The organism is Rhizobium sp. SG741 (assembly GCF_012275435.1).
In the GTDB taxonomy this organism is placed as follows: Bacteria; Pseudomonadota; Alphaproteobacteria; order Rhizobiales; family Rhizobiaceae; genus Rhizobium; species Rhizobium lusitanum.
Genome location: NZ_JAAZQP010000018.1, coordinates 1 through 93,897 on the forward strand (window position 1 = coordinate 1; position 93,897 = coordinate 93,897).

Annotated in this window: 93 protein-coding genes, 1 tRNA gene, 1 other RNA gene and 2 pseudogenes; 38 read left to right on the forward strand and 59 right to left on the reverse strand. The window is 61.4% G+C overall.

Annotated features, from left to right (window positions below; translation table 11 throughout):
• Positions 1 to 357: 357 nt before the first annotated feature.
• The 4 genes from FHT29_RS30940 to FHT29_RS30950 all read right to left on the reverse strand — a co-directional run bounded on the left by FHT29_RS30940 (position 358) and on the right by FHT29_RS30950 (position 2,459).
• Positions 358 to 735 (reverse strand): response regulator, encoded by a 378-nt coding sequence (locus tag FHT29_RS30940; protein ID WP_037199340.1) that lies wholly within the window; start codon positions 733 to 735, stop codon positions 358 to 360.
• Positions 728 to 1,393: a sensor histidine kinase gene (locus tag FHT29_RS34790; protein WP_348644912.1), complete on the reverse strand. Its 666-nt coding sequence runs from the start codon at positions 1,391 to 1,393 to the stop codon at positions 728 to 730. The genes FHT29_RS30940 and FHT29_RS34790 overlap by 8 nt, the downstream gene beginning before the upstream one ends.
• Before the next feature lie 45 nt (positions 1,394 to 1,438).
• A complete protein-coding gene (locus FHT29_RS34795) occupies positions 1,439 to 1,780 on the reverse strand; it encodes a PAS domain-containing protein (protein WP_246703188.1) in 342 nt (113 codons plus the stop codon).
• 457 nt (positions 1,781 to 2,237) lie between these two features.
• On the reverse strand, positions 2,238 to 2,459 hold the full coding sequence (locus FHT29_RS30950) for a hypothetical protein (protein WP_051964039.1): 222 nt from the start codon (positions 2,457 to 2,459) through the stop codon (positions 2,238 to 2,240).
• A 474-nt stretch (positions 2,460 to 2,933) separates the two neighbouring features.
• Here FHT29_RS30950 and FHT29_RS30955 point away from each other — a divergent pair, with 474 nt between their 5' ends.
• Positions 2,934 to 3,092: a hypothetical protein gene (locus FHT29_RS30955; RefSeq protein WP_168600905.1), complete on the forward strand. Its 159-nt coding sequence runs from the start codon at positions 2,934 to 2,936 to the stop codon at positions 3,090 to 3,092.
• A 275-nt stretch (positions 3,093 to 3,367) separates the two neighbouring features.
• On the opposite strand, the gene ugpC (FHT29_RS30960) is transcribed toward FHT29_RS30955, so the two are convergent.
• The 6 genes from ugpC (FHT29_RS30960) to FHT29_RS30985 form a co-directional block, all read right to left on the reverse strand.
• The gene (gene ugpC / locus FHT29_RS30960; RefSeq protein ID WP_168600906.1) at positions 3,368 to 4,432 is read right to left on the reverse strand and encodes a sn-glycerol-3-phosphate ABC transporter ATP-binding protein UgpC; all 1,065 of its coding nucleotides are present in this window, start codon (positions 4,430 to 4,432) and stop codon (positions 3,368 to 3,370) included.
• Complete coding sequence (locus FHT29_RS30965; protein WP_168600907.1) at positions 4,429 to 5,358, reverse strand: PfkB family carbohydrate kinase; 930 nt, start codon at positions 5,356 to 5,358, stop codon at positions 4,429 to 4,431. Before FHT29_RS30965 ends, ugpC (FHT29_RS30960) begins: the two co-directional genes overlap by 4 nt.
• Entirely contained in the window at positions 5,359 to 6,381 is a 1,023-nt protein-coding gene (locus tag FHT29_RS30970) for an SIS domain-containing protein (protein ID WP_168600908.1), read from the reverse strand.
• Complete coding sequence (locus FHT29_RS30975) at positions 6,378 to 7,223, reverse strand: carbohydrate ABC transporter permease (protein WP_112442450.1); 846 nt, start codon at positions 7,221 to 7,223, stop codon at positions 6,378 to 6,380. The genes FHT29_RS30970 and FHT29_RS30975 overlap by 4 nt, the downstream gene beginning before the upstream one ends.
• Positions 7,223 to 8,107, reverse strand: a complete 885-nt coding sequence (locus tag FHT29_RS30980; RefSeq protein WP_037199329.1) for a sugar ABC transporter permease — start codon at positions 8,105 to 8,107, stop codon at positions 7,223 to 7,225. Before FHT29_RS30980 ends, FHT29_RS30975 begins: the two co-directional genes overlap by 1 nt.
• A 72-nt stretch (positions 8,108 to 8,179) precedes the next feature.
• Entirely contained in the window at positions 8,180 to 9,418 is a 1,239-nt protein-coding gene (locus tag FHT29_RS30985) for an extracellular solute-binding protein (RefSeq protein ID WP_037199328.1), read from the reverse strand.
• Between the two features lie 229 nt (positions 9,419 to 9,647).
• Between FHT29_RS30985 and FHT29_RS30990 the strand changes: the two genes are divergently transcribed.
• The gene (locus FHT29_RS30990; RefSeq protein ID WP_037199327.1) at positions 9,648 to 10,850 is read left to right on the forward strand and encodes an ROK family transcriptional regulator; all 1,203 of its coding nucleotides are present in this window, start codon (positions 9,648 to 9,650) and stop codon (positions 10,848 to 10,850) included.
• Between the two features lie 104 nt (positions 10,851 to 10,954).
• Here FHT29_RS30990 and FHT29_RS30995 read toward each other — a convergent pair whose 3' ends face one another.
• Positions 10,955 to 11,290 (reverse strand): DUF6665 family protein, encoded by a 336-nt coding sequence (locus FHT29_RS30995; RefSeq protein ID WP_047561180.1) that lies wholly within the window; start codon positions 11,288 to 11,290, stop codon positions 10,955 to 10,957.
• A 232-nt stretch (positions 11,291 to 11,522) separates the two neighbouring features.
• On the opposite strand from FHT29_RS30995, the gene FHT29_RS31000 reads away from it, so the two are divergent.
• Positions 11,523 to 12,056, forward strand: a complete 534-nt coding sequence (locus FHT29_RS31000; RefSeq protein WP_047561178.1) for a methylated-DNA--[protein]-cysteine S-methyltransferase — start codon at positions 11,523 to 11,525, stop codon at positions 12,054 to 12,056.
• A gap of 322 nt (positions 12,057 to 12,378) precedes the next feature.
• Here the strand turns inward: FHT29_RS31000 and FHT29_RS31005 are convergent, their stop codons facing one another.
• From FHT29_RS31005 to FHT29_RS31025, 5 genes are all read right to left on the reverse strand, one after another.
• Entirely contained in the window at positions 12,379 to 14,382 is a 2,004-nt protein-coding gene (locus FHT29_RS31005; RefSeq protein ID WP_047561176.1) for an aldo/keto reductase, read from the reverse strand.
• A 51-nt stretch (positions 14,383 to 14,433) separates the two neighbouring features.
• On the reverse strand, positions 14,434 to 15,522 hold the full coding sequence (gene ugpC, locus FHT29_RS31010) for a sn-glycerol-3-phosphate ABC transporter ATP-binding protein UgpC (RefSeq protein ID WP_037199322.1): 1,089 nt from the start codon (positions 15,520 to 15,522) through the stop codon (positions 14,434 to 14,436).
• A gap of 15 nt (positions 15,523 to 15,537) precedes the next feature.
• Positions 15,538 to 16,374 carry a carbohydrate ABC transporter permease gene (locus tag FHT29_RS31015; RefSeq protein ID WP_037199321.1) on the reverse strand — a complete coding sequence of 279 codons (837 nt, stop codon included), beginning with the start codon at positions 16,372 to 16,374 and terminating at the stop codon, positions 15,538 to 15,540.
• Complete coding sequence (locus FHT29_RS31020; protein WP_037199318.1) at positions 16,371 to 17,231, reverse strand: sugar ABC transporter permease; 861 nt, start codon at positions 17,229 to 17,231, stop codon at positions 16,371 to 16,373. Before FHT29_RS31020 ends, FHT29_RS31015 begins: the two co-directional genes overlap by 4 nt.
• Before the next feature lie 112 nt (positions 17,232 to 17,343).
• Complete coding sequence (locus tag FHT29_RS31025) at positions 17,344 to 18,618, reverse strand: sugar ABC transporter substrate-binding protein (RefSeq protein ID WP_037199316.1); 1,275 nt, start codon at positions 18,616 to 18,618, stop codon at positions 17,344 to 17,346.
• A gap of 86 nt (positions 18,619 to 18,704) precedes the next feature.
• Between FHT29_RS31025 and FHT29_RS31030 the strand changes: the two genes are divergently transcribed.
• Both FHT29_RS31030 and FHT29_RS31035 read left to right on the forward strand, forming a co-directional pair.
• A complete protein-coding gene (locus tag FHT29_RS31030; protein ID WP_051964037.1) occupies positions 18,705 to 19,655 on the forward strand; it encodes a helix-turn-helix domain-containing protein in 951 nt (316 codons plus the stop codon).
• Between the two features lie 64 nt (positions 19,656 to 19,719).
• The gene (locus tag FHT29_RS31035) at positions 19,720 to 20,490 is read left to right on the forward strand and encodes a TIM barrel protein (protein WP_047561174.1); all 771 of its coding nucleotides are present in this window, start codon (positions 19,720 to 19,722) and stop codon (positions 20,488 to 20,490) included.
• 60 nt (positions 20,491 to 20,550) lie between these two features.
• On the opposite strand, the gene copD is transcribed toward FHT29_RS31035, so the two are convergent.
• Positions 20,551 to 21,435, reverse strand: a complete 885-nt coding sequence (copD, locus tag FHT29_RS31040) for a copper homeostasis membrane protein CopD (protein ID WP_047561172.1) — start codon at positions 21,433 to 21,435, stop codon at positions 20,551 to 20,553.
• A gap of 414 nt (positions 21,436 to 21,849) precedes the next feature.
• On the opposite strand from copD, the gene FHT29_RS31045 reads away from it, so the two are divergent.
• Positions 21,850 to 22,596 carry a metallophosphoesterase gene (locus FHT29_RS31045; RefSeq protein WP_037199308.1) on the forward strand — a complete coding sequence of 249 codons (747 nt, stop codon included), beginning with the start codon at positions 21,850 to 21,852 and terminating at the stop codon, positions 22,594 to 22,596.
• A 9-nt stretch (positions 22,597 to 22,605) separates the two neighbouring features.
• Here FHT29_RS31045 and FHT29_RS31050 read toward each other — a convergent pair whose 3' ends face one another.
• Both FHT29_RS31050 and FHT29_RS31055 read right to left on the reverse strand, forming a co-directional pair.
• Positions 22,606 to 24,087: an NAD-dependent succinate-semialdehyde dehydrogenase gene (locus tag FHT29_RS31050; RefSeq protein WP_047561170.1), complete on the reverse strand. Its 1,482-nt coding sequence runs from the start codon at positions 24,085 to 24,087 to the stop codon at positions 22,606 to 22,608.
• 74 nt (positions 24,088 to 24,161) lie between these two features.
• Complete coding sequence (locus FHT29_RS31055; RefSeq protein ID WP_037199305.1) at positions 24,162 to 25,433, reverse strand: 4-aminobutyrate--2-oxoglutarate transaminase; 1,272 nt, start codon at positions 25,431 to 25,433, stop codon at positions 24,162 to 24,164.
• 193 nt (positions 25,434 to 25,626) lie between these two features.
• Between FHT29_RS31055 and FHT29_RS31060 the strand changes: the two genes are divergently transcribed.
• The 3 genes from FHT29_RS31060 to FHT29_RS31070 all read left to right on the forward strand — a co-directional run bounded on the left by FHT29_RS31060 (position 25,627) and on the right by FHT29_RS31070 (position 29,088).
• On the forward strand, positions 25,627 to 26,457 hold the full coding sequence (locus FHT29_RS31060; protein ID WP_047561196.1) for a MerR family transcriptional regulator: 831 nt from the start codon (positions 25,627 to 25,629) through the stop codon (positions 26,455 to 26,457).
• An 83-nt stretch (positions 26,458 to 26,540) separates the two neighbouring features.
• On the forward strand, positions 26,541 to 27,167 hold the full coding sequence (locus tag FHT29_RS31065) for a ribonuclease D (protein WP_047561168.1): 627 nt from the start codon (positions 26,541 to 26,543) through the stop codon (positions 27,165 to 27,167).
• Between the two features lie 247 nt (positions 27,168 to 27,414).
• A complete protein-coding gene (locus FHT29_RS31070; RefSeq protein ID WP_047561165.1) occupies positions 27,415 to 29,088 on the forward strand; it encodes a hypothetical protein in 1,674 nt (557 codons plus the stop codon).
• An 85-nt stretch (positions 29,089 to 29,173) separates the two neighbouring features.
• Here the strand turns inward: FHT29_RS31070 and rpsA are convergent, their stop codons facing one another.
• The 4 genes and pseudogenes from rpsA to FHT29_RS31090 all read right to left on the reverse strand — a co-directional run.
• A complete protein-coding gene (gene rpsA / locus FHT29_RS31075; RefSeq protein ID WP_037199299.1) occupies positions 29,174 to 30,877 on the reverse strand; it encodes a 30S ribosomal protein S1 in 1,704 nt (567 codons plus the stop codon).
• 187 nt (positions 30,878 to 31,064) lie between these two features.
• Positions 31,065 to 31,697, reverse strand: coding sequence for a (d)CMP kinase (gene cmk, locus FHT29_RS31080; RefSeq protein ID WP_037199297.1), 633 nt, complete (start codon positions 31,695 to 31,697; stop codon positions 31,065 to 31,067).
• Between the two features lie 31 nt (positions 31,698 to 31,728).
• Positions 31,729 to 32,364, reverse strand: a complete 636-nt coding sequence (locus FHT29_RS31085) for an FMN-binding negative transcriptional regulator (RefSeq protein WP_047561163.1) — start codon at positions 32,362 to 32,364, stop codon at positions 31,729 to 31,731.
• Between the two features lie 74 nt (positions 32,365 to 32,438).
• Positions 32,439 to 32,597, reverse strand: a pseudogene (locus tag FHT29_RS31090) (3-phosphoshikimate 1-carboxyvinyltransferase); the annotation flags it as partial.
• 310 nt (positions 32,598 to 32,907) lie between these two features.
• On the opposite strand from FHT29_RS31090, the gene FHT29_RS31095 reads away from it, so the two are divergent.
• The 4 genes and pseudogenes from FHT29_RS31095 to FHT29_RS31110 all read left to right on the forward strand — a co-directional run bounded on the left by FHT29_RS31095 (position 32,908) and on the right by FHT29_RS31110 (position 34,887).
• On the forward strand, positions 32,908 to 33,288 hold the full coding sequence (locus FHT29_RS31095) for a TIGR02300 family protein (RefSeq protein ID WP_034512763.1): 381 nt from the start codon (positions 32,908 to 32,910) through the stop codon (positions 33,286 to 33,288).
• Between the two features lie 151 nt (positions 33,289 to 33,439).
• A tRNA-Ala gene (locus FHT29_RS31100) sits at positions 33,440 to 33,515 on the forward strand.
• Positions 33,516 to 33,733: 218 nt separating this feature from the next.
• Positions 33,734 to 33,972: pseudogene (locus FHT29_RS34800) on the forward strand (GIY-YIG nuclease family protein).
• Between the two features lie 123 nt (positions 33,973 to 34,095).
• Positions 34,096 to 34,887 (forward strand): YdcF family protein, encoded by a 792-nt coding sequence (locus FHT29_RS31110; protein ID WP_168600909.1) that lies wholly within the window; start codon positions 34,096 to 34,098, stop codon positions 34,885 to 34,887.
• A 43-nt stretch (positions 34,888 to 34,930) separates the two neighbouring features.
• On the opposite strand, the gene FHT29_RS31115 is transcribed toward FHT29_RS31110, so the two are convergent.
• Positions 34,931 to 35,407, reverse strand: coding sequence for a hypothetical protein (locus FHT29_RS31115; protein WP_092576521.1), 477 nt, complete (start codon positions 35,405 to 35,407; stop codon positions 34,931 to 34,933).
• Between the two features lie 144 nt (positions 35,408 to 35,551).
• On the opposite strand from FHT29_RS31115, the gene FHT29_RS31120 reads away from it, so the two are divergent.
• Positions 35,552 to 36,187, forward strand: coding sequence for a trimeric intracellular cation channel family protein (locus FHT29_RS31120; RefSeq protein WP_037199358.1), 636 nt, complete (start codon positions 35,552 to 35,554; stop codon positions 36,185 to 36,187).
• Between the two features lie 95 nt (positions 36,188 to 36,282).
• On the opposite strand, the gene irrA is transcribed toward FHT29_RS31120, so the two are convergent.
• Positions 36,283 to 36,702: an iron response transcriptional regulator IrrA gene (gene irrA / locus FHT29_RS31125; RefSeq protein WP_037199290.1), complete on the reverse strand. Its 420-nt coding sequence runs from the start codon at positions 36,700 to 36,702 to the stop codon at positions 36,283 to 36,285.
• Positions 36,703 to 36,999: 297 nt separating this feature from the next.
• On the opposite strand from irrA, the gene fabA reads away from it, so the two are divergent.
• The 6 genes from fabA to FHT29_RS31155 all read left to right on the forward strand — a co-directional run bounded on the left by fabA (position 37,000) and on the right by FHT29_RS31155 (position 42,035).
• Positions 37,000 to 37,515 (forward strand): 3-hydroxyacyl-[acyl-carrier-protein] dehydratase FabA, encoded by a 516-nt coding sequence (gene fabA / locus FHT29_RS31130; protein ID WP_037199288.1) that lies wholly within the window; start codon positions 37,000 to 37,002, stop codon positions 37,513 to 37,515.
• Positions 37,516 to 37,569: 54 nt separating this feature from the next.
• Entirely contained in the window at positions 37,570 to 38,793 is a 1,224-nt protein-coding gene (gene fabB / locus FHT29_RS31135) for a beta-ketoacyl-ACP synthase I (protein WP_168600910.1), read from the forward strand.
• A gap of 4 nt (positions 38,794 to 38,797) precedes the next feature.
• Positions 38,798 to 39,604 carry an enoyl-ACP reductase FabI gene (fabI, locus tag FHT29_RS31140; RefSeq protein WP_037199285.1) on the forward strand — a complete coding sequence of 269 codons (807 nt, stop codon included), beginning with the start codon at positions 38,798 to 38,800 and terminating at the stop codon, positions 39,602 to 39,604.
• Positions 39,605 to 39,700: 96 nt separating this feature from the next.
• Positions 39,701 to 40,054: an HIT family protein gene (locus FHT29_RS31145; protein ID WP_168600911.1), complete on the forward strand. Its 354-nt coding sequence runs from the start codon at positions 39,701 to 39,703 to the stop codon at positions 40,052 to 40,054.
• Positions 40,055 to 40,090: 36 nt separating this feature from the next.
• Positions 40,091 to 40,666: a GNAT family N-acetyltransferase gene (locus tag FHT29_RS31150; protein WP_210255600.1), complete on the forward strand. Its 576-nt coding sequence runs from the start codon at positions 40,091 to 40,093 to the stop codon at positions 40,664 to 40,666.
• A gap of 157 nt (positions 40,667 to 40,823) precedes the next feature.
• On the forward strand, positions 40,824 to 42,035 hold the full coding sequence (locus tag FHT29_RS31155) for an acyltransferase (RefSeq protein ID WP_168600913.1): 1,212 nt from the start codon (positions 40,824 to 40,826) through the stop codon (positions 42,033 to 42,035).
• A gap of 53 nt (positions 42,036 to 42,088) precedes the next feature.
• Here FHT29_RS31155 and FHT29_RS31160 read toward each other — a convergent pair whose 3' ends face one another.
• From FHT29_RS31160 to recR, 11 genes are all read right to left on the reverse strand, one after another.
• A complete protein-coding gene (locus tag FHT29_RS31160) occupies positions 42,089 to 43,105 on the reverse strand; it encodes a class I SAM-dependent methyltransferase (protein WP_168600914.1) in 1,017 nt (338 codons plus the stop codon).
• A gap of 226 nt (positions 43,106 to 43,331) precedes the next feature.
• Complete coding sequence (gene pnp, locus FHT29_RS31165) at positions 43,332 to 45,470, reverse strand: polyribonucleotide nucleotidyltransferase (protein ID WP_037199355.1); 2,139 nt, start codon at positions 45,468 to 45,470, stop codon at positions 43,332 to 43,334.
• 325 nt (positions 45,471 to 45,795) lie between these two features.
• The gene (gene rpsO, locus FHT29_RS31170; protein WP_034512717.1) at positions 45,796 to 46,065 is read right to left on the reverse strand and encodes a 30S ribosomal protein S15; all 270 of its coding nucleotides are present in this window, start codon (positions 46,063 to 46,065) and stop codon (positions 45,796 to 45,798) included.
• Between the two features lie 172 nt (positions 46,066 to 46,237).
• Positions 46,238 to 47,170: a tRNA pseudouridine(55) synthase TruB gene (truB, locus tag FHT29_RS31175; protein ID WP_047561149.1), complete on the reverse strand. Its 933-nt coding sequence runs from the start codon at positions 47,168 to 47,170 to the stop codon at positions 46,238 to 46,240.
• A gap of 12 nt (positions 47,171 to 47,182) precedes the next feature.
• Positions 47,183 to 47,605, reverse strand: coding sequence for a 30S ribosome-binding factor RbfA (gene rbfA, locus FHT29_RS31180; RefSeq protein WP_037199280.1), 423 nt, complete (start codon positions 47,603 to 47,605; stop codon positions 47,183 to 47,185).
• Positions 47,606 to 47,967: 362 nt separating this feature from the next.
• A complete protein-coding gene (infB, locus tag FHT29_RS31185) occupies positions 47,968 to 50,694 on the reverse strand; it encodes a translation initiation factor IF-2 (RefSeq protein ID WP_047561145.1) in 2,727 nt (908 codons plus the stop codon).
• Between the two features lie 101 nt (positions 50,695 to 50,795).
• Positions 50,796 to 51,488, reverse strand: coding sequence for an RNA-binding protein (locus FHT29_RS31190; RefSeq protein ID WP_037199277.1), 693 nt, complete (start codon positions 51,486 to 51,488; stop codon positions 50,796 to 50,798).
• Positions 51,485 to 53,089: a transcription termination factor NusA gene (nusA, locus tag FHT29_RS31195; protein WP_037199275.1), complete on the reverse strand. Its 1,605-nt coding sequence runs from the start codon at positions 53,087 to 53,089 to the stop codon at positions 51,485 to 51,487. The genes FHT29_RS31190 and nusA overlap by 4 nt, the downstream gene beginning before the upstream one ends.
• Before the next feature lie 62 nt (positions 53,090 to 53,151).
• Positions 53,152 to 53,760, reverse strand: coding sequence for a ribosome maturation factor RimP (gene rimP / locus FHT29_RS31200; RefSeq protein WP_037199273.1), 609 nt, complete (start codon positions 53,758 to 53,760; stop codon positions 53,152 to 53,154).
• Between the two features lie 160 nt (positions 53,761 to 53,920).
• Positions 53,921 to 55,228 (reverse strand): lytic murein transglycosylase, encoded by a 1,308-nt coding sequence (locus FHT29_RS31205; RefSeq protein WP_052212599.1) that lies wholly within the window; start codon positions 55,226 to 55,228, stop codon positions 53,921 to 53,923.
• 148 nt (positions 55,229 to 55,376) lie between these two features.
• On the reverse strand, positions 55,377 to 55,982 hold the full coding sequence (recR, locus tag FHT29_RS31210; RefSeq protein ID WP_037199271.1) for a recombination mediator RecR: 606 nt from the start codon (positions 55,980 to 55,982) through the stop codon (positions 55,377 to 55,379).
• A 57-nt stretch (positions 55,983 to 56,039) separates the two neighbouring features.
• Between recR and FHT29_RS31215 the strand changes: the two genes are divergently transcribed.
• Positions 56,040 to 56,666, forward strand: a complete 627-nt coding sequence (locus tag FHT29_RS31215) for an MOSC domain-containing protein (protein ID WP_047561143.1) — start codon at positions 56,040 to 56,042, stop codon at positions 56,664 to 56,666.
• 2 nt (positions 56,667 to 56,668) lie between these two features.
• Here FHT29_RS31215 and FHT29_RS31220 read toward each other — a convergent pair whose 3' ends face one another.
• Positions 56,669 to 57,280: a LysE family translocator gene (locus FHT29_RS31220; protein ID WP_037199268.1), complete on the reverse strand. Its 612-nt coding sequence runs from the start codon at positions 57,278 to 57,280 to the stop codon at positions 56,669 to 56,671.
• 93 nt (positions 57,281 to 57,373) lie between these two features.
• Positions 57,374 to 57,910 (reverse strand): alpha/beta fold hydrolase, encoded by a 537-nt coding sequence (locus FHT29_RS31225; RefSeq protein WP_047561141.1) that lies wholly within the window; start codon positions 57,908 to 57,910, stop codon positions 57,374 to 57,376.
• Between the two features lie 110 nt (positions 57,911 to 58,020).
• On the opposite strand from FHT29_RS31225, the gene FHT29_RS31230 reads away from it, so the two are divergent.
• Positions 58,021 to 58,497: an Lrp/AsnC family transcriptional regulator gene (locus FHT29_RS31230; RefSeq protein ID WP_047561139.1), complete on the forward strand. Its 477-nt coding sequence runs from the start codon at positions 58,021 to 58,023 to the stop codon at positions 58,495 to 58,497.
• Between the two features lie 21 nt (positions 58,498 to 58,518).
• Here FHT29_RS31230 and FHT29_RS31235 read toward each other — a convergent pair whose 3' ends face one another.
• From FHT29_RS31235 to ffs, 3 genes are all read right to left on the reverse strand, one after another.
• Positions 58,519 to 58,842, reverse strand: a complete 324-nt coding sequence (locus FHT29_RS31235; RefSeq protein WP_037199350.1) for a YbaB/EbfC family nucleoid-associated protein — start codon at positions 58,840 to 58,842, stop codon at positions 58,519 to 58,521.
• 108 nt (positions 58,843 to 58,950) lie between these two features.
• On the reverse strand, positions 58,951 to 60,828 hold the full coding sequence (locus tag FHT29_RS31240) for a DNA polymerase III subunit gamma/tau (RefSeq protein ID WP_047561137.1): 1,878 nt from the start codon (positions 60,826 to 60,828) through the stop codon (positions 58,951 to 58,953).
• A gap of 46 nt (positions 60,829 to 60,874) precedes the next feature.
• Positions 60,875 to 60,971, reverse strand: an RNA gene (gene ffs, locus FHT29_RS31245) — signal recognition particle sRNA small type.
• A gap of 90 nt (positions 60,972 to 61,061) precedes the next feature.
• Here ffs and FHT29_RS31250 point away from each other — a divergent pair.
• From FHT29_RS31250 to FHT29_RS31275, 6 genes are all read left to right on the forward strand, one after another.
• Positions 61,062 to 61,472, forward strand: coding sequence for an HIT family protein (locus FHT29_RS31250; RefSeq protein WP_037199263.1), 411 nt, complete (start codon positions 61,062 to 61,064; stop codon positions 61,470 to 61,472).
• Positions 61,469 to 62,428, forward strand: coding sequence for an NAD(+) diphosphatase (gene nudC / locus FHT29_RS31255; protein ID WP_037199262.1), 960 nt, complete (start codon positions 61,469 to 61,471; stop codon positions 62,426 to 62,428). Before FHT29_RS31250 ends, nudC begins: the two co-directional genes overlap by 4 nt.
• 13 nt (positions 62,429 to 62,441) lie before the next feature.
• Positions 62,442 to 63,128, forward strand: a complete 687-nt coding sequence (locus tag FHT29_RS31260) for a YafY family protein (RefSeq protein ID WP_037199261.1) — start codon at positions 62,442 to 62,444, stop codon at positions 63,126 to 63,128.
• Between the two features lie 84 nt (positions 63,129 to 63,212).
• Positions 63,213 to 63,443 (forward strand): hypothetical protein, encoded by a 231-nt coding sequence (locus FHT29_RS31265; RefSeq protein ID WP_131512200.1) that lies wholly within the window; start codon positions 63,213 to 63,215, stop codon positions 63,441 to 63,443.
• Between the two features lie 125 nt (positions 63,444 to 63,568).
• Positions 63,569 to 63,937: a VOC family protein gene (locus FHT29_RS31270; RefSeq protein WP_047561133.1), complete on the forward strand. Its 369-nt coding sequence runs from the start codon at positions 63,569 to 63,571 to the stop codon at positions 63,935 to 63,937.
• Positions 63,938 to 64,183: 246 nt separating this feature from the next.
• Positions 64,184 to 64,582 carry a VOC family protein gene (locus FHT29_RS31275; protein ID WP_047561131.1) on the forward strand — a complete coding sequence of 133 codons (399 nt, stop codon included), beginning with the start codon at positions 64,184 to 64,186 and terminating at the stop codon, positions 64,580 to 64,582.
• Between the two features lie 216 nt (positions 64,583 to 64,798).
• Here the strand turns inward: FHT29_RS31275 and FHT29_RS31280 are convergent, their stop codons facing one another.
• Both FHT29_RS31280 and FHT29_RS31285 read right to left on the reverse strand, forming a co-directional pair.
• Positions 64,799 to 65,653 (reverse strand): prephenate dehydratase, encoded by an 855-nt coding sequence (locus FHT29_RS31280; protein ID WP_047561129.1) that lies wholly within the window; start codon positions 65,651 to 65,653, stop codon positions 64,799 to 64,801.
• Between the two features lie 24 nt (positions 65,654 to 65,677).
• A complete protein-coding gene (locus FHT29_RS31285; RefSeq protein WP_047561127.1) occupies positions 65,678 to 66,433 on the reverse strand; it encodes a 3-deoxy-manno-octulosonate cytidylyltransferase in 756 nt (251 codons plus the stop codon).
• A 151-nt stretch (positions 66,434 to 66,584) separates the two neighbouring features.
• Here FHT29_RS31285 and FHT29_RS31290 point away from each other — a divergent pair, with 151 nt between their 5' ends.
• Positions 66,585 to 67,166, forward strand: a complete 582-nt coding sequence (locus FHT29_RS31290) for a cytochrome c family protein (RefSeq protein WP_037199255.1) — start codon at positions 66,585 to 66,587, stop codon at positions 67,164 to 67,166.
• A gap of 64 nt (positions 67,167 to 67,230) precedes the next feature.
• Here FHT29_RS31290 and FHT29_RS31295 read toward each other — a convergent pair whose 3' ends face one another.
• Positions 67,231 to 68,388 carry a patatin-like phospholipase family protein gene (locus FHT29_RS31295; protein WP_047561125.1) on the reverse strand — a complete coding sequence of 386 codons (1,158 nt, stop codon included), beginning with the start codon at positions 68,386 to 68,388 and terminating at the stop codon, positions 67,231 to 67,233.
• Positions 68,389 to 68,510: 122 nt separating this feature from the next.
• The gene (locus FHT29_RS31300) at positions 68,511 to 69,455 is read right to left on the reverse strand and encodes an AEC family transporter (RefSeq protein WP_168600915.1); all 945 of its coding nucleotides are present in this window, start codon (positions 69,453 to 69,455) and stop codon (positions 68,511 to 68,513) included.
• A gap of 399 nt (positions 69,456 to 69,854) precedes the next feature.
• Between FHT29_RS31300 and FHT29_RS31305 the strand changes: the two genes are divergently transcribed.
• A complete protein-coding gene (locus FHT29_RS31305; protein WP_037199252.1) occupies positions 69,855 to 70,847 on the forward strand; it encodes an adenosine kinase in 993 nt (330 codons plus the stop codon).
• A gap of 99 nt (positions 70,848 to 70,946) precedes the next feature.
• Here FHT29_RS31305 and FHT29_RS31310 read toward each other — a convergent pair whose 3' ends face one another.
• Entirely contained in the window at positions 70,947 to 71,549 is a 603-nt protein-coding gene (locus FHT29_RS31310) for a cadmium resistance transporter (RefSeq protein ID WP_047561194.1), read from the reverse strand.
• A 98-nt stretch (positions 71,550 to 71,647) separates the two neighbouring features.
• Positions 71,648 to 72,187 (reverse strand): SH3 domain-containing protein, encoded by a 540-nt coding sequence (locus tag FHT29_RS31315; protein ID WP_037199250.1) that lies wholly within the window; start codon positions 72,185 to 72,187, stop codon positions 71,648 to 71,650.
• A 190-nt stretch (positions 72,188 to 72,377) separates the two neighbouring features.
• On the opposite strand from FHT29_RS31315, the gene FHT29_RS31320 reads away from it, so the two are divergent.
• Positions 72,378 to 73,379: a D-glycerate dehydrogenase gene (locus tag FHT29_RS31320; RefSeq protein ID WP_037199248.1), complete on the forward strand. Its 1,002-nt coding sequence runs from the start codon at positions 72,378 to 72,380 to the stop codon at positions 73,377 to 73,379.
• A gap of 168 nt (positions 73,380 to 73,547) precedes the next feature.
• Entirely contained in the window at positions 73,548 to 74,861 is a 1,314-nt protein-coding gene (murA, locus tag FHT29_RS31325) for a UDP-N-acetylglucosamine 1-carboxyvinyltransferase (RefSeq protein WP_047561119.1), read from the forward strand.
• A 19-nt stretch (positions 74,862 to 74,880) separates the two neighbouring features.
• Here murA and FHT29_RS31330 read toward each other — a convergent pair whose 3' ends face one another.
• The 6 genes from FHT29_RS31330 to FHT29_RS31355 form a co-directional block, all read right to left on the reverse strand.
• Complete coding sequence (locus tag FHT29_RS31330) at positions 74,881 to 75,351, reverse strand: GNAT family N-acetyltransferase (RefSeq protein ID WP_210166107.1); 471 nt, start codon at positions 75,349 to 75,351, stop codon at positions 74,881 to 74,883.
• A gap of 5 nt (positions 75,352 to 75,356) precedes the next feature.
• Positions 75,357 to 76,127, reverse strand: a complete 771-nt coding sequence (locus tag FHT29_RS31335) for a molybdopterin-synthase adenylyltransferase MoeB (protein ID WP_037199243.1) — start codon at positions 76,125 to 76,127, stop codon at positions 75,357 to 75,359.
• Between the two features lie 36 nt (positions 76,128 to 76,163).
• Complete coding sequence (gene recF, locus FHT29_RS31340) at positions 76,164 to 77,291, reverse strand: DNA replication/repair protein RecF (protein WP_047561113.1); 1,128 nt, start codon at positions 77,289 to 77,291, stop codon at positions 76,164 to 76,166.
• A gap of 200 nt (positions 77,292 to 77,491) precedes the next feature.
• Positions 77,492 to 78,637, reverse strand: a complete 1,146-nt coding sequence (gene dnaJ, locus FHT29_RS31345) for a molecular chaperone DnaJ (protein ID WP_037199240.1) — start codon at positions 78,635 to 78,637, stop codon at positions 77,492 to 77,494.
• 182 nt (positions 78,638 to 78,819) lie between these two features.
• Positions 78,820 to 80,736: a molecular chaperone DnaK gene (gene dnaK / locus FHT29_RS31350; RefSeq protein ID WP_037199239.1), complete on the reverse strand. Its 1,917-nt coding sequence runs from the start codon at positions 80,734 to 80,736 to the stop codon at positions 78,820 to 78,822.
• 291 nt (positions 80,737 to 81,027) lie between these two features.
• Positions 81,028 to 83,406: a transglycosylase domain-containing protein gene (locus tag FHT29_RS31355; protein ID WP_047561108.1), complete on the reverse strand. Its 2,379-nt coding sequence runs from the start codon at positions 83,404 to 83,406 to the stop codon at positions 81,028 to 81,030.
• Between the two features lie 344 nt (positions 83,407 to 83,750).
• On the opposite strand from FHT29_RS31355, the gene FHT29_RS31360 reads away from it, so the two are divergent.
• From FHT29_RS31360 to FHT29_RS31365, 3 genes are all read left to right on the forward strand, one after another.
• The gene (locus tag FHT29_RS31360) at positions 83,751 to 83,939 is read left to right on the forward strand and encodes a hypothetical protein (RefSeq protein ID WP_037199234.1); all 189 of its coding nucleotides are present in this window, start codon (positions 83,751 to 83,753) and stop codon (positions 83,937 to 83,939) included.
• Positions 83,940 to 84,017: 78 nt separating this feature from the next.
• A complete protein-coding gene (locus tag FHT29_RS35010; protein ID WP_280518115.1) occupies positions 84,018 to 84,140 on the forward strand; it encodes a hypothetical protein in 123 nt (40 codons plus the stop codon).
• Between the two features lie 241 nt (positions 84,141 to 84,381).
• Positions 84,382 to 84,624, forward strand: a complete 243-nt coding sequence (locus tag FHT29_RS31365) for a DUF982 domain-containing protein (protein WP_037199233.1) — start codon at positions 84,382 to 84,384, stop codon at positions 84,622 to 84,624.
• A gap of 231 nt (positions 84,625 to 84,855) precedes the next feature.
• Here FHT29_RS31365 and FHT29_RS31370 read toward each other — a convergent pair whose 3' ends face one another.
• Positions 84,856 to 85,710, reverse strand: a complete 855-nt coding sequence (locus tag FHT29_RS31370; protein WP_037199231.1) for an SH3 domain-containing protein — start codon at positions 85,708 to 85,710, stop codon at positions 84,856 to 84,858.
• A gap of 513 nt (positions 85,711 to 86,223) precedes the next feature.
• Here FHT29_RS31370 and FHT29_RS31375 point away from each other — a divergent pair.
• Positions 86,224 to 86,370 carry a hypothetical protein gene (locus tag FHT29_RS31375; RefSeq protein ID WP_168600916.1) on the forward strand — a complete coding sequence of 49 codons (147 nt, stop codon included), beginning with the start codon at positions 86,224 to 86,226 and terminating at the stop codon, positions 86,368 to 86,370.
• A 30-nt stretch (positions 86,371 to 86,400) separates the two neighbouring features.
• Here FHT29_RS31375 and FHT29_RS31380 read toward each other — a convergent pair whose 3' ends face one another.
• The 4 genes from FHT29_RS31380 to FHT29_RS31395 all read right to left on the reverse strand — a co-directional run bounded on the left by FHT29_RS31380 (position 86,401) and on the right by FHT29_RS31395 (position 90,731).
• Positions 86,401 to 87,852 (reverse strand): efflux transporter outer membrane subunit, encoded by a 1,452-nt coding sequence (locus tag FHT29_RS31380; RefSeq protein ID WP_037199229.1) that lies wholly within the window; start codon positions 87,850 to 87,852, stop codon positions 86,401 to 86,403.
• Positions 87,853 to 88,204: 352 nt separating this feature from the next.
• A complete protein-coding gene (locus FHT29_RS31385) occupies positions 88,205 to 89,149 on the reverse strand; it encodes a phosphoribosylaminoimidazolesuccinocarboxamide synthase (RefSeq protein WP_037199343.1) in 945 nt (314 codons plus the stop codon).
• A gap of 147 nt (positions 89,150 to 89,296) precedes the next feature.
• The gene (locus FHT29_RS31390) at positions 89,297 to 89,980 is read right to left on the reverse strand and encodes a phosphoribosyltransferase (protein WP_047561105.1); all 684 of its coding nucleotides are present in this window, start codon (positions 89,978 to 89,980) and stop codon (positions 89,297 to 89,299) included.
• Positions 89,967 to 90,731, reverse strand: coding sequence for a pseudouridine synthase (locus tag FHT29_RS31395; protein WP_245297607.1), 765 nt, complete (start codon positions 90,729 to 90,731; stop codon positions 89,967 to 89,969). Before FHT29_RS31395 ends, FHT29_RS31390 begins: the two co-directional genes overlap by 14 nt.
• Positions 90,732 to 91,155: 424 nt before the next feature.
• Here FHT29_RS31395 and FHT29_RS31400 point away from each other — a divergent pair, with 424 nt between their 5' ends.
• Together FHT29_RS31400 and FHT29_RS31405 are read left to right on the forward strand one after the other, a co-directional pair.
• Entirely contained in the window at positions 91,156 to 91,875 is a 720-nt protein-coding gene (locus tag FHT29_RS31400) for a response regulator (RefSeq protein WP_037199224.1), read from the forward strand.
• Positions 91,876 to 91,878: 3 nt separating this feature from the next.
• Positions 91,879 to 93,231, forward strand: coding sequence for an ATP-binding protein (locus FHT29_RS31405; protein WP_047561100.1), 1,353 nt, complete (start codon positions 91,879 to 91,881; stop codon positions 93,229 to 93,231).
• 64 nt (positions 93,232 to 93,295) lie between these two features.
• On the opposite strand, the gene FHT29_RS31410 is transcribed toward FHT29_RS31405, so the two are convergent.
• Complete coding sequence (locus tag FHT29_RS31410) at positions 93,296 to 93,502, reverse strand: hypothetical protein (protein ID WP_034512760.1); 207 nt, start codon at positions 93,500 to 93,502, stop codon at positions 93,296 to 93,298.
• Between the last annotated feature and the right edge of the window lie 395 nt (positions 93,503 to 93,897).

Genomic DNA, 93,897 nt, shown 5'->3' on the forward strand with positions numbered 1-93,897 from the left:
CAGCCCGGTAGCTCGTCAGGCTCATAACCTGAAGGCCGCAGGTTCAAATCCTGCCCCCGCAACCAAATCACCCAAATGCATATACTTCAAAGCCGTTTCGGCGTTCAGGGACTTGCCGGAGCGCCTACCCAGCAGGGCGGCCACCTCAAGCAGCGCCCTACCTCACCTCCCACATGGGCCACGGCGTCCTCAATAGCTGACATGCCATAGCTCGCAACCCGAGCAGCATGAAGAATGAGCCGCGCTCAAGCAAAGAGCCAGCCGACAATCAACTCGAACCTTCCCAGCAATAATCGTCGATAAGCTTGAACCCAAAACCAGTTCAACCATAAACCAATTAATTGACAGATATGAGTGTCACAAGAGCGCGGCGCGGCGCAGAAGGTGCGTAAAGACCTCGGCCAGTTCCTTGTCCATAAACGGCTTCTTCAGAACCGGCCGGTCGCGATAACCATCCCGAATGTCGTCACTGCTGTAGCCGGTTGAGAAGGCGAACGGCACACCATGCGTAGCGAGCGCATCGGCCACGAGGTAAGTCATTTCGCCGTTCAAGTTCATATCCAGCATGGCGACATCGAAATTTTGAGATTCAATCAGGGCGATGGCCTGATTGACCGTGGCGGCGCTGGTCACGGCCGCACATCCCAGGTCTGCCAGCATGTCTTCAATCATGATGAGGATCAGCATTTCATCCTCGACAACGAGCACGCGCCGACCGGAAAGCAATTTATCCATCACGAACACCGTTCGATGCAGGAAAGTTGATCGTGCAGACGATGCCCTCACTCCGGTAGTCGAGATCAACCGTGCCCTCCAGTTCATGAGCCAGGCCGCGCTCGATCACGCGCGAGCCGAACCCTTTCCGTGATGGGTATGTCACCGACGGCCCATCCTTCTCCTGCCAGCGTAAATGAAGCCAGTCGCCTTCCAGCGACGGCTCAATCGTCCACGAGATCAGTACCGATCCGGTCTTGTTGGAAAACGCGCCGTATTTCACGGCATTGGTCGCGAGCTCGTGGAACGCGATACCGAGCGCAAGGGTAACCTTCGGTGAGACGCGGATATTCCGGCCCGTGATGACAAAGTGCTCTGAGCGCCCGTTTCCAATCCCAAACGGCTCCAGAGCCGCGTTGACCAGATCGAGCAGCCCCGCACCCTCCCAACTTTTCCGGGTCAATAGGTCATGAGACCGCGACAGGGCAAAGAGCCGTGGCTCGATGGAATCCCGGATTACATTGACGTCGGACGCATTCCTCAGGGCTTGCCAGACAATCGACTGTACCGTCGCCAGCGTATTTTTGACGCGATGGTTCAATTCGTCGATGAGCATGCGAGACTGGGCCTGTTCCCGCTTATGATCGGTAAGGTCGACAAAAGAGGCGAAGTGCTGCACGATAACGCCGCTTTCGTCTCGAACCGGGCTGATAAGGACCGCCGACTAAAACACGCTGCCATCCTTGCGACGATAGGAAATTTCCGAACCGCCGGTCGTGCCCGCGAATGCGGCGTCGATGCGCGCGAGCGAATCGGGATCCGTGCCGCGCGCCATTAGAAAGTTGAAGCTCTGTCCGAGTACCTCTTCCCGAGTATAGCCGGTCAAGTCGAGAAAGGCGTTGTTGGCGAAAATGATGGGATTGTCGGATTCTTTCGCATCCGTAAAAACCATCGCCATTCGTGTCGTTTCAGCGGCGACGACGAAAGGACCGAGCTCCCTCCGGAAGTCGTCGACCTCGGCTTCGGCGATTTTCTGACCATCAGATTTGGCGATTATATCTGGCATCTGCCGGCCTTATCCCTGGTTTGGCGGGCCGCGGCCAGTCGATATTATTGTATACTCTAGGAAGCTTCGCGACCAGCGAACATTTATCCGCGCCGCAAGGGCTTCCTTAGTACCAACGACCCCGGCCGAACCAGCCGCCGCCGCCGATCAGCAGAACGACAATAACGATGATGAGAAGTGTGGTGGTATCCATGTAAGTCTCCTGGGGAGCGCCCGATCATCTCCATCGCGCTTGACTGCACGGTGCGTTGTTCGTGATGGCACTCCAACTAAACTTAACGTTCAGAACCGAATTTGGTTCAATTCGACGGCATATTTGTTGATATATCGGCGAAATCGGCCGGTCAGGTTCCGCCGCGATCGGTGATATTGCGGCAACATATGTCCGCCGATATGCCATCAAGTCGTGCGAAGCCAAAAATGGCGATGTTCGAAACTTGAGCCACTTTGCGAGCACCTATCGTCCCGGCGGCTTGTCGCTGCATCTGACTTTTTGAGCGTCCAGTTGTCCGTGTTCAAACGACTTGGCAGCGCGGCTGCCTTCGGGATAGGGGTTGCCTTCTGCCGGGTTCTTCTGTTTGCCGGCTTTTGAGCCACGCCCATAGGCGCTGGTATCGCGTTTGTCAGCCTGCTTCGCATCCGTTGCGCTCAACAGCGGCGATTCATCATGCTTTGCCATGGGTCTATCCTTCTCTCTTGCGGGTGGGCCTTCTCTATTGCTGAGCAGGCGCCGTCGCAGGCGGCATTGAGGCTCCCGATGGCTGTATCGTGGTCCTCTGGGCAGCCGGAATTCTAGACTCCTTCGCGCTCGTGTAAGACGAGTTTGCATAAGGCCAAAAGTTCCACGCCAGCGCTGCGACAGCAACAACCGCCAATATAGCGATCGGCGGCCCCCAAGAAGAGCGGCGTGCATATGGCGTGGTTCTGAGATCTAGATTTGGTTTATTCGAATTAGTGTTCATGTAAATTTCCTCCATACAGGAAAACTCTTTGCTGGAGCAAAGGTTCCGGTAGCAGAAATATTGGAGAATACTTATAGAAGGCTGGCGGAGATCCCAAATTCCACCCTCCATACCTGGCCATAATAGGACAGGCGAAAGACGAAAGACCTCAGATTTGAGACCGAACGTCTTGACTGTGCGAAGTGTGTCCAATGGTCGGAATTGGAGTGGGACGGCTCATCGCGGCGGATGACCGTCTGCGGCGCGAGGCTTCGATGATCGCGCGTCTGTCGATCTTGATGGTGATATTTCCCTTGCCGCCTCTGTGCTCGATCGCATTCTGGACGGGTATTGACGATGACGCGCTGTAGTGCGCCGGCATCACCCTAGATGGCCAGACGGTCGACACCTGTCTCAGCGACAATTCGTATCCCTGCGTACTGGCGAGAGGCATCGTGTCGGCGGCGACGTTCCGGCAGAATTCCACCAGATCGACGCACGAGACATTCCTGCCGATGACATCCAGGCGCCGTAGTTCGAGCAACTGTTCGGCAAGCGTGGCAATATGCGCCGCATCGGAGAGAAGCCGGCTGCCGATCGGCCTTGCGGTATCGTCTCGACGCGCGCCTGCGGGATGGCCGCGAAATCATTCGCAGCGGCGACCGGTGGGGCGGTCGAAGAGGTGCAGCGCGTTGGCGTCGAAACCGAGCTTCAGCGTCTGCCCTGCGGCAACCGCAGTGCGCGGGGGCAGGCAGGCCATGAGCCGCTGCGAACCGGCTTGCGCGGTCACGATCAGTTCGGGACCCGTCAGCTCCGCGACTTCGCAAATGGCCTCCAGCTTGCCCCGCTCGTCCAGACGCATCGTTTCCGGCCGTATGCCGACGACCAGTTCCTGTCCCTGTTTGACCCCGTCCTTCGTCGCAGGCATGGGCAGCGTGATCGAGGTGCCGTCGATGCGCAGGGAACCAGCCTCGGCGGTCGCGTTCAGCAGGTTCATCGGCGGCGCGCCGACGAAGGTCGCGACATAGAGCGTTGCCGGGTGATTGTAGATCTCGTCCGGCGTGCCAAGCTGCTCGATCCGACCATCCCGCATCACGGCGATGCGGGTTGCAAGCGTCATCGCCTCGATCTGGTCGTGGGTCACGTAGACGACAGTGGTCTTCAGTATCTGGTGAAGACGCTTCAGCTCGGTGCGCATCTCCATGCGCAGCTTGGCGTCGAGGTTCGACAGCGGCTCGTCGAACAGGAAGACCTCCGGCTTGCGCACCAGCGCCCGGCCGATCGCCACCCGCTGGCGCTGGCCGCCGGAAAGCTGGCTCGGCTTGCGCTCGAGCAGCGGTTCGATCTGCAGCAGCTTCGCCGCCTCGCGTACCGCCTTGTCGCGCTCGGCCGCCGGCACCTTGCGCATCTCCAGGCCGAAGCCGATGTTGCGGTGGACCGAGAGGTTCGGATAGAGCGCATAGGACTGAAACACCATGGCGATGTCGCGATCCTTCGGATGCACGCCGAGCACCGAGCGGTTGCCGATGCGGATATCGCCGCTGGTTGCTTCCGCCAGCCCGGCGATGATGTTGAGCAGCGTGGACTTGCCGCAGCCGGACGAGCCGAGCAGCACCAGGAACTCGCCGCTTTCAAGCGATATGTCGATGCCTTTCAGCGTCTCGACATCGCCATAGCTCTTGCGGATGTTCTGGATTTCAAGCGCGCTCATCGAACGGCCTCCTCGGATGCTTTGGCCGGGCCGTAGCTGCGCGGCAGAGTGGAAATGGCACGGGAAGCGACCGCAGTCCCGGCCGAAATGCTGGCTGCAAGCGGCTCGCCTCGGGCAAGGGCGGCCAGGAAACCCGCGTTGAAGACATCGCCGGCACCGATCGTATCGACGACGGTGACACGCGGCGCGGCGACCGAAACCAAGCTGCCATCGGCCCCGATGGCAATGGCGCCCTCGGGGCCGCGCTTGACAACGACGATGGCTCCATCAGGCATGTGCGAACGAAGCGCACTCGCGGCCTGAACCGGATCGTCCACGCCGGCAAGCGTCGTCGTTTCGACTTCGTTCATCAGCGCGACGCCGCAACGGGAGAGCCAATGCCGCGTCGAATTGCAATTCTTCTCGGTCCAGCCGTCAAGCGGCCAGCCCGTGTCGAGCGCAACCGTGATCCGGTGTCTATCCGCCCAGTCGAACAGCGCTTCGTAGTCGCGTGTCAGGTCGTCGGTAAGGAAGGCGCCACACAGCAGCGCATAGCCGCCGGAAAGTTTCGTCCCGTCGAGCACGGCATGCACGTCGGCAAATGTGAGCCGTGGCAGGTGGCCGCGTGTCGTGAAAAAAGTGCGCTCGCCGTCCGGATGGGTGATGCCCACGGATAGAGTCGTGCCTTCGGGACGCACCGGCCACTTGCTGCTGCGGGTGCCGAATGCTTCACTGAGCCAGCGTCCAAACTGGTCGCTGCCGACATTGGCAGCGATCTTGTAATCGATGCCGAGGCCCTCCCAGGCGAGTGCGGTATTGCCCGCCTGCCCGCCGACGCGCAGCTCGTCATGGTCGACGATGATCTCCGTGCCGGCCTTGGGCCAAGGCTCGGCCGGCCCGAGGATCAGGTCGATGTTGACGTTGCCGATGACTGCTAGTGGCTTCATTCATTCGCTCCGGGTGATCTTGGTGGAGCGCAGCGGCGTGCCGGCATTCTCGACCCGGGCATCGGCAAACGCGATCATCAGCGCCTGCGCCACAGGCAGCATCTGGAAGATGGCGGCAAGGCCGCTTTCCGGCTTGAAACGGAGCGTGATGCAACCGGGGACCGGTTCTTCCTGCGAACCGTCGAAGATGATCACAGGCGCCCCCGTCTCGACGGTGGAAACAGCCATGGCCGTCACCAGGCTGGCGGTCGCGTCGTTGCCACGGAAAAGCACGACGCCGATCGATGGGCCGAGCATTTCCATCGGCCCATGCCGCAACTGGCCGCCCTCGAGCGAAAAGCAGGGGCGGCGCGACAGTTCGGTGAGGCCAAGTGCAAGCGCCTCGGCAACGCCCTGCAGGCGGCGGCCTGAGGTAACGATGGTGGCGACATCGGCAAGGGCAGCAAGCGCCGGCGAGATATCGAGCGTCTGCGGTGCCTGTAGTACCGCCAGTGCGCTCGCGGGATCCTGCCCAAGCGCGGTGAAGATCGCCAGATGCAGCGCGAAGGTCACGGTGAGGCTGCGCGTTGCCGCAAAGGCAAGCTCGGTGCCGCCGGCGCCCACCAGCGAGGGAGCGGTCCTCGCGAGGAAGGAGCTGCCCTCCAGCGTCAGGCCGAATGTGTCGGCATTGCCGCCCGTCTCGTCGAACCAGCGCAGCACTTCGGCGCTTTCGCCGGACTGCGACGTCACGAAGATCGTCCGGTCCTCGAGCGACAGCGGCTGGCCGAGCTGTTCGGAGAGCGGTAGCGCGATCGCATCGATGCCGGCAGCACGGTAGAGCGTCTCGACGGCGCGGTTGACGGCGTGGGAGCCGCCCATGCCAAGCAGCAGCAGCTTGCCGGTGCGCTTCAGCGAGGCTGCCGCCTTGGCAGCCATCTCGGCAGCGGCCTCGAAGGAGGCAATCGCATCGGCATGTTGGCGGGCCATTTCGCGATCGATCGCGGCAAGCCCGGCGGGGCGTGTTTTCTCTGTGGTCATGTTCATCCCTTGACGCCGCCGCTGGTCAGCCCGGAGATCAGGGCACGTTGCATGACAAGACCGATCAGCACCGGTGGCAGGGCGGCCAGCACGCCGGCAGTCGCGATCAGTCCGTAATCCGAGACACGGCCGCCGGCCAGATCGGCGATGGCGACGGTGAGGGTCTTTGCGCGCTGGTCGGAGGTGAAGAGCAGCGCATAGAAGAATTCATCCCAGGCAAGCAGGAAGGCGAAGAGCGCCGAGGTCGCCATCACAGGCATGGCAAGCGGCAGCGTGATGATCTTCAGCGTCTGGAACAGACCGGCGCCATCGATCATCGCGGCGGCCTCGATCTCCTTCGGAATGGAATCGAAGCCGGATTTCATCAGCCAGGTCGTAAAAGGCGCGAGGATCGTCAGGTAGACAAGTGCCAGACCGAAGACGTTGTTGAGCAGGCCGAGATAGGCAAGACCCATATAGAGCGGCACGGCAAGTGCGACGGGCGGCAGCATGTAGGTGGCGATGACCATCGAGAGCGACCATCCCACGGACGGCGTGCGCGACACGGCCCAGCCAGCGGGGATCGCCAGCGCGATCGCTGCGATCGTCGCCATGCCGGCAACCTCGATGCTGTTGCGCAGCGACGAGGTAAAGGCGGCTCCCTCGCTGTTTTCCAGCGTCGAAAGCAGCACCCAGTAGCGCGAGAAGTCAGCCGTCTGCGGCCACCAGCGCAAGGGCTTGGCGGCAAGATCGGCAGCCGGCGAAATGCTCATGATGAAGAGCCAGGCAATCGGCGCCAGGATGACGACGGCGAGCAGGATGGCGCAGACATAAATGAAGCAGGTGAAGAGCGGGCTCTTGCGTTCCATCAGGTCGCACTCCCCGCGGTTTTGCGGACAAGGGCGGCATAGGCCGCGGCAAGCACCGTCACCAGCAGCGTGACGATGAGGGCAAGCGATGCGCCCGACCCCGCCCGCTGGAAGGAGAAGGCTTCCTGATAGACGAGGATCGATAGCGTACGCGTGCTGTTTGCCGGGCCGCCGCGTGTCATCACCCAGATGATATCGAAGACCTTGAAAGCCTCGATGGTGCGCAGCACCAGCGCCACCATCAATGGCCCGACAAGATAGGGAAGGATGACGAAGCGGAAGCGCTTGAAGGGGCCGGCGCCGTCGACCAGCGAGGCGGCGGTGATATCGCGCGGCACGGCCTGCAGGGCGGCAAGCGCGATGAGCGCCACCAGTGGAAAGTTCTTCCAGCAATCGGCGACGATCAGCGCCGTCAGCGCCGTGCCCGGTTCGCCGAGCCAGGAGCGGTAGGCGTCGATCAGGCCAAGCTGGGTAAGGGCTGCGTTCAGCGCGCCATATTCCGGATTGTAGATCAGCCGCCACAGCGTGGCGTTGACGACGGTCGGCAGTGCCCAGGGCAGGATCATCAGCGCGCGCAGCACGCCTCGGCCCTTGAATTCCTGGTTCAGGAGCAGCGCGGCAAGCACGCCGAGCACCATTTCGGCGGCAACGGATACGATCGCAAACCAGGCCGTGGTGATCAAGGTGCGCTGGAAATTGGAGTTCGCCAGCATCTTCGCATAATTGTCGATGCCGACGAAATTGCCGCCGGTGCCGACAAGCTTTGCATCCGTGAAAGAAAGGCCGACGGTATCGACGAGCGGCCAGCCGATGACGGCGACCATCACCACCAGCAGCGGCAACATCAAAAACCAGGCGCGAGTTGTCATTGAGGTGCCGGACATGACGGGCCCCTTCTTTCATTCTTCATGGAGGATCGAGAGGCGGGCGGCGATAGGCGCCGCCCGGTAAGACTATCAGAGACCGCTGTTCTGGGCAGCAGACTTCAGCGCATCTTCCGGCGAAGACTGGCCGAGCAGCGATTCCTGGATCGCCTGCTGCAGTGCTGTCGACAGTTCCTGATACTTCGGTGTCGTCGGACGCGGATACATGGCCGCAAGCCCGACCTTTGCGGCGGCGATCAGGTCTTCCTGGCCCTTGGTGACAGCCGGATCGCTGTAGGACGAGGCCCAGATCGGCAGGCTGAGCTTGGCATACTGGTTCTGCGTTGCCTGCGAGGTCATGAAGGTGATGAACTTCCAGGCTTCGTCCGGATGCTTGCTGGCGGTGGTGATGCCGAGGCCCATGGAGCCGTTGACCGCCGAAGCCTCGCTCTTGCCGGCGACGCCCGGTGCCGGCACGACGCCGACCTTGCCGGCAACCTTGCTGTCTTTCGGATCGTTCGCCATGTTGTACATGTAGGTCCAGTTCAGTGCGAAGGCTGCGTCGCCATTTTCGAAGACCTTGCGGACGTCCTCTTCGAGGAATTCCTTGGAATTCGGATTGGTGAGGCCGGATTTGTAGCTGGATACCATGTATTTCAGGGCATCGAGGCCGCCGCCGTTCTGGAAGTCCGGCTTGCCGTCCTTGAGGAAGTCGCCTTTATAGGCGCTGACAAGCGTGGTGTAGTCACAGATCGCGGCTTCGGCCTGCGACCAGCTCCAGGCGATTGGCGTGGCCAGAAGGCCCTTGTCCTTGATGATCTTGGCCTGTTCGGTCAGCTCGTCCCAGGTCTTCGGCGGCGTCTTAATGCCAGCCTTTTCCAGGATTTCCTTGTTGTAGAACAGGTACTTGGTGTCAAGAATCCAGGGCATGCCGTAATATTTGCTGTCGTATTGGACTGTGGTCCATGCGCCCGGCAGCACGCCCTTCTTCGTATCGTCAGGGATACGCGAGGAAACATCGACCAGAACCTTGTTGGTCGCGTATTCGGCGGGCCAGATGACGTCGAACAGCACGACGTCGTAGCCGCCGCCCGAGCCTTGCGCCAGCACGGTCTTGTCATGCAGGCCCTCATAAGGGACGAATTCGAGATTGACCTTGATGTCCGGATTGGCCTTGGTGAAGGCGTCCGTCATGGCGCGCACATCGGCTTCGCTATAGGCGGCCTGCGCCATGAAGAGGGCGTTCAGCGTCGTTTCGGCAAAGGCGTGCGACGCGAAGGATACGCCGATCAGCGCTGCGCCGAGCAGTGTCTTGTTCAATGATTTCAACATTCCAGCCTCCAGTTTTTTTTGACAGTCACGCGATTTTCCAACGGCGGCTGAAATGTCGCCGTCAGGTGTCGAACGGGCAGCCGGCCAGGCTGCCGAACCTCGATCGGAGCGTCTTCGGAGCCTTGAGGCTCCCCTGCGTTCCCTCATGAAACTCTGTGGTTTCTTTTAAGTCAATTGTCTTGACTTATTTGTTCTTCAATATTCTATTGGTGTCAAGAGGCAAATGCACATGAACGATGTTCGCCCGATCAGGGCCACGAGCGGAACGAACCACGAAGGCACCAGTGCCCATAACCGGCGGGTGATCATCGACGCCTTGCGGCTCAATGGTGCCCTCTCCCGCGCCGATCTGGCACGTGCCACCCGCCTGACGAAACAGACGGTCTCCAACATCATGGAGGAGCTGGAAATCGACGGGTTGGTGATCTCAAGGGAAACGGTGCGCCGCGGCAGGGGGCAACCCTCGACGCCCTATGGGCTCGTGCCGGAAGGCGCCTTTGCGATCGGCCTGCAGATCGATCGTCACATCACCCGCGCCATCGCTGTCGATCTGGTCGGCAATGTGCTGATCGGCAAGGAGGCGAACCTGCCGGTCGGCGGACCGGCCACGGGCACCCCCGTGGTGCTGCAGCTCGTGCAGGAGGTTCGCACCGAGCTCAAGCTGCGTGCCGCACAGGCGGAGAAGCGCCTCGTCGGGCTCGGCGTCGCGATGCCGGGTCCGTTCGGCATTGAGCAGGATGGGGACGACAATCCCTGGATGATGGGCGCCTGGCAGCGCTTTCCGCTATTGGAAACGCTTTCCGCCGGCACCGGCCTCAACGTCACCCTGCAGAACGACGCCGCCGCCTGCGCGACCGCCGAACGCATGGTCGGCGCCGCGCATGGGCTCGATCATGCCGTCTGCCTCTATGTCGGCTACGGTATTGGAGCCGGCCTGATCCTCGGTGGCGATCTTTATAGCGGCGCCCATGGCAATGCCGGCGAAATCGGTATGGCGCTGCTCACGGCCGGCGGCAGGCTGACCCAGCTTGAACATCGCGCATCGCTGGCCTCGCTCTACGAGCATCTGGGCGTCGATCCGATGGCGCCGGACATCTATTCGCTGATCGACAGGCGCGCTGCCGCCGACGATCCGGAGATTCTCGCCTGGATCGAAAAGGCGGCGATCGACCTGCGCTGGAGCGTGCATCTCATCGAGACTATCTTTGATCCGCAGACCGTGATTCTGTGCGGAGGCGCGCCTGCAGCCCTTGCGACGCGGCTGATCGACGCCATGCAGCCGCTGTTGCCCTCCAATGCCGATCGCGCCGACCGGCTGTTGCCGCGCCTGCAGCTCGGCATGACCGACCCCTGGGCCGTGGCGCGCGGCGCGGCCGCCGAGCCGATCGGCCATGCCTTCGATCCGCGCTTCTCGGCGATCCTGAAATCCTGAAGTTTAGAGCGATTGCAGGAAATGTGCAGCGGCTTTCCTTCCGCAACCGCGCAAAAACAAAGACATAGAGCAGTCAAGCGGTTTCGTGAAACCGCTTGACTGCTCTATGTGTGGCGCGGGCTCGCGCCGAGGCGCGCAAGCACCTTGTTCGGAATGCCATAGCGCTGGATGACGTCGCGGCTGTTGCGCAGGCCGCAGATCTCGCGATGAATGAACATGGCCCAGACGGCTTGCGCGGCCGCATCGATCAGCCGCTCGTGTTCGACGCCATCCTTGCCCTTGGCCTCGCCCTCCTGCAGCGCGGCGAGTGCTGCCTCCACCTTCATCCCATGGCGGCCGAGCGAGCTGGCGCGCTCCGACATCATCTCATATTCGAGAATCCCGAGGCCGGTCTCGTTCATATTGGATGGATTGAAATTGCGCGGCGGGCGAACCGTCATCTCTGACTCCGCATGCAGGTGACCAATCTTGCCTCGGTTTTACACAATTTCGATCCAATTTCCAAACCGCGACGTCGGTATTTCGATCGAAGGCGTGGAATGCGGAAGTATTGGATTTCGGCCCGCGAAGACGTTTTTCGGGTGGCTGGAACCTTATATTTTGGGTCTCATGTCATGACGACAAGGAGATCGACTGCCGCCTTGCGGCACGATTCGAAGGAAGGATATCGGCATGACCACATCCACGCGAAATGCCGGCAAGCATTATGTCTACAGGATCATGGCTTCGCCCGTCGGCGCGCTGAAGCTTGTTGCCAGCGATGACGGGCTTGCGGCCATTCTATGGGATAATGACCGGCCCAATCGCGTGCAGCTGCCGATCGTCGCCAAGGACGACAGCCATCCCGTCGTGCTGGAGGCCGAGCGACAACTCCGCGAGTATTTCGCCGGCGAACGGCAGGCTTTCGATCTCCCGCTCGATTTTTCGGGAACCGAGTTTCAGCGGAAGGTATGGCGGGCGCTGCTGGCCATTCCCTTCGGCGAGACGCGCACCTACACCCAGATTGCTGCCGAGATCGGGGCGCTGAAAGCGATCCGTGCAGTTGGTGCCGCCAATGGCCGCAACCCGATCTCGATCATCGCGCCATGCCATCGGGTTATCGGATCGGCGGGTGAGCTCAGAGGATTTGCCGGCGGCCTCGAGCGCAAGGCTTATCTGCTGCGGCTGGAGGGGGCCGGGACGAAAGCCTTCGATTTCGCCGGCTGACCGTTGGCGATCATCGTCGGCATAAGATGCAAAGAGCCTGTCTGGTTTCGGCAGGGCGATTGCATATGGGAAGAGATCGTTGCCGGGTAACCCCTTCTCCCCAAAGGGAGAAGGTGCCGACAGGCGGATGAGGGGGATGTCAGGAGCAAGAGTACTGATGGGGTACGGCGATGAGCCCCCTCATCCGACCCTTCGGGCCAGGGATTGCGTCACTGGCATGCTCCATATGCAATCGCCCACCCGGAAGTCCGGATGGGCTGTTTTCATTTTGCGCAATCGCACTCAACTGCCGGCCGTGATGTCACGAACCGGCCGTGTCGTTTCAGCCTTCAAGCCACTTCACCTGTTCCGGCGTCAGCTTGATGTCGAGCGCCGAGAGACTGTCTTCCAGCTCGGCGATCGTGCGCGGGCCGATCAGCGGGATGACCGGGAACGGCTGGGCAATGACATAGGCAAGCGCGATATGGATCGGGTTGCGGCCGAGCTTCTGCGCCAGTTCGATCGCCCTGTCGCGGCGGCCGAAGTTGCGGTCGGAATACCAGACGCGCACCAGTTCCTCATCGTTCCGTTTGTCGCGGCCGGCGCGGTCGGTGAAGAAGCCGCGGCCCTGGCTCGACCAGGCGAAGTTCGGGATCTGCTTGGCGTTCAGCCAAGCCTTCCATTCGTCGTCTGAGGCAGCGACGCATCCGGCCCAGATCGGGTCGAGCATTTCGGCCAGCGAGAAGTTGTTGGAAAGCGCCGCAGGTGCGGTCTTGCCGTTCTTCTCGGCATAGGCGATCGCCTCGTCGAAGCGGGCGCGCGTCCAGTTCGAACCGCCGAAAATGCCGCGAATGCGGCCGGCTTTGACCTCGGCATCCATGGCATCGACGAACTCGCTGACCGGGACGGCCGTGTTGTCGCGATGCATGAAGTAGATGTCGACATAGTCGGTCTTCAGGCGGTTGAGCGACTGGTCGAGTTGCTTGGAGATCATATCCGGGTAGCAAAGCGGCGAATGGGCGCCCTTGCCGATCAAAACAATCTCCTCGCGCGGCACCTTCCGGCTGGTGTGCCAATCGCCGAAGATGCTCTCCGTCTTGCCGCCGCCATAGACATAAGCAGTGTCGAAGGCGTTACCGCCGGCTTCATAGAAGGCGTCGAGCGTCAGCGAGGCGGCCGCGAAATTCGGGAAGAATTCGAAGCCGAGCATGACGGTCGATGCCGGCTTAGTAATGCCGGGGATGTCGCGCTTCGGGATGCTGTTGCCCTTGGTAACGGCTGTGCCGGCGATGTTCTTCGTCCTATGCGTTGCCTTCTCGACTTCGTATTCGAGGCCGATGGAGGCGCGCCACTGATCGAGAACTCGGAGGTTGCCGATCGAATCCGCCCAGCCGATGCCGGGATAGGCGAATTCCTTGTGTCCGGCGCGGATGGCATCGCCCGCCGCATCGACCTCGAAGGAATAGAGCCAGCGCTCCTCCTTGACTTCGATGGTCTGGGTCTCCCCGCCTTTGATGAGCTCGATCTTGCCGACGCCGCCCTTATGGCCGGAGGCGAACCAGAAGTCTGCAACTTCGATGCGTCCTTCGGAGCCGATGATCCGCAGCGTGTTGTCCTGGTTTGCCATGATCGAGCAGGAGACTTCGGCAATAATGCTGTTTGGGAATTTCAGCACGGCCGACGCCCATTCGTCGACGCCCGTCTGGCCGAGATGGGCAACGCCCGAGACCTTGTCGGGATCGAGAAACGGCTTGCCATCGGCGGCACCGGCAATCAGACGCGCCATCGACACGGGATAGCCGCCGACATCGAGGATGCCGCCGCCGGCCGTTTCATTGGCAAACAACCGATGTTCCGGCTTGACGGTGCCCATGTTGAAGCCGAAGGACGAGCGGATGATGCGCAGCTCGCCGATCGCGCCGCTCTTCACCAGTTCGATCAGTTTCGCCGTCTGCGGATGGACGCGGTACATGAAAGCTTCGCCGGCGAAGACCCCGGCCTTCTTGGCTTCGTAATAGATTGCTTCTGCATCATAGGCCGAAAGCGCGATCGGCTTTTCGACAAGCACATGCTTGCCGGCGCGGATCGCCTTGATCGCCCATTCGGCATGGCCGGTGTGCGGCGTGGCGATATAGACGGCGTCGATGTCCTTGTCGGCAAGCAGCGCCTCGTATCCGCTAACGATGCGGGCGCCGGGGAAATTGTCGCCGAGACCCGGCTTGTCCGGGTTGCGGCTGGCGATGGCCACCAGCTTGCCGCTGCGGGAATGGGCGATGCCGTCGGCAAAAGTCTGGGCGATCCTGCCGGGGCCGATAATGCCCCAGCGGATGGGTGTATCTGTACTCATGGAACGATCCTTTCCTAAATCTGCATGCTGTCTTGGGAGAAAAGACAGCGCCTACCGCAATCGGTTTCCGGCACCGTCGAAGAGGAATGTCTTGGCCGCGGAAAGCGCGACGGTAAGCGTGTCCCGGTTGCCGGTGTTGCGGGACTCTTCGCGTTCGATGACGATCTGCTCGCCGCCGGCGATGTTGGCGTAGATGTAGCTGGTGTTGCCGAGATGCTCGGCGACGTCGACGTCGACGGTCAGATCCGCATCGCCTCGCCCGGCGTCGAGGAAGTGCTCGGGGCGAACGCCCAGCGTCACATGCTCGCCGATTTCGACGCCCGCTGCCGTGATCGGCAGCGACAGGCGGACATTGCGCTGGTCGCGAAGGGCCACCCCGACGCGGCCAGGCTGATTGTCGACGACCTCGGCGCGCAGGAAATTCATCTTCGGCGAGCCGACGAATCCGGCGACGAACTGGTTGGCCGGATCGTCATAGAGGTCGAGCGGTGCTCCCACCTGTTCGATGTTGCCGCTGCGCAGCACGACGATCTTGTCGGCAAGGGTCATCGCCTCCGTCTGATCATGCGTCACATAGATCATCGTCGTGCCGAGCTTCTTGTGAAGGCGGGAGATTTCGACGCGCATCTGCACGCGCAGCTCGGCATCGAGGTTGGAGAGCGGTTCGTCGAACAGGAAAATCTGCGGTTCGCGCACGATGGCGCGGCCGATGGCGACGCGCTGGCGCTGGCCGCCGGAGAGCTGCTTCGGCCGGCGCTGCATCAGCTCGGTGATCTGCAGGATCTCGGAGGCCTGCTTGACGCGGCGGTCGGTATCCGCCTTCGGATTGCCGTTCATGCGCAGGCCGAAATTCAGGTTCTGCTCCACCGTCAGATGCGGGTAGAGGGCATAGGACTGGAAGACCATGGCGATGCCGCGATCGGCCGGCTCCATGTCGTTGACGACGCGGCCGCCGATCTTGAGCTCGCCGCCGGAAATATCCTCCAGCCCGGCGATCATGCGCAGCAGTGTGGATTTGCCGCATCCCGAAGGGCCGACGAAAACGACGAATTCGCCGTCCTTCACCTCGAGATTGGCGCCGTGAATGATTTCCAGTGAACCGTAGCGTTTGACGATGTTGTTAAGGGATAGTTCAGCCATACGGGTCTCCCGGAATTATTTGATTGCGCCGGCGGCGATGCCGGCGATGAAGTGGCGCTGCAGGAGAACGAAGATGACGAGGATCGGCGCCGTCAGCATCACCGCGCCGGCCATGATGCCGCCCCAGGATACTCTGGTGAGGCCGATGAGCGTCCCGAGCGCCACGGGCGCGGTCATCATTCCAGGCCGGGAATTGATGAGCAGCGGCCAGAGGTAGTTGTTCCAGGAGGCCAGGAACAGGATAATGGCGAGCGCCGCCATCGTCGGTCTTGCGAGTGGCAGGGCGATGCGCAGAAAGATCTGCCATTCCTTGACACCCTCAACCCTGGCCGCATCAAACAGCTCGCCGGGCATCATCGAGAAGGCCTGGCGCATGAACAGCACGCCGAGCGAATTGAAGAGTGGCGGCACGATCAGCGCGACCCAAGAATTGGCCAGCCCGAAATCGCGCGCCACCATGATGAACTGTGGGATGACGACGACGGAGTAGGGAAGGGTGATCGTGCCGAGGATGATGCCGATGACGCCCGGACGGCCGGCGAACTGGTAGCGCGCCAGAGCCCATCCCGCCATCGAGGTCAGCATGACCGACAGGACCGTATAGACGATGGCAACGACGATGGAGATCGTCATAGCGCCGATGAAGTTGGTGTCGGCCTGGAGGTTGCGGACGTTGTCCATGAAACCTGTCGACGGTGTCAGGATGATACCGGGGCTGAAAATGCCGTAATCGGGCATGGTCGAGAAGACGAACATCATCCAGAGCGGAAACAGCCAGATGATGGCGAGCGGCGCCAGCAGGCCGTGCAAGGCGAGCGAGCGGATCAGAGTGGATTTGGACTTCGATTTCATTTAGCTTCGCGCCCCACCCAGAGATTGAGAAGAGAGATGACCACGGCGAGCGCCGCCATCGTGTAGGCAATCGCCGAGGCATAGCCGAAGTTGGTCGACTGGAAGGCCTGGCGATATAGCAACAGGCCGAGCGTCTCCGTCCCACCGCCGGGGCCACCCCTGTTGGTGATCAGATATGGTTCGGTGAAGAGCTGCATGGTGCCGATGACGGACAGGACCACGCAGAAGAGAATGATCGGTTTCAAGAGCGGCAGGGTGATGTGGATGAACTGCTGGAAGCGGCTGACACGGTCGAGCGTTGCAGCTTCATAGACATCCTCGGGGATCGATTGCAGCCCAGACAGGATGATAATGGCGTTGTATCCGGCCCAGCGCCAGGTGACGGCGATGATGATGAGGACCATGGCGGCGTGGGAGTCTGCAAACCACGACACCGGCGAAATGCCGACACCGCCGAGCAGCTTGTTGATGATGCCGAAATCGACGTTGAACATTAAGCGGAAGACGGCTGCATAGGCGACCTCGCCGACCACGACGGGTGCGAAGAAAGCGAAGCGGAAAATGCCGCGCGCCTTGAGCAGTGGTGAATTCAACAGCACCGCCATGACAGTGGCGAGCGTGATCATGACGGGTACCTGGACGATCAGGATGATAAGCGTGTTTTGAAGTGCGTTGTAGAAGGCCGGGTCGCCGAATAGTCGCCCCCAATTGAGCGGCAGGTTGAAAGTCCAAGGATTGACGCGGGTATTCTGGAACGAAATCAGGAACGAATCGATGATCGGCCACACCCAGAAGGCCGTAAACACCAGAAGATAGGGCGCAAGAAACGCATAGGCGCTCCGGTTCTGCAGCCGCATGAAAGCCTCCTCCTTTATGCGCAGTGAAATGATCCGTGACGACACATCCCCGCCGCCTCCAGGGCGGCGGGGATGCCGGGCGCGGCTTGGGATGCGCGCCCGGCTATGTCACTCATTTCGCGAGCGGCAGACCCGTCGCCGAGGCGATCTGCTGGGCCGCGTCGTCGAGCGCCGCCTTGCCGTTCGGATAGCCGCCGGCAAGGTACTTCGTCTGGACGGCCTTTATGATTTCGTCGGCGTCGCTGAAATACTGGGTGCCGGGATTCGGGCGGATCTTCGGCAGGGTGGCGAGGATATCGGTCCAGACCTTTTGCCCACCCCAATAGGGCTGCGGCTGGTTGACGAAGGGATCCTGAACCGCCGTCAGCAACGACGGCACGAGCCCGAAGGACTTCAGCATCGTGACCTGGCCCTCATTGGTGCCAAGCGTGTAGCTCAGATATTTCCAGGCGGCTTCCTTGTTCTTCGAGCTGTTGGCAATCGCCAGCGAAGAACCGCCGAGGTTGGCCGCATGCGGGCCGTCGGCCGTCATGCTCGGCATCGGATAGACGCCCCATTTGCCGGCGAGATCTGGCGACGTGGAGCGGATGGTGCCTTCGTACCAGCCGCCATAGAGCTGCGATGCCACCTTGCCGGCAGTGTTCGACTGGATTTTCTCGTTCCAGTTTGCAGCGCTCAGCAGGCCCGCGTCCTTGATTTCCTTCACCTTGTCCAGCGCCTTGACGCAGGCGGGCTGGTTGACGGTGATGCTCTGGCTGTCATCCGAGAAGTAGCCGCAGCCCTGTTCATTGGCGAGCATGCGGAACCATTCGGTGTCGCCGTTGAGATCGGCCTGCGCCATGATCACGCCCGGGTTTGCGGCAGAGATCTTTTTGCCGGCAGCGATGAAATCGTCCCAGGTCTTGATCGTTGCCGGATCGACGCCGGCCTTTTCGTAGAGATCGCGGCGATAGAACATGGTGACCGGGCCGGAATCCCATGGCATCGCATAGGCCGCATCGCCGACTTCGAGTTCGGCGCGCTTGAAATCCGGGAACTGCTTCTTGAGGTCGTCATTATAGCCGAGCTTCGTCAGGTCGGTCAGGCAGTCGGGGAAGCGGTTCCAGAAAATGGAAGCTTTGTGGTTTTCGATCGACATGACGTCGGGCAGGCCGTCGCCGCCGGCGGCGCAAGCGGCCAGCATCTTGTCGAAGACCTGTGGGTTGCCGATGTCCTGCACATCGACCTTGATATCCGGATATTTCTTATTGAAGCCTTCGATCGTGGATTTCAGCGCCGACGCGGCGATGTTCCAGCTCCAGACCGTAATGGTGGTTTGTTCCGCAAAGGCAGAACCGGAAGCGAGCAAGGTGGCAAGCACCGCCGCTCCAGCAAGTTTTAAACGCATTGAAAATCCTCCCTTTTCAATTGCTGTCCGCAAGCGAACGCGCTTAAACTAGCTCCCGGTACGCTTCTGTCTCCTAAAAAGGGAACATGGACTTGGCGAAAAGTAAGGTGGGCGATCGAGCGGTCTATCAGCCGGGCGCGAGCAGTGTCGAAGGGCTGCCAACGATCCTGCAGATGTTTTATTCCCATCCGCTGCCGATGGCGAAGCCGCATTGGCACGCGCAGGTGGAAGTGAACTACATCGTGCGCGGTACCGTACATTACCATATAGGCGATCATGAGCTTCATCTGAAGGCCGGCGAGATCTGCCTCTTCTGGGGCGGTCAGCCGCATCAGCTGGATGAACTGTCCGACGATGCGATCTATGCGGGCGCGCATCTGCCGCTCGTGCATTTTTTCCGCATGCGGCTGCCGCTCGATATTTCCAGCCGGCTGATCCGCGGGCAGACGCTGATAAGCTCGGCAACCGATGCCGCCGATGACGAGAATTTCGCCAGATGGCACCGTTACGCCATGTCCGGCGATCGGACGAAGGCCGAACACGCCGTCGCCGAACTTCTCTTGCGTCTGGAGAGGATCGCCTTCGAGCCCTACCGCATGGTACCGGAGAAGCAGGAAAACCTGACGAACGAGCAGGTCCATCCGCAATCCTCGCGCAGCCTGGCGAGAATGTGCGATTTCATCGCCGCCAATTTCCTGCATGACATCGATACGGTCGATATTGCCAAGGCGGCGGATTTGCATCCGAAATATGCGATGAATCTCTTCAAGAAATCCACCGGCATGACCCTCGGTAAATATGTGAACCTGCTGCGTCTTTCTCGTGCCCAGGCGATGCTGATGCGCGACGGCGCCAATGTCCTGCAGGTTGCTATGGACAGCGGCTTCGGCTCGATAAGCGCCTTCAACAAATCCTTCCGCCACATTGCCGGCATGACGCCTTCCGATTTCCGCCGAGACATGCGCGTCCTCTCCGCGATGAATGTCGAAGCCATCAAGCCTTCGATGCGGCGGCCGGCCCCGCAATTCCATCGCTAGCGCCTCTTGCGATCGCGGGCGGTCTTGCGCATTGCTTGTGACCGGTTGAGGGAGGGAGAATCCCATGCGGCAGTTTTCTGCTTGTATCGAGTGGTTGTTCGCGCGCGAAGATGATGTCTTCGCCGACCGTATCCGGCTGGCGCATCGGGCCGGGCTGGATGCGGTCGAGTTCTGGCGCTGGACCAACAAGGATCTGGATGCGATCGCCGCCGCGGTCGCCGAGACCGGCATTGCGGTGTCCGGCCTGGTGGCCGAGCCGATGATCGCGCTGACGAATCCGGCAAACAAAGAGACGTGGCTTCAAGGCCTGCGGGAATCCGTCGTCGTGGCGCGACGTCTCGGCGCGCCGGTTCTCATTGCCCAGGCCGGCGACGATCTTCCCGAGTTTTCGCGCGCCGAGCAGCGGGCAGCCCTTGTGGCGGCCGTGAGTGCTGGCGCGGATATCCTTAAGGGTTCAGGCGTTCGGCTTGGTCTTGAGCCGCTCAACACGAAAATCGACCATCTCGGTTACTACCTGTCGTCGACTGCGGAAGGCCTCGACATCGTCGATGAGGTCGGCCGCGCCGAAATCGGCATCGTCTACGATCTCTATCATTCGGCCGTGATGGATGAGAAGACGGAGCATGTCGTCGGTGATCGCGTCGACCGGATCGTGCATGTCCATGTCGCAGATTATCGGGGCCGCAGCGATCCTGGCACGGGCCACATCGATCTGGTTGACCGGTTGGACTGGCTGTTTACACATGGTTATGGCGGCAGGGTGGGCCTGGAATACCGGCCGAAAACGAGCGACGCCGAGGCCGTTCGCGCTGTGGTGAAGTCGATCGGCGGCTAGGGCAATCCCAGGAAAAGTGAGCAGCGGCTTTCCGTCCGAAATTGCTTGAAAACAAACGGTCTAGACCGGCTCCAGCATGCCGAAGACCGCGACCAACCCGATGACAACAATGCCGATAACGATTTCGGCGATACTTCCAAGGCGAAGCGCCTGCAAGGCGCGGCTTGGGTTGCGGCCGATCCATGGCACGAAGACATAGCGATTGATGATCGCCAGCAGCGTCATGCCCGCGACCAGCGCGATCTTGATGGCAAGCAGCCTTTGATAGGGCGAGGACCAGTCGGTCGGCAGGCGTTTCAGGACCATGATGGCATTGAGGACGCCGGAGAGGATGACGAGCGCCACCGCCCAGTGTCCCGCATGCGAGAAGCGGCGCAGCGCCAGTTGCGCGTCCGCCCTGCATTCCGGACGGCTCAGAAGCCGGAGAATGGAGATCAGCGGCAAGAGCGCGCCCAGCCAGCCGCCGCCGGTCAGGACATGGAGGATGTCGTTGGCGCGGTGCGCATAGCGCAGCCAGCCTTCAAGCATCGATGCATGTCCGGTCAAGGCAAGCGCGGCAAGGCCGAGGCCCGACCCCAGCGCGACCCCACGGCGGCGCCAGCCCTCGGGCGACAGGAAGACCAAAAGCAGAATGGTCGCCGCAAGCACCTGCGCCTGCCACGCTCGGCCAACCGTGGTATCGAACAGGACGTCATGGACCGTGCCGGCATCGAGTGCGTCGCTCCAGCCGTTGCCGATGGCGGCGGTCGCAGCGGGCAGCCAAAGCAGCGCCGTCAGGGCCGCGATCGCCGCAAGGAGGACGAAAGGGATCGCAAGGATGCGCCAGACCCGATCGGCGAGCGCCTTCGGCACCAGAAGAGACAGATAAACACAGGCACCCCACAGCAGCATCAGCGATGCGTCGTGAAAAAAGCGGCAGAGTTCGAGCGCTGTCGTCGGATTCATCAGGGCTTCACGGTAAAGTTACAGGCACTATTGATGATAGGCCTTCGGTCGGGGCTGGCTTCGTTTTTCGTTATTGTATGGCAAACGCGCAGCTATCGTGCCAACAAAGCAGGGACGCCGGGCTCGCCACGCTCCAGCGAGCAAATAGTCTCCCGTTGAGTTGTCAAGCGCGATAGGATTCCGGATACGCCCTGTCAACTTTCTCCATGCATAAAGGCGGCATTCGGGACGCTTTGCCGCAAGGCAGGCTGGTGTCGACGGCAAATGCCGGTCGAAACATCCGGCGAGAGCGCTGATTCCTGCTTTTCGGCAAAGAATCGTCGCTTTTGAGTCCTTTCTGCAAAGGTTGTTAAGGCGTTCCGGGGTGTACGCTCGAAAGGGAGTTTCATGTCGGCAGCTAGGACACGTGAAAAAATGGCTCATGGCTTCGGCCGTCACCGGCATCGCGAGCGGCTCGAGAATCTCGACATGCCCACCTACGTCATCGGCGACGTACATGGCCGGTACGATCTCTTGAGCTTGCTGGAGCGCAAGATCGTCGCTGATGCTGCCGGGCTGCCAGGGCGCAAGCTCATCATTATGCTGGGGGACTATATCGATCGCGGTCCGGCCTCGGCGCAGGTCGTCGGCCGGCTCATGGCGCCGCCGCCGAATGGCTTCGACCGCATCTGCCTGACGGGCAACCATGAAATGGAAATGCTCGCCTATATCGATGGCGAGATATCGCTGGATGATTGGGTGGCGCTCGGTGGTGCCGCCACTCTCAACTCCTACGGGGTGGATATCCCGACATTGCGGGAGCAATATCCGAGCCAGAAAAAACTCGACACATTCATCCGAACCTGGCTTCCCGACGATCACATCAATTTCCTGCGCCGGTTGCCGATCCTGCTGGATACGCCGCAGGCTTTGTTCGTCCATGCGGGTATCGATCCGGACCGGCCGATTTCCGATCAGCAGGAAGCTGACCTCGTGTTCATCCGTTCGCGTTTTTACGACAGTGCGCAGCCGCTGCCGAAGCTGATCGTGCACGGTCACACGCCGGTCAAACGGGCCGAAGCCCGCGGGCTCCGGCTCAATCTCGACACCGGCGCTTTTCACACCGGGCGGTTGACGGCGGCCCGGCTATGGCAGGGCCGCATCCACATTACCTCCACTTGATTTGCCGGCTTACAGATTGCCGATGCAGAGGTACTTCATTTCGAGATAGTCGTCTGCGCCGTGGCGCGAGCCTTCGCGGCCGAGGCCGGATTGCTTGATGCCGCCGAAAGGCGCCGTCTCTGAAGACATCAGGCCGGTGTTGATGCCGACCATGCCGTATTCCAGCGCCTCGGCAACCCGCCAGACCTTCTTCAGATCGCCGGCGAAGAAATAGGCGGCAAGGCCGAATTCCGTGTCGTTTGCCTGCGCGATCACGTCTTCGACCGTCTCGAACCGGAAGAGCGGCGCGACAGGGCCGAATGTCTCCTCGCGGGCGACCTTCATCGTCCGGTCGATGCCGGTCAGAATGGTCGGCGCGAAGAAGGTGCCGGCCCCTTCGATGCGCTTGCCGCCGAGGAGGACCCGTGCGCCCTTCGATACTGCGTCCTGAACATGGTCTTCGGCCTTGGCGACGCCCTGTTCGTCGATCAGCGGCCCGATGGTCACGCCCGGCTTGAAGCCGTCTCCGACCGAAAGCTCTGACACCTTGGCGGCGAGCTTGGCCGCGAAGGCATCATAGACGCTGGATTGCACATAGATCCGGTTGGCGCAGACGCAGGTCTGGCCGGCATTGCGGTACTTCGAAGCCAGCGCCCCTTCGATGGCGGCGTCGAGATCGGCATCGTCGAAGACGATGAACGGCGCGTTGCCGCCGAGCTCGAGGCTGACCTTCTTGATCTGGTCTGAGCACTGGCGCATCAGGATGCGGCCGACCTCTGTCGAGCCGGTGAAGCTGATCTTGCGCACCTTGGCATTGCCGCAGAGCTCACGGCCGATCGCCGGCCCATCGATGCCGACGATGATGTTGAGAACGCCGGCCGGAATACCAGCCTCTTCGGCAAGCACGGCAAGCGCAATCGCCGTCATCGGCGTCTGTTCGGCAGGCTTGGAGACAACCGTGCAGCCGACTGCAAGCGCCGGCGCAATCTTGCGGGCGATCATCGCAGCCGGGAAATTCCAGGGCGTAATCGTGCCGACGACTCCCACCGGTTGCTTGATGACGACCATGCGCTTGTCGTTGGACGGCGCGGGTATGGTTTCGCCGTAGATGCGCTTGGCCTCTTCCGCATACCATTCGACATAGGACGCGGCGTAGAGGATTTCACCCTTTGCCTCCGGCAGCGGCTTGCCCATCTCGGCCGTCAGAATCGCCGCCAGTTCATCGGCATTGGCGATCATCAGATCGAACCACCTGCGCAGGAGGACGGCGCGTTCCTTGGCAGGGCGGGCAGCCCAGGCGACTTGGGCGATGTAGGCAGCGTCGATCGCCGCCGTCGTCTCGGCGGCACCCATGTCGGGGAGCGTCGCGAGCACTTCGCCGGTGGCGGGATTGATGACATCGAAGGTCTTGGTCGCGCCGCCTGCCGTCCAGACGCCGTTGATATAGCCGGTGTCGCGCAGGAGCCGCGAGGAGAAGGGGACATGCTTGGTCATTGCGGTCGTAAACGACATGATATGCACTCCGACAGGTTTTCGCCCGGCAGGCCGCGCGGGCGGATCATAGAGAAAACGCGGAAGGGCGGCGGTTAGCGCGCGGCACTCGCCTCGATCATGGAGGCTTCGAGAATGTCGAGCGCCTCGCTGAACACGCCGTCCTGGATGGTGATCGGCGACAGGAAGCGGATGACATTGCCGTAGACGCCGCAGGTCAGCAGGATCAGGCCCTTGTCGAGAGCGATCAACCGCACCTTGTTGGCGAAGTCGGCGCTGGGCAGCTTCGTTGTGACATCGTTGAATTCCACGGCATTCATGAAGCCGGGGCCGCGAATGTCGACGATCTCGGGCACCTTGTCGCGCAGCGATTCCAGCCGCTGCTTCAGCCGCGAGCCGAGCTGGTTGGCGCGATTGCAAAGATCCTCGTCGGCGATGACGTCGAGCACGGCATGGGCAGCGGCGATCCCAAGCGGATTGCCGCCATAGGTGCCGCCAAGGCCGCCTGGTTCCGGTGCATCCATCACTTCGGCGCGGCCGGTGACGGCGGCGAGCGGGAAGCCGCCGGCAAGGCTCTTTGCCATGGTGACGAGATCGGCGGCGACCTCATGATGATCCATCGCGAACATCTTGCCGGTGCGCGCAAAGCCGGTCTGCACCTCGTCGGCGATCAGGAGAATGCCGTGCTGGTCGCAAATTTCGCGCAGCGCCTTCATGAAGGCTGGCGGCGCCGGATAGAAGCCGCCTTCGCCCTGCACCGGCTCGAGGATGATGGCGGCCACGCGCCGCGGATCGACATCGGCTGCAAACAGCTTCTTCAGCGTCGCCAGCGATTGTTCGACGCTGACGCCATGCAGCGGCACGGGGAAGGGCGCATGGAAGACATCGCCCGGCATCGGGCCGAAGCCGATCTTGTAGGGCGCGACCTTGCCGGTCAGCGCCATGCCCATGAAGGTGCGGCCGTGGAAGCCGCCGCCAAAGGCGATGATGGCGGAGCGGCCAGTGGCGGCGCGGGCGATCTTCACGGCGTTTTCGACGGCTTCGGCGCCTGTCGTCACGAAGATCGTCTTCCTGGCGAAATCACCGGGAACGATCGCATTCAACCGTTCGGCCAGATGCACATAGCTTTCATAGGGCACGACCTGGTGGCAGGTGTGGGTGAAGCGGTCGAGCTGTTCCTTGACGGCGGCGATCACGCGGGGATGGCGATGGCCGGTATTCACCACGGCAATGCCGGAAGCGAAATCGATATAGCGATGTCCCTCCTTGTCCCAGATCTCGGAATTTTCGGCGCGGTCGGCATAGATTTGCGTCATCATGCCGACGCCGCGGGAAATGGCGGCATTCTTCCGCTCGGTCAGGGTCATCGCTGTGGCTCCAAGGAAGGCGGTTTCAAATTAGCTTGCAGAACTTCTGCAAGTTCTTTAGAAAATTCCTACATTTTTCCTGCAAGATTTCAAGTGGGATTTTGTGCGGATGACAAGAATGCGCGAAGGTTCACGTAAGCGCTTCTTCCATGCTAAGCAGATCAAAAGACTAGAGATCAGGGATGATTGGCAAATGAGCAGTATCGAGCCCGAGCGCTCCCCCGTGCGCTACAAGGTGGCGGAAGCGGCGCGTCTGGCGGGCGTGTCGGCTTCCACCCTGCGGCTATGGGAAAGCCAGGGCCTGGTCGTACCCTTTCGCTCGGTGACCGGGCACCGTCAGTACAGCGCCGAGGATGTGGCGCGGCTGAAGCGCATTTCCTGGTTCCGTGCCGAGCGCGGCCTCAACCCGGCGGCTATCCGCGAGGCGCTGGAAAACGAGGATGCTTCGGGACCTGCTGCCGACAATGGCGAACAGATGGCGCCTTCCGGCATCGGCCGCAAGCTGCGGGCGCTGCGCCATACGGCCGGCAGGACGCTGGAGCAGGTTGCCGCCGACATGGGAATAACGTCGTCGACGCTGTCGACGCTGGAGCGGACCTCGCAAGGCGTCAGCTTCAAGACCCTTCATGATCTCGCGGATTACTACGGCACGACGGTCTCGCGCCTGTCGGGCGAAGAACGCGAGGATGTTCCGGCCCTGATCAGGGCGGGCGAGTGGCGCACCTGGCCGGCGACGACGCCCGGCGTCACCGTCCAGCTTCTGGCCGAAGGAAAGACGATGATGGATTGCCATCGCTTCGTGCTGTCGCCGGGCGCGGCCAGCGAAGGCGCCTATCGTCACGAGGGGGAGGAGTTCATTCACGTCCTTGCCGGGCGTCTGGAGCTGGTGCTCGACAGCGATCAGTTCTTCGATCTTCTGCCTGGCGATTCGCTTTACTTCGAGAGCCGCCGCTATCACTCTTGGCGCAACCGCCATGATGGTGAGACCATATTGCTCTGGGTCAACACGCCGCCGACATTTTGAGCGGCGAGCGGTATCGTCATCCCCCTGTCTGTTCTATAGAACGGACGAAAAGCGAATTCAGAAGACAAAGCCGGGAGAATCTCATGGCTGCCACCATCCGTTACCACGAAGGTGATATTTCCGCTGACGATGCCGCCCGCTACACCGGCGCCATTGCCGTCGATACGGAGACCCTCGGCCTCATTCCGCGCCGCGACCGGCTTTGCGTCGTGCAGCTTTCGCCGGGCGATGGCACGGCCGATGTCATCCGCATCGCCGCCGGCCAGAAGCAGGCCCCCAATCTCGTCGCCATACTTGCCGATCCCGCCCGCCAGAAGATCTTTCACTATGGCCGCTTCGACATCGCCGTGTTGTTCCACACCTTCGGCGTCACCACCACGCCGGTGTTCTGCACCAAGATCGCCTCGCGCCTCTGCCGCACCTATACAGACCGTCATGGCCTGAAGGACAATCTCAAGGAAATGCTCGACGTCGATATTTCCAAGGCGCAGCAATCGTCCGACTGGGCTGCCGAAAGACTGTCGCCGGCGCAGCTCGAATATGCCGCCTCCGACGTGCTTTATCTCCACGCGCTGCGCGCCAAGCTGACGGAACGCCTGCTGCGCGACGGCCGCATGGACTATGCGGACGACTGCTTTGCCTTCCTTCCCACGCGCGCCAAGCTCGATCTCCTCGGCTGGGAAGAGGCGGATATTTTTGCGCATAGCTGATAGCTTTGCCTGAAGAGCGAAACTCTCAATGAAAGCCGGTGCTGCGAAAGTGGCACCAGCTTTTCTCTTTAGCGATCTGTTAAGGAACTGACTGCTATCATGTCGGTTGATTTGCTGCGTTCGACGGCGTTTTCCCGTTTCGCCCCCCGGTTACCTGGCGTTCGAACATCGACCGGCCGCATGAGCGGACCCTGATTGACCCTGCCCCCCGCTTCCATCGTCGCCTTGCCAGACAAAGGAGCATGTCATGTTGCTTCCCGTTGGTGCCGTGTCCGCCGTGGCTGCGCCTATTGAAAAGCCCGTCGTTGTGACGGCGGAGACTGCTGGCCTCCAGACAGCGGCAACACCGCTGGCCGTTCTATCGAGCGCGATCAATGCCAACGTCGAGGGCAAGCTGAACATGCTGCTGGTGGCGGCACGCGAGCGGATGTTCGATAGCCTGCTCTCCGCCATCGATGCTGCCGGCGCGGCGCTGAACGTTTCACGTGAACCGGGCGAGAGCGATGCCGCCTTCGCGCAGCGCATCGCCGCCACGATCCGCAGCCTGCCGCCGCAACAGCTCGCTGAAGCACAGCAGCGGCTGAACGCGCAGATAAGCACGCCGATCCCGTTGCCTCTGCTGGCCAAAGCGTTGGAGAACCCGGAAAGCCCGCAAGCGCTACAACTGGCTCTCAGCCTCGAGCCTGCGCCTTCCGCAGAACCCGACGCCGCGTTGAAGGCGGTCGTCAATTCCTACGGCCAGAATGCCGGAGAGCCGGAAAGCGTGGTAACGCAGATGCCGACGCCGGCCCTGACGCAGAAAGCAGCCGATATGGTAGCCCAGGCAGCATTGTTGACGGGCCCCGTGAAAGAAGCGGGGCCTTCTACGGCGCTGCCTGCGGCGGCTCAGCCTGTCGCACAGCCGGCCCAAGCGCTCCAAGAGGCACCGTCGCCGAGTGCTTCGGCTTCGCCCGTCCCCGCTGCCGCCGTTCAAGCGGCTCCGGCGCAAGCGATCGCACAAAGCGGATCGCCTCCGGCTCCGCAAGTAGCGCCTGGCGCCAACGTCGACGCCAATGCGACCTTGTTGTCTTCGCAACTTGCGTCCCTTGTCGATGATCTGACTGCGGGGCCATTGCTGGCGGCGATCGCTGCCGAGACCAAGCTGCCGACTGAAGTCGAGTTGATCAGATCGCCGCTTACGCCGCCGCCGGTGCCGCGCGACATCCAGCAGATTCAGGCCGATATCAAGCAGGGGCTGCAGGTTGTCATCAACCCGCCTGTGGCGGCAGCCAGTTCGGCCCTTCTGCAGATCATCGGCAATCCGGCGGCCTCGGTCGAACAGATCATAGCGCAGGCGCTGACCGCCAATGGGGCAGGGCAAATGTCGCCCCAGCCACAGCCGGCCGTCGATGAAAGTGGCAGAAGCCGCCTTGTTGCGGCGGGCTTTACGCCGACAGCGCTGGCAGCTGAACCGGAGGCGTCTGTTTCCGTTGCGTCACTTGCCGGAAAGCCCCAGCCTCAGACATCAGCTGCAGCAGCAACGGCAACGTTCGATGCGCCAGAGCAGATGGGAGTACTTGCCCCGATACCGCTGGGGGTTCCCTTCGTCGTTGCGAATTATCTGCCGGCGGCCACCCCCACCAAGGACGCCGAATCGAAACCGGTCGATCGCGTGGATCCTGTCGAAGACGAGGAAGACGAGGAAGGCGAAGAGGCCAGCGACGGCGATAAGGAGCAGCACGAGACCGAAGACGATTCACAGGCTCCGGAATCATCGCCGCAGGCGGCCGACGAGACCTCCGGCGATACGGAAGCGCAGCTCGTCTCTTCTCAGAATGCGGTTGTCGCGCCGGACCTGCCTGCCTTGCCGCAGCCCGCGCCGGCCGATCGCCCGCAGGATCATGCCTTCGATTTCTATCGCCGCATGGTGGAGTGGGAATAATCGGGAAGAGCGCATAGTACAGTCAAAGAAAAACCCGCCGGATCGCTCCGGCGGGTTTTTGTTTCGATAAGGCTTCAGCCGAAGATTATTCGGCGTTGCGGTTCTTCAGAGCCGCACCCAGGATGTCGCCGAGCGAAGCGCCCGAGTCGGACGAACCGAACTGAGCAACGGCTTCCTTCTCTTCCGCGATTTCCAGAGCCTTGATGGACAGCATGATCTTGCGGTCCTTCTTGGAGAAGTTGGTGACGCGGGCGTCGACAATCTGTCCAACCGAGAAACGCTCCGGACGCTGTTCGTCGCGGTCGCGCGACAGATCGGCGCGGCGGATGAACGAGGTGATGTCTTCGTGGCTGACGAGCTTCACTTCGATGCCGCCGTCGTTGACTGCGATGACTTCGCAGGAAACGACTGCATTCTTGCGCAGGTCGCCGGAAGCTGCTGCTTCGCCGACTGCGTCCTTGCCGAGCTGCTTGATGCCGAGCGAGATGCGTTCCTTGTCGACATCGACGTCGAGAACGACGGCCTTGACGACATCACCCTTGTTGAACTCCTCGATGACCTGTTCGCCCGGACGGTTCCAGTCGAGGTCGGAGAGGTGCACCATGCCGTCCACATCGCCGTCGAGGCCGATGAACAGGCCGAATTCGGTCTTGTTCTTGACTTCGCCTTCGACTTCGGTGCCGGCCGGATGGTTGCGGGCGAATGCAGCCCACGGATTTTCGAGCGTCTGCTTCAGGCCAAGCGAGATACGGCGCTTGGTCGGATCGACTTCGAGAACGACCACTTCGACTTCCTGGCTCGTGGACAGGATCTTGCCGGGATGAACGTTCTTCTTGGTCCAGGACATTTCCGAGATGTGGATCAGGCCTTCGATGCCCGGCTCCAGCTCGACGAACGCACCGTAGTCGGTGATATTCGTGACGGTACCGGAAATCTTCTTGCCTTCCGGATACTTGGCCTGGATGCCATCCCACGGATCGCTCTCGAGCTGCTTCATGCCGAGCGAGATACGGTGGGTTTCCTGGTTGATGCGGATGATCTGTACCTTGACCTGCTGGCCGATGGACAGGATTTCCGACGGATGGTTCACACGGCGCCAAGCCATGTCGGTGACGTGCAGCAGGCCGTCGATGCCGCCGAGGTCAACGAACGCACCGTAATCGGTGATGTTCTTGACGACGCCGTCAACAACCTGGCCTTCTTCGAGGTTCTGAACGATTTCAGAACGCTGCTCGGCACGGGACTCTTCCAGAACCGTACGGCGGGACACGACGATGTTGCCGCGGCGCTTGTCCATCTTGAGGATTTCGAAGGGCTGCGGGTTGTGCATCAGCGGGGTCACGTCGCGGATCGGACGGATGTCGACCTGCGAGCGCGGCAGGAAGGCGATAGCGCCGTCGAGATCGACGGTGAAGCCGCCCTTGACCTGGTTGAAGATGACGCCTTCAACGCGTTCGCCAGCTTCGAACTTGGCTTCGAGCTTGATCCAGCTTTCTTCGCGGCGAGCCTTTTCGCGCGAAAGAACGGCTTCGCCCAGCGCGTTTTCGATACGCTCGACGTAGACTTCGACTTCATCGCCAACCTTGAGCGTGCCGTCCTTGGCGCGCGCACCGAATTCCTTCAGTGCGATGCGGCCTTCGACCTTGAGGCCGACGTCGACAACGGCGACATCCTTCTCGATGCCGGTGACGATGCCCTTGGTGACATAGCCTTCGGCGAGATCGTTCTTGGCGAAGGATTCTTCGAGAAGGGCTGCGAAATCTTCGCGAGAGGGGGTAGTTACAGACATAAAATCTCCTGGCGTGTCCTTATTATGCATTTTTGGACACTGATGCGCCGGTGGTTCGTGTTGAACAGGCCTGACCCCAGTCCGCCTTCCCCTTGAGGGAAAGCTATCCGGCGCTTGGACGGAATGTCAGGCTTCATACAAATTGGCGACTCCGTGCGCTATAAGCACGCGACAGCCGCTCGCATTTTCAGGCATTTCGGCTCAGAGCGGTGTCGATGATCGACTTTGCCGTCTGAAACGCCGCTTCTATACTCATTTCTGAGGTATCAAGCAAGTACGCGTCTTCGGATGGCCGAAGCGGGCTGTCGGTGCGGCCCATGTCACGCTCGTCGCGGCGCTTCACATCCTCGAAAATGGCTGCGTAATCGGCGCGGCCGCCGGCCTCGACGATCTCGTCGTAGCGCCGCTTCGCCCTGACCTCGGCCGAGGCCGTGACATAGAATTTCACCGGCGCGTTCGGGCAGACGACGGTGCCGATGTCGCGACCGTCAAGCACGGTGCCGGGCTCCTTGCCGGCAAAGCTGCGCTGCGCTTCGACCAGAGCCCGACGCACGGCCGGCATGACGGCGATCTTCGATGCCGCTTCGCCGATCTCGTGTTGCGACAGGATGGCCCGGTCGAGCCCGGCGAGATCGACCTTGCGCGCCATGGCCTCGGCGACAGTCTCGTCATCGAGCGGCAGGCCGGCATCGAGCAGCGCTTTGGCGGTTGCGCGGTAGGTGAGGCCGGTATCCAGATGGTGGAAACCATAGGCGTCCGCGATCCGGCGCGCCAAGGTCCCCTTGCCGGCTGCCGCCGGCCCGTCGATGGCGATGATCATTCTTCTTTTGTCCCTACCCTTTATCCCGATGTTACTTGCTGTAGCGACGCACGAGATCGGCCATCTCGGCGGTGTCGGTGCGATCGATCGCGTCGAGGCCGTCCGCCACGCCCTGCCGGTCGGCCAGCGGCCGGTTCTGGCTGACCTTCCATTTGCCGTCAATCGTTTCGATATCGATCTCGATGCCGATAATGCCCTTCAACTGCGCTGCGACGAATTCCGGCGGCGCATCGTCGACCGCCCAGGGCTGCGAGCGGCTGTTCTCGTTCTCGTGCGTCAGCGCGCCGATCTGCGTGCGCAGCCAGGCGGGATCTTCGATTATTCGTGCGCTGCCGCGAACCTGGACGATGGCATAGTTCCAGGTCGGCACGACCTTGCCGGTTTCACGCTTCGTCGCATACCAGGACGGGGTGATATAGGTATCGGCGCCCTGGAAGACGACGAGCACCGGCGCGCCATCAGCGATTTCCCGCCACTGGCCGTTGGCCCTGGCGACATGGGCCTGCAGCGTGCCCTTCGGCGAAAGGCCCGTCTCGAGGTGGAACGGCACGGGATTGGCGATCAGGCCGCCGTCGCCCGCGGTGATCAGCAATCCGAGCGCGTGGGCGCGGATAAGATCGTGTTGCGTACCGAGATCGTCTTCGCGATGGTGGGGCGGCTGATACATGATTCCGGTCCGTTTGCTGTCGCCATCCTCCGGCGCTTCATGGTGCGCGGCTACGGATGCTGTTCGCGCGCGATCTAGCAGTCCTTGACTTCGATCGTCGCGCCCAATCTTGTCATCATATCAAGAAAATCCGGAAAACTGGTAGCGATCGTGCCGGAATCCTCGACCGTGACGAGGTGCCCGGCGGCAAGCCTCGTGACGAGGAGGCTCATGGCGATGCGATGATCGAGATGAGCCCCGCGGCTGCAACGGCCAGCACCGATCTTCGCCGGCGATTTTCCTTGCCACGCTGGTATTCCCTAGCATTATAGGACTGGCTGCGATCTCCCTGCGCCAGATGTCCTGCGGCTTGCACCGGCTCGTTAACATGGGCGCGCTGACCAGTCATCCCGCAACGCGCGAAAACCGCGTGCGAAGCGGCATGAAGTTTAGCTTTGACAGAGACGGCCGCAACGATTAAGGGGACCGGCTGATATTTCCCTTAAAACGCCGGTTTCCCCGGCATTGCCGGATTTTCATTCGGTCATTCATGAGGCTTTGACAGTGGCGAAAACGGAACTTGGAACAAAACGTACCGATCCGGACAATGGCAAGAAGTTCTACGACCTGAACCGGGACCCGGTCGTCTCGCCTTATACCGGCAAGTCCTGGCCCTTGTCCTACTTCGAGGAAACCTCCGCTTCGAAGGAAGTTCCCGAAGAAGAGGAAGTGGCCGAGGTCGATACCGAGAACACTGAAGTCGAACTCGTGTCTCTCGAGGATGCCGATGAGGCGGCGGCCGGCGACGATATTCCGGATATCGGCGATGACGATGTCGAAATCGGCGACGATGACGACGATACCTTCCTCGAAGCCGACGAAGATGAGGATGATGACGACATGAGCGACATCATCGGCGTCACCGGCGACGACGACGACGTCTGATCTGCGGACAAGACGGCCCGGCAAACAAGAAAAGTTCCCGGGCCGAAATTTTCGGCTTGCTATCTGTAAGAACCAGAAGTAATAAGCCGCCACCCCGACGGGCAAAGCGCTTCGAAGGGACCCAGGGCCGGTCAAACGGCACCACCTTGATGGGGCTATAGCTCAGCTGGGAGAGCGCTTGCATGGCATGCAAGAGGTCAGCGGTTCGATCCCGCTTAGCTCCACCAGCCTTCGCTCTGCGAGCTTCGGCTCGGCAAGCCGGTAGGCTTGATGTGCCGAAGGCGAGAAGGTAGCGAAGGCTGTCGCGCTGAAGCTGCGCAGCAACGCAAGCGGACTTTTTCCAGATATTGCGATCATGTGCTGGCCAAACATCGTCGATGATTCTGGCGTAATTGGCGATAACGCATGAGTTGCGTGCCCGTCTCAGTACACTATCATACCCTGCATGAAGTGCGTCTATATCCTCATAAGCCGCGACTTTCCTGACCACCACTACATCGGCGTGACCAGGGATCTCAAAGCTCGTCTGGCAAGCACAATGCGAGGGAAGTCCCGCATACCTCCAAATATGCGCCGTGGTCGATCAAAACCTACATTGCCTTCTCCGATGAATCGCAGGCTTATGGATTCGAAAAATATCTGAAATCGGGCTCAGGACGCGCTTTCGCGAAGAAAAGGCCGTAGCTCTCTTCTCGGCATCTAACCGACACCTCGATGGCACGGCGATCGAAATAGCCACATTGCAGTGCACAAAAATCTGCTAGGGAGAGAATGAATCGTTTCTGCCGACAAGCTTAAGGATGTGCCGTGTTCGTTTTTTCGAAACTTGTCTGGATCTTCGGTCAGCCGCTGTCGCTGGCGTTCTTTTTCGGCCTGCTGGCGTTGCTCGCCGCTCTCCTGCGCTGGCGCGCCGTCATGCTCGCCTCGTCGCTATTGTCGGTGCTGATCCTGTTCGTCGCGCTCTATACGACGGCGGGCGCCTATATCGTGCAAGGGCTGGAGGAGCGCTTTCCGCATGCTGCCGCCGATCCGGCTGACCTTAAATGCATGATCGTGCTCGGCGGCGCCACGCAGAACGAGGTGACGACGGCGCGTGGCGGCTATGAGCTCGATTCGGCAGGTGATCGCCTCGTCGAGGCGCTGCGGCTGGCACAGAAATATCCGCAGGCGCGGATCGTGGTCTCGGGTGGCGATGGTTCGATCGGCGGTAGCTACGAAGGCGATGCCGTCATCTCGGAGCGCTTCTTCACCGCGCTCGGCATACCCACAAATCGTCTCGTCGAGGACAGGACCTCGCGCACCACCTTCGAGAATGCCGTCAATACCAAGGAGCTGCTGGCGCAGAACGGGCTTTCGGGCTGCCTGCTCATCACCTCAGGCTTCCACATGCCGCGCTCGATGGGCATCTTCCGCAAGCAGGGCATCGATGTCGTGCCCTGGCCGGTGGACTATCGCAGCACCGGCAAGGAAACGCTCGGCCTCGATTTCACCCAGCCTTCGCTCAATGCGCAACTGCTGGCGACCGGCATGCGCGAATGGATCGGCCTCGTCGGCTATTATGCCGTCGGCCGCACATCGGCGTTTTATCCCGGACCGTGACCACGTGTCCGGACCGTATAATTACGTGCCCGCGCCCTGATGGCTATTTCTTCGAGATGGTGACGAATTTGACGCCGCGCACCCTGACGGTGATCTCGCAGGGGTCGCCGCCGGTGCGGTCGCAGAAGTGCGGGTGCATCTTCATGACCAGCACCATGTTGCCGAAGCGCTGGATGAAATCGTAGCCGTAGATCTGCGCCGTGGCGATCATCAGGTAGCCGCCTTCGGCCACATGGACGTAGAAATTGTAGGGGCAGCCTTCATCCGTGCAATAGGGGCCCTTTTCGCCCTTGCAGGTGATCTCGCCTTCGTTGATGACGATATCGGTTAGCGTGTCGTTGTTGATATCCTGCTCGGTGGCGAAATGATCGCCGAAGCTCACCTGGCCGTCGCAGGTCTTGGTGAAGTGCTCCTTCTCGAACGCCACTGGATCCTGAAGAATCGACTGCTGCGCCAGCGCCGTAGCGGGCATGATCACGAATGTGATGAGATTGAGGATCACGATCAGCAGGGATTTCACGGGAAATTTCCTCTTCGAAGCGCCGTCGCGGCCACGTTGGTCGCCGTAACCGCTGCGACATCTTTACACGCGCCTGCTTGCGCGGCCCTTGCCGTCGTGATTCATTTCATGAAAATCGCCGCCGGCGTCCTGTTGGAGTTCCCGATGTCGCTTCTCTCGTTTCTCGATTACGCCGGCGTCGCCCTTTTCGCTGCCACCGGCGCGCTGTCTGCCTCGCGCAAGCAGCTCGATCTGATCGGTTTTCTGTTTTTTGCGGCGGTCACCGGCATCGGCGGCGGCACGCTCAGGGATATCATCCTCGGCCGGGTGCCGGTCTTCTGGGTGCTGAACCCGACCTATATCATCATCTGCGCCATCGTCGGCGTGCTGTTCTTCTTCACCGCGCATCTGTTCGAATCGCGTTATCGGCTGCTCATCTGGCTCGATGCGGTGGGGCTGTCGGCCTATTGCGTGATGGGGGCGGCAAAGGGCATGGCGGCGACAGGCTCGCCCACGGTTGCCATCGTCACCGGCGCGCTGACGGCGACCTTCGGCGGCATTCTGCGTGATCTCTTGGCGAACGAGCCATCGGTGCTGCTGCGGCCGGAAATCTACGTGACGGCCGCGCTCGTCGGCGCCGGCGTCTTCACCGCAGCCAATTCAACGATGCTGCCGCTCTATGCGTCGGCCGGGCTCGGTGTTGCCGCGGCCTTCGCCGTGCGCGGCGGAGCGCTCTGGTTTGGCTGGACCTTCCCGACCTATCATCACAAGCCCGGCAGGCATCCCGACGATGTGATGTGAGACAGGGAGGCAATAGGAATTAGGCAATAGCAAAAGGCCGTGAAACAATTCCACTGCCTACTGCCTACTGCCTACTGCCTACTGCCTACTGCCTCTTATCGCTGCTTGCGGCGCAGGCGGATCACGACGTCGACATGGGCGATTTCCATGCCATTCGGCGGCTCCGGCAGGTTGCCGATCGTCAGATTGCTGATCGGAATATCCAGCACTTCGTTGTGGCCTTCAACGAAGAAGTGATGATGATCGGAGACGTTGGTGTCGAAATAGGTCTTAGTGCTCTCGACGGCGAGCACGCGGATCATGCCGGCTTCGGTGAATTGATGCAGCGTGTTGTAGACGGTCGCGAGAGAGACGGGCACACCGGCGGCCACTGCTTCCTCGTGAAGCTCCTCGACCGTCAGATGCCGGTCGCCCTTGGCGAAAAGGAGATCACCCAGCGCGATCCGCTGCCGGGTCGGTCTCAAGCCGACATTGCGCAGCCTGGTCTCGATCGCGATTTCGGCCTCTTCCGCCATTCAGGGACTCCGGATTCCAGATTTCTATTATTCTTCACTAAGCCATATAACTTTTGCCTTGATCGCTTTCAATAGTTTCGATGGGGTGGGAAGGTGCTCAAAAGCCGGAAAAATCGGGCTTTTGCCGCATTTGCCACTGGTCGCAGCTCTGGCGTTCCTGTATGCGACCACCACATAAGGGCTAGCGGGTTCGATTGGATGGTGGAGTGAGAGTGTGATGGTTGCGCTTCATTTTCTGTCGATCTTGCACTAAAGCTTCACATCCATCGGCATTCATGCGGGGGAAACGGAATTTTTATGACGACGAGACAATCCAGCTTCAACTACGAGGAAATCCTGGCCTGCGGCCGCGGCGAACTGTTTGGCCCCGGCAACGCACAGCTTCCCCTGCCACCGATGCTGATGGTCCATCGCATTACAGATATTTCCGAAACCGGTGGCACCTTCGATAAGGGCTATATTCGCGCCGAATACGACGTGCGTCCCGACGACTGGTACTTCCCCTGTCATTTTGCCGGCAATCCGATCATGCCGGGCTGCCTTGGCCTGGACGGCATGTGGCAGCTGACCGGCTTTTTCCTCGGTTGGCTCGGTGAACCCGGCCGCGGCATGGCACTTTCGACCGGCGAAGTGAAGTTCAAGGGCATGGTTCGTCCGGAGACGAAACTCCTCGAATACGGCATCGACTTCAAGCGCGTCATGCGCGGCCGCCTCGTTCTCGGCACTGCCGATGGCTGGCTGAAGGCCGACGGCGAAACCATCTATCAGGCGTCAGACCTGCGTGTAGGCCTGTCAAAGGACAAGGTTGCCTGAACTGCGGCGTTGCCGCCTCCACAAAGACAGACTGTTTAAGAAAAGGTCATCGACATGAGACGGGTAGTTGTTACGGGTCTGGGTATTGTCTCTTCGATTGGAAACGATGCTCAAGAAGTGACCGCCTCGCTGCGCGAAGCCAAGTCCGGCATTTCTTTCTCCCCCGATTTCGCCGAGCACGGCTTCAAGTGCCAGGTCTGGGGTGCGCCGAAGATCGATACGACCGAACTGGTCGATCGCCGCGCCATGCGCTTCCTGTCGCAGGGCGGCGCGTGGAACCATGTCGCGATGAAGCAGGCGATCGCCGACAGCGGCCTCGAGGAAGGTGATATCACCAACGAGCGCACCGGCATCATCATGGGCTCCGGCGGCCCGTCGACCCGCACGCTGATCGAAGCCGCCGACATTACCCGCAAGAACAACAGCCCGAAGCGCATCGGTCCTTTCGCCGTGCCGAAGTCGATGTCGTCGACGGCATCGGCGACGCTCGCGACCTGGTTCAAGATCCACGGCGTCAACTATTCCATCTCGTCTGCCTGCTCGACCTCGGCGCATTGCATCGGCAATGCGACGGAGATGATCCAGTGGGGCAAGCAGGACGTGATGTTCGCCGGCGGTCACGAAGATCTCGACTGGACCATGTCGAACCTCTTCGACGCCATGGGAGCCATGTCTTCCAAGTTCAACGAGGATCATCCGGAAACCGCCTCGCGCGCCTATGACGCCAACCGCGATGGCTTCGTCATCGCCGGTGGAGCCGGCGTGCTGGTTCTGGAAGAGCTGGAACACGCCAAGGCACGCGGCGCCAAGATCTACGCTGAAGTCGTTGGCTACGGGGCCACCTCGGACGGCTACGACATGGTCGCACCTTCGGGCGAGGGCGCGGTACGCTGCATGCGCCAGGCAATGGCCACGGTGAAGGGCGATATCGACTACGTCAACACCCACGGCACCTCGACGCCGGTGGGCGATAGCAAGGAAATCGGCGCCATTCGCGAAGTGTTCGGCGACAAGATCCCGCCGATCCAGTCGACCAAGTCGTTGACCGGCCATTCGCTCGGCGCGGCAGGTGTTCAGGAATCGATCTATTCGCTCCTGATGATGCAGGAGCGTTTCATCGGCGAAAGCGCCCATATCGCCGAACTCGATCCGGAATTTGCCGGCGTGCCGATCGTGCGCAAGCGCATCGATGATGCCAAGATCGACATCGCTCTTTCCAATTCCTTCGGCTTCGGCGGCACCAACGCCACGCTCGTATTCCAGCGCTACAACGGATAACGCAATGACCGGAATCATGCAGGGTAAGCGCGGCCTCATCATGGGCGTCGCAAACAATCATTCCATTGCCTGGGGCATTTCGAAGGCGCTCGCAGCCGAAGGCGCGGAATTGGCATTCACCTTTCAGGGCGAGGCGCTCGGCAAGCGCGTCAAGCCGCTTGCAGCCGAAGTCGGCTCGGACTTCCTTCTGCCTTGCGATGTCGAGGATCTGGCTTCCGTCGATGCCGTCTTCGAAGAGATCAAGACGCGCTGGGGCAAGCTGGATTTCATCGTCCACGCCATAGGCTTCTCCGACAAGAACGAGCTGAAGGGCCTCTACGCCAACACCACGCGGGATAATTTCACGCGCACCATGGTGATTTCCTGCTTCTCCTTCACCGAGATCGCCAGGCGCGCCGCCGACCTGATGGTCGAAGGCGGCAGCATGCTGACGCTGACCTATAACGGCTCGACGCGCGTGATCCCGAACTACAATGTCATGGGTGTCGCCAAGGCGGCGCTCGAGGCGTCCGTGCGCTACCTCGCCGCCGATTACGGCCCGCGCGGCATCCGCGTCAACGCCATCTCCGCCGGCCCGATCCGCACGCTGGCCGGCGCCGGCATTTCCGATGCCCGCGCCATTCTCTCGTGGAACCAACGCAACGCGCCGCTGCGCAAGTCGGTCACCATCGATCAGGTCGGTTCGTCCTCGCTCTATCTCCTGTCGGATCTGTCGGCAGGCGTTACCGGCGAAATCCATTTCGTCGATGCCGGCTACAACATCACTTCGATGCCGACGCTGGAAACGCTGTCGAGCGCCGACGCCGAGTAACCACACCATTCGGGTGCTGCAACGATCGGCTCGATTGCAAATTCTGTAGCATCTTAAGGCCGCCATCAGCGGCCCTAAGCGTTGGCGGAGGTCCGAGTGGCGCATGAAAACTGCATCTTTTGCCGTGTGTCGGAACTGACAGTCGTCGCCGAAAACGCTGTTGCTTTTGCGATCAGGGATAAATTTCCCGTCCGTCCGCTGCACACGCTGATCATTCCCCGGCGCCATGTGACCGATATTTTCGCAACCGATACCGAAGAACGCGAAGCGATTCACGAGCTCGCCATTCGGTGCCGGGAAGCGATCGGCCGCGAAGATACATCCATCAGCGGATTTAATTTCGGGTCGAACATCGGCCATGCAGCCGGCCAGAAAATCTTTCACGCTCATGTTCACTTGATCCCGCGCCGTTTGGGTGAGGGAGAGTTGCTCGCTGCGCGACCGGACTGAGCGGCCCTATTGCCGCAAACATCAAGGATGATCTGGATGCACGAGGACATTGATTGCTTTTGCGCGACCGAGCGGCTCATTCTCCGCAGCTTCGTGCCGGAGGATTTCGAGGCCTATAGCGCCTATCGTTCGCTTCCTGAGATCTACCGCTATCTCTACAGCGCCCCTCCATCACCGGAGGAAATGCGGGAGCGTTTCGATGCCGGCTTGAACACGCGCTTGTCGGAAGATGGCGATATTCTGCGCTGCGCGGTTGTTCGGCGCGAGGATGATGCGCTGATGGGTCAGGTCAGCCTCAAGCTCGTCAACAAGGCGGCGCTCCAGGCCGAGCTCGGCTATATCTTCAACCCGGCCTATGCCGGCAAGGGCTACGCCACCGAGGCCGCTGCGGCCATCATCACGCTCGGTTTCGAAAAGTTCGGCTTCCATCGAATCTTCGCGCGGCTGGATGCGAAGAACGCCGGATCGGTCGGCGTTGTCGAACGGCTGGGCCTGCGCCGCGAGGCGCATTTGGTCGAGAACGACCGCTTCAACGGCATATGGGGCGATGAATATATTTATGCCCTGCTGAGCCACGAATGGGCTGCAAGAGCGCCGAATCGGCCGCGTTAACCCGCATTGGCTAAAATTTTACGAAAACTTTAGGTTAATTCTATCTTGCCGGGGATGGTCCGTTACCACCGGCCGGATTTGCGATACACCAAGCGCATTCAACAGTATTGCCTGCATGTCCATCGGCGTTCATTGACCATTTACGGGAACCCCAGCCGTGAACACCATAACTGTTGCCAATTCCAAGTTGCTCGTTCCACCGGACAAGACGACATCGCTCGGTGCCATTGCCGGTACGAGAGCGCTGGGGCCGGATATATTGCGCGCGGTTGCCATCCTGCTGGTCATGCTGCTGCATCTGCCGGCAGAGGCGACGCCGTTGCCGCTTGTGGGCATCAGGCCCTATGGATGGCTCGGCGTCGACATATTCTTCGTGCTCAGCGGCTTCCTTATCGGCACCCAGCTGATGGCGGAAGCGGCGCGCCGTGACAGCGTCGATTTCAAGAGCTTCTATCTGCGGCGGGCCTTCCGCATATTGCCGGCATTTCTAGTGGTCCTCGCCCTCTACACGTTCATTCCGTCTCTGCGCGATACGCCGACAATGCAGCCGGCCTGGCGGTTCCTCACCTCCACACTCAACTTCGGGCTCGATCCTCGCTCTGGCGGTGCGTTCACCGAGGCGTGGTCATTGAGCGTCGAAACGCATTTCTATCTGATTCTGCCGGTTCTCGTTTTCCTGCTGAAACGCCGCGCGACGATGGTTTTCATTGCCATTCTCGCAGCGACGATCGTCATTGCCGGCATGGCTTTGCGGTTTGCGATCTGGCAGAGCTTGGTCGGTGCGCCTGCGGAAGTGCATGAATATGGCCAAGCCTTTGCGGCCTATCTCAGGGATATCTACTACCCGACATACAATCGGCTTGATGGCCTGACGTTCGGTGTCGTTCTGGCCGCCGTTCGGCTGTTCAGGCCGTTGCTGTGGGAGCGGTACATGCCGCCCTATATCGCCCTTGTCATCGGCAGCATTCTTGCCACGGCTGCCCTGATGATCTTTTCCGGGCGAGGGCCGTTTGCCGAGACCAATCTGCCGCTTTTGCTCCAGCCTTTCCCCGGCGCAGTCGTCGGGTTCCCGCTGTTTTCGGCCGGAGTAACATTGATCCTCGGCGCCATGCTGGATCTGCAGCCGAAGATCGGGCGCTGGCATCTTCCGGCGATCACAGGCATCGCGACGCTGTCCTACAGCCTATATCTGACCCATAAGGCCGTCTACCAGCTCGACAGGATGGTCTTTGGCCGGGAAAATCTTCAGGGCCTGTCCGGCTTCGTGATTTATGTTGCGACATGCTTCATCGTGGCGGCGGCGCTCTGGTTTGTCGTCGAGAGAAGCTTCCTGCATCTGCGGGATCATCTCGTACCCCGCTCGCGCTGAGCCGATATGCTTGCATATACAAAAAAGGCGGCCAATGACCGCCTCTGCTTTGCTTATTTCTTCGCCCAGAGGACCTTGAAGCGGGCATTGCGGCAGGTTTCGCCATGCTCCTTGAAGCTTTCCGCCAGCACCGGCTCATAGGGCAGGCCGCGATTGGCGACCAGCATCAGGCGGCCGCCGCTGCGCAGGGAGGCGGCGGCAGTCTTGATCATCGCCTGGCCGAGCGAAGGTTCGGCGGCGTGGCCTTCATGGAAGGGCGGGTTCATGATGATCAGGTCGTACTTGTCCTTGACCGGCTCGCTCGCCAGATCGTGCCAGAAGAAGCGCTGGGCGACCTTCGGGCAATTGGCCAGCAGATTGGCGCGTGCACCCTCCAGCGCGCCGTAATGGGCCTCATAGAGGTCGATACGGGCGATTCTTGGCGACTTCGTCGCAAGTTCCACGGAAAGATAACCCCAGCCGGCCCCGAAATCGGCGGCATCGCCGGTAAAGTCGGTCGGCAGGCGCGAGGCGAGCAGTTCCGAGCCGGCGTCGATCCGGTCATGGGAGAACATGCCAGGCGCTGTGGTGAAACGGTCGTCGACGCGTGTAGCTGGCTTGCCAAGCTGCGCCGTCATCACCTTGATGTCAGCGGGGCGCGCGAACCAGAAGGCGACACCGTGATATTTCGGCATGTACTCGACCGCGAGGCCGAAGCCTTCCATGCGCTTGCGCAGCGGCTGAATGCCGTCTTCCTTGCCGCCGGCGACCACGATGAGGCCACCTTCCCTAACGCGCGACAGCGCTTCGGCGATATGGTCTTCGTTTTCGCCCTTGTGCTTGCCGCAAAGGACCAGTGCGCCGTCATAGTCGCCGCCCTCGATCTCCGGCGTCACGTTGATCCGCTGCGCCTGCAGCTGGCGATAGAAGGGGCGGAAGCCCTGAACGGCCGAAAGGTCCGCGGTAAATCCGTCCGGCAGCGAAAAGCCCGCCTCTGCTGCGAGAAAAAGGATCCGCTTACCCTCGCCGGGCGCGTCAATGGTGCCAGAGGCAAAGGGATGAAACAGGGTCTTCAGGGCGTCGCGGCTCATAGGCGTTATCTCGTCATGGGAATGGGTTTCGATTGTCGGATATGTGCGCCATCGTCGTATTCCATGCTTGCCCCTCACCCTAGCCCTCTCCCCGCATAGGCGGGGAGAGGGCTAGGGTGAGGGGCCGGGCACATAGTTTCAGCGAAAACGGGCCAGGCCGACAGCAATAATATAAAAAGGGCGCGGAAACGAATTCCGCGCCCCGGAACGTGAATGAAGGCGCGGCTTATTCGGCCGCGTCATCCTTCTTCTTGTCGGCGGCGAGTTCCTGGCCGGTCGCCTGATCGACGACCTTCATGGAAAGGCGGACCTTGCCGCGCTCGTCGAAGCCGAGCAGCTTGACCCAGACCTTGTCGCCTTCCTTGACGACGTCCTGCGTCTTCGCCACGCGCTCGGAAGCGAGCTGCGAGATGTGGACGAGGCCGTCGCGGGCGCCGAAGAAGTTGACGAAGGCGCCGAAGTCGGCGGTCTTGACAACCGTACCTTCGTAGATCTGGCCGACTTCCGGCTCGGCGACGATCGAGTGGATCCACTTGCGGGCCGCTTCGATCTCCTTGCCGGAGGACGAGGCGATCTTGACGGTGCCGTCGTCTTCGATGTTGATCTTCGCGCCGGTCTTTTCGACGATTTCGCGGATGACCTTGCCGCCGGAGCCGATGACTTCACGGATCTTGTCGACCGGGATGTTCATGACTTCGATGCGCGGTGCGAATTCGCCGAGCTGGCCGCGGCTTTCGGTGATTGCCTTGGACATTTCGCCGAGGATGTGGGTGCGACCGCCCTGTGCCTGGCCGAGAGCGACCTTCATGATCTCTTCGGTGATGCCGGCGATCTTGATGTCCATCTGCAGCGAGGTGATGCCGTCGGCCGTGCCGGCGACCTTGAAGTCCATGTCGCCGAGGTGGTCTTCGTCACCGAGAATGTCAGAGAGGACGGCGAAACGATCGCCTTCCAGGATCAGACCCATGGCGATGCCGGCAACCGGCTTGGCCAGCGGAACGCCGGCGTCCATCAGAGCGAGCGAGGTGCCGCAAACCGTTGCCATCGAGGACGAGCCGTTCGACTCGGTGATCTCGGAGACGACGCGCAGCGTGTAGGGGAACTGTTCGACCGTCGGCAGCATCGGGCGGATAGCGCGCCAGGCGAGCTTGCCGTGACCGATTTCGCGACGACCCGGAGAACCCATGCGGCCGGTTTCGCCAACCGAGTAGGGGGGGAAGTTGTAATGGAGCAGGAAGCGCTCCTTGTACATGCCCGTCAGGCTGTCGACGTACTGTTCGTCTTCGCCGGTGCCGAGCGTGGCGACGACGATTGCCTGTGTTTCACCGCGGGTAAACAGCGCCGAACCGTGCGTGCGCGGCAGGAGGCCGACTTCCGAAACGATCGGGCGAACGGTCGACAGGTCGCGGCCGTCGATACGGCTCGACGTGTCGAGGATGTTCCAGCGAACGATCTTGGCCTGCAGGTGCTTGAAGACGGCGCCGATGACTTCGGCCGAATACTTCGGCTCGACGCCTTCCGGGAAGAAGTGTGCCTTGACCTTGGCCTTGACGGCGTCGACGGCAGCGTAGCGCTCAGCCTTCTGCGTGTTCTTGTAGGCGGTGCGCAGCTCGGCTTCGGCGATGCCGAGCATTTCGGCTTCGAGTTCGGAGTGATCTTCCGGCGTGAAATCGCGCGGTTCTTTGGCCGCGACTTCAGCGAGCTTGATGATCGCGTCGATGACGGGCTGGAAGCCGCGATGGCCGAACATGACGGCGCCGAGCATGACGTCCTCGGGCAATTCCTTGGCTTCCGACTCAACCATCAGAACGGCGTCCTGCGTGCCGGCGACGACGAGGTCGAGGCTCGATTCGTCCATCTCGTCGAGATGCGGGTTGAGCACGTATTCGCCGTTGATGTAACCGACGCGGGCGCCGCCGACCGGGCCCATGAACGGAACGCCGGAGAGCGTGAGCGCTGCCGAAGTGGCAACCATCGACAGGATGTCGGGATTGTTTTCGAGATCATGCTGGATGACGGTGACGACGACCTGCGTGTCGTTCTTGTAGCCTTCCGGGAAGAGCGGGCGGATCGGGCGGTCGATCAGACGGGAAACGAGGGTTTCGTTTTCGCTCGGACGTCCTTCGCGCTTGAAATAGCCGCCGGGAATCTTGCCGGCTGCGTAGGTCTTTTCCTGGTAGTTGACGGTGAGCGGGAAGAAATCCTGGCCTGGCTTCGGCGACTTGGCGGAAACGACGGTGGCAAGTACCACGGTCTCGCCGTAGGTTGCCATGACAGCGCCATCGGCCTGGCGGGCGATCTTGCCGGTTTCGAGCTTCAGCGGGCGACCGGCCCACTCGATTTCGACGGTATGGATATCGAACATATCTTGTCCTTGCATTGTGCGGGAAAAGGCGCCGTCGCCAATGAGTTCGGCAAGGTGCATCTTCGACCGCACGAAATGTGACGCATCACGGGCAAGACAACGAGAGGCTTTCGAAGATCGGCCGAAGCGCGAAGCCTCGGCTGAAAGCATCCGGCAATCCTGCCCCATGACAGGTCAACGGTTGTTGTTGGCAGGACCGGCCCATCCGGCCTGCCGGCGGTTTCACATCGCGCAAACACAAGGCGCTAGGGAAACTCGTCTCAAGGGTTCATACCCTTCATAAGCATCCGGCGGACGTTCAGGAGAACGCCCGCCGGAAATTCGATTAGCGACGGATACCGAGGCTGGTGATCAGCTTGGTATAACGGCCTTCGTCCTTCTTCTTGAGATAGTCAAGAAGCGAGCGCCGGCTGGAAACCATCGTCAAGAGTCCACGACGGGAGTGGTTGTCCTTCTTGTGGTCCTTGAAGTGGCCTGTGAGATTGTTGATGCGCTCGGTCAGGATAGCAACCTGGACTTCCGGAGAACCGGTGTCGCCTTCGACGGTCGCATATTCCTTGATCAGCGCAGCCTTGCGCTCAGCAGTGATCGACATCGGATAGTCCTTTCTATGAGAGGAAATTAAAGTCGCCAAAAGCCGGGATGTCGTCCAGCATTGGCCGCGAATGCAATCAGGCATGCCCGATGCTGGCGCTGCCTATAGACCATTTGACATGCAAAGGGAAGAGCCGCGATTTTTCCTTCTCCCGGCCGGGAGAAGGCGGCGCTTACACGAACACCCGCTTCGGTCGGAATTCCCCCTCACCGATCTCGCCGATGGCGATCAGCTTGCCGCGCGCGGTGGCATAGGCCTCCGTTTCGGCGACCGGCGCATCGCGGCCGCGGACCAGAATAGGATTGCCCATCTTCAAACGGTGCGCCTGATCGTCGTTGATGACGAGGTGCGGCAGCGACGACAGGGCTTCGGCCGTGTCGATCAGCAGCGCGTCGAGGGCCGCCAGCCGCTCGTCGGCATCCTCGATTGCTTCGAGCGCCACCAGATTGGCGAGCGGCACCATCGCCTCCTCCGCAAAGGGGGCGACGAAACTGCGGCGCAGGCTGGAAATATGGCCGTAGCAGCCGAGATCGCGGCCGAAATCGCGGGCAAGCGCCCGGACATAGGTGCCCTTGCCGCACTCCACCTCGAAATGCGCCGTATTGGCATCTGGGCAGGCAAGCAGCGTCAGGCGGAAGATCTCCACTTCGCGCGAGGGGATCTCGACCGTCTCGCCGTCGCGGGCGAGGTCGTAGGCGCGTTCGCCGGCAATCTTGATGGCCGAGAACTGCGGCGGGATCTGGTTGACGACACCGGTGTATTGCGGCAGCAGCGCGCGGATGTCTTCTTCGCCCGGGCGCCTGTCTGACGTCTGCGTCACCTCGCCTTCGAGATCGTCCGTGGCGCGCTCTTCGCCCCAGGTGACGGTGAATTCATAGATCTTGCGGCCGTCCATGACGTAGGGGACCGTCTTGGTCGCGTCGCCAAGCGCGATCGGCAGCATGCCGGAGGCAAGCGGATCGAGCGTGCCGGCATGGCCCGCCTTCTGCGCCTTGAAAAGCCACTTGATCTTGGAAACGGCCTCGGTCGAGCCGAAATCCACCGGCTTGTCGAGGATGAGCCAGCCCGAAATCGGGCGGCCCTTGGGCTTGCGTGGTTTGGACATTCTCTGTCTCTGTTATCGGTTTTTGTCGGTATCGGTGTCAGCATCGCCGTCATTGAGATCGCGCTGGACCTCCGGCGAGCGCAGCAGCGCATCGATCTTCTTGTAGTTGTCGAAGCTGGTATCGTCGCGGAAGCGGACTTCCGGCATGTATTTCATCTGCCGGAGCAGCGGCCCGAGACGGCCGCGGATGTATTTCGAATGACGATTGAGCGTGTCGATGACGATGTCGTGGTCGGCGACGCCGAGCGGCGTCACATAGGCGGTGGCGATCTTCAGGTCCGGTGACATGCGCACTTCGGAAATGGAGATCACGGTGCGCTCGATCAGGTCGTCGCGCACTTCGCCGCGCTGCAGGACCTGCGTGATCGCGGCGCGCACTTGTTCGCCGACGCGAAGCATACGCTGCGAGGGCGCGGAAGAAGTTGGTCTGGTCATGGTTTTTCCGTTAGCAGCGTCCCTTGGACGCTATAAAGCGGGTCACATGACTCGATCCGGCGCAAAGGTCAAGGCTGGATGGCTTGTTCTGCCTTCCAGAAGCCCAGAATCCGCTGGAATGCGGCATCCTGGGCCCCATCTGTCGTAAGCATTCGGGGTGCGGCGTACCGCGAGACGGCGTCCCGCCTGTCGCATGACCGCGATATGCTCGTCCGGTTGACGAACGTAGGAAACGACGATCCGATCGTTGTCTTCAGACGTTGTCGTCATGAGCGGCGCGCCTTTCTCCAGCCTCTTCGAACCCAATAAAAAACCGCCGGCGATAACCGGCGGTTTTGATATCCAGCCAATAGGAAGGCCGCTTACAGCGTGCGCGTGATGTGCTCGACGCGGAAGCATTCGATCGTATCGCCCGCGCGGATGTCTTCGTAGTTTTCGAAGGCCATGCCGCATTCCTGGCCGACGTTGACTTCGGAGACTTCGTCCTTGAAGCGCTTGAGCGTCTTGAGCTTGCCCTCGTGGATGACGACGTTGTCGCGCACCAGGCGGACGCCGACGCCACGTTCGACCTTGCCTTCGGTGACGCGGCAACCCGCGACCTTGCCGACCTTCGTGATGTTGAACACCTCGAGGATCTCTGCATTGCCGAGGAAGGTTTCGCGGCGCTCCGGAGACAAGAGGCCCGACATCGCCGCCTTCACGTCATCCACCAGATCGTAGATGATGTTGTAGTAGCGGATTTCGATGCCTTCGCGCTCTGCGAGCGTGCGAGCCTGCGAGTTGGCGCGGACGTTGAAGCCGATGATCGCCGCGTCGGAAGCTCCGGCCAGCGAAATATCGGATTCGGTCACGCCGCCGACGCCCGAATGGACGATGCGGGCGCGAACCTCGTCGGTGCCGAGCTTGTCCAGCGCGCCGGCAATGGCTTCGATCGAGCCCTGCACGTCGCCCTTGATGACCAGCGGGAACTCCTTGGTGCCCGTGGCCTGCAGCGTCATCATCATCTGTTCCAGCGAACCGCGCTGGACCGACTGGCGGGCAGCCGCCTTATCGCGGGTGAGACGCTGACGGTATTCCGAGATTTCGCGGGCGCGGCTTTCGTTTTCGACGACAGCGAACTTGTCGCCGGCCTGCGGTGCCCCGGAAAGACCGAGTACTTCGACCGGCATGGCCGGGCCGGCCTCCTTCACATGTTCACCCTTGTCGTTGACCAGCGCGCGTACGCGACCCCACTGATCGCCGGCAACGACGATCTGGCCGGGGCGCAACGTGCCCTTCTGGATGAGCACCGTCGCAACGGAGCCGCGGCCGCGATCGAGCTGGGCTTCGATGACCGTGCCTTCGGCCGTGCGGTTCGGATTGGCCTTGAGATCAAGGATTTCCGCCTGCAGCAGCACGGCTTCCAGCAGCTTGTCGAGGTTGGTGCGGTTCTTCGCGGAGACTTCCACGTCGAGCACTTCACCGCCCATGGATTCGACGAAGACTTCATGCTGCAGCAGTTCGGTGCGAACCTTCTGCGGGTTGGCTTCGTGCTTGTCGATCTTGTTGATCGCCACGATGATCGGAACACCCGCCGCCTTGGCGTGGTTGATCGATTCGATCGTCTGCGGCATCACGCTATCGTCGGCCGCAACGACCAGGATAGCGATGTCGGTCGCTTGGGCACCGCGAGCACGCATTGCCGTGAAGGCGGCGTGGCCAGGGGTATCGATGAAGGTAATCTTCTGGCCGTTCTGCTCGACCTGATAGGCACCGATATGCTGGGTGATGCCGCCAGCTTCGCCGGCCACCACGTTGGCGTGGCGGATGGCGTCGAGCAGCGAGGTCTTGCCGTGGTCGACGTGACCCATGATGGTGACGACAGGCGGACGGGAAACCAGTTCGCCGTCTTCGTCGGCAACGTTGAAGATGCCGTGTTCGACGTCGGACTCTGAAACGCGCTTGACCGTATGGCCGAATTCGTTGGCGATCAGCTCGGCCAGATCGGCGTCGATGACGTCACCCGGCTTCAGCATCTGGCCTTCCTTCATCAGGAACTTGATGACGTCGACGGCGCGTTCGGACATGCGCTGCGACAGCTCCTGGATGGTGATGGTTTCCGGCAGCACGACTTCACGCGAAATCTTTTCGCGCGTTTCCTGCATCTGGCTGCGGCGGAACTTTTCCTGGCGGCGGCGCATGGCCGAAAGCGAGCGGCCGCGAGCACTGCCGTCTTCGTCGACATTAGCCGTCGTTACCGTCAGCTTGCCGCGACGACGTTCTTCGTCGGTCTTCGGACGCGTAGTGACCGGCTTTGCCGGCTCGGGGCGCGTGACCTTGCCGCGCGCCGGAGGGCCACCACGCGGCGGGCCGCGATCGGTTTCTTCTTCATTGACCCGACGACGGTTGGCCGGTGCTTCGACGGGCAGGGCGCCGGGGCGCGCCGGCTGCGGAGCCGCATCCGGGCGACGAGCAACGACAGGGGCCGCGGCCGGCTGCACGTCCGGCTTCGGTGCTTCCACCGGTGCGGGCGTTTCGACCTTTGCCTCTACGGCACGGGCAGCCTCTTCTTCGGCGCGGCGGGCGGCTTCGGCCTGCTCCACGATGCGACGGGCGGCTTCCTCTTCGGCGCGGCGCGCTTCTTCCTCGGCACGGCGGACGGCGTCCGCGGCATCGCGGGCCTGGGCGTCGGCGAGTGCGCGACGGCGCGCGTCCATTTCATCGGCAGACAGATGGTTCAGAACCACCGGTCGCGACGAGCGTTCCTGCTGCGGCCGCTGCTGATAGCTCTGGTTGGGCTGTCCCGGCCGCTGTTGCTGGCCACCGGGCTGATGAATGCGCGGAGCGGGCTGCGGCGGGCGCGGCGGCTGCGGCGTCGGTTCCGCGACGCGCGTCACGGATGGCGTTGCGGCAGCCGTCGTCGAAGCCGCGATCGGCTTTTCGTCTTCGGGGCGTAGGGGGCGGCGCTTGCGGGTCTCAACCACGACCGCCTTGGTGCGACCGCGGCCCATGTCCTGGCGCACGGTGCCCTGGTTTACGCCTGAAGGCTTCAGGGTGAGGGTCTTCTTACCCGAAACACTCAGCGTCTTGTCGTCTTGATTGTCGGTCATTCCGTTCCTGTTCCTTCGGACAGGGCTCGGAAACGTCCGTCAGACCCTGTCGTTCAATGCATGTACCTTAATGAGGCGTCCGGCATAGGCCGGTGACCGCGTCATTGTTTTCGCCGGCCAGCGCCGCCCGTTGCCCGGGACTGACCGCCGTTGCGGTACCGTTCGAGCAGGTTTGCGCGCTTCACTACACCTTCACCCGCCCGCCCTGCAAGCGCTGCGGCATGGATAAAAGCATTCTGGCCCATCAGTTCTTCCATTTCCGCCTCCGTGAAGACACGGAATGACGGTATTTCCTTTTCGGTCTCCATGCCGAGATGCCAGGCCTTTCGTGCCTGGTCGATCTTGCGGACGCCGTCGGCGGCGGCATCGATCGCATGGAACACGGCGAGTGCCGAACCGTTGCGAACGGAGCCATCGACCTTTGACGAGCCATTGACGAACTGGCTCGCTTTGCGCGCCATGTGCATCATCCCGGCAAGCTGCGCCACAAGAAGGCGGTCGACGATGGCGCCGAGATCGCTCGGTGCCGTCACCTCCGCCTTCAAGGCGCGAGAAAACAATTTCTTCGCTACCGCCTTGTCCACGAGTGCCCGGTCAAGCTTGACCCAGCAGCCGCGTCCCGGCAGCTGCCGCTTCAGATCGGGAACAACGGTCCCGTCAGGAGCGGCTACGAAGCGGATCAACTCGTCGGGCGATCCGCTTTCGCGTGTTACGATGCACGTGCGGCCGTTTGCGCCGTCACCCCCGAGATCTTCGTCTTCAGGCGGTGCGCTCGGCCTCTCGGTGATCGTCATGCTTCTTGCTCGGCTTCATCCTCCGCGACCTCTTCGGTCTCAGTGGCGAGATCGGCTTCGGTGATCCAGCCAGCCGACAGACGAGCCTGCACGATCATCTGCTCCGCCTCGACACGCGAGACTTCGAGCTTGGAGAACAGGCCTTCGAACTTCTTCGTCTCGCCGTTCTTGCGTTCGCTCCAGCCGACGAGGTCGTCGGCGGCGCAGCCGGCGAAGTCCTCGATCGTCTTGATGCCGTCCTCACCGAGGGCGACCATCATCTGCGCGGTCATACCGTTGATCTGGCGCAGCTCGTCGGATACGCCGAGTGCTTTGCGCTTCTCGTCCATTTCGGCTTCCAGGCGCTCCAGATATTCGCGGGCGCGCTGCTGGATTTCTTGGGCGGTTTCTTCGTCGAAACCGTCGATGGAGGCGATTTCGTCGAGTTCGACATAAGCCAGCTCCTCGACGGCGGCAAAGCCTTCGGAAGCCAGAACCTGGCCGACCATCTCGTCGACATCGAGCGCGTCCATGAACAGGTTGGTACGCTCGTTGAATTCCTTCTGACGGCGTTCCGATTCCTCGGCTTCCGTCATGATGTCGATGTCCCAGCCGGTCAGCTGCGAAGCAAGGCGAACGTTCTGGCCGCGGCGGCCAATCGCCAGCGACAGCTGTTCGTCCGGAACCACGACTTCGATGCGCTCGGCGTCCTCATCGAGAACGACCTTGGAGACTTCAGCCGGCTGCAACGCATTGACGACGAAGTTCGCCGGCTCGTTGGACCACGGAATGATGTCGATCTTTTCGCCCTGCAGCTCGCCGACGACGGCCTGGACGCGCGAACCGCGCATACCGACGCAGGCGCCGACCGGATCGATCGACGAGTCGTTCGAAATAACGGCGATCTTGGCGCGCGAGCCCGGATCGCGGGCAACCGATTTCACCTGGATGATGCCGTCGTAGATTTCAGGCACTTCCATGGTGAAGAGCTTGACCATGAACTGCGGATGCGTGCGCGACAGGAAAATCTGCGGACCGCGCTGCTCGCGGCGAACGTCGTAGACATAGGCGCGGACGCGGTCGCCGTAGCGGAAGTTCTCGCGCGGGATCATCTCGTCGCGGCGGATGATGCCTTCGCCACGGCCGAGGTCGACGATGACGTTGCCGTATTCGACGCGCTTGACCGTACCGTTGACGATTTCGCCGACGCGATCCTTGAATTCGTCGAACTGGCGGTCACGCTCGGCTTCGCGCACCTTCTGCACGATGACCTGCTTGGCCGACTGGGCGGCGATGCGGCCGAAATCCATCGGCGGCAGCGGATCGGCGATGAAATCGCCAAGAGCTGCATCCGGGTTGCGGTCGCGGGCCAGTTCCAGCGGGATCTGCGTGGAATAGTCCTCGGCCTTCTCGACGACTTCGAGCAGGCGCTGCAGCCGGATTTCGCCGGTCTTCGGGTTGATGTCGGCGCGGATGTTCGACTCCGAGCCGTAACGCGAGCGCGCGGCCTTCTGGATCGCGTCTGCCATTGCGGCAAGCACGATCTCGCGGTCGATGACCTTTTCGCGCGCCACTGCATCTGCGATCTGCAGAAGTTCTAGCCGGTTCGCACTGACTGCCATTGTTTTTAGTCTCCGTCTTCCTGCCCTTGGGTTCCCGTTCCGTCAGGCGGTTCGTTGATCGATTATTCTTCTTCGTCGTCCGCTTCGTTCTGGTTCGCTGCCTCGGCTTTCGCCAGCTTGTCGGCGCGCAGCGCGTCGCGGATGAGATCGTCCGTCAGGATCAGCTTGGCCTCGGCCAGCGTGCTGAACGGAATGGTCACCTTCGGTTCCTCGCCATAGGCAACCTGATCGCGTTCGATCGTGAAACCATCGTCGTTGACGTCGGCGATCTTGCCGCGAAAGCGCTTGCGATTATCAACCAGGATCGAGGTCTCGCACTTGACGATATGGCCGATCCAGCGGCGGAAATCCGACTTGCGCACCATCGGCCGGTCGATGCCGGGCGAAGACACTTCCAGATGATACGCCTTATCGACGGGATCTTCCACATCAAGCACCGGCGAAATCGCCGTCGAGACTTCTTCGCAATCCTGAACGGTCATGGTGCCGTCGTTGCGCTCGGCCATCACCTGCAAAGTCAGGCCGTTCTGGTTCAGGAGGCGCACACGCACCAGGCGGAAGCCCATGCCGACGATCACGGGCTCGATGATGGCGGCGACGCGCTGGTCAAGGCCGGTTTCGACGATCAGGCGCGGTTCATTGGTATTGTCTGCGTTTGTCACTTCCGACAAGCGTTCACTCCTGCAGGCTACTGCATTTGGGAGATCGAGCTAATAAAAAAGAGCGGGTCCTTGCGGCCCACTCTTCATCACACGATCAAGAATTTGAATGCGGATATAAGCCCGTTTCCGGCAAATTGCAAGGCTTTCGCGCCGAAACCTGCTCGGCTGCCTATTTCAGTACGCCGAGCATCGAACTGTCGGGATAGCAGGTGGGCTTCATGCCGCTCTTTTCCTGCCATTGGCCTATCGACCGTCTCGTCTTGTAGCCGGGCAGGCCATCCGTGCCGCCGACGTCGTAGCCCTTGCGCTCCAAAGTCTTCTGCATGCCGGCGACATCGGAGCGTAGCATCTTGCCGACATCGCCCCATTGGCCCTGGAAGGCGCCGCTGCCGGCGGCAATCCGGTCGGCAAGGTTGCCGATGTAAATGCCGTAGAGGTCGGAGTTGTTGTATTCCTTGATGACGTAGAAATTCGGCGTGACGATGAACTCAGGTCCGTCGCGGCCGGCCGGCACCAGCATCATGCCGCTGGCGCGCAATTCGTCTGATGGAAAGGCTTTGCCGGAAATCCTGGTGATGCCGAGCGATGCCCAGTGCGAGATCGGCTTGGCGAGATCAGGCCCTTCCTGGGCACAGGAAACAGCCTGCGGGATGGCGACCTCGTAGCCCCAGCTGCGGCCGCGCTGCCAGCCCTTCTGGACCAGATAGTTGGCTATGGATGCCAGTGTATCCGGCACCGAGGTCCAGATGTTGCGGTGGCCGTCGCCGTCGAAATCGACAGCATATTTCAGGTAGCTGGTGGGCATGAATTGCGGCTGGCCAAGCGCGCCTGCCCAGGACCCCATGAACTGATTGGGCGTGACGTCGCCATGGTCGAGGATGTGCAATGCCGCGATAAGCTCGGTGCGGAACATGTCCTTGCGGGTCGACATGAAGGCTTTGGTCGCCAGCACCTGGATCGCCGAATTCGGCAGCTTCGCGGCCCCGAAGCCGGTCTCGCGGCCCCAGATGGCCAGCAGGATCGGCCCCGGCACCCCGTAGGTCTTCTCGATCCGCTGCAGCACCGGGCCATATTGCGAAGCGAGGCTCCGTCCGGTCGCTGCCAGCTTTTGCAGCCGCGCCTCGTTGAAATACGGAGCGGGCGAGGAGAATTCGGCCTGCGTCTGCTTCTGCTCCTGGGGCTTTGGAAAGCCCGGGGGTACGAGATCCGGCAGGTCCCAGTTCAGCGTGATACCGGCAAAGGCGGCGCGGAAGGTCTTTTCGGATATCCCGTCCTTTTGCGCCTGGGGCCAGAGATCCTTCTGCAGCCAGCTCTGGAACTGCGCTTCGACATCGGCCTTCGAGGCGGCAAACGCGGGCAGGGGAAGGATGGTCAGGAGGAGGATGAGCAGCCGCAGAATATGTCGCGCGATACCCCCCTCTGTCCCTTTCGGGACATCTCCTCCACAAGGGGGGAGATCGTGGGCGGCGCGCTTCATGCCATATCGACGGTCCGAAGTTTCTGCAGATGCAGCAGCTGATTGTTTGGTGAAGACAGAGCTCCGGGTTACCAATCTCCACCCCTGTCGGGGAGATGTCACGAAGTGACAGAGGGGGGTGCGCACTCTCCTCATGCTCTGCCTCTCCTCAAATCGCCGTCCGCGCCCGCAGCGCCGCCGTCAGCGTGCCTTCGTCGAGATAATCGAGCTCGCCTCCTACCGGCACCCCATGGGCCAGCCGGGTGATCTTGATCTCAAGACCGGCAAGCTGGTCGGTTATATAGTGTGCTGTGGTTTGGCCTTCCACCGTGGCGTTGACGGCGATGATGATCTCGCGGACGCCGCCTTCGGCGACCCGCGCGATCAGTCCACGAATATTGAGATCGTCGGGGCCGACGCCATCGAGCGGCGACAGCACGCCGCCGAGCACATGGTAGGCGGCATTCATTGCGCCGGCCCGCTCCAGCGCCCAGAGATCGGACACATCCTCGACGACGATGATGACGGACTGGTCGCGGTGGTCGTCGGTGCACACGGTGCAGGGATCGACGGTATCGACATTGCCGCAGCGGGAGCAGATCTTCACCTTGTCATAGGCTTCGCCCATGGCGTGGGAAAGCGGCCCGAGCAGCTGGTCCTTCTTCTTGATCAGGTGCAGAGCCGCGCGCCGCGCCGAGCGAGGCCCAAGCCCCGGCACTTTCGCCAGAAGCTGGATGAGTTTTTCGATTTCGGGGCCGGTGACTCGCTTTGCCATGGGAGGCTTTTAGCCCATAAGCTCAAGGAACGGAATCACGGAAGGGATGATTGGCCGATGAAAATTCTGGCCATTTGCGTCGGCGCCGCCGAAACGCTGCCCGGCAGGAAAAGCAGGACCGGCATCAACAAGCATGCCGTGAGCGGCGGCGTCATGATCGACGAGGAAGGTCTGATCGGCGATGCGATCTGCAATCGCGAGCATCACGGCGGCCGCGACCAGGCCGTCTATGTCGAGGGATCGTTGACGCTGGATTGGTGGGCGAAAGAACTCGGGCGCCCTCTGGAGCCCGGCACGTTCGGCGAAAATCTCGTCATCGAAGGGCTCGACAATTGCGCAGTCGCCGTCGGCGATAGATTCATAGCCGGCAATCTTGTTCTGGAGGCCACCTCGGCCCGTATTCCCTGCGCGACCTTCGCCACCAAGATGGGTGATCCCAAATTCGTGAGACGCTATACGCGTGCGGGGCGCCCCGGCATCTACTGTCGTGTCGTCCAAGGCGGCACCGTAGCAGCGGGCGCCGTCGTGACCTACGTTCCCTATGCAGGCAGCCCCGTCACCATGCCGGAAATGATGGCGACTTTCGGCAGGCAACTATCGCCGCAGGATCGAGCGCGTTATCTGGCAGCGCCCATTCACTACAAGCTGAGAGCCATGCTCGAGGGCGACGCCGGTAATCTCTAGGCTCACCGCATGGCGATCGCCACGGCAGCACCCGCCATGGTGCCGGCACTGGCGCGATTGGCGATGCGGACGGCGCGGCGGCTCTTCAGGAACGTCCTCGCCTTTGCCGCAAGCATTGCCCAGGAAAGATCGATGACAACAAGCACCACGAACATCGTCGCCACGAGCTCGGCCCAGCCGGAAAGGGTGACGGCATGAAGATCGATGATCGAGGGCAGCAGCGCCACGTAGAACACCATGATCTTCGGGTTGCCCATGGTCACCGTGAAGCCGGCGAGGAAAAGCCGCGCGGCTGATGGTTCGTCCGGCAGCTGTTCCTCTGCCGTGTCCGAGGCCGCAAACCACATTTTCCAGGCGAGATAGAGAAGATAGGCGACGCCAAGCCATTTGATCACCACGAAGGCCCAGTGGAAGGTTTCGGCGATGGTCGCAAGGCCCGCAACGGCGCAGGTCAGCCAGATCGCTTCGCCCAGCCACATGGCGGAGAGAAAGGGCAACACATTGCGGGCGCCCTTGGTGAGCACGCGTGCTACGAGTGCTGCGATGTTCGGCCCCGGCGATCCGGCGGCGATGAACAGTGCACCAGCAAAAACAAGCAGCATCGACAGGCTCATCGCATTCTCTCTGATCGGGTAGGCCAGAAGGCATATGGAAGACACCCAGAAATAGCACCCTGGCTGCCGTTTTCCAAATTCCTGATGTCCTCCTCAGCCGAGTTGCGCGCGAAATCGCTCGAAGAGTGCCTTGCCCTCAGGCCAATCGCTCAGCCCGGATGCTGAATTGATATGACCGAGTGGCCCCACACTCACAAACTCGCTGCCCCAGATTTCGGCGCTATCCCGGGAATAATCGTAGGGGCCGTAAGGATCGTCGGTGCTGGTGACGAGCATGGACGGAAACGGCAGCCGTTGCCGCGGCGGATTGGCGAAACTGCCGGCCCCAGTCAGATAGACCTCACCGGTCGGATCGGGTGGCGCGACAAGGAAGGCACCAAGGATCGGCGTTTTCTGGACGGGTGCCCAATGCGCGATCAGCTGGCAGGCAAGACTATGAGCGATCAGGATCGGCGGCGTTTTCGAGCGGGCGATCTCCCGTTCGAGCGCTTCGATCCAGCCTGTGAGGATCGGTCTGTCCCAGCTCGATGGCTGGAATCGCCGTATGTGCGGATCCTGCCGCTCCCACAAGGTCTGCCAATGATCTCCGTCGGAGCCACCAAGCCCCGGCAGCATGATGATATCGCTCATCTCTGTCCTCTCTCGCTATCTGGTGGAGAAAAACTGACACGTCGCTCAAGCAATTGACATTGCAATCCATTGGATAAAATCTTCTCCAACCGATGAATTAAAGGTGGAAAATGGAAAGCGCCGAGAAGGAGTTGGACCCGACTGACATGTCGATGATCGAGATCCTGCAGCGGGATGGAAGGATCTCGGTATCGGAACTCGGTCGCCGCGTCGGCCTTTCGCAGCCGGCGGCATCGGAGCGGTTGAAGCGGCTGGAAGAGCGAGGTGTGATCGCAGGCTATCGTGCCGTCGTCGATCCCGCTACGGTCGGGCTCGGCATGATGGCGGTCATCCGGCTTCGCACCTCGCATGAGCATATCCGTCCATGCCTGAAGCAGTTTTCGGAAATGCCCGAGATCATCGAAGTTCTCAGATTGACGGGGGAGGATTGTTTCTTGCTCAAGGTCCTCGTGCCGACAGCCGCCAACCTTGAAACCATCGTCGATTCCATCGCCCGCCATGGCGCGGTGACGACGTCGCTGGTGCTGCGGAACGAACCGGTAAAGCCGATCGGCCGCGAATTGATCCGCAAGACGATCGCCCGGTGAGGGAGCCTTTGGGCGCCGATCTTAGAAAGGCAGCTTGAAACCGGGCGGGATCGGCAGGCCGGCGGTCAGCTCGCGGGTCTTGTCGGCGGCGATCGCCTCGGCCTTTTCCTGGGCATCCTTGTTGGCGGCGACGATCAGGTCTTCGAGGATCTCGACATCGTCTTCCTTGAAGAGCGACGGATCGATCTTGATGCCCAGCATCTGACTCTTGCCGTTGACGGTGACGGTGACGAGGCCGCCGCCGGCCTTGCCTTCGACGCGAATGTCGGCGATTTCCGACTGCATCTTCTCCATCTTGGCCTGCATTTCCTTCACTTTGCCCATCATGCCCATGATGTCACGCATCGTCATTGGTCCTTCTTTTGCGTATCGTCAGCGTAGTTAGCTAGGATGGGATGCGAAGGCCGCTCCAGGCGTCGAGCCCATGCGGTTCCGCTGCCGTTCATCCTACTCCTAGAATTCTATGTCGTCGCCCGGCAGAATATCCCCGTCGACGGATTCTGCGATGGCTGGAGCGGTTGTCTGCTCCTCCTCTTCTTCCGTCTCCGGTGCCCGCACGCGTACGTCGATGATCTTTGCACCGGGAAACTGCGACAGGATGGCCGCGACATCCGGGTCCTGCCGCGCATCGGCGACCCGCTGCTTCTGCGCGTTCGCTTCGGCTTCCACCAGCGTCGGCTCGCCTTCGTCGCGGCTGAGACTGACAATCCAGTGGATGCCGGTCCATTCCTTCAGCTTGACGGCAAGCTCGTTCAGCAGTGTGCCGGGAGCGCCTGATGTCAGGCTGACGTCGAGCCGGCCCGGCTCCAGCCGTACGGGGCGCACGAAGGTGCGCACCAGCACCTTCAGCTTCGGATCGCGCTTCTGGCCGGCAAGCTCGGCGATATCGGCCATCGAATTGATCGGCACGAGCGGCTTTGGCGCTTCGGTCGGCCTCGGCTCAATACGTCCCACGGGTTGCGAATCCGGCTGCGTATTCGGCACCGAACGCAACATGGCGACCGGCGCCGAGGGCGCGGGTCGTGGCGCTGGTGTTTCGACGGCTCTCGCCATGGCAGTGCCCTGGTAGGAAACCGGTGTCCCTCCGCCGCTGCCGATGGGGGATGCCGACGGTGGGCGAGCACCGCCATTGCCATCAGAAAATTCCACAAGCCTGCGCGCGGCATCTTCCGGTGCGGGCAGATGCGCGGCATGCGCCAGCCGGATCAATACCATTTCGGCAGCACCGGCAGTCCGCGACGCGTTCTCGGTCTCGGCTATGCCCTTCAGAAGCATCTGCCAGATGCGCGACAGTGCCGTCACCGCCACGCCCTGCGCAAACTCCAAGGCTTTTATGCGCTCGACTTCGCTCAGCGACGGGTCGTCGGCGGCATCGGGCACATATTTCAGGCGGGTGACGAGATGGGTGAAATCGGCAAGGTCGGTCAGCACGACGACGGGGTTGGCGCCGGCCTCATACTGGCTGTTGAACTCAGCCAAGGCGGACGAAACATCGCCTTTGACGATGTGGCCGAAGAGATCGACGATGCGGGCGCGATCGGCAAGTCCCAGCATCGAGCGCACGGCATCGGCTGCAACAAAACCGCTGCCGTGGGCGATCGCCTGGTCGAGCAGCGACAGACCGTCGCGCGCCGAGCCTTCGGCGGCCCGGGCGATCATGGCGAGCGCTTCCGGCTCCACCTCGATGCCTTCCTTGCCGGCGATGGTGGTGAACAGTCCCACAAGATCGGACGCGCTGATGCGGCGCAGGTCGAAGCGCTGGCAGCGCGACAGGACCGTGATCGGCACCTTGCGGATTTCTGTCGTGGCGAAGATGAATTTCACATGCTCGGGGGGTTCTTCCAGCGTCTTCAACAGGCCGTTGAAGGCGGCCGTCGACAGCATGTGCACTTCGTCGATGATGTAGACCTTGTAGCGCGCCGATACCGGCCGGTAGCGCACCTGCTCGATGATCTCACGGATGTCGTCGATACCCGTATGGGAGGCGGCGTCCATCTCGATGACATCGACATGCCGGCCTTCCATGATCGCCTGGCAATGCTCGCCTGGCTCGCGCAGATCGATCGTTGGGCGATCGATGTCCGATGTCTTGTAGTTGAGTGCACGGGCAAGGATGCGGGCGGTCGTCGTCTTGCCGACGCCGCGCACGCCGGTCAGCATGTAGGCCTGCGCGATGCGCCCGGTCTCGAACGCGTTGGTGAGCGTGCGGACCATCGGCTCCTGGCCGACCATAAGATCTGTGAAGTCCTTGGGCCTGTACTTGCGGGCCAGCACCCGGTAACCGGTGCCGGTCGAGGCGGCATCTTTTGCTTGTCGCTCGCTGTCGCTCATCGCCCTGCTGTTGCCCGCAGAAAGCCGGGTCTTGCTTTCGGAAAGGGTGGGAGGCTGGCACGATGACCCGTGCCGGGCTCGTTAGGGCTGCTTCCTTCCGGACCTGACCCGGTTGGCGAGTGGCTCGTCCACCACCAACCTCCCGGATGCACATATCGGCAATATCGCCATCAAAAGCAAGCCAAGGTCAAAAAAAACTGCTAAACATTTGATAAAACAATGGAGGATGCCCCTTGAAAGACTTCGCTCTCGACGAGAGACTGGCGAATGACAGCGTTTCCGTCGTGATGACAGGCCTTTGCGACGTGCGCCTGATGAAGGATAGCCGTTGGCCGTGGCTTCTGCTGGTGCCCCGCCGGCCCGATAAATCGGAAATATTCGAGTTGACACCGCTCGACCAGATTTTGCTCACTTTCGAGACCGAGAAGGTCGCGAGCGCCCTGAAGACGCTGACCGGGGCGACAAAAATCAACGTCGGGGCTCTTGGAAATATCGTCCGTCAGCTTCATGTTCATGTGATTGCGCGGTTCGAAGGGGACGCAAACTGGCCCGGCCCGATCTGGGGTCACGGCAAGGCGGAGCCCTATTCGGACGAAGATATGAACAGCTTCATAGCCAAGTTGCGGGACACGCTTTCACAATGAGCCATTCCATCTTTTCCTCGGATGCGCCCCATCCGGAAGCCAGCAGTCTCACCGCCTTTGCGGAAAATCAGCTTAACCGGGATGCCGAGCATCGCGACGAGGAATCGATCAAGCAGGCGCTGGCCAAGGAAGGCACGCATATCCTGGCCTTCGCCAAGGAGCAGCTGGTCTTGAAGCACGACGGCCAGGTGCTCGATCCGCTGTTTGCCCGCTACGAGTTGCAGGAACTCGATCCGGATTGGGAGGCCGCCGTGCTGCTCGGCTACCGCAGGACCGGCGAGCCGCGGCTGGCTGTGCCGGTACGCATCAATGCCGACGAGCTCGCGAGCCAGTACAAGCCGGCCGACATGCGCTCGCTCTGGCGCGACCTCTTGCTGGAGGGCGAAATCCTCGGCGAGGCGGCGCAGGGCATGAGCCTCATCCGCTGGAACAGCGACAACCGCTTCTGCGGGCGGTGCGGCTCCGTCATGGAAAGCCGCATCGGCGGCTACAAGCGGGTCTGCACGGCCTGTGAACACGTGATCTTCCCGCGCACCGACCCGGTCGTCATCATGCTGACGGTCGATGAGGAACGGAATCGCTGCCTGCTCGGCCGCAGCCACCATTTTGCGCCCGGCATGTATTCCTGTCTGGCCGGTTTCGTCGAGCCGGGCGAAACAATCGAGAATGCCGTGCGCCGCGAGACGCACGAGGAATCCGGCATCCAAACCGGCCGCGTGCGCTATCATGCGTCACAGCCCTGGCCGATGCCGCACTCGCTGATGATCGGCTGCTATGCCGAGGCGAAGTCGACGGAGATTCACATGGACGAAGCCGAGCTCGAGGACTGCCGCTGGTTCACGCCCGAAGAAACGCTTGCCATGCTCGATCGAGTCTCCGCCTCCGGCAACACGTCCCCGCCCAAGGGGGCCATTGCCCATCGCCTGATGCGCGACTGGGTGGAATGGAAACGATAGGTCTTTGCCTGCCATGGCACGCTCGGAACGCTTGTTGACGCTGCTGCAGACGCTTAGGCGCTACCGCCGCCCCGTCAGCGGTGCTGTTCTGGCGGAGGAAACCGGCGTCAGCCTGCGCACGCTCTATCGCGATATCGCGAGCCTGCAGACACAGGGCGCAATGATCGAAGGCGAGCCGGGCATCGGCTATGTTCTGAAGCCTGGCTTCATGCTGCCGCCGATGATGTTTTCGCAGGACGAGATCGAAGCGCTGGTGCTGGGGTCCCGGTGGGTGGCGCGTGCTACCGACGCGCGACTGGCGGCAGCGGGCGCGGATGCACTTGCCAAGATCGCCGCGGTGCTGCCGGCCGAGATGCGCGACGAGGTCGATCAGGCAGCGGTGGTCGTCGCGACGCGCCGCATTACCGAGGACAGGACCGATCTTTCCCTCATGCGCAAGGCGATCCGCACGGAACGCATGGTGCAGCTGACCTATGGCGATGTGAACGGCTCCATTTCGACCCGGCGCATCTGGCCCTTCGCGCTGGGCTATTTCGACAATTCGCGCATCATCATGGCCTGGTGTGAACTGCGCCAGGATTTTCGTCATTTCCGCGCCGACCGTATCGTCGATTTCGCGGTTCTGGAGGCACGCTATCCACGCCGCCGCGTCGCCTTGGCCAGGGAATGGCACGCCCGGGAGGGCGTCGTCCACAACTGACCTCGACACCCAACACTACTGCCAGAAACTGTCAGTAGGCTTGGCTATTATCGACACCATCCAAGCAGGATGGGAGGACCGATCATGGCAAGCAACGTTTTCATCACTACGAAACAAGTGCAGCGCGGTGGCGTCGAAGCCGGCAATGATATTTCAATATCGGCACCGCTGGCTCGCCTCTCGCAGATTGCGCTTGGCTATTTCACCCGTCGCTGGAACCGCCTCGATATCGAGGAAACGCCGAATTCCGTGAAGCGCGATCTGGGCTTCCTGGACGGACGCGCCCCTTACCGCGAGGAAGAGCGGATGCACTAACCGCACCGCCGACTCACAGCCTGACTTCCGACACGCTCAACTCGCCTTCCGCCGGCAAGCTTCGCCCAGCTTGCCGGACCGCATATGCTCGCCCTCATATCCCTTAAAACCAAAGGAATATCCCGATGATCAACCCCAACCTCATCATCTTTTATGTCAAGGATCCTGCCGAGAGCACGCCGTTCTACCGTGACCTGCTCGGTCACGAGCCGGCCTTCGCCTCGCCGAATTTCGTGGCTTTCTCGCTCAACAACGGCTTCAGCCTTGGCCTGTGGCGTCGCAGCAGCGTCGAACCGCAGCCCTCCGCCATCGGCAATCGCGGCGAACTGGGCTTCATGGTCGAAGGCGCAGGCGCCGTCGAAAAGCACTACAAGGATTGGAAGACGCGTGGCCTGCCGATTGCGCAGGAACTGACGACGATGGATTTCGGCCCGACCTTCGTCGTCCTCGATCCCGACGGTCATCGGCTCCGGGTTTGTGAGCCGGATAAATAAGCTGCCAGGCGTGTGGCTTGCACCTCACCCTAGCCCTCTCCCCGCTCGCGGGGAGAGGGACGACAGCGAACCCTCGCCGGGCGCTGTGATGGAAGGAAGGCTGTGGATGCACCTATCCCCTTCTCCCCGCGCGGGGAGAAGGTGGCCGACAGGCCGGATGAGGGGCAAATCGTCCATTACTCGAGTTGACTTGCGGCATTCGCGGAAGAGACTGATCGATAACCCAGAGAGCTAGGGAAGGCGCAATTGCTGCATCACATTTCATTCGGTGTCGCGGATATCGAGAAAGCCGCTGCATTCTATGACGCGGCATTTGCACCGCTTGGCTATGTGCGGGTTTGGGAAGACCTAAACCCAGGCAACCCCGACCAAGCGATCGGATATGGCCCAGCAGGCGGCGGCGACAAGTTCGCCATCAAATTGCGGGGCAAGGACGCTCGAGCTCCCGGCTCCGGCTTTCATCTCGCCTTTGCCGCACCAGGCCGCGAAGCCGTTTCGTCGTTCTATGAGGCTGCGCTGGCTCACGGCGGCGTGGACAATGGGGCACCGGGTCTTCGGCCTCACTATGGCCCGAATTATTTTGCCGCCTTCGTCATCGATCCGGACGGCCATCGCATTGAGGTCGTTACCAAGGCTGCGGAATAGCTGACGGGTGGAAGCGCAGCGGTATCGCCATCCGCCCTCGTGGTTCGAGGCTGCAGCCCTTCGACAGGCTCAGGGTGCTTTCGCACCTCACCATGAGGACTGATCTTTTGTGCCGCCACAGAAGGCACTCCACCTCATGGTGAGGGGCACTGCCGTGGGAGCGCAGCGAAAACGGTGGTGCCTCGAACCACGAGGTGGCTTCCGACACGACCGGACTTAGAGATCGCCCCGCATCGGATGCCCCTTGTAGACGCCGAGGATGCGGACTTTTTCCGAGAAGAAGCGCAGTTCTTCCAGCGCGCGGCGCACATGCGCATCGGCGGGATGACCCTCGATATCCGCATAGAACTGCGTTGCGACAAAACGGCCGCCGAGCTGGTAGCTTTCGAGCTTCGTCATGTTGATGCCGTTGGTGGCGAAGCCGCCGAGCGCCTTGTAGAGCGCGGCGGGAATGTTGCGGACGTTGAAGACGAAAGTGGTGACGATTTTTTCGTCCGGCGAGCTGCGTGCCGCCCAGTCTTCATCACGCGACAGGATGACGAAACGCGTCATGTTGTTTTCGGTGTCTTCGACATTCTCGGCGATGATTTCCAGCCCATAGAGATCGGCCGCAAGCCGCGGCGCCAGCGCCGCCATGCTGCGGTCGCCGGTTTCCTTGATCAGCTTGGCGGCTCCCGCCGTATCGCCGGCAATGACCGGTTTCCAGCCATTGGCGCGCACGATGTTGCGGCATTGGCCGAGCGCGTGGATATGGCTGTGGACCGTGCGGATTTCTTCCTTCTTCACGCCAGGCAGCACCATCAGCTGGAAGCGGATCGGCATGAAATATTCGCCGACGATATGCAGGCGCGATTCCGGCAGCAGATGATGAATGTCGGCGACACGGCCGGCAATCGTGTTCTCGATCGGGATCATGCCGAGATCGGCGTCACCGTTCTCGATGGCGGTGAGGGCATCCTCGAAGGTCTGACAGGGCAGCGGTTCCATGGTCGGGAACATGTCACGGCTGGCCATATCGGAATTGGCGCCGTACTCGCCCTGGAAGGAGATCTTGTTGGTCTTGGTAATCATGGGACTGCCCTTGGGGGAATGCCGTCAGAGAGAAGCGGCGGAGAGGATGCGTCTGGCCTTTTCGAGGTCCGCGGGAGTATCGACACCGAGCGGGATCGTGTCAACGATCTCGACATCGATGCGCATACCGGCCTCGAGCGCCCTCAGCTGTTCCAGTGATTCGCGCAGCTCCAGCGTCGATGGGCCGAGGCTCACGAATTTCGCGAGTGCAGCGCGGCGGTAAGCATAGAGGCCGATATGGTGATAAAGCGGCCCTTTGCCGTAGGGCGCTGTTGCACGCGTGAAGTAGAGCGCGCGCAGGCGATTTTCGGAAATCGGCGAGCCGACGACCTTGACGACGCTCGGCAGGGTCTTTTCTTCCTCGTCCTTGATCTCGACGGTCAGCGTCGCGATGTCGACGGCGGGATCTTCCAGCGGGCGCAGCGAGGCACGGATAGTCTCGGGATCGATGGTCGGCAGGTCGCCTTGCACATTGACGACGATCTCCGCGCGGCCTTCGGGATCGACGACCTGCAGCGCCTCATAGATGCGGTCCGAGCCCGATTGATGATCCCTGCGCGTCATGACGACTTCGAAGCCGGCATTGGCAACGGCGGCATAGGTATCCTCGTGATCGACGGCGACGACGATGCGACCGATCGCCGCCTCGCGCGCACGCTTGGCAACCTGTACGATCATGGGCAGGCCGCAAATATCCGCGAGCGGCTTGCCCGGTAGGCGAGTGGAAGCCATGCGGGCGGGAATGAGGACCAGGGTCTTGTCTAAATTTGAATCTGTCATTCTTGGGCCTTCTATTCCCGCGGGAAAAGTGTCAAAACGTCTCATGGTGGAGGCGGTTTACAGAGTTGCAAGAAACAGCCAAAAGACATAGGTTTCGCGCGAATTCAAGATGGGCCGGCAGAGGATGCTGGTGGCGAGGGGAGCATAGCAGATGAATTCATCCTACGTGAACATGGGAGTCGGGGCACTTTTGGCCACGCTGTTCGTGTTGAAGTCCGTGTCGCTCGCGTCAGGATTTATTTTCCATTCAGAGGCACCGGAAAAGCCCGGTTTCGCCATAGTCGCGGCCGAGGAGCCGGCTGCAGGCGACAAGGCCGCGGCCGCCAAGCCGGATACGCCGATCGCCCAGCTCTTGCAGAAGGCTGATGCCAAGGTCGGCGAAACGATCTTCAAGAAGTGTCAAGCCTGTCATTCCGGGGAAAAAGGCGGACCGAACAAGGTCGGCCCGGATCTCTGGGGCATCGTCGATCGCCCGGTCGGCGAGCATGAGGGCTTTGCCTATTCCTCCGGCATGAAGGACTTCTCCAAGGGCGGCTCGGAAAAGTGGACTTACGATCATCTCTATCACTTCCTCGCTGCTCCGAAGAAGTTCGTTGCGGGAACGGCAATGGGCTTTGCCGGCCTGCCCAAGGAAGAGGATCGCGCCAACGTGATCGCCTATCTGCGCACGCTTGCCGATACGCAGGTGCCGCTGCCGGATCCGAACGCCGCGCCGGCTGCTGCGACCAACTGATATTGACACCAGTACCCGCAATCGAAAGCCCGGTCAGAATAGCCGGGCTTCTTCGTGCCGTTTTTCAGAGGGCATGCTTGCGCGAGCGCGTCCTCTGATCGAGATCATAGACCTTCAGCCCTTCCTCGGCCTTGGGCGGCACGCGCCATTCCTGCGGAGCCAATGCCTTGCGGCCGTCGCGCAAGCCCGCGTCCCAATGCTCGCGCATCGAAAGCGCTGAGAACTCGTAGTCCTTGGAATGTGAGCGGAACTGCTTGTTACGATAGATCAGGTGGATGATGGTGACGCTGTAGTCGCAGCTATGCACCTGCAGCTTCTGGATTTCGGGGTCGGCCTTGGCCTCATCGGGAAGGCGGGCATAAAGTTCGGATATGGCGCGCCTCAGGCGGTGGCGCTCCAGAAAGAGGTCGGTGTTCAGTCGGGTGCGGCTCGAATAGGTGATGTCCTTGCGCCGCTCCTCGACTTCTTCGAGATCCTGCGGCAGATTGCCGACGGCGCTGAAGAGATCGACCTGAAACACCACGGTATCGACGCCCGCGCCGTTGCTGAGCACGTAGCCCAGCGGCGTGTTCGAAACCAGGCCGCCGTCCCAGTATTGCTCGCCGCCGATCTTGATCGCCGGAAAGCCCGGCGGCAGGGCGCCGCTCGCCATTACGTGTTCCGGCGTGATCTTGGTGTCCTTATTGTCGAAAAAGGCGAAGTTGCCGGTGCGCACATTGACCGCACCGAGGCTGAGCCGCACCGGGCCGTGATTGATTCGGTCGAAATCGACATGGTCGAGCAGCGTCTGCCGCAATGGCTCGGTGTCGTAGATGCTGGTCGCGCCCTTGGAACCAGGCGCCTGGAACCAGGATGGAATCTGCCAGGGCGAAAAGAAGCCGGGGACGCCGAAGGTCGACACCCACCAGCTGCTGACCGTGCGATAGAAAGCGGTGCTCTGGCGCTGCTGTTCCATCAACACGTCGACCGGGAGCTGGATGCCGACCTTGTTCCAAAAGGAGCGCAGCGCCTTGAGCCGCTCTCCCGGCACATTGCCGGCCATGATCGAGGCATTGATCGCGCCGATCGAGATGCCGGCGATCCAGTCGGGTTCGATATTCTGTTCTCGGAGCGCTTCGAAGGCGCCCGCCTGATAGGAGCCGAGAGCGCCGCCTCCCTGGAGTACGAAGACTTTCTGAGAATAGGCCGAAGCGGGATTGGTGAGTGGAGCTGCAATATTCATGTGCCATCCTTTGCTGCGCTTCAGTCTTCAAGGCTGCGATGCGCAAATATATGACCATTTTCCTGCCTGTTTCTCCGAATGCGGAGATATGTCGTCCCGGCCATTGGCGGCTTGGGGCCGGCCTAGCCGAGAATATAGGCCCAGAGCGACACCGAAAATGCGCCGAGCGCGGTCGTCAGCGTAATCGTCGAGGCTGCGAGACTGTGACCGACGCCGAAGCGATTGGCAATCAGCCAGGCGTTCACACCTGTTGGAACTGCGGCTGTGAGCACGAGTGCGGCCCGCCATTCCGGGCTGAGACCGAGGAGGTGGCCGGCCGCCAGCACGCAGGCCGGCAGCAGGAAAAGCTTGAAAGCCGCCATGACGCTGGTGATGCCGAGATTGCCTGATAGCCCGTATTGGCGCAGCGCCATGCCGAGCGAGATCAGCGCCGCCGGGCCGGCAATATTGGCGATGCTGTCGACGACGGTGCCAAGCGTCGCCGGCAAGGGAATGCCGACGATATGCACGACGAGGCCGCAGAGAAGCCCGATGACCAGCGGATTGCGGACAAGGTTCCTGCCGACCTGCCGGAGGAGCTTCCATATGCTGCGGCCGGCGCCGCCGTTTTCCTTGCGTTCGGCCTGCTCCATCAGCAGCGTGCCGGCGATCATCATCGTCGGCAGATGCACGGCAATCAGGATCGACATCGCCATGATGCCGTCTGGCCCGACCGTGCGCCCCACCAGCGGCAGGCCGATGAAGATCGTGTTGGCGAAGGCGGAGGACACGCCGGCCAGTACGCCGATGCGCGCATCCCGCCCGAACAGCCGCGTCGCCACCAGATGGCCGGCAGTCCAGGTGATGGCAACGCCGGAAAAATAGGCGATCCACAATCGAAACGGCGAGGCGCCGCGAAAATTCGCCTCCGCAATGGTCTGGAACAGCAGCAGCGGCACGGCGATCTTGAACACGAACTCGCTCATCGCCTCGCCGACCTCGGCCTTCAAGAGACCGGTGCGCACGATCACCCAGCCGACGAGAATCAGCAGGAAAACCGGAAGGACGTCGGTAAAGATTTCGGACATGCCGGGCGAGGGCCGTGAAGGGTGAGCTCGAGGGATTTGACCCGGAAGTTGTAGCAGCTTGGCCCATCGTGAGAAGCCGCAAAAGCAAAAAAGCGGGATCAAACCCGCTTTTGCCGATCCGGTCCCGCCTGACGGTCCTCCCGGTGCACATGCCGCCAGTTCATCCGTGGTCGGCCCGCGTACCGGGGAGGCGGAAGGTATCATACCTTCCCAGGCTGGCTTGGAGGCCTTGTGAGCTTCCGATCCCAGCCGCTTGTTAAGGATTTACACATGGAAAGTGACAGTCGAATGACTGATGGGAATCAAGTTAACTGTCCCGGTGCCGATTTTTCTTCCAAACTTCGGAAAAACCGATAATACCGGATACCGGCTATCACCTATACCGGGACCCTCCTATTGATGACTCGCTTCGATGTACTGACCGTTGGCAATGCCATCGTCGACATTATCGCCCGCTGTAACGATCAGTTCCTGATCGACAACAAAATCACCAAGGCCGCGATGAATCTCATCGATGCCGAGCGCGCGGAACTTCTCTATTCCCGCATGGGCCCGGCGCTTGAGGCGTCCGGCGGCAGCGCCGGCAATACGGCCGCGGGCGTGGCGAATTTCGGCGGCAGGGCCGCTTATTTCGGCAAGGTCGCCGAGGATCAGCTCGGAGAGATCTTCGCTCACGATATCCGCGCCCAGGGCGTGCATTATGAGACCAAGGCGAAAGGCACCTTCCCGCCGACCGCCCGTTCGATGATCTTCGTCACCGAGGACGGCGAGCGCTCCATGAACACCTATCTCGGCGCCTGTGTGGAGCTCGGCCCGGAAGACGTGGAGGAAGATGTCGTCGCCGACGCCAAGGTCACCTATTTCGAAGGCTATCTCTGGGATCCGCCGCGCGCCAAGGAAGCGATTCGCGAATGCGCCCGCATCGCCCACGCCAATGGCCGCGAAATGTCGATGACCTTGTCCGACAGTTTCTGTGTCGGCCGCTATCGCGGCGAATTCTTGGACCTGATGCGTTCGGGCACGGTCGATATCGTCTTCGCCAATCGCGATGAGGCTTTGTCGCTTTACGAGACCGAGGATTTCGACACGGCGCTGACGCTGATTTCAGCCGATTGCAAGATCGCAGCTGTCACGACAGGCAAGGACGGCGCCGTCATCGTGCGCGGCACCGAACGTTATGTGGTCGATGCCCATCCGATCGAGGAGCGCGTCGATACGACCGGTGCCGGTGATCTCTTCGCCGCCGGTTTCCTGTTCGGCTATACTCAGGGCCGTACGCTCGAAGATTGCGGCAAGCTCGGCAACCTCGCCGCAGCTATCGTCATCGAGCAGATCGGTCCGCGGCCGATGCGATCGCTGTCGGAAGCCGCCAAGGAATTCGGGCTCCTTTGATGGGGCTCGTTGTCTAAAGCTTTTTCGTTTTCTCAGATAGTCGAAGCCGCCTTCAGCAGACCGCTGCGGGCGGCTTTTCCTATAAGGCCGGCCGGGTGCCTATCCTCGGAAGAGCCCTACAGTCCCCGCTTCATAGAGGATGAGGATGCCGAGGGCGATCAGGACGAACGGCACGATCCTGTGCCCGTGGCGTCTGATCGGTGCGCCAAGCGTCGGATGGTTCACCAGAGAATGGGCAGCGCCGAGCCAAGCCGCCGTCAGGATCGCGAAGATGCAGCCGATGGCCAGGATCTCATAGGCGGAGCGGGTGGCAAAGAGCGGCGTATATATGCTGATGTTGTCGCCGCCATTGGCGATCGTCACCAGGGTGACGGCGACGATATTGCTATGCCCCGCTGAAGCCTTCTCGTGGTCCTCCGGATTGTCGCCTGTTTCGACGCCGTTCCAGAGCTCCCATAATCTCCTGAGGCCGAAAAAGATCGGCGCGAAACCGAGTAGGCCGATATAGGTGGCGGGAATGACGAGCACGAGGAACGAGGCGACAACGCTGACAGCATAGAGAACGGCAATGCCGAGATACTGGCCGATGACGACCTGCTTCGCCCGGAATTTCGGATCGGCAAAGAAGCCGAGAAGAACGAAAATGTCATCCACATTGGTCGAGGCGAACACAACGATGGCAACGCCGAAAACGCCTAGCATATAACCCAAGGCCGCCACTCTCCCGTTCCGATGCCGGATATATCATTGCGCCGGAAAAGTTGCGCGGTTGCTGATGTCGCGGAGCTTTGTGGAATTCTCTACTTGAAGGCTTCGCCGGGATAGGCGCCCCAGATCTCGGACTGTGCAACCCAGCCCTCCGTGCCATCGGCGGTGACCATGCACCAGTCGCCGGTGCATTCGCGAACGCTCATCATCACGCCGGGTTGAAGCTTGGCGATGACGCTGGCGGATGGCTGGGCGTCGCGGCGCATGTTGACGAAGACGGCCTTGCCCTTGCCCTTCATCCATGGGGCTGCGAGCGCCGAGCGCTGGCCCGACAGCAGCGACTGGTTGACCCAGCCCTCGGTGCCGTCGGAATCGCGTACGCGCCGCCAATTATCGTATTCCTGGATGATCTCGACCGGCAATCCCTGCTTGAGATAGAGCCATGAGACGGCATAATCCGCGCTCGGACCGATGCGCAGGTTGACCCGCTTCGACTTCAGCGTGACGAACCTCGGCAACGGCAATCCGCTCGGCCCCTTGGCGGCCTGCGCCACGGCAAGATCGGCGGCGGCACCGGCCATCATCAGGCCGATCGCGAAAATGGCGCAGGACTTCAATACTCTGCCACGCATGGGATTTCCGTTCGTTCATCATGATCAAGGCGCCGTCGGGTCGCCTTTTGGCTCCGGTCAGCGGCAAATCCCTGGATCGCGCCAGCGAGTTTTGTTTGTCTTCGCCTGCGGGTCTGGTAGAAATGCCCGGAACGGGAAAATTATCCCGCTTCTTGGTTAAGAACATCTGAACAAGGCATCGCCGCTCTCCATGACGACGAAGAAAAAACCGAAGGTTTACGTCACGCGCAAACTGCCGGATGCGGTGGAGACGCGGATGCGCGAACTGTTCGACGCCGAACTGAATATCGACGACCGGCCGCGCACGCCGGCGGAGCTTGCCGCGGCGGTTCGAACCGTGGATGTGCTGGTGCCCACGGTCACCGATCGTATCGACGCCGCGCTGATCGAAGAGGCCGGGCCGCAGATGAAGCTGATCGCCAGCTTCTCCAACGGCACTGACCATATCGACGTCGAAGCCGCCGCCCGCCGTGGCATCACGGTCACCAACACGCCGAACGTGCTGACCGAGGATACCGCCGACATGACGATGGCGCTCATTCTTGCCGTGCCGCGCCGCCTCGCCGAAGGTGCGCGGATACTGACGGACAACCCCGGCGAATGGGCGGGATGGTCGCCGACCTGGATGCTCGGCCGCCGCATTCACGGCAAGCGCATCGGCATCGTCGGCATGGGGCGCATCGGCACCGCCGTTGCCCGCCGCGCCAAGGCATTCGGTCTGTCCATCCACTATCACAACCGCAAGCGGGTCAATCCGGCGACGGAAGACGAGCTCGAGGCCACCTATTGGGACAGCCTCGACCAGATGCTTGCCCGCGTCGATATCGTTTCGGTCAATTGCCCGTCCACGCCCGCGACCTTCCATCTGATCTCGGCGCGCCGTTTGGCGCTGCTGCAGCCGACGAGTTATATCGTCAACACGGCGCGCGGCGATGTGATCGACGAGACGGCGCTGATCAAGATCCTGCGCGAAGGCAAGATCGCCGGCGCCGGCCTCGACGTGTTCGAGAACGAGCCGGCCGTCAGTCCGAAGCTGGTGAAGCTCGCCAATGAGGGCAAGGTGGTTATCCTGCCGCATATGAGTTCGGCCACATTGGAAGGCCGCATCGACATGGGCGACAAGGTCATCATCAACATCCGCGCCTTCATCGACGGACATCGTCCGCCCAATCGCGTGCTGCCGTTTCGCTGATACGTTTTCGCTCGGCGGGTGGCGCTTTGAGCAGGCCCCGTTTTGCCCAGCGCGCAAGTTGTCATTCACATCCAAAATCAATGCATCCGCCTCGGGGCCGGTCACGCCCATGTCATAAAGGCGACCCAGAGATGACCGCAGGTACGAAGCAGGAAGGGCAGAAGAGAAATGGCACGGGCGCTACCGCATGAGCGGATCCAATATGTCGTCGAAGGCGGCTTTAAGCTGTCGGGTGAGATCGAGCCGAGCGGCAACAAGAATGCCGCGCTGCCGATCATCGCTGCATCGCTGCTGACCGATCAGCGCGTCGAGCTCAGCAACGTGCCGCGCATCCGCGACGTCGAGGCGCTCGTGGAGTTGATCCAGTCGGTCGGTGCGAAGGTGCGCTGGCTCGGGCGCAACGAGCTCGAAATCGAGGCACGCGAACTGCGCCCCGCCAATCTCGATCCGGATCTCTGCGCCCGCATCCGCGCCTCCATCCTGCTTGCCGGCCCGATGTTGGCGCGTTGCGGCGAGATCACCTTGCCGCCGCCCGGCGGCGACGTCATCGGCCGCCGGCGTGTCGACACGCATTTCCTGGCGCTGGAACAGCTCGGCACCGAGATCAGCGTCAACCACGTCTATAGTTTTCGCGCCGAACGGCTGCGCGGCGCCGATGTCTTCCTCGACGAACCCTCGGTGACGGCGACGGAAAACGCGCTCTGCGCTGCGGTATCAGCCGAAGGCACGACGATCCTGCGCAACTGCGCCTCCGAGCCGCATGTGCAGGATCTGGCGCGTTTTCTCATCGCCATGGGCGCCCGCATCGAAGGGATCGGCACCAACATGATGACGATCCACGGCGGCCAGCCGCTGGGTGCCGTCACGCACCGGATCGGGCCTGACCATAACGAGGTGGGGTCGCTGATCGGCCTTGCCGCCGTCACCGGCTCGGAAATCACCATCCGCAAGGCGGGTGTAGAGCATCTGCGCTCCACCTTGATGACCTTCGAGCGCCTCGGCATCCGCTGCCGTATCGAGGGCGACGATCTGATTATTCCCTCCGGGCAGGAGATGAAGATCCAGTCCGATTTCGGCGGCCATATTCCGAAGATCGAGGACCAGCCGTGGCCGGCTTTCCCGGCCGACACCATGTCGATCGCCATCGTCACCGCGACGCAATGCGACGGTGTCGTTCTGATGTTCGAGAAGATGTTCGAAAGCCGGATGTTCTTCGTCGACAAGCTGATCGCCATGGGCGCGCGAATCGTGCTGTGCGACCCGCATCGCGCCATCGTCGCCGGCCCGTCGAAGCTGCGCGCCGCCCAGCTCGAAAGTCCCGACATCCGCGCCGGCATGGCCATGCTGATCGCGGCGATGTGCGCCGAAGGCACTAGCATCATCAACAACGCGCAGCAGATCGAGCGCGGCTATGAGCGCATCGAGGAGCGGCTGAACGCGCTCGGCGCCCGCATCACGCGCATCCCGCCGCGGGAGGCGTGAGGGCCGAAGGCGCGAATCGCTACGGTAGGAATTTCTGCATCTCGATCGACGTCGTGCGATCGAAGCCCGGATGGCGATTGTCGGCGGTTTTGGCGAAGCCCAACGCGGCGAAGGTTGCATGGTTTTCGGTAAGTTCGATGCGCGTTTCCAGCCGCAGGACGGCGAGACCTCGCTCGCGCGCGTCAGCCTCCGCATATGTCAGCAGACGCCTGCAGATCCCCTTGCGTTGCGCGGTCGGCAACACGGCCAACTTGCCGATATAGAGGCTATCCGGCTCGGCGCGACAAAATACACAGCCGGCTATCTTATCTCCATCAAGCGCGACATAGCCGATCTCGTTGCGAGCTTTTTCCCTCAGAGACTGCGGCGTCAGCGCAAGCGCAGATGAGGGTGGGTCGATCCGTCCGTTCATATAGGCGAAAGAGGCAAGGATGAGGTCGAGCAATGCGTCCCAGCGGTCGAAGCTGCCATTCAGCCGTTGAATCGTAATATCGCTCATTCCGCTGCCACCTTGCTGCGCTTGCGGCGATAACGAATGGTCTCGAAGCGCGCCGTGAGCGCGTCGTAGAGCAGCAGTCGGCCGATCAGCGGTTCGCCGATGCCGGTCATGAGCTTGATCGCCTCCATCGCCATCAGCGTGCCGATGACGCCGGTCAGTGCACCGATGATGCCGGCCTCGGCGCAGCTTGGAATTAGGCCTTCCGGCGGCGGTGCCGGGAAGAGATCGCGATAGCGCGGATTGGGCGCGCCGTCGGTGCCGTTCTCATAGGGCTTCAACGTCGTCACGGACCCGTCGAATCGCCCGACCGCGCCGGTCACGAGCGGCAGGTGGGCGGCTTCAGTCGCGTCGGCTGCGGCATAGCGCGTGTCGAAATTGTCGGAGCCGTCGATGACGAGATCGAAACCGGCGAGATGCCGCGCAGCCGTGTCGGCGGAGAAACGCTCCTCGAAACGGACGGTCCGCACATGCGGGTTGAGCCTTGCGATGGCGTCAGCCGCACTTTGCGTCTTCAATTCGCCGATGGTGCCGGTGTCATGAATCACCTGCCGCTGCAGGTTGGACAGCGAGACGCGGTCGTCGTCGGTAATGCCGAGCGTACCGACGCCGGCGGCCGCAAGATATTGCAATACAGGCGCACCGAGCCCGCCCGCGCCGATCACCAGGACACGCGCGGCCTTCAATTTCTGCTGGCCGGCGCCGCCGATCTCGGGCAGCAGGATATGGCGCTGATAGCGGGCGATTTCGTCTGAGGTCAAAGGATCCATGGCGGCAATTCTATCATGATCGGCGGTTTTGAGGTGCTAGGATTTTGTAATGCCGCCATGCGCCACGGTAAAGAACTGCGCGCGCTCGCCGAGCGCTGAAAACATCGCCTTGTCCGTGCCGGTCATGAACGCCTGTCCGCCGAGCCCATCGATGAGATCGAACAGCGCGGCGCGCCGGCCCTCGTCGAGATGCGCGGCAATCTCGTCAAGCAGCAGGATCGGCGCGTGCCCGGTCAGATTGCCGACGAGGCGCGCATGGGCGAGGATCAGGCCGACAAGCAGGGCCTTCTGCTCGCCGGTCGAGCAGCGTTCCGCCTCCATGTCTTTTTCGCGATGGCGCACCAGCAGATCGGCTCGGTGCGGCCCATCCAGCGTTCGCCCGGCCGCCGCATCGCGGTAGCGTCCCTCGCGCAGCAGGGCGGCGTAATGATCCTCGAGGTCGACGGCCGGCCGGTCGAATTGTCCGTCGAGGAAGCCGGAAAGTTCAAGAGCCGCCGAGGGAAATGGCGTTGCCTCGCGCGTTTCGGCAATCAGCCGCGAAAGAAGGCCGAGCATCTCCTGCCGCGCGATCGCCATGGCGATGCCGAGGCTCGCCATCTGCTCCTCGATGCCGGCAAGCCAGGAGGGATCGAACCGGCCCTCGGACAGCAGCTTGTTGCGGCTGCGCATGGCGCGCTCGAAATCGCTGGCACGACGGCCATGGGCGGGATCGAGCGACAGCACCAGCCGGTCGAGGAAGCGGCGGCGTTCGGAAGAACCGCCAGTGAAGAGGCCGTCCATGGCCGGCGTCAACCAGAGAACGCGCAGATGATCGGTCAACTCGTCCACGGTCTTGGCCGCCGTGCCGTTGATTCGCAATTTGCGGGTCGCCGCCTCGTCTGTCGCGTCGATGCCGGTGCCGATCTCGACTGAGCCCTCGATGCCTTCGAGTTCGGCAAAGATCGAAAATCCACCCGGCGCATGGACGCGAGTGATATCCGCATAGGCTGCACGCCGCAGGCCGCGCCCGGGCGAGAGAAGAGAAACCGCCTCCATGAGATTGGTCTTGCCGGCGCCGTTGTCACCGGTCAGCACCACATGCCGCTCGTCAAGCGCAAGTGCGGCCGCCGCATAATTGCGGAAGTCGGCGAGCTTCAGGCGCGAGATGAAAACCTTGTTCGGCATTGGTCTTTCAGATTCTTAGTCGGTGGCCGAGGGGTATGCCGAACATCGCTCGAGCGCAAGGATTTTGCCGTGCACATCAGCCCTCATGGTGAGGAGGCCCGTAGGGCCGTCTCGAGCCACGAGGGCTGGTGATTCGGCCGCAAACGAAAAAACCGGCCGAATCACCGGCCGGTTTTATGGGAAGCGATTTGATTCGCCGTTCAATCGCTGAAGGTATCGAAGAAATCCTTCATGCGGGCAAAGAAGCCCGTCGATTCGGGATTGTTGTCCTTCGACGAGATCTGCTCGAATTCCTGCAGGAGTTCGCGCTGGCGCTTGGTCAGCTTCTGCGGCGTCTCGATCTGGATCTGGATATAGAGATCGCCGACCTGGCTTGAGCGCAGCACCGGCATGCCCTTGGCCTTCAAGCGAAACTGCTTGCCGACCTGCGTGCCCTCGGGAACGGTGACGCGCGATTTCGTGCCGTCGAGCGTCGCCACATCGAAGGTGCCGCCAAGCGCGGCCGTCGTCATCGAGATGGGCACCGCGCAATAAAGGTCGGCGCCGTCGCGCTGGAAGAACTCATGCGGCTTGACGGAAAGGAAGATGTAGAGGTCGCCCGCAGGCCCGCCACGAAGACCCGCTTCGCCTTCGCCCTGCAGGCGGATACGCGTGCCGTCCTCGATGCCGGCCGGAATGTTGACGGAGAGCGAACGCTCTTCGGTCACGCGGCCCTGGCCATGACACTTGGTGCAGGGATCGGGAATGATCTGGCCGCGGCCATGGCAGGTCGGGCAGGTACGTTCGACGGAGAAGAAGCCCTGTGCGGCGCGCACCCGGCCGGAGCCCTGGCAGGTGCCGCAGGTCTTCGGCTGCGTGCCGGGCTTGGCACCGGAGCCGGAACAGACGTCGCAGGTGAGCGAGGTCGGCACGCGGATCTGCGCCGTCTTGCCGACGAAGGCTTCCTCGAGCGAGATTTCCATATTGTAGCGAAGATCGGCGCCGCGCTCGCGACCGCCGGAGGAACGTCCGCGTGCGCGGCCGCCACCCATCATCTCGCCGAAAATATCCTCGAAAATATCGGAGAAACCGCCGCCGCCAAAGCCGGCACCAAAACCGCCTCCGCCGCCCATGCCGCCGTGCTCGAAAGCCGCGTGGCCATAGCGATCATAGGCCGCGCGCTTCTGCGGATCCTTGAGCGTTTCGTAGGCTTCGTTGATTTCCTTGAACTTCCGCTCGGCGCTGCTGTCGTCCGGGTTCTTGTCCGGATGAAATTGCATCGCCAGCTTGCGAAAGGCGCTCTTCAGCTCTTTCTCGTCCGCCGTCTTTGAGACGCCCAATGTCTCGTAAAAATCCGCTTTTGCCATTAAGGATTAGACCCCGGAAATGGATTTCCGGCTGCCCGAAGGCAGCCGGATCATGCGCACAACCCCTTAAATTGATAGGGTTTAAGGAAAGGCTTATGCGCCACTTTAAATTCCGCTGCGCCCTTTGCGCGTCCAAAAGGACGCGCGGCGCAGTAGCTCCTCGAGAACCTTTCGGTTCGCGCTTATGCTGACCGCTTGCGGTCGTCTTCGTCCTTGATTTCCTCGTAGTCGGCATCGACAACGTCGTCCTTGCCGGCTGCCGAGGCATCAGCCGAAGGGGCTTCCGCCTGCTGGGCCTCATAGATCGCCTGGCCGAGTTTCATGGAAACTTCCATGAGCGTCTGGGTCTTGGCCTTGATATCTTCGGCGTCCGGCTCGGAAGCTTCGGTCGCCGCCTTCAGCGCTGCGATTGCGTCGGAGATCGCATTGCGATCGGCTTCGCTGACCTTGTCGCCATAATCCTTCAGCGACTTTTCGCTGGAGTGGATCAGGCTTTCGGCCTGGTTCTTGGCTTCGACGCCTTCGCGACGCTTCTTGTCTTCGGCAGCGTGGGCTTCGGCATCCTTGACCATCTTCTCGATGTCGGCGTCGGAAAGACCGCCGGAAGCCTGGATGCGGATCTGCTGTTCCTTGCCGGTGCCCTTGTCCTTGGCCGAAACCTGGACGATGCCGTTGGCGTCGATGTCGAAGGTGACTTCGATCTGCGGCACGCCGCGCGGAGCGGGCGGCAGGCCGACGAGGTCGAACTGGCCGAGCAGCTTGTTGTCGGCAGCCATTTCGCGCTCGCCCTGCGAGACGCGGATGGTCACGGCCGATTGATTGTCGTCAGCGGTCGAGAAGGTCTGCGACTTCTTCGTCGGGATCGTGGTGTTGCGTTCGATCAGACGGGTGAAGACGCCACCCAGCGTTTCGATGCCGAGCGACAGCGGGGTCACGTCGAGCAGCAGAACGTCCTTGACGTCGCCCTGCAGAACGCCGGCCTGGATGGCGGCGCCGAGAGCGACGACTTCATCCGGGTTGACGCCCTTGTGCGGTTCCTTGCCGAACAGCTGCTTGACGACTTCCTGTACCTTCGGCATGCGGCTCATGCCGCCGACGAGAACGACTTCGTCGATTTCGGCAGCGGTAACGCCGGCATCCTTCAGGGCGGCCTTGCAGGGCGCGATGGTGCGCTGCACGAGGTCGTCGACCAGGCTTTCCAGCTTGGCGCGCGTCAGCTTCAGCGTCAGGTGCTTCGGGCCGGTGGCGTCAGCCGTGATGAAGGGCAGGTTGATTTCGGTCTGCTGCGCGGAGGACAGTTCGATCTTCGCCTTTTCGGCAGCTTCCTTGAGGCGCTGCAGCGCGAGCTTGTCGCCCTTGAGGTCGATGCCGTTGTCCTTCTTGAACTCGGCAACGAGATATTCGACGAGACGCATGTCGAAGTCTTCACCGCCGAGGAAGGTGTCGCCGTTGGTCGACTTCACTTCGAAGACGCCGTCGCCGATTTCCAGGATGGAGATATCGAAGGTGCCGCCGCCAAGGTCGTAAACGGCGATGGTCTTGCCGTCCTTCTTGTCGAGACCGTAGGCGAGGGCTGCAGCGGTCGGCTCGTTGATGATGCGCAGGACTTCAAGACCGGCAATCTTGCCGGCATCCTTGGTTGCCTGACGCTGCGCGTCGTTGAAGTATGCGGGAACGGTGATGACGGCCTTTTCGACCTTCTCGCCGAGATAGGATTCCGCGGTTTCCTTCATCTTCTGAAGGATCATTGCGGAAATCTGTGCAGGCGAATAGCCCTTGCCGTTGGCTTCGACCCAAGCGTCGCCATTGTCGCCCTTGACGATCGTGAACGGAACAAGGTGCTTGTCCTTCTCAACGGTCGGATCTTCGTAGCGGCGGCCGATCAGGCGCTTCACCGCAAAGAGGGTGTTCGTGGGGTTTGTCACAGCCTGGCGCTTGGCCGGCTGGCCGACGAGGCGTTCGCCATCATCGGAGAAGGCGACCATCGACGGGGTGGTGCGGGCGCCTTCGGCATTTTCGATCACTTTGGCGTCTTTACCGTCCATGACGGCGACGCAGGAATTTGTCGTTCCAAGGTCGATACCAATTACTTTTGCCATGTCATTCTCTCCTTGAAGCAAGCTATCGGAACCCCTGCCAGGCATTCCATTGACAGCCCCTTACGGGATGGTCTTGAGGATTGCGCAGCCATGACTGCGGTGATGCGGCGTATATAAGTAGCGGTTTTACTGACTGCAAGGCAGGAAATGACCTGGAATCCAGCAAAACGAATGGTTTGTCGCCCAAATTCCACATGCCGGGGCCGTCCGCGGGCCTGTGGATTTCATGCAATCCTATATCAGATCAGCCTTGCCGCGGCCATGCAAGCGGCAAGGCTGAAAATTACGTTTTTATTGGCCCAGAATGACGTCGAGAAGCGAGGAACGATGCGGTCGCACCGTCGCCGTGTGGGGGCTGGTATCGCCCACATCGGCGGGGGGGATGTCGCCGGTGTCGTAGGTGTTCGAGCTGTAGGGGTTGGTGTCGTCGGTCAGATTGGCCGGCGGCAGATCCTGCGGGTCGTCGTTGGCAACGGTCTGGTTGACGATCTGCGGCTGGATCGGCTGCTGCGACGGCCGCTGTTGCAGCGTCGGCTGCTGAATCGCCTGCCCGCCGCCGGACGTGCCGGAAATGATATTGCCGATCGTCGTGGGCTGGTCGGCATTCGGCGCCGATTGCGCCACGGGCAAGCCGTTGTCGATGATCTGGCCGCCACCGAAGATCGGTGCCGGCGTCAAGCCCTTGTGCGCGGCGATCATGAAATCCTTCCATGCCCTGGCCGGCAACCCGCCGCCCGTGACCTTGCGCATCGACTTGCCGTCGTCGTTGCCGAACCAGACGCCGGTGGTCAGATGGCTGGTAAATCCGACGAACAGCGCATCGCGGAAGGATTGCGTCGTTCCGGACTTGCCGGCGGCCTGCCAGCCGGGAATGCGGGCCGACTTGCCGGTTCCGTATGCGATGACGCCGGCCATCATGGCGTTCATGTTGGCGACGATATCCGGGTTCATCACGCGTGGCGGATTGGCGACATTGGCCTGGTAGAGAACCTTGCCGCCTGCGGTCGTGACCTTGGTCACGACGTAGGGTGTCGCCTTGAAGCCGCCGTTCATGAAGGCGGCGTAAGCGGAGGTCAGTTCCAGCAGCGAGACCTCCGACGTGCCGAGCGCGATGGAGGCGTTGGCTTGCAGGTCGGATTCGATGCCGAGCCTGTGGGCCACCTTGATCACTTGGTCCGCCCCGACCTCGGCGACGAGCTGCGCGGCAACCGTGTTCAGCGACTGCGCCACCGCCGTGGCAAGCGTCACGGGGCCGCTGTAGCGCTGCTCGTAATTCTCCGGTGCCCAGTTGCCGATCTTGATCGGCGCGTCGTTGCGGATCGAATTGGGCGTCAGCCCCATTTCCAATGCCGCGGTATAGACGAAGGGCTTGAAGGCCGAGCCCGGCTGGCGCTTGGCGGTGACGGCGCGATTGAACTGGCTTTGTGCATAGTCGCGACCGCCGACCAGCGCGCGGATGGCGCCCGTCGCATCGACGGACACGAGCGAGGCCTGGGATGCGTTGAGCTTCTTGCCATCCTTGGCGAGCACGTCGTTCAGCGCCTTTTCGGCCTTCTCCTCGAGCGACATGTCAAGGGTGGTGTCGACGATCAGGTCATCCTTGATGTCGCTGCCGATCAGCTTCGGAAGCTGATCCATGACCATGTCAGCGACGTAGTTTTCCGCGCCGCTCCAGTAGCTCTTCGAGCGTGTCGGCGGCTGCGACATCGCGGTCTTGATGTCGGCCTCGCTGATGAAGCCCTGATCCTGCATGGCCTGCAGCACCAGCTGGGCTCGAGCCTCCGCGGCGGCGGGATCACGGGCGGGCGACAGCCGCGACGGCGCCTTGACAAGGCCGGCCAACATGGCGGCCTCGCCGAGGTTCACGTCACGGGCCGATTTGTTGAAGTAACGCCGCGAGGCCGCCTCGACGCCATAGGCATTCGAGCCGAAATAGACGCGGTTCAGATACATCGTCAGGATCTGGTCCTTGGTGTATTTATGCTCCAGCCACAGCGCAAGCAGCACTTCCTGCACCTTGCGTTCCAGCGTGCGATCCGGCGACAGGAACAGGTTCTTGGCGAGCTGCTGCGTCAGCGTCGAGCCGCCCTGGACGGCGTGTCCCGTCAGGACGTTGGTCACGAAGGCGCGGCCTAGACCGATCGGATCGAAGCCGAAATGGGAATAGAAGCGCCGATCCTCGATGGCGACGATTGCTTCGGGTATGTAGGGCGACATGTCGCTGAGCGCCAAGGCTTCGCCGCCGGTCGTACCGCGGTTGGCAATCAGGCTTCCGTCGAGGCCGGCGATCTTTACGTTCGGCGGCCGCTCGGGAATGGCCCAGGTGCTGGCGCTCGGCATGCGCGACCCGTAGTAGGCGACAAGGCCAGCAAGCCCGATGCCGGCCCAGAGGCAAAGCACCAGTCCCCAATAGATCGTTGTGCGGATGAACCCGAAAAAACCGCGGCGCGGTGGACGTCGGGCGGGCTTGCGGCGGCTGCGCGAGCGGCGGGGCTTTTCGACCACCGGCTCATCCTCATCCTCGTCTTCGTCGTACTCCGGCTCTTCATATCGGGACGAGCGTCTGCCGCCAACGATGCGTTCGCCAGCGCTGAATCCGTCATCGATGCGTTCCCGGCCGCTGGAAAAGGATGGATCTATCCTCTGGCGTGATTTTTTCTTATCTGCCATTGCGGGCCGGTCGTACCTCGATGCTTCAGTGTTCCGATGTCTGCTGCCGAACTGATCACAACGGCAGCACATGCCCTTCAGGACGCGCGATTGCCCGTCTGCCGGCTATCATCTTGGAAGAATGATCCCGATGCTCCGGACAGGAGCGCTGCCGGCCGTTCGTTCACGAACCCCTCGCGAAGACATTAAATCCCGCCTGAACTGTAAATGCGGCGATTTAAGGAGGGATTAAGAACATTTCCGGCCCTCGCGATAGCGGCTTTCGCCCATCCAGAATGGGGGCGCGCAGGGAACTTTTCGCCGTCCCGGGCATTATCGTCCCATAAAAACGAGAGGGCGAGCCTATGAGTTCATTGATCAAGATAGAGAAAGCTGGCGAGAGCAGGCTGCGGGAGGTGTGGAGTGTCGAGGATTTTGCCCGGCGCCACCGGATTTGCAAGGACGAGGAAGTCCGGCTGAAAAAGCTGTTTGGCGACTTCGCGACAAAGCAGGAATTGCTCTCGAATGCGCAGAGGCCGCCGCTGTTTCGTTGAACGGTCTTGGCGGGCCGGGCGCGATGTTCATCGTGGGCTGCTGCGAGCGAACGGTTTGCCGCGGAGGAGGCTGCGCCAATGTGGAAGCGTTTTGAATTGTGGTTGGTCGACCAGATCGATCGGATATTCGGACTGGAGCGGCTCGCCCGCCGGGCCGGCTTCTCGCCTGACGAGGCAAAGCGTATCGCCCGCGAGAAATAGGTTGCACGCCAGCTCGCAACGACATCCAGCGGATGTCCGCACTTCCCGAAAAGCTATTGCAGAAATTCGTCTCGCGGGTCTCAGCGGCCGGCCGATTGAAACCGGTCGAATGCTTCGAAACTTCGAATGGTCTTCGCAATGTTGCGTATTTTCGAATGATCTGATCAGAGTTATAGTATTGTCATGCGACCGTCTTGGAGGGCGGTTCCAAGCAGTTGGTAGCGCGTGAGGAGGAGTATTCATGCGACACATCAAATGGAGCAATCCGATCGAGATCGGTTTCGTTCAAGGTAGTTCCCAGACTGTGACAGGCCCATCCGAGGCATTGAATTGCATGGCCAATCTTTGGCCGGACCGGCGCGGTCCGCTGTATGTGGCGGCCAGAAGCGTTTGCCGGGCAGCGATCGATGGCCGCAAATCCGTCGAAGAAGCTCGTGAGATGTTCATCTCGGCAATGCGGGAAGCGCATCTGAAAACCCATTGAAGCGCCTCCGCGCGCTGCCGGATCGTCGATCGCTCGAAACTGCGCCCTGGCGGTAGTGCGGCAATAGGCACGTTACCTGAAAGCGGATCAATTCCGCGGGATTTCCTATTGCGCCGTCGCCACCGGGCCATAAAGACGGGGCAGCTTCTCAAGCTGGTATGCATGGCATCAAAAAGGCCGGCGACTTTTAGGGTCGCCGGCCTTTTGTTGTCTAGGTCTCGCAAAACGCCGTCAGCGGTTTGAACCTCTTACCGACATGCGGCAGTTCGGTTCCGACGCCGGGCAGGGATCCGTATGGTCAGGGCTATAAGGACCCGGGGCACCGGCATTCGGCCGCGGATTATTCTGCGGCTGCGGCTGGGGCTGCGGTTGAGCTTGAGGCTGTCGCTGCTGCGGTTCGGGGCGCGGCTGGTTGTCGGGGCGGTTATTGTCGCGCCGGCGATCCGGCCGGCTGCCAAAATCCTGGTTGTTGTCCGGCTGCTGGCGGCCCCAGTCCCGATTGCCGTCGCGATTACGGTCGGGGCGGCGATCCCAGTTCTGATCCTGTCCGTCATTCCAGTCCGATCCGCTGTTCCAGTCGCGATTGCGATCGGGACGGCGGTCCCAATTGCGATCCTGTCCGTCATTCCAGTTTGATCCACCGTCCCATCCCGGACTGCGATCCGGGCGACGATCGACCCAACCGGGACCGCGCCGCCAGCGATCGCGATCGCGGTAGAAGTCGCGGCCGCGATAATAACGACCCCAATAGTCATCGAAGTTGAAGACCACGGTCGGAATACCGAGTGGGCGATAATATTGCGGATCGACATAGATACGACGCGACTGGTAGGTCGCCTGAATATAGCGGCCGGCGACCCATCCGCGACCACCGTAGAACGAGACGTCGCACCAGGGCGTCTCGTTGAGGCAGCCATTGATCCGCAGCGGGACGCCGACAGGGATCATGGTCACTGCCGGATAAGCGGTGCTCGGGCCCGACCGCATGTTGACATTTGCGGTGGCAAAGCCTTCCGCTGCCTCCGCGATGGCCGGCAACGCAACGAGTGCGGCCAGCATGCTCGCGGCAAGAACCTTGAACCTCATGAATACTCTCCCTTTGCACACCGTCGCCGCGAATCGTCGCGCGGTGCTTGTTCGGCATCTGATACGCCTACCCCGGCGCCCATTCGGTATGACTTCCCAATTTCGGCAAGATAAAGGCCTGCGCATGCACGGAATCTGATAGATTTCGCGGCGCGCCTTCAATCTCAGCATGTGTTTTAAAAGTGTTTGCATGAATGGAGCTTGAACGACTGCGGATAAAGCGTTCGAGGCCTGCGCGGCTTACTGTTCGGCGCGTTACTGTCGCCGGAGTGCGTATCTCTCATGACATGGCTGGAAGAATGATTGCCGCGACCTTGAAATCGCCGTGTTGCATTCCGACATAGGCTACAGTCATGCAGCCGATGGATGACCGGCGCGCTTCAAAGCGAGCAGTTTTTATCCTTCTTCGATCGCGGAAGTGAAGTTGACGTATCGTTAACCTTTCACGATCAATCTGGCTGCAGTTCCGCTTTCCCTTTGACCACGGATGTACTGGCACTGTTGTGAGGGCGGATGACGAAAGGCCGGTTTGCTCCGGCCTTTTTGTTTTTCATGGTGATGGCGTGCTTTGCGAAAGCGGGGCGCGCCATTTTCAATTTCGGCTGTGTTTCCGCCAACGAAAAACCGCCGCAAGTGACTGCGGCGGTTTCGAAGATTTAAGCGAAACGCCCGTTATACGGGGCGATGTCCTCAGTTGGCCTTCTTGGCCGAGACCTTGACGATCTTGGCCGGCGCTTCAGCCACAGTCGCCTTGCCTGCCGGCACATAACCAGCCCCGATGGCGACGTTCAGCGAGATGTAGTCGATGGCGCTCTGTTGAACGGCCTGTGCCAGGCTCTGCTGAGCGGCTGTCACGTTACGCTGCGCGTCGAGAACGTCGAGCAGCGAGGACGCACCGTCCTTGTAGCTTGCGGTCGAGAGTTGCAGGGCTTCCTGGTAGGATTTGACCTGGGCGTGGAGGGCGGCAACCGTTTGGGCATCGCGGGTGACGGCCGACAGTGCGTCCTCAACCTGCTGGATCCCAGTCCTCACGGTCTGTTGCCAGACGATGTACTGTTCGCGGCTCGAGGATTCCGCAGTCTTGACACCGGCGCGCAATGCACCGCCGTCGAAGATCGGCAGGTTCAGAGACGGGCCGAACGACCAGCTGGTCAGGCCGCCGCTTCTTGCCGAAGTATGAATATAGGACGGCGAGATCGCGCCGCTGAGCGTGATCGACGGGAGCAGCTTGGCTTCCGCCACGCCGATCTCGGCTGTGGCCGCGGCAAGATTGCGCTCTGCCTGGCGGATGTCGGGGCGATTGCGGATGAGATCGGCGGGAACGCCGGTGCGGACGTTGCCGCGGAACACCGGTTGTTTGCCGCCGCCCTGCATCTGGGCGATGATCGTAGCAGAAGGCACGTTCAGCAGCGTGGCGATATGGTGCACGGCCTGGCGATAGCTGATCTCGAAACCGGGAATGGTCGAAAGCGTCGAATTGACGAGGCCCTCGGCCTGAACGACGTCGAGGCGGGATGCCGCACCGGCTTCGAGCTGGAACTTCGTCAACGAAAGGGTGTCGCGGCGGGACTTCAGGTTTTCTTGAGCGATTGCCACGAGCGCCTGGTAGTAACGGGCGTTGACGTAGCTGTTGGCCAGATCCTGCAGATAGGTCAGGCGCTGAACGTCGACGCTGGAATAGGCCGCATCGAGCGATGCGTTGGCGCTTTCCCTTGCGCGGCGGTACTGGCCCCAGAGGTCGAGCAGCCACGAAACCGACGCAGTACCGCCTGTGCTGTTTTGCGTTTCGGTCTGGGTGCGCAGCGAGCCCTTCTGGCCGCTGGTTGTGTGGTCGCCGCTAACCGTCAGGCTCGGCAGGCCGCCGGCGCCTGCGGTGACGACTGCCGCCTCGGCCTGATTGATGCGCTCCAGCGACTGTTGGATGTTAAGGTTCTGGGCGAGTCCCTGAGCGGCAAAAGCGTTAAGCTTGGAATCGCCGAAAGCGGTCCACCATTGTGAACCGGCGATATCGCCATTGACCTTCGTACCGCCCTCCGAGAATTTGGCCGGCAGAGGCATTTCCGGTGGCTTATGATCTGGGCCGCTGACGCAACCTGCCAGAATAAGCAGCAGGGCGGGGGCGGCAGTACGAATGGAAACCATCACATTGTCCCACAATTCAATTTACATGATCAGTGTTTTACGGGGTCGACATGACCCTAAGTGTTTCGGCGCTCCAGCCTTACGCAGTACAAACAATGACCCGAAGCGGTCGGCGTCAATCTAGCAATGAGTTTTGCAATAGCACAGTGGCTTTTACGATTTCTCGTCGGCGAACATATGTGGGATCGGGCAAAATAGCAGGGTTTCGGTAAAAAAAATCTAAAGTGTTGCAAAAAACATACCCTTCCGCCCACCACTCAAGGGTGCGGGATGTTAACGAATCGTTAACCGATGCAACCATTGGAAGGTTATTCGGCCGGCTGGTCTCGTTAAAAGACCGCTCGGATCGTCTCTACGGGAAATAGCGAGCGAGACTTGCGCGAACCCGGTCGCGCGGTGTTGCACTGCGGTCGTCGGCCAGGAAAGGCGTACCTGTGATTGCTTCATAGGCACGGATATACACCTTGGACGTCTGCTCGATGAGCTCCAGCGGGATCTCCGGAATCTCATCCTTGTAGGGATCGCAGCGTTCCGTCACCCAGGACCGGACGAAATCCTTGTCGAAGCTTTCCGGGCGGACGCCCTTTTCGAATCTGTCCTGATAGCTGTCGGCCAGCCAATAGCGGCTGCTGTCTGGCGTATGGATTTCATCGGCAAGGATGATCGTGCCGTTTTCGTCGGTGCCGAATTCATATTTGGTATCGACGAGGATGAGCCCCCGCTTGCGGGCGATTTCCTGACCGCGCGCAAACAGGGCCAGGGCATAGTTCGACAATGTCCGCCATTGTGCCTCGGTCAGAAGTCCTTGCTCGATGATCTGGGTCGGCGTCAATGGTTCGTCGTGGCCGCCGTCGAATTCCTTGCTTGTCGGCGTGATGATTGGCTCCGGCAGGATCTGGTTGTCACGCATGCCGTCCGGAAGCGTGATGCCGTACATCTCGCGCTGACCCTTCTTATAAAGCGTCAGGATCGAGGTGCCGGTGGTGCCGGCGAGATAACCGCGCACGACGACCTCGACCGGCAGAATGTTCAGCCGCTTGCCGACGACGACATTCGGGTCGGGATAGTCGATGACGTGGTTCGGGCAGATATCGCGTGTCTGCTCGAACCAGTAGCGCGCCGTTTGGGTGAGTACCTGGCCCTTGTAAGGGATACAGGTGAGGATGCGGTCGAAGGCGCTCAAGCGATCGGTGCTGATGATGATGCGGCTGCCGTCGGGCAGGTCGTAATTCTCGCGTACCTTGCCGCGATAGTAATTGGGCAGTTCCGGGAAATAGGCTTCGGAGAGAATTCGCAACACGTCCACCAGCAGGCTCATGCATCCGCCCGACGGATGCTTCTTGAGCGGACCCTTAGCGCATTGCGGCGGGAATCGGAACGATTTTCATATGCAATGTTGCATTCTTCGAGCCCGCCGGCATGGCTGCCCTGCTGGAAAAGGCGGTCAGCCGGGACTATGCCAGCCGCCATTTTCGGTCTGTTCGAGGATCGGTGTCGAAAAAACACCGACGATCCGCTCGCTCCATTGCCTGCCGTCCGCATCGACACGCTCTCGCCAGCGCTCGGATTGCAGCATGGCCGCGCCGATCACCACGGGTTCGATGCCGCATGCGGTCAGGAGGGCCAGGCCGGAAACGATCGAAGCTCCGCTCGATATGACATCATCGACCAGCGCCACGCGCTTTCCTTCGAGCAGCGGCAACATGCGTGGGTCGATATAAAGACGCTTCTCCTGGTTTGGCGTGGTGATGGATGAAAGCGCAACCGATAGTTCTTCCCTGTACCAGAATTTGCGCGAGGTCCCGAGCGGCACGTAACGACTATGGCCGAGCGCCCGTGCAACCCCGCTCGCCAGCGTCAGCCCCAGCGTCGGCAATCCGGCGACGACATCGATATCGTGGACCGCAATCCTGGCCGCAAGCGCCTCGGCCAGCGCTTCCTGCACGACGAAACTCGCCTGATTGACGATCAGCGATGCCAGCGCGTGCTTGCCATCAGCCAGGACACGGATCGGCAGGTGCAACTGGCGCCCGTCCGGGAGCTCCGCCACATAGAAATCGTGGCGTTCGCCCGCCGTCGAGAAAGTTTTGGGCGGGTGGAGCTCCTGCCAGAAATCATGAGGCTGCATCGCGTTTCGCCTTCGATCCATTCTGTCCGTTTGTTTTCAGGTCCGCGCGCCGGCGCAGCCGAAGGATTTCGGCCTCCGTCAGGGGCCGGACCGCACCTTTCGGCAAATCGCCGAGCGCAATATCGCCGAAAGCGACACGCACCAACCGCAGGCATTCGATGCCGAGCGCCTCCAGCATCCGGCGGATCTGTCGGTTGCGGCCCTCCTTGAGTTCGACTTCGATCCAGCTGTTGCGATCCCCGCTGCGCAACAGGCGGGCCATGCTGGCAGTCAGAAGCTCACCGTCGTCGATGATTCCGCGCTCCATGCGCTCGAACTGCTCGTGGTCCATGATGCGGTCGACCTGGACGTGATAGACCTTGCCGACATGGCTGACCGGATCGAGCAGCGCCTGCGCCAAGACCGTATCGTTGGTAAAGAGGAGTAGCCCCTCGCTCGCCTTGTCCAGCCGGCCGACCGGAGCGAGATGCCGTGCATCGATGTCCCTCAGGCAGTCATAGACGGTCGGTCGGCCCTCGGGATCGTCACGGGTTGTCACCAGCCCGCGCGGCTTGTTCAGCATGAAGTAGAGTTTCTCTTCAGCAGATATTGCGATGTCGTCGACCGCAAATTGCGACCGCTCCAGATCGACCCATGTGCTCGGATCGGTGACTGTTCTCCCGTTCACGGTCACGCGGCCGGCTGAAATCAGGGTTTCGGCCTGGGTGCGGGAACAATAGCCGAGCTTGGAAAGCGCCCGCGGCAAGGTCACGCGCTTGCCGTCGGGTTCCTGTCTGCCTTTCGCCGTCTTGCCGGATCTTTGCGGTGAATGCCGCTGGCTCACCCGTTTGCCTCACGATCTCTACTGCGATGACCGGGCATTACTGCCCGCGAAGGACAATCCTTTCGCACGAGGATGACCGGGACGCAAATCGCATTGCTGGAAAGCAGGCAAGGTCGGAAAGCGGCAGGGCTCGCATTTCATGGATACGAGCCCTGCCTCGGACCGGAGCGGGCGGTTGGGTCGGTAGGCGGCATAGAGGGTGCCGCCGTTCGCTCCGGAGGGATTGCCCTTGCCCGGAAACTGCACGGCTTCCTTTGCTGGGATTTTTCAAAACAGCGGAAATTTGTTACAGTTTGTAACGCCGACTGTTTCCCTGTTGCCAAAACCGCCTTTCGCCCCGCATGGAGGGGCCATGGTTTCCGCATCGCTTCTTCTGGTCGAGGACGACCGCGAGATTAGGGCGCTCCTCGAGGAGTTCCTGAGCCGCGAGGGTTTTGCCGTGCAGGCTGCCGATAGCGCCGCCGCCATGGACCGCATTCTCTCCAAGGGCTTTCCCGATCTCATCATTCTCGATCTGATGCTGCCGGGCGAGGATGGCCTGTCCGCATGCCGCCGCATCCGCGCCCGCAGCCAGGTGCCGATCCTCATGCTGACGGCGAAAACAGAAGATATCGACCGCATCCTCGGCCTCGAGATGGGCGCCGACGATTATCTCGGCAAACCCTTCAATCCGCGCGAACTCCTGGCGCGCATTCGCGCTATCCTTCGCCGCTCTGGGCCCGAGCGTCCCGAGGAGGGCGCTGCTCCTGCCCGGCGCAAGAGTTTCGCCGGCCTTACCGTCGACCTCGATGGCCGGGTGATCGAGATGGAGGGCGAACGCATCGTGCATCTGACAACGGCTGAATTCGATCTGCTCGTCTGCTTTCTCGAGCGGCCGCGACGCATATTATCGCGTGACCAGTTGCTCGACTGGACGCGGGGCCGCGGCGCCGATCCTTTCGACCGCACCATCGACGTGACGGTCTCGCGTCTTCGCACCAAGCTCGGGCATTGCCTGCCCGATGGCGCCCATATCATCACCACCGTGCGCAATGCCGGCTATCTCCTCACGACAGAAGTGAAGGATGTCTGAGCCATGCTGAAACTCGGCCTCGTCGCCCGCATCATTATGATCGTTGCCGTGGCGCTGTTCGTCATCCAGCTCGCGGCATTTGCCGCGGCCCAGTTGAAGCCGAATACGTCGCTCGATCCCGAAATCTCGCCGGCAATGCAGGTCAAGTCGGCGATCCGTCTTCTTGATGCCATCCCGCCCGAGACGCAGCCGCTGGCCGTCCGTGCGCTGAATGCCAATGGTCTGGCACTTAGCCTGATCGATGCTCCCTTGCCCGGGCAAAAGGATGATGCGTCCAATCTCACCCTGACCGACAAGCTGGCGCGTGAGTTCGCAGCGATCGCTCTGGGCAATCGCTATTTCAACATGCGCTCGCTTCCCGAAAGACCACAGGGCTGGTTCTCCGTCGGCGCGCCGGACCGCATCGTCGAAGTGTCGATCGGCGTCGCCGGCGGCAAGGTCGCCGTCTTCAGGCTTCCCGATACGCCGACGGTGCGGTTGCGCGGCGTTCCGGTCGGCCTCATGGCCGGCGTCCTTGGCATGCTGGTCGCTGTCATCGCGATCGCCGCCGTAGCGCGGGAGACCCGACCTCTCACGCGCCTGTCCCGCACTGTCAACTCCATCGGCAATGGTCTGCAACCGGTCGATATTCCGGAGAGAGGCGCCTGCGAACTTCGCATGCTGATCCGGGCCATCAACGCGATGCAGCTGCGCATCGCTGCCCTGGTCAACAACCGCACCCTGATCATCGGGGCGATCTCGCATGATCTCAGAACCTATCTCACCCGCTTTCGTCTGCGCATGGAGATGATGCCGGATACGCCGCATCGCGACCGGGCGATCGCCGATGTGGAGGCCATGCAGCGCCTCGTCGAGGATGCCCTTGGCTTTGCCCGCAGCACCGTCGTGCCGGACGGGAAGATTATCGTCGACCTCGACGTTGCCGTTTGCTCCCATGTGGCCGAGCGCCAGGATGCTTCGGACCTCGTTGCCTTCTCCCCGTTCGGGCAGCCCCTGGCCGTGACGATGCCTCGGACGGCATTGGTGCGGGTATTGGATAATCTGATCGACAATGCACTGCGCTACGGCGGCTGTGCCGAGGTCGGTGTCGAGCATCGCGGGGATCAAGGCGCCATCATCGTCGGCGATCGCGGACCCGGCATTCCGACGGAGCGGCGCAAGGAAGTGCTCGAGCCTTTCGTGCGGTTGGAAGAGTCCCGCAACCGCGATCTCGGCGGCAGCGGTCTCGGCCTGGCCATCGTCCGGCAAATTCTCGATGCGCACGGCGGCGCACTCTGCCTGGAGGATCGCGAGGGTGGTGGGCTCAATGCTGTCGTCTTGCTGCCGCTTGCCGCCACGGAAAGAAAGGCCGCCTGAGAAACGCTGGCGCCAGACAGCCTCGCGCTGCCGCACGATCCGTGCCGTACGCCTCGCCTGCGGCTCAGTGGCAGGTCAGAAACGTCTGGAGCTCTTCCCGGCTGACGACAACGCCGGCAGCGGCTTTTGAAGGATCCGGATGCGTATAGGTGAATCGCAGCAGGTCAGGCAGATCCAACGCTTGGCGCATGCTCATGATGCCCAGCGCACGACGTCCGCTGGCGCTGTCGACGCTGACTTCGATAATGCTTTCCGGTCTTGTTGTGTGCATTGTTTCCTCCCTCCTATGCTGTTTTTCTTACATATAGCAGAAATCTCATATAAAATATCGGTTTTTCTGAGGCTTGCATCTCAAAATTGCGTGTCGGCAATAGAGCGAGCGGAATGGGGTTGCTCAGCCGTCTGTGACCGTGGCCTCGATCCCTTGTGAGGCAAATCCGGAGGAGAAGCGGCCTTGGGACATCGACTTTCCGTTGCGCCGACCGAAATTTTGATCATTTGGACAATATTTTTTGGAGCGCTTGTGGGCAAACGCTGCCTCTCCCCACATCCATCCACAAAATCTATTTACAAATCAATCACTTACAAAAATGTCAGAATTTTTACAGTTGGTGTGTTGACTTGGTTCGTTGGGTGGGATTATAAGCCCACTCACTGAACGAGGGC

What these genes read in the sequence shown, in the direction of transcription:
- FHT29_RS30940 (WP_037199340.1), bottom strand. Translation starts at nt 735, where the DNA reads ATGGATAAATTGCTTTCCGGTCGGCGCGTGCTCGTTGTCGAGGATGAA.
- FHT29_RS34795 (WP_246703188.1), bottom strand. Translation starts at nt 1,780, where the DNA reads ATGCCAGATATAATCGCCAAATCTGATGGTCAGAAAATCGCCGAAGCC.
- FHT29_RS30950 (WP_051964039.1), bottom strand. Translation starts at nt 2,459, where the DNA reads ATGGCAAAGCATGATGAATCGCCGCTGTTGAGCGCAACGGATGCGAAG.
- FHT29_RS30955 (WP_168600905.1), top strand. Translation starts at nt 2,934, where the DNA reads ATGGTCGGAATTGGAGTGGGACGGCTCATCGCGGCGGATGACCGTCTG.
- ugpC (WP_168600906.1), bottom strand. Translation starts at nt 4,432, where the DNA reads ATGAGCGCGCTTGAAATCCAGAACATCCGCAAGAGCTATGGCGATGTC.
- FHT29_RS30965 (WP_168600907.1), bottom strand. Translation starts at nt 5,358, where the DNA reads ATGAAGCCACTAGCAGTCATCGGCAACGTCAACATCGACCTGATCCTC.
- FHT29_RS30970 (WP_168600908.1), bottom strand. Translation starts at nt 6,381, where the DNA reads ATGAACATGACCACAGAGAAAACACGCCCCGCCGGGCTTGCCGCGATC.
- FHT29_RS30975 (WP_112442450.1), bottom strand. Translation starts at nt 7,223, where the DNA reads ATGGAACGCAAGAGCCCGCTCTTCACCTGCTTCATTTATGTCTGCGCC.
- FHT29_RS30980 (WP_037199329.1), bottom strand. Translation starts at nt 8,107, where the DNA reads ATGTCCGGCACCTCAATGACAACTCGCGCCTGGTTTTTGATGTTGCCG.
- FHT29_RS30985 (WP_037199328.1), bottom strand. Translation starts at nt 9,418, where the DNA reads ATGTTGAAATCATTGAACAAGACACTGCTCGGCGCAGCGCTGATCGGC.
- FHT29_RS30990 (WP_037199327.1), top strand. Translation starts at nt 9,648, where the DNA reads ATGAACGATGTTCGCCCGATCAGGGCCACGAGCGGAACGAACCACGAA.
- FHT29_RS30995 (WP_047561180.1), bottom strand. Translation starts at nt 11,290, where the DNA reads ATGACGGTTCGCCCGCCGCGCAATTTCAATCCATCCAATATGAACGAG.
- FHT29_RS31000 (WP_047561178.1), top strand. Translation starts at nt 11,523, where the DNA reads ATGACCACATCCACGCGAAATGCCGGCAAGCATTATGTCTACAGGATC.
- FHT29_RS31005 (WP_047561176.1), bottom strand. Translation starts at nt 14,382, where the DNA reads ATGAGTACAGATACACCCATCCGCTGGGGCATTATCGGCCCCGGCAGG.
- ugpC (WP_037199322.1), bottom strand. Translation starts at nt 15,522, where the DNA reads ATGGCTGAACTATCCCTTAACAACATCGTCAAACGCTACGGTTCACTG.
- FHT29_RS31015 (WP_037199321.1), bottom strand. Translation starts at nt 16,374, where the DNA reads ATGAAATCGAAGTCCAAATCCACTCTGATCCGCTCGCTCGCCTTGCAC.
- FHT29_RS31020 (WP_037199318.1), bottom strand. Translation starts at nt 17,231, where the DNA reads ATGCGGCTGCAGAACCGGAGCGCCTATGCGTTTCTTGCGCCCTATCTT.
- FHT29_RS31025 (WP_037199316.1), bottom strand. Translation starts at nt 18,618, where the DNA reads ATGCGTTTAAAACTTGCTGGAGCGGCGGTGCTTGCCACCTTGCTCGCT.
- FHT29_RS31030 (WP_051964037.1), top strand. Translation starts at nt 18,705, where the DNA reads ATGGACTTGGCGAAAAGTAAGGTGGGCGATCGAGCGGTCTATCAGCCG.
- FHT29_RS31035 (WP_047561174.1), top strand. Translation starts at nt 19,720, where the DNA reads ATGCGGCAGTTTTCTGCTTGTATCGAGTGGTTGTTCGCGCGCGAAGAT.
- copD (WP_047561172.1), bottom strand. Translation starts at nt 21,435, where the DNA reads ATGAATCCGACGACAGCGCTCGAACTCTGCCGCTTTTTTCACGACGCA.
- FHT29_RS31045 (WP_037199308.1), top strand. Translation starts at nt 21,850, where the DNA reads ATGGCTCATGGCTTCGGCCGTCACCGGCATCGCGAGCGGCTCGAGAAT.
- FHT29_RS31050 (WP_047561170.1), bottom strand. Translation starts at nt 24,087, where the DNA reads ATGTCGTTTACGACCGCAATGACCAAGCATGTCCCCTTCTCCTCGCGG.
- FHT29_RS31055 (WP_037199305.1), bottom strand. Translation starts at nt 25,433, where the DNA reads ATGACCCTGACCGAGCGGAAGAATGCCGCCATTTCCCGCGGCGTCGGC.
- FHT29_RS31060 (WP_047561196.1), top strand. Translation starts at nt 25,627, where the DNA reads ATGAGCAGTATCGAGCCCGAGCGCTCCCCCGTGCGCTACAAGGTGGCG.
- FHT29_RS31065 (WP_047561168.1), top strand. Translation starts at nt 26,541, where the DNA reads ATGGCTGCCACCATCCGTTACCACGAAGGTGATATTTCCGCTGACGAT.
- FHT29_RS31070 (WP_047561165.1), top strand. Translation starts at nt 27,415, where the DNA reads ATGTTGCTTCCCGTTGGTGCCGTGTCCGCCGTGGCTGCGCCTATTGAA.
- rpsA (WP_037199299.1), bottom strand. Translation starts at nt 30,877, where the DNA reads ATGTCTGTAACTACCCCCTCTCGCGAAGATTTCGCAGCCCTTCTCGAA.
- cmk (WP_037199297.1), bottom strand. Translation starts at nt 31,697, where the DNA reads ATGATCATCGCCATCGACGGGCCGGCGGCAGCCGGCAAGGGGACCTTG.
- FHT29_RS31085 (WP_047561163.1), bottom strand. Translation starts at nt 32,364, where the DNA reads ATGTATCAGCCGCCCCACCATCGCGAAGACGATCTCGGTACGCAACAC.
- FHT29_RS31120 (WP_037199358.1), top strand. Translation starts at nt 35,552, where the DNA reads ATGTCGCTTCTCTCGTTTCTCGATTACGCCGGCGTCGCCCTTTTCGCT.
- irrA (WP_037199290.1), bottom strand. Translation starts at nt 36,702, where the DNA reads ATGGCGGAAGAGGCCGAAATCGCGATCGAGACCAGGCTGCGCAATGTC.
- fabA (WP_037199288.1), top strand. Translation starts at nt 37,000, where the DNA reads ATGACGACGAGACAATCCAGCTTCAACTACGAGGAAATCCTGGCCTGC.
- fabB (WP_168600910.1), top strand. Translation starts at nt 37,570, where the DNA reads ATGAGACGGGTAGTTGTTACGGGTCTGGGTATTGTCTCTTCGATTGGA.
- fabI (WP_037199285.1), top strand. Translation starts at nt 38,798, where the DNA reads ATGACCGGAATCATGCAGGGTAAGCGCGGCCTCATCATGGGCGTCGCA.
- FHT29_RS31150 (WP_210255600.1), top strand. Translation starts at nt 40,091, where the DNA reads ATGCACGAGGACATTGATTGCTTTTGCGCGACCGAGCGGCTCATTCTC.
- FHT29_RS31160 (WP_168600914.1), bottom strand. Translation starts at nt 43,105, where the DNA reads ATGAGCCGCGACGCCCTGAAGACCCTGTTTCATCCCTTTGCCTCTGGC.
- pnp (WP_037199355.1), bottom strand. Translation starts at nt 45,470, where the DNA reads ATGTTCGATATCCATACCGTCGAAATCGAGTGGGCCGGTCGCCCGCTG.
- rpsO (WP_034512717.1), bottom strand. Translation starts at nt 46,065, where the DNA reads ATGTCGATCACTGCTGAGCGCAAGGCTGCGCTGATCAAGGAATATGCG.
- truB (WP_047561149.1), bottom strand. Translation starts at nt 47,170, where the DNA reads ATGTCCAAACCACGCAAGCCCAAGGGCCGCCCGATTTCGGGCTGGCTC.
- rbfA (WP_037199280.1), bottom strand. Translation starts at nt 47,605, where the DNA reads ATGACCAGACCAACTTCTTCCGCGCCCTCGCAGCGTATGCTTCGCGTC.
- infB (WP_047561145.1), bottom strand. Translation starts at nt 50,694, where the DNA reads ATGACCGACAATCAAGACGACAAGACGCTGAGTGTTTCGGGTAAGAAG.
- FHT29_RS31190 (WP_037199277.1), bottom strand. Translation starts at nt 51,488, where the DNA reads ATGACGATCACCGAGAGGCCGAGCGCACCGCCTGAAGACGAAGATCTC.
- nusA (WP_037199275.1), bottom strand. Translation starts at nt 53,089, where the DNA reads ATGGCAGTCAGTGCGAACCGGCTAGAACTTCTGCAGATCGCAGATGCA.
- FHT29_RS31205 (WP_052212599.1), bottom strand. Translation starts at nt 55,228, where the DNA reads ATGAAGCGCGCCGCCCACGATCTCCCCCCTTGTGGAGGAGATGTCCCG.
- recR (WP_037199271.1), bottom strand. Translation starts at nt 55,982, where the DNA reads ATGGCAAAGCGAGTCACCGGCCCCGAAATCGAAAAACTCATCCAGCTT.
- FHT29_RS31215 (WP_047561143.1), top strand. Translation starts at nt 56,040, where the DNA reads ATGAAAATTCTGGCCATTTGCGTCGGCGCCGCCGAAACGCTGCCCGGC.
- FHT29_RS31220 (WP_037199268.1), bottom strand. Translation starts at nt 57,280, where the DNA reads ATGAGCCTGTCGATGCTGCTTGTTTTTGCTGGTGCACTGTTCATCGCC.
- FHT29_RS31225 (WP_047561141.1), bottom strand. Translation starts at nt 57,910, where the DNA reads ATGAGCGATATCATCATGCTGCCGGGGCTTGGTGGCTCCGACGGAGAT.
- FHT29_RS31230 (WP_047561139.1), top strand. Translation starts at nt 58,021, where the DNA reads ATGGAAAGCGCCGAGAAGGAGTTGGACCCGACTGACATGTCGATGATC.
- FHT29_RS31235 (WP_037199350.1), bottom strand. Translation starts at nt 58,842, where the DNA reads ATGCGTGACATCATGGGCATGATGGGCAAAGTGAAGGAAATGCAGGCC.
- FHT29_RS31240 (WP_047561137.1), bottom strand. Translation starts at nt 60,828, where the DNA reads ATGAGCGACAGCGAGCGACAAGCAAAAGATGCCGCCTCGACCGGCACC.
- nudC (WP_037199262.1), top strand. Translation starts at nt 61,469, where the DNA reads ATGAGCCATTCCATCTTTTCCTCGGATGCGCCCCATCCGGAAGCCAGC.
- FHT29_RS31260 (WP_037199261.1), top strand. Translation starts at nt 62,442, where the DNA reads ATGGCACGCTCGGAACGCTTGTTGACGCTGCTGCAGACGCTTAGGCGC.
- FHT29_RS31265 (WP_131512200.1), top strand. Translation starts at nt 63,213, where the DNA reads ATGGCAAGCAACGTTTTCATCACTACGAAACAAGTGCAGCGCGGTGGC.
- FHT29_RS31270 (WP_047561133.1), top strand. Translation starts at nt 63,569, where the DNA reads ATGATCAACCCCAACCTCATCATCTTTTATGTCAAGGATCCTGCCGAG.
- FHT29_RS31280 (WP_047561129.1), bottom strand. Translation starts at nt 65,653, where the DNA reads ATGATTACCAAGACCAACAAGATCTCCTTCCAGGGCGAGTACGGCGCC.
- FHT29_RS31285 (WP_047561127.1), bottom strand. Translation starts at nt 66,433, where the DNA reads ATGACAGATTCAAATTTAGACAAGACCCTGGTCCTCATTCCCGCCCGC.
- FHT29_RS31290 (WP_037199255.1), top strand. Translation starts at nt 66,585, where the DNA reads ATGAATTCATCCTACGTGAACATGGGAGTCGGGGCACTTTTGGCCACG.
- FHT29_RS31295 (WP_047561125.1), bottom strand. Translation starts at nt 68,388, where the DNA reads ATGAATATTGCAGCTCCACTCACCAATCCCGCTTCGGCCTATTCTCAG.
- FHT29_RS31300 (WP_168600915.1), bottom strand. Translation starts at nt 69,455, where the DNA reads ATGTCCGAAATCTTTACCGACGTCCTTCCGGTTTTCCTGCTGATTCTC.
- FHT29_RS31305 (WP_037199252.1), top strand. Translation starts at nt 69,855, where the DNA reads ATGACTCGCTTCGATGTACTGACCGTTGGCAATGCCATCGTCGACATT.
- FHT29_RS31310 (WP_047561194.1), bottom strand. Translation starts at nt 71,549, where the DNA reads ATGCTAGGCGTTTTCGGCGTTGCCATCGTTGTGTTCGCCTCGACCAAT.
- FHT29_RS31315 (WP_037199250.1), bottom strand. Translation starts at nt 72,187, where the DNA reads ATGCGTGGCAGAGTATTGAAGTCCTGCGCCATTTTCGCGATCGGCCTG.
- FHT29_RS31320 (WP_037199248.1), top strand. Translation starts at nt 72,378, where the DNA reads ATGACGACGAAGAAAAAACCGAAGGTTTACGTCACGCGCAAACTGCCG.
- murA (WP_047561119.1), top strand. Translation starts at nt 73,548, where the DNA reads ATGGCACGGGCGCTACCGCATGAGCGGATCCAATATGTCGTCGAAGGC.
- FHT29_RS31335 (WP_037199243.1), bottom strand. Translation starts at nt 76,127, where the DNA reads ATGGATCCTTTGACCTCAGACGAAATCGCCCGCTATCAGCGCCATATC.
- recF (WP_047561113.1), bottom strand. Translation starts at nt 77,291, where the DNA reads ATGCCGAACAAGGTTTTCATCTCGCGCCTGAAGCTCGCCGACTTCCGC.
- dnaJ (WP_037199240.1), bottom strand. Translation starts at nt 78,637, where the DNA reads ATGGCAAAAGCGGATTTTTACGAGACATTGGGCGTCTCAAAGACGGCG.
- dnaK (WP_037199239.1), bottom strand. Translation starts at nt 80,736, where the DNA reads ATGGCAAAAGTAATTGGTATCGACCTTGGAACGACAAATTCCTGCGTC.
- FHT29_RS31355 (WP_047561108.1), bottom strand. Translation starts at nt 83,406, where the DNA reads ATGGCAGATAAGAAAAAATCACGCCAGAGGATAGATCCATCCTTTTCC.
- FHT29_RS31360 (WP_037199234.1), top strand. Translation starts at nt 83,751, where the DNA reads ATGAGTTCATTGATCAAGATAGAGAAAGCTGGCGAGAGCAGGCTGCGG.
- FHT29_RS35010 (WP_280518115.1), top strand. Translation starts at nt 84,018, where the DNA reads ATGTGGAAGCGTTTTGAATTGTGGTTGGTCGACCAGATCGATCGGATA.
- FHT29_RS31365 (WP_037199233.1), top strand. Translation starts at nt 84,382, where the DNA reads ATGCGACACATCAAATGGAGCAATCCGATCGAGATCGGTTTCGTTCAA.
- FHT29_RS31370 (WP_037199231.1), bottom strand. Translation starts at nt 85,710, where the DNA reads ATGAGGTTCAAGGTTCTTGCCGCGAGCATGCTGGCCGCACTCGTTGCG.
- FHT29_RS31375 (WP_168600916.1), top strand. Translation starts at nt 86,224, where the DNA reads ATGACGAAAGGCCGGTTTGCTCCGGCCTTTTTGTTTTTCATGGTGATG.
- FHT29_RS31380 (WP_037199229.1), bottom strand. Translation starts at nt 87,852, where the DNA reads ATGGTTTCCATTCGTACTGCCGCCCCCGCCCTGCTGCTTATTCTGGCA.
- FHT29_RS31390 (WP_047561105.1), bottom strand. Translation starts at nt 89,980, where the DNA reads ATGCAGCCTCATGATTTCTGGCAGGAGCTCCACCCGCCCAAAACTTTC.
- FHT29_RS31400 (WP_037199224.1), top strand. Translation starts at nt 91,156, where the DNA reads ATGGTTTCCGCATCGCTTCTTCTGGTCGAGGACGACCGCGAGATTAGG.
- FHT29_RS31405 (WP_047561100.1), top strand. Translation starts at nt 91,879, where the DNA reads ATGCTGAAACTCGGCCTCGTCGCCCGCATCATTATGATCGTTGCCGTG.
- FHT29_RS31410 (WP_034512760.1), bottom strand. Translation starts at nt 93,502, where the DNA reads ATGCACACAACAAGACCGGAAAGCATTATCGAAGTCAGCGTCGACAGC.